Source organism: Burkholderia sp. LFS061, from assembly GCF_047978125.1.
In the GTDB taxonomy this organism is placed as follows: Bacteria; Pseudomonadota; Gammaproteobacteria; order Burkholderiales; family Burkholderiaceae; genus Burkholderia; species Burkholderia pyrrocinia_C.
Map to the genome: position 1 here is coordinate 169,990 of NZ_JBFPFS010000004.1, position 111,342 is coordinate 281,331.

General features: G+C 68.0%; 103 protein-coding genes and 1 pseudogene (1 of these 104 only partly in view). 62 read left to right on the plus strand and 42 right to left on the minus strand.

Going from position 1 to position 111,342, the window contains the following annotated elements; genetic code table 11:
• Nucleotides 1-99: 99 nt before the first annotated feature.
• Nucleotides 100-1,107 carry a hopanoid-associated sugar epimerase gene (hpnA, locus tag ACNQQL_RS05260; RefSeq protein ID WP_347063444.1) on the minus strand — a complete coding sequence of 336 codons (1,008 nt, stop codon included), beginning with the start codon at nt 1,105-1,107 and terminating at the stop codon, nt 100-102.
• Between the two features lie 202 nt (nt 1,108-1,309).
• Between hpnA and ACNQQL_RS05265 the strand changes: the two genes are divergently transcribed.
• From ACNQQL_RS05265 to ACNQQL_RS05275, 3 genes are all read left to right on the plus strand, one after another.
• Complete coding sequence (locus ACNQQL_RS05265; RefSeq protein ID WP_034187849.1) at nt 1,310-1,606, plus strand: acylphosphatase; 297 nt, start codon at nt 1,310-1,312, stop codon at nt 1,604-1,606.
• A 16-nt stretch (nt 1,607-1,622) separates the two neighbouring features.
• Entirely contained in the window at nt 1,623-2,522 is a 900-nt protein-coding gene (gene rarD, locus ACNQQL_RS05270) for an EamA family transporter RarD (RefSeq protein WP_347063445.1), read from the plus strand.
• A 413-nt stretch (nt 2,523-2,935) separates the two neighbouring features.
• Nucleotides 2,936-4,060, plus strand: coding sequence for an OpgC domain-containing protein (locus ACNQQL_RS05275; RefSeq protein ID WP_347063446.1), 1,125 nt, complete (start codon nt 2,936-2,938; stop codon nt 4,058-4,060).
• 46 nt (nt 4,061-4,106) lie between these two features.
• Here the strand turns inward: ACNQQL_RS05275 and ACNQQL_RS05280 are convergent, their stop codons facing one another.
• Both ACNQQL_RS05280 and ACNQQL_RS05285 read right to left on the minus strand, forming a co-directional pair.
• The gene (locus tag ACNQQL_RS05280; protein ID WP_105390636.1) at nt 4,107-4,313 is read right to left on the minus strand and encodes a hypothetical protein; all 207 of its coding nucleotides are present in this window, start codon (nt 4,311-4,313) and stop codon (nt 4,107-4,109) included.
• Nucleotides 4,314-4,430: 117 nt separating this feature from the next.
• A complete protein-coding gene (locus ACNQQL_RS05285; protein ID WP_072440034.1) occupies nt 4,431-5,951 on the minus strand; it encodes a peptide MFS transporter in 1,521 nt (506 codons plus the stop codon).
• 498 nt (nt 5,952-6,449) lie between these two features.
• Here ACNQQL_RS05285 and ACNQQL_RS05290 point away from each other — a divergent pair, with 498 nt between their 5' ends.
• The 7 genes from ACNQQL_RS05290 (at nt 6,450) to ACNQQL_RS05320 (ending at nt 14,337) form a co-directional block, all read left to right on the plus strand.
• A complete protein-coding gene (locus ACNQQL_RS05290; protein ID WP_034181602.1) occupies nt 6,450-7,031 on the plus strand; it encodes a cupin domain-containing protein in 582 nt (193 codons plus the stop codon).
• 179 nt (nt 7,032-7,210) lie between these two features.
• The gene (locus ACNQQL_RS05295; protein ID WP_347063447.1) at nt 7,211-8,824 is read left to right on the plus strand and encodes a peptide ABC transporter substrate-binding protein; all 1,614 of its coding nucleotides are present in this window, start codon (nt 7,211-7,213) and stop codon (nt 8,822-8,824) included.
• 11 nt (nt 8,825-8,835) lie between these two features.
• Entirely contained in the window at nt 8,836-9,774 is a 939-nt protein-coding gene (locus tag ACNQQL_RS05300) for an ABC transporter permease subunit (RefSeq protein ID WP_347063448.1), read from the plus strand.
• 13 nt (nt 9,775-9,787) lie between these two features.
• Nucleotides 9,788-10,690, plus strand: a complete 903-nt coding sequence (locus tag ACNQQL_RS05305; RefSeq protein ID WP_072440038.1) for an ABC transporter permease — start codon at nt 9,788-9,790, stop codon at nt 10,688-10,690.
• A gap of 1 nt (nt 10,691) precedes the next feature.
• Nucleotides 10,692-11,684, plus strand: coding sequence for an ABC transporter ATP-binding protein (locus ACNQQL_RS05310; protein ID WP_347063449.1), 993 nt, complete (start codon nt 10,692-10,694; stop codon nt 11,682-11,684).
• The gene (locus ACNQQL_RS05315) at nt 11,681-12,700 is read left to right on the plus strand and encodes an oligopeptide/dipeptide ABC transporter ATP-binding protein (RefSeq protein ID WP_347063450.1); all 1,020 of its coding nucleotides are present in this window, start codon (nt 11,681-11,683) and stop codon (nt 12,698-12,700) included. Before ACNQQL_RS05310 ends, ACNQQL_RS05315 begins: the two co-directional genes overlap by 4 nt.
• Nucleotides 12,701-12,864: 164 nt before the next feature.
• Nucleotides 12,865-14,337, plus strand: a complete 1,473-nt coding sequence (locus ACNQQL_RS05320; protein WP_347063451.1) for an OprD family porin — start codon at nt 12,865-12,867, stop codon at nt 14,335-14,337.
• Between the two features lie 54 nt (nt 14,338-14,391).
• Here ACNQQL_RS05320 and ACNQQL_RS05325 read toward each other — a convergent pair whose 3' ends face one another.
• The 3 genes from ACNQQL_RS05325 to ACNQQL_RS05335 all read right to left on the minus strand — a co-directional run bounded on the left by ACNQQL_RS05325 (nt 14,392) and on the right by ACNQQL_RS05335 (nt 18,447).
• Entirely contained in the window at nt 14,392-15,387 is a 996-nt protein-coding gene (locus ACNQQL_RS05325) for a DedA family protein/thiosulfate sulfurtransferase GlpE (RefSeq protein ID WP_347063452.1), read from the minus strand.
• 154 nt (nt 15,388-15,541) lie between these two features.
• Nucleotides 15,542-15,811, minus strand: coding sequence for a hypothetical protein (locus ACNQQL_RS05330; RefSeq protein WP_072440048.1), 270 nt, complete (start codon nt 15,809-15,811; stop codon nt 15,542-15,544).
• 278 nt (nt 15,812-16,089) lie between these two features.
• The gene (locus ACNQQL_RS05335; RefSeq protein WP_347063453.1) at nt 16,090-18,447 is read right to left on the minus strand and encodes a phosphocholine-specific phospholipase C; all 2,358 of its coding nucleotides are present in this window, start codon (nt 18,445-18,447) and stop codon (nt 16,090-16,092) included.
• A 430-nt stretch (nt 18,448-18,877) separates the two neighbouring features.
• On the opposite strand from ACNQQL_RS05335, the gene ACNQQL_RS05340 reads away from it, so the two are divergent.
• A complete protein-coding gene (locus ACNQQL_RS05340; protein WP_347063454.1) occupies nt 18,878-19,378 on the plus strand; it encodes a GNAT family N-acetyltransferase in 501 nt (166 codons plus the stop codon).
• Here ACNQQL_RS05340 and ACNQQL_RS05345 read toward each other — a convergent pair.
• A complete protein-coding gene (locus ACNQQL_RS05345; RefSeq protein WP_347063455.1) occupies nt 19,362-19,592 on the minus strand; it encodes a hypothetical protein in 231 nt (76 codons plus the stop codon). The genes ACNQQL_RS05340 and ACNQQL_RS05345 overlap by 17 nt on opposite strands.
• 82 nt (nt 19,593-19,674) lie before the next feature.
• Here ACNQQL_RS05345 and ACNQQL_RS05350 point away from each other — a divergent pair, with 82 nt between their 5' ends.
• Nucleotides 19,675-21,270 (plus strand): thioredoxin family protein, encoded by a 1,596-nt coding sequence (locus tag ACNQQL_RS05350; RefSeq protein ID WP_347063456.1) that lies wholly within the window; start codon nt 19,675-19,677, stop codon nt 21,268-21,270.
• A 39-nt stretch (nt 21,271-21,309) separates the two neighbouring features.
• Here ACNQQL_RS05350 and ACNQQL_RS05355 read toward each other — a convergent pair whose 3' ends face one another.
• Nucleotides 21,310-21,561 (minus strand): DUF4148 domain-containing protein, encoded by a 252-nt coding sequence (locus tag ACNQQL_RS05355; RefSeq protein WP_111020388.1) that lies wholly within the window; start codon nt 21,559-21,561, stop codon nt 21,310-21,312.
• 395 nt (nt 21,562-21,956) lie between these two features.
• Nucleotides 21,957-23,360, minus strand: a complete 1,404-nt coding sequence (locus ACNQQL_RS05360) for a GntP family permease (protein ID WP_034181616.1) — start codon at nt 23,358-23,360, stop codon at nt 21,957-21,959.
• 317 nt (nt 23,361-23,677) lie between these two features.
• Between ACNQQL_RS05360 and ACNQQL_RS05365 the strand changes: the two genes are divergently transcribed.
• The 5 genes from ACNQQL_RS05365 to ACNQQL_RS05385 all read left to right on the plus strand — a co-directional run bounded on the left by ACNQQL_RS05365 (nt 23,678) and on the right by ACNQQL_RS05385 (nt 29,408).
• On the plus strand, nt 23,678-25,156 hold the full coding sequence (locus tag ACNQQL_RS05365) for a sigma-54 interaction domain-containing protein (RefSeq protein ID WP_347063457.1): 1,479 nt from the start codon (nt 23,678-23,680) through the stop codon (nt 25,154-25,156).
• Nucleotides 25,157-25,210: 54 nt separating this feature from the next.
• Nucleotides 25,211-25,738 carry a BON domain-containing protein gene (locus tag ACNQQL_RS05370; protein WP_347063458.1) on the plus strand — a complete coding sequence of 176 codons (528 nt, stop codon included), beginning with the start codon at nt 25,211-25,213 and terminating at the stop codon, nt 25,736-25,738.
• 61 nt (nt 25,739-25,799) lie between these two features.
• The gene (locus tag ACNQQL_RS05375; protein WP_081938468.1) at nt 25,800-26,072 is read left to right on the plus strand and encodes a hypothetical protein; all 273 of its coding nucleotides are present in this window, start codon (nt 25,800-25,802) and stop codon (nt 26,070-26,072) included.
• A gap of 103 nt (nt 26,073-26,175) precedes the next feature.
• Nucleotides 26,176-26,478: an H-NS family nucleoid-associated regulatory protein gene (locus ACNQQL_RS05380; protein WP_072440061.1), complete on the plus strand. Its 303-nt coding sequence runs from the start codon at nt 26,176-26,178 to the stop codon at nt 26,476-26,478.
• A 572-nt stretch (nt 26,479-27,050) separates the two neighbouring features.
• The gene (locus ACNQQL_RS05385) at nt 27,051-29,408 is read left to right on the plus strand and encodes a GNAT family N-acetyltransferase (RefSeq protein WP_347063459.1); all 2,358 of its coding nucleotides are present in this window, start codon (nt 27,051-27,053) and stop codon (nt 29,406-29,408) included.
• A 652-nt stretch (nt 29,409-30,060) separates the two neighbouring features.
• Here ACNQQL_RS05385 and ACNQQL_RS05390 read toward each other — a convergent pair.
• Both ACNQQL_RS05390 and ACNQQL_RS05395 read right to left on the minus strand, forming a co-directional pair.
• The gene (locus ACNQQL_RS05390; RefSeq protein ID WP_347063460.1) at nt 30,061-30,612 is read right to left on the minus strand and encodes a hypothetical protein; all 552 of its coding nucleotides are present in this window, start codon (nt 30,610-30,612) and stop codon (nt 30,061-30,063) included.
• A 170-nt stretch (nt 30,613-30,782) separates the two neighbouring features.
• Nucleotides 30,783-31,604, minus strand: a complete 822-nt coding sequence (locus tag ACNQQL_RS05395; protein ID WP_072440065.1) for an IclR family transcriptional regulator — start codon at nt 31,602-31,604, stop codon at nt 30,783-30,785.
• Between the two features lie 663 nt (nt 31,605-32,267).
• On the opposite strand from ACNQQL_RS05395, the gene ACNQQL_RS05400 reads away from it, so the two are divergent.
• Nucleotides 32,268-33,116: an ureidoglycolate lyase gene (locus ACNQQL_RS05400; RefSeq protein WP_347063461.1), complete on the plus strand. Its 849-nt coding sequence runs from the start codon at nt 32,268-32,270 to the stop codon at nt 33,114-33,116.
• 231 nt (nt 33,117-33,347) lie between these two features.
• Here the strand turns inward: ACNQQL_RS05400 and ACNQQL_RS05405 are convergent, their stop codons facing one another.
• Nucleotides 33,348-33,731: a VOC family protein gene (locus ACNQQL_RS05405; RefSeq protein WP_347063462.1), complete on the minus strand. Its 384-nt coding sequence runs from the start codon at nt 33,729-33,731 to the stop codon at nt 33,348-33,350.
• Nucleotides 33,732-33,832: 101 nt separating this feature from the next.
• Here ACNQQL_RS05405 and ACNQQL_RS05410 point away from each other — a divergent pair, with 101 nt between their 5' ends.
• Entirely contained in the window at nt 33,833-34,477 is a 645-nt protein-coding gene (locus tag ACNQQL_RS05410) for a CGNR zinc finger domain-containing protein (RefSeq protein WP_347063463.1), read from the plus strand.
• A 48-nt stretch (nt 34,478-34,525) separates the two neighbouring features.
• Here the strand turns inward: ACNQQL_RS05410 and prpR are convergent, their stop codons facing one another.
• The gene (prpR, locus tag ACNQQL_RS05415; RefSeq protein WP_347063464.1) at nt 34,526-36,514 is read right to left on the minus strand and encodes a propionate catabolism operon regulatory protein PrpR; all 1,989 of its coding nucleotides are present in this window, start codon (nt 36,512-36,514) and stop codon (nt 34,526-34,528) included.
• A gap of 170 nt (nt 36,515-36,684) precedes the next feature.
• Here prpR and prpB point away from each other — a divergent pair, with 170 nt between their 5' ends.
• The 4 genes from prpB (at nt 36,685) to prpF (ending at nt 42,758) form a co-directional block, all read left to right on the plus strand.
• Nucleotides 36,685-37,578, plus strand: coding sequence for a methylisocitrate lyase (gene prpB / locus ACNQQL_RS05420; RefSeq protein ID WP_175959978.1), 894 nt, complete (start codon nt 36,685-36,687; stop codon nt 37,576-37,578).
• Nucleotides 37,579-37,692: 114 nt separating this feature from the next.
• Nucleotides 37,693-38,865: a bifunctional 2-methylcitrate synthase/citrate synthase gene (gene prpC / locus ACNQQL_RS05425; RefSeq protein WP_034181628.1), complete on the plus strand. Its 1,173-nt coding sequence runs from the start codon at nt 37,693-37,695 to the stop codon at nt 38,863-38,865.
• Between the two features lie 80 nt (nt 38,866-38,945).
• Nucleotides 38,946-41,540 (plus strand): Fe/S-dependent 2-methylisocitrate dehydratase AcnD, encoded by a 2,595-nt coding sequence (gene acnD / locus ACNQQL_RS05430; RefSeq protein WP_347063465.1) that lies wholly within the window; start codon nt 38,946-38,948, stop codon nt 41,538-41,540.
• 24 nt (nt 41,541-41,564) lie between these two features.
• Nucleotides 41,565-42,758, plus strand: a complete 1,194-nt coding sequence (gene prpF, locus ACNQQL_RS05435; RefSeq protein WP_347063466.1) for a 2-methylaconitate cis-trans isomerase PrpF — start codon at nt 41,565-41,567, stop codon at nt 42,756-42,758.
• 57 nt (nt 42,759-42,815) lie between these two features.
• On the opposite strand, the gene ACNQQL_RS05440 is transcribed toward prpF, so the two are convergent.
• The 7 genes from ACNQQL_RS05440 to ACNQQL_RS05470 form a co-directional block, all read right to left on the minus strand.
• A complete protein-coding gene (locus ACNQQL_RS05440) occupies nt 42,816-43,754 on the minus strand; it encodes an alpha/beta hydrolase (RefSeq protein WP_347063467.1) in 939 nt (312 codons plus the stop codon).
• A 255-nt stretch (nt 43,755-44,009) separates the two neighbouring features.
• Nucleotides 44,010-45,164: an acyl-CoA dehydrogenase family protein gene (locus ACNQQL_RS05445; RefSeq protein WP_204422083.1), complete on the minus strand. Its 1,155-nt coding sequence runs from the start codon at nt 45,162-45,164 to the stop codon at nt 44,010-44,012.
• Between the two features lie 37 nt (nt 45,165-45,201).
• Entirely contained in the window at nt 45,202-46,524 is a 1,323-nt protein-coding gene (locus ACNQQL_RS05450) for an MFS transporter (RefSeq protein ID WP_347063468.1), read from the minus strand.
• Nucleotides 46,525-46,534: 10 nt separating this feature from the next.
• Nucleotides 46,535-47,587, minus strand: a complete 1,053-nt coding sequence (locus ACNQQL_RS05455) for a porin (protein ID WP_347063469.1) — start codon at nt 47,585-47,587, stop codon at nt 46,535-46,537.
• Between the two features lie 89 nt (nt 47,588-47,676).
• A complete protein-coding gene (locus ACNQQL_RS05460) occupies nt 47,677-48,477 on the minus strand; it encodes an enoyl-CoA hydratase/isomerase family protein (protein ID WP_347063470.1) in 801 nt (266 codons plus the stop codon).
• Nucleotides 48,474-49,694 carry a CoA transferase gene (locus ACNQQL_RS05465; RefSeq protein WP_347063471.1) on the minus strand — a complete coding sequence of 407 codons (1,221 nt, stop codon included), beginning with the start codon at nt 49,692-49,694 and terminating at the stop codon, nt 48,474-48,476. The genes ACNQQL_RS05460 and ACNQQL_RS05465 overlap by 4 nt, the downstream gene beginning before the upstream one ends.
• A gap of 82 nt (nt 49,695-49,776) precedes the next feature.
• A complete protein-coding gene (locus tag ACNQQL_RS05470) occupies nt 49,777-50,559 on the minus strand; it encodes a crotonase/enoyl-CoA hydratase family protein (RefSeq protein ID WP_347063472.1) in 783 nt (260 codons plus the stop codon).
• Nucleotides 50,560-50,694: 135 nt separating this feature from the next.
• Here ACNQQL_RS05470 and ACNQQL_RS05475 point away from each other — a divergent pair, with 135 nt between their 5' ends.
• The 4 genes from ACNQQL_RS05475 (at nt 50,695) to ACNQQL_RS05490 (ending at nt 53,350) form a co-directional block, all read left to right on the plus strand.
• Nucleotides 50,695-51,459 carry an IclR family transcriptional regulator gene (locus ACNQQL_RS05475; protein ID WP_072440093.1) on the plus strand — a complete coding sequence of 255 codons (765 nt, stop codon included), beginning with the start codon at nt 50,695-50,697 and terminating at the stop codon, nt 51,457-51,459.
• Nucleotides 51,460-51,659: 200 nt separating this feature from the next.
• The gene (locus ACNQQL_RS05480; protein WP_347063473.1) at nt 51,660-52,712 is read left to right on the plus strand and encodes a CaiB/BaiF CoA-transferase family protein; all 1,053 of its coding nucleotides are present in this window, start codon (nt 51,660-51,662) and stop codon (nt 52,710-52,712) included.
• A 118-nt stretch (nt 52,713-52,830) separates the two neighbouring features.
• Nucleotides 52,831-53,079: a type II toxin-antitoxin system Phd/YefM family antitoxin gene (locus tag ACNQQL_RS05485; RefSeq protein WP_006752775.1), complete on the plus strand. Its 249-nt coding sequence runs from the start codon at nt 52,831-52,833 to the stop codon at nt 53,077-53,079.
• Nucleotides 53,069-53,350, plus strand: coding sequence for a type II toxin-antitoxin system RelE/ParE family toxin (locus tag ACNQQL_RS05490; protein ID WP_347063474.1), 282 nt, complete (start codon nt 53,069-53,071; stop codon nt 53,348-53,350). Before ACNQQL_RS05485 ends, ACNQQL_RS05490 begins: the two co-directional genes overlap by 11 nt.
• 63 nt (nt 53,351-53,413) lie before the next feature.
• On the opposite strand, the gene ACNQQL_RS05495 is transcribed toward ACNQQL_RS05490, so the two are convergent.
• The gene (locus ACNQQL_RS05495; protein WP_347063475.1) at nt 53,414-53,857 is read right to left on the minus strand and encodes a PaaI family thioesterase; all 444 of its coding nucleotides are present in this window, start codon (nt 53,855-53,857) and stop codon (nt 53,414-53,416) included.
• Between the two features lie 305 nt (nt 53,858-54,162).
• Between ACNQQL_RS05495 and ACNQQL_RS05500 the strand changes: the two genes are divergently transcribed.
• A complete protein-coding gene (locus ACNQQL_RS05500; RefSeq protein WP_347063476.1) occupies nt 54,163-55,782 on the plus strand; it encodes a methyl-accepting chemotaxis protein in 1,620 nt (539 codons plus the stop codon).
• Here the strand turns inward: ACNQQL_RS05500 and ACNQQL_RS05505 are convergent.
• Complete coding sequence (locus tag ACNQQL_RS05505) at nt 55,755-56,864, minus strand: AGE family epimerase/isomerase (RefSeq protein ID WP_347063477.1); 1,110 nt, start codon at nt 56,862-56,864, stop codon at nt 55,755-55,757. The genes ACNQQL_RS05500 and ACNQQL_RS05505 overlap by 28 nt on opposite strands.
• A 111-nt stretch (nt 56,865-56,975) precedes the next feature.
• Between ACNQQL_RS05505 and ACNQQL_RS05510 the strand changes: the two genes are divergently transcribed.
• From ACNQQL_RS05510 to ACNQQL_RS05525, 4 genes are all read left to right on the plus strand, one after another.
• The gene (locus tag ACNQQL_RS05510) at nt 56,976-57,674 is read left to right on the plus strand and encodes an MgtC/SapB family protein (protein WP_347063478.1); all 699 of its coding nucleotides are present in this window, start codon (nt 56,976-56,978) and stop codon (nt 57,672-57,674) included.
• A 92-nt stretch (nt 57,675-57,766) separates the two neighbouring features.
• On the plus strand, nt 57,767-59,182 hold the full coding sequence (locus ACNQQL_RS05515; RefSeq protein ID WP_347063479.1) for a flagellar hook-length control protein FliK: 1,416 nt from the start codon (nt 57,767-57,769) through the stop codon (nt 59,180-59,182).
• A gap of 175 nt (nt 59,183-59,357) precedes the next feature.
• Nucleotides 59,358-59,513: a hypothetical protein gene (locus ACNQQL_RS05520; RefSeq protein ID WP_347063480.1), complete on the plus strand. Its 156-nt coding sequence runs from the start codon at nt 59,358-59,360 to the stop codon at nt 59,511-59,513.
• A 167-nt stretch (nt 59,514-59,680) separates the two neighbouring features.
• Nucleotides 59,681-60,160 carry a GNAT family N-acetyltransferase gene (locus tag ACNQQL_RS05525; protein WP_347063481.1) on the plus strand — a complete coding sequence of 160 codons (480 nt, stop codon included), beginning with the start codon at nt 59,681-59,683 and terminating at the stop codon, nt 60,158-60,160.
• Between the two features lie 126 nt (nt 60,161-60,286).
• Here the strand turns inward: ACNQQL_RS05525 and ACNQQL_RS05530 are convergent, their stop codons facing one another.
• The 3 genes from ACNQQL_RS05530 to ACNQQL_RS05540 all read right to left on the minus strand — a co-directional run bounded on the left by ACNQQL_RS05530 (nt 60,287) and on the right by ACNQQL_RS05540 (nt 63,906).
• The gene (locus tag ACNQQL_RS05530) at nt 60,287-63,124 is read right to left on the minus strand and encodes a heavy metal translocating P-type ATPase (RefSeq protein ID WP_347063482.1); all 2,838 of its coding nucleotides are present in this window, start codon (nt 63,122-63,124) and stop codon (nt 60,287-60,289) included.
• Between the two features lie 183 nt (nt 63,125-63,307).
• Nucleotides 63,308-63,631: a type II toxin-antitoxin system HicB family antitoxin gene (locus tag ACNQQL_RS05535; protein WP_072440106.1), complete on the minus strand. Its 324-nt coding sequence runs from the start codon at nt 63,629-63,631 to the stop codon at nt 63,308-63,310.
• Nucleotides 63,628-63,906, minus strand: a complete 279-nt coding sequence (locus ACNQQL_RS05540) for a toxin HicA (protein WP_347063483.1) — start codon at nt 63,904-63,906, stop codon at nt 63,628-63,630. Before ACNQQL_RS05540 ends, ACNQQL_RS05535 begins: the two co-directional genes overlap by 4 nt.
• Before the next feature lie 300 nt (nt 63,907-64,206).
• Here ACNQQL_RS05540 and ACNQQL_RS05545 point away from each other — a divergent pair, with 300 nt between their 5' ends.
• Nucleotides 64,207-65,643, plus strand: coding sequence for a DUF1254 domain-containing protein (locus ACNQQL_RS05545; RefSeq protein WP_347063484.1), 1,437 nt, complete (start codon nt 64,207-64,209; stop codon nt 65,641-65,643).
• Nucleotides 65,644-65,794: 151 nt separating this feature from the next.
• Nucleotides 65,795-69,607: a DUF748 domain-containing protein gene (locus ACNQQL_RS05550; RefSeq protein WP_347063485.1), complete on the plus strand. Its 3,813-nt coding sequence runs from the start codon at nt 65,795-65,797 to the stop codon at nt 69,605-69,607.
• 57 nt (nt 69,608-69,664) lie between these two features.
• Here ACNQQL_RS05550 and ACNQQL_RS05555 read toward each other — a convergent pair whose 3' ends face one another.
• Nucleotides 69,665-69,886: a hypothetical protein gene (locus ACNQQL_RS05555; RefSeq protein ID WP_034181647.1), complete on the minus strand. Its 222-nt coding sequence runs from the start codon at nt 69,884-69,886 to the stop codon at nt 69,665-69,667.
• 250 nt (nt 69,887-70,136) lie between these two features.
• On the opposite strand from ACNQQL_RS05555, the gene ACNQQL_RS05560 reads away from it, so the two are divergent.
• Nucleotides 70,137-71,813, plus strand: coding sequence for an alkaline phosphatase family protein (locus tag ACNQQL_RS05560; RefSeq protein ID WP_347063486.1), 1,677 nt, complete (start codon nt 70,137-70,139; stop codon nt 71,811-71,813).
• A gap of 100 nt (nt 71,814-71,913) precedes the next feature.
• Here ACNQQL_RS05560 and ACNQQL_RS05565 read toward each other — a convergent pair whose 3' ends face one another.
• Nucleotides 71,914-72,810: a LysR family transcriptional regulator gene (locus ACNQQL_RS05565; protein WP_204422068.1), complete on the minus strand. Its 897-nt coding sequence runs from the start codon at nt 72,808-72,810 to the stop codon at nt 71,914-71,916.
• A 162-nt stretch (nt 72,811-72,972) separates the two neighbouring features.
• On the opposite strand from ACNQQL_RS05565, the gene ACNQQL_RS05570 reads away from it, so the two are divergent.
• The 9 genes from ACNQQL_RS05570 to ACNQQL_RS05610 all read left to right on the plus strand — a co-directional run bounded on the left by ACNQQL_RS05570 (nt 72,973) and on the right by ACNQQL_RS05610 (nt 80,792).
• Nucleotides 72,973-73,824 (plus strand): ABC transporter permease, encoded by an 852-nt coding sequence (locus tag ACNQQL_RS05570; RefSeq protein ID WP_175960002.1) that lies wholly within the window; start codon nt 72,973-72,975, stop codon nt 73,822-73,824.
• 7 nt (nt 73,825-73,831) lie between these two features.
• Complete coding sequence (locus ACNQQL_RS05575) at nt 73,832-74,863, plus strand: ABC transporter ATP-binding protein (RefSeq protein WP_347063487.1); 1,032 nt, start codon at nt 73,832-73,834, stop codon at nt 74,861-74,863.
• Nucleotides 74,864-74,899: 36 nt separating this feature from the next.
• Nucleotides 74,900-75,988, plus strand: a complete 1,089-nt coding sequence (locus ACNQQL_RS05580) for an extracellular solute-binding protein (RefSeq protein WP_204422065.1) — start codon at nt 74,900-74,902, stop codon at nt 75,986-75,988.
• Nucleotides 75,989-75,998: 10 nt separating this feature from the next.
• Nucleotides 75,999-76,829: an ABC transporter permease gene (locus ACNQQL_RS05585; protein ID WP_034181653.1), complete on the plus strand. Its 831-nt coding sequence runs from the start codon at nt 75,999-76,001 to the stop codon at nt 76,827-76,829.
• On the plus strand, nt 76,807-77,355 hold the full coding sequence (locus tag ACNQQL_RS05590) for a TIGR00725 family protein (protein ID WP_347063488.1): 549 nt from the start codon (nt 76,807-76,809) through the stop codon (nt 77,353-77,355). Before ACNQQL_RS05585 ends, ACNQQL_RS05590 begins: the two co-directional genes overlap by 23 nt.
• A 68-nt stretch (nt 77,356-77,423) precedes the next feature.
• Entirely contained in the window at nt 77,424-78,623 is a 1,200-nt protein-coding gene (locus ACNQQL_RS05595; RefSeq protein ID WP_347063489.1) for a porin, read from the plus strand.
• 236 nt (nt 78,624-78,859) lie between these two features.
• Nucleotides 78,860-79,054 (plus strand): YqaE/Pmp3 family membrane protein, encoded by a 195-nt coding sequence (locus ACNQQL_RS05600; RefSeq protein ID WP_347063490.1) that lies wholly within the window; start codon nt 78,860-78,862, stop codon nt 79,052-79,054.
• A gap of 119 nt (nt 79,055-79,173) precedes the next feature.
• Nucleotides 79,174-80,490: a type II toxin-antitoxin system HipA family toxin gene (locus ACNQQL_RS05605; protein ID WP_347063491.1), complete on the plus strand. Its 1,317-nt coding sequence runs from the start codon at nt 79,174-79,176 to the stop codon at nt 80,488-80,490.
• A 14-nt stretch (nt 80,491-80,504) separates the two neighbouring features.
• Entirely contained in the window at nt 80,505-80,792 is a 288-nt protein-coding gene (locus tag ACNQQL_RS05610) for a helix-turn-helix domain-containing protein (protein WP_213265882.1), read from the plus strand.
• 110 nt (nt 80,793-80,902) lie between these two features.
• On the opposite strand, the gene ACNQQL_RS05615 is transcribed toward ACNQQL_RS05610, so the two are convergent.
• The 3 genes from ACNQQL_RS05615 to ACNQQL_RS05625 are packed head-to-tail and all read right to left on the minus strand — an operon-like array spanning nt 80,903 to nt 83,503.
• Nucleotides 80,903-81,082, minus strand: a complete 180-nt coding sequence (locus ACNQQL_RS05615; protein ID WP_047902253.1) for a hypothetical protein — start codon at nt 81,080-81,082, stop codon at nt 80,903-80,905.
• A complete protein-coding gene (gene cydB / locus ACNQQL_RS05620; protein WP_347063492.1) occupies nt 81,054-82,061 on the minus strand; it encodes a cytochrome d ubiquinol oxidase subunit II in 1,008 nt (335 codons plus the stop codon). Before cydB ends, ACNQQL_RS05615 begins: the two co-directional genes overlap by 29 nt.
• 29 nt (nt 82,062-82,090) lie before the next feature.
• Nucleotides 82,091-83,503, minus strand: a complete 1,413-nt coding sequence (locus ACNQQL_RS05625) for a cytochrome ubiquinol oxidase subunit I (protein WP_347063493.1) — start codon at nt 83,501-83,503, stop codon at nt 82,091-82,093.
• Between the two features lie 485 nt (nt 83,504-83,988).
• Between ACNQQL_RS05625 and ltaE the strand changes: the two genes are divergently transcribed.
• Nucleotides 83,989-85,002 (plus strand): low-specificity L-threonine aldolase, encoded by a 1,014-nt coding sequence (ltaE, locus tag ACNQQL_RS05630; RefSeq protein WP_204422063.1) that lies wholly within the window; start codon nt 83,989-83,991, stop codon nt 85,000-85,002.
• Nucleotides 85,003-85,033: 31 nt separating this feature from the next.
• Here ltaE and ACNQQL_RS05635 read toward each other — a convergent pair whose 3' ends face one another.
• Complete coding sequence (locus tag ACNQQL_RS05635) at nt 85,034-85,942, minus strand: HTH-type transcriptional regulator ArgP (protein WP_347063494.1); 909 nt, start codon at nt 85,940-85,942, stop codon at nt 85,034-85,036.
• Nucleotides 85,943-86,306: 364 nt separating this feature from the next.
• Here ACNQQL_RS05635 and ACNQQL_RS05640 point away from each other — a divergent pair, with 364 nt between their 5' ends.
• A complete protein-coding gene (locus ACNQQL_RS05640) occupies nt 86,307-87,377 on the plus strand; it encodes a rhodanese-like domain-containing protein (protein ID WP_347063495.1) in 1,071 nt (356 codons plus the stop codon).
• A gap of 125 nt (nt 87,378-87,502) precedes the next feature.
• A complete protein-coding gene (locus ACNQQL_RS05645) occupies nt 87,503-88,162 on the plus strand; it encodes a glutathione S-transferase family protein (RefSeq protein WP_347063496.1) in 660 nt (219 codons plus the stop codon).
• Nucleotides 88,163-88,262: 100 nt separating this feature from the next.
• Here the strand turns inward: ACNQQL_RS05645 and ACNQQL_RS05650 are convergent, their stop codons facing one another.
• The 3 genes from ACNQQL_RS05650 to ACNQQL_RS05660 form a co-directional block, all read right to left on the minus strand.
• Entirely contained in the window at nt 88,263-88,955 is a 693-nt protein-coding gene (locus ACNQQL_RS05650; protein ID WP_204422061.1) for a phosphatase PAP2 family protein, read from the minus strand.
• 513 nt (nt 88,956-89,468) lie between these two features.
• Complete coding sequence (locus ACNQQL_RS05655) at nt 89,469-90,107, minus strand: 2-hydroxychromene-2-carboxylate isomerase (RefSeq protein ID WP_347063497.1); 639 nt, start codon at nt 90,105-90,107, stop codon at nt 89,469-89,471.
• 159 nt (nt 90,108-90,266) lie between these two features.
• Nucleotides 90,267-91,082: an IclR family transcriptional regulator gene (locus tag ACNQQL_RS05660; RefSeq protein WP_347063498.1), complete on the minus strand. Its 816-nt coding sequence runs from the start codon at nt 91,080-91,082 to the stop codon at nt 90,267-90,269.
• Between the two features lie 172 nt (nt 91,083-91,254).
• Here ACNQQL_RS05660 and ACNQQL_RS05665 point away from each other — a divergent pair, with 172 nt between their 5' ends.
• From ACNQQL_RS05665 to ACNQQL_RS05680, 4 genes are all read left to right on the plus strand, one after another.
• Nucleotides 91,255-92,241: a hydroxymethylglutaryl-CoA lyase gene (locus tag ACNQQL_RS05665; RefSeq protein WP_347063499.1), complete on the plus strand. Its 987-nt coding sequence runs from the start codon at nt 91,255-91,257 to the stop codon at nt 92,239-92,241.
• Nucleotides 92,238-93,530, plus strand: coding sequence for a CaiB/BaiF CoA-transferase family protein (locus tag ACNQQL_RS05670; protein WP_347063500.1), 1,293 nt, complete (start codon nt 92,238-92,240; stop codon nt 93,528-93,530). Before ACNQQL_RS05665 ends, ACNQQL_RS05670 begins: the two co-directional genes overlap by 4 nt.
• Before the next feature lie 82 nt (nt 93,531-93,612).
• Entirely contained in the window at nt 93,613-94,920 is a 1,308-nt protein-coding gene (locus ACNQQL_RS05675; protein WP_347063501.1) for an MFS transporter, read from the plus strand.
• Between the two features lies 1 nt (nt 94,921).
• Nucleotides 94,922-96,052, plus strand: coding sequence for an amidohydrolase family protein (locus tag ACNQQL_RS05680; protein ID WP_347063502.1), 1,131 nt, complete (start codon nt 94,922-94,924; stop codon nt 96,050-96,052).
• A 27-nt stretch (nt 96,053-96,079) separates the two neighbouring features.
• Here the strand turns inward: ACNQQL_RS05680 and ACNQQL_RS05685 are convergent, their stop codons facing one another.
• The 3 genes from ACNQQL_RS05685 to ACNQQL_RS05695 all read right to left on the minus strand — a co-directional run bounded on the left by ACNQQL_RS05685 (nt 96,080) and on the right by ACNQQL_RS05695 (nt 97,514).
• A complete protein-coding gene (locus ACNQQL_RS05685) occupies nt 96,080-96,556 on the minus strand; it encodes an SRPBCC family protein (protein ID WP_347063503.1) in 477 nt (158 codons plus the stop codon).
• Nucleotides 96,557-96,691: 135 nt separating this feature from the next.
• The gene (locus ACNQQL_RS05690) at nt 96,692-97,177 is read right to left on the minus strand and encodes an SRPBCC family protein (protein WP_347063504.1); all 486 of its coding nucleotides are present in this window, start codon (nt 97,175-97,177) and stop codon (nt 96,692-96,694) included.
• On the minus strand, nt 97,149-97,514 hold the full coding sequence (locus ACNQQL_RS05695; RefSeq protein WP_347063527.1) for a metalloregulator ArsR/SmtB family transcription factor: 366 nt from the start codon (nt 97,512-97,514) through the stop codon (nt 97,149-97,151). Before ACNQQL_RS05695 ends, ACNQQL_RS05690 begins: the two co-directional genes overlap by 29 nt.
• 191 nt (nt 97,515-97,705) lie before the next feature.
• Between ACNQQL_RS05695 and ACNQQL_RS05700 the strand changes: the two genes are divergently transcribed.
• Entirely contained in the window at nt 97,706-98,236 is a 531-nt protein-coding gene (locus tag ACNQQL_RS05700; RefSeq protein WP_347063505.1) for a GNAT family N-acetyltransferase, read from the plus strand.
• 34 nt (nt 98,237-98,270) lie between these two features.
• Entirely contained in the window at nt 98,271-99,050 is a 780-nt protein-coding gene (locus tag ACNQQL_RS05705) for a YhfC family intramembrane metalloprotease (protein ID WP_347063506.1), read from the plus strand.
• A 15-nt stretch (nt 99,051-99,065) separates the two neighbouring features.
• On the opposite strand, the gene ACNQQL_RS05710 is transcribed toward ACNQQL_RS05705, so the two are convergent.
• Nucleotides 99,066-99,287, minus strand: a complete 222-nt coding sequence (locus tag ACNQQL_RS05710; RefSeq protein ID WP_347063507.1) for a hypothetical protein — start codon at nt 99,285-99,287, stop codon at nt 99,066-99,068.
• Between the two features lie 26 nt (nt 99,288-99,313).
• Here ACNQQL_RS05710 and ACNQQL_RS05715 point away from each other — a divergent pair, with 26 nt between their 5' ends.
• Nucleotides 99,314-99,892 carry a hypothetical protein gene (locus ACNQQL_RS05715; RefSeq protein WP_347063508.1) on the plus strand — a complete coding sequence of 193 codons (579 nt, stop codon included), beginning with the start codon at nt 99,314-99,316 and terminating at the stop codon, nt 99,890-99,892.
• 34 nt (nt 99,893-99,926) lie between these two features.
• Here the strand turns inward: ACNQQL_RS05715 and ACNQQL_RS05720 are convergent, their stop codons facing one another.
• Nucleotides 99,927-100,511: a TetR/AcrR family transcriptional regulator gene (locus tag ACNQQL_RS05720; protein WP_347063509.1), complete on the minus strand. Its 585-nt coding sequence runs from the start codon at nt 100,509-100,511 to the stop codon at nt 99,927-99,929.
• A 340-nt stretch (nt 100,512-100,851) separates the two neighbouring features.
• Here ACNQQL_RS05720 and ACNQQL_RS05725 point away from each other — a divergent pair, with 340 nt between their 5' ends.
• Entirely contained in the window at nt 100,852-101,556 is a 705-nt protein-coding gene (locus ACNQQL_RS05725; RefSeq protein WP_072440165.1) for an SDR family oxidoreductase, read from the plus strand.
• Nucleotides 101,557-101,618: 62 nt separating this feature from the next.
• Here the strand turns inward: ACNQQL_RS05725 and fabV are convergent, their stop codons facing one another.
• Nucleotides 101,619-102,821, minus strand: coding sequence for an enoyl-ACP reductase FabV (gene fabV, locus ACNQQL_RS05730; RefSeq protein WP_347063510.1), 1,203 nt, complete (start codon nt 102,819-102,821; stop codon nt 101,619-101,621).
• Nucleotides 102,822-102,981: 160 nt separating this feature from the next.
• Here fabV and ACNQQL_RS05735 point away from each other — a divergent pair, with 160 nt between their 5' ends.
• The 6 genes and pseudogenes from ACNQQL_RS05735 to ACNQQL_RS05760 all read left to right on the plus strand — a co-directional run bounded on the left by ACNQQL_RS05735 (nt 102,982) and on the right by ACNQQL_RS05760 (nt 108,158).
• On the plus strand, nt 102,982-103,515 hold the full coding sequence (locus ACNQQL_RS05735) for a GbsR/MarR family transcriptional regulator (protein ID WP_047902276.1): 534 nt from the start codon (nt 102,982-102,984) through the stop codon (nt 103,513-103,515).
• A gap of 88 nt (nt 103,516-103,603) precedes the next feature.
• Nucleotides 103,604-104,923, plus strand: coding sequence for an SDR family oxidoreductase (locus tag ACNQQL_RS05740; RefSeq protein WP_347063511.1), 1,320 nt, complete (start codon nt 103,604-103,606; stop codon nt 104,921-104,923).
• Nucleotides 104,920-105,390 (plus strand): DUF2269 domain-containing protein, encoded by a 471-nt coding sequence (locus ACNQQL_RS05745; RefSeq protein ID WP_347063512.1) that lies wholly within the window; start codon nt 104,920-104,922, stop codon nt 105,388-105,390. Before ACNQQL_RS05740 ends, ACNQQL_RS05745 begins: the two co-directional genes overlap by 4 nt.
• A gap of 129 nt (nt 105,391-105,519) precedes the next feature.
• A pseudogene (locus ACNQQL_RS05750) lies at nt 105,520-105,957 on the plus strand (DUF393 domain-containing protein); the annotation flags it as partial.
• Nucleotides 105,954-107,462, plus strand: a complete 1,509-nt coding sequence (locus ACNQQL_RS05755; RefSeq protein ID WP_347063513.1) for a TIGR01777 family oxidoreductase — start codon at nt 105,954-105,956, stop codon at nt 107,460-107,462. The pseudogene ACNQQL_RS05750 and the gene ACNQQL_RS05755, both read left to right, overlap by 4 nt.
• Before the next feature lie 72 nt (nt 107,463-107,534).
• Entirely contained in the window at nt 107,535-108,158 is a 624-nt protein-coding gene (locus ACNQQL_RS05760; protein WP_347063514.1) for a glutathione S-transferase, read from the plus strand.
• 62 nt (nt 108,159-108,220) lie between these two features.
• On the opposite strand, the gene ACNQQL_RS05765 is transcribed toward ACNQQL_RS05760, so the two are convergent.
• Both ACNQQL_RS05765 and ACNQQL_RS05770 read right to left on the minus strand, forming a co-directional pair.
• On the minus strand, nt 108,221-109,621 hold the full coding sequence (locus tag ACNQQL_RS05765; protein WP_347063515.1) for a serine hydrolase: 1,401 nt from the start codon (nt 109,619-109,621) through the stop codon (nt 108,221-108,223).
• 191 nt (nt 109,622-109,812) lie between these two features.
• Nucleotides 109,813-110,991: a hypothetical protein gene (locus ACNQQL_RS05770; RefSeq protein WP_347063516.1), complete on the minus strand. Its 1,179-nt coding sequence runs from the start codon at nt 110,989-110,991 to the stop codon at nt 109,813-109,815.
• A 285-nt stretch (nt 110,992-111,276) separates the two neighbouring features.
• On the opposite strand from ACNQQL_RS05770, the gene ACNQQL_RS05775 reads away from it, so the two are divergent.
• Nucleotides 111,277-111,342, plus strand: partial view of an HIT family protein gene (locus ACNQQL_RS05775; RefSeq protein ID WP_072440179.1) — the 5' end (the start) only. It continues 354 nt past the right edge of the window; 66 of the gene's 420 nt are visible here — the first part of the coding sequence; it begins with the start codon at nt 111,277-111,279; its stop codon lies beyond the right edge, outside the window.

Genomic DNA, 111,342 nt, shown 5'->3' on the forward strand with positions numbered 1-111,342 from the left:
CTCTGCGTAAGACCCGCGATTTTAACCGCTGCGCCGGTGCCGGTCCGCGCGCGACGTGTAACAAAGTGCGCAAGGCGGCGCGCCGCGCGCCGCTTTGTGTTATTTCAGGTACCCCGCCGAGCCGAACCAGTCGAGCGCATCGCGCAGCCCTTCGCGGTACGGGCGCGCACGGTAGCCGAGCTCGCGCTCGGCCTTCGCGGACGTGAAATACATCTTGTTCTTCGACATCCGCAGCCCGTCCACGGTGACGAACGGCTCTTTCTTCGTGAACTTCGCGACCGCTTCGGCACCGACCGCGAGCGGGTACAGCGGCCAGCGCGGCAGCGCGATCGTCGGCGCCTTGCGGCCCGTCATCTGCGCGATGTCGGCCAGCATCTGCTGCAGCGGCAGGTTCTCGCCGCCGAGGATGTAGCGCTCGCCGATCCGGCCGCGCTCGAGCGCGAGGAAGTGACCGTGCGCGACGTCGTCGACGTGCACGAGGTTCAGCCCCGTGTCGACGAACGCGGGGATCTTGCCGAGCGCGGCTTCGACGATGATGCGGCCGGTCGGCGTCGGCTTCACGTCGCGCGGGCCGATCGGCGTCGACGGGTTGACGATCACGGCCGGCAGCCCTTCGTCGGCGATCATCCGCTCGACCGCGCGTTCCGCGAGCACCTTGCTGCGCTTGTAGACGCCGATCGCCTGCTCGGGCGTGAGCGGCCGGTTTTCGTCGGACGGGTCGCCCGCGCTCGTGACCTTCAGCGTCGCGACGCTGCTCGTGTAGACGATCCGCTCGACGCCTTCGGCGCGTGCCGCGCGCATTGTCGCGACCGCGCCTTCGAGGTTCGCGCGCTCGATCTCGTCGGGATCGGGCGCCCACAGCCGGTAGTCGGCCGCCACGTGCAGCAGGTAGCGCACGCCGCGCAGCGCGGCGCGCATCGACGCCTCGTCGCGCATGTCGCCGGTGACGATCTCGGCGTCGAGATCCGCGACGTTCGTGAGCGGGCTGGTCGGGCGCACGAGCACGCGCACCGCATAGCCTTTCTGCTGCGCGATGCGCGCGACGGCCGAGCCGACGAAACCGGACGCGCCGGTGACGAGAACGAGATCGCGGGAGGTATCAGTCATGCGTTTCCTTCAGGGCCGCGCGCGAGCGGCGCGGCGGTTGAGCGTCGGCGAGATTGTACGTGGTCGGCGCGCGCGGCGACGCAACGCCGGCGCCGGGCGGGCCGTGCTTCCCTGGCGGCGTGCGGCCGGTCCGCCGCACGCGTGTGCGAAGCGGCCGACCCGACTACAATGCCGGGCTTGAATGCAACGGGAGGGCGACGCGATGAGCCGCAATGAACTGGACGAACGGATCGAGACCTACTACGTGCGGGTGCGCGGCGTCGTGCAGGGCGTCGGCTTCCGTCATGCGACGGTGCGCGAGGCGCATGCGCTGAAGCTGCGCGGCTGGGTCGCGAATCTCGAGGACGGCAGCGTCGAGGCGATGATCCAGGGCCCCGGCGCGCAGATCGACCGGATGCTCGCGTGGCTGCGCCACGGGCCGCCGGCCGCGCGCGTGACCGAGGTGACGTTCGAGGAACGCCGGACCGAAAGGCGCTTCGAGCGTTTCCAGCAGCAGTAACAGGCGCACGACAACCATGACGGGGTATCCGGAAGCCGGGCGCGGCCTCATGCTGTCGGTGACGGCATCGACGCTGTTCGCGCTGATGTCGGTTTACGCGAAGCTGCTCGCGCCGCTCACCGGGCTCGACATCTTCGCGTGGCGCGTACTGTGGACCGCGCCGGGCGCGCTCGCGCTGATCGCGTTGCGCGACCGCTGGCCCGCGCTCGTCGACCTCGCGCGGCGCAGCGTGCGCGACTGGCGTCTGCTGATTGCGCTGCCCGCGAGCGCGGCGCTGCTCGGCCTGCAGTTGTGGCTGTTCCTGTGGGCGCCGCTGCACGGCCGCATGCTCGAGGTGTCGCTCGGCTATTTCTTGCTGCCGCTGACGATGGTGCTCGTCGGCCGCTTCTACTATCACGAACGCCTCGACCCGCTGCAATGGGCGGCGGTCGCGTGCGCCGCGCTCGGCGTCGTGCACGAAGTATGGGCGACGCGCGCGTTCGCGTGGCCGACGCTCGTCGTCGCGCTCGGCTATCCGCCGTATTTCGTGCTGCGCCGCCGGATCAACGCGGATTCGCTGGCCGCGTTCGCGATCGAGATCGTGCTGCTGTGCCCGGTCGCGTTCGCGATGGTCGCGGCAAGCACGACGCGCGTCGCGAGCAATCCGGTGCTGTGGGCCGCGCTGTTGCCGGGGCTCGGCGTGCTCAGCACGCTCGCGCTCGCGAGCTACCTGAAGGCGAGCCGGATGCTGCCGATGGCGCTGTTCGGGATACTCGGCTACGTCGAGCCCGTGCTGCTCGTCGCGGTGTCGCTGCTGCTGCTCGGCGAGACGCTGAGCGTCGCGAAGCTCGCGACATACGGGCACATCTGGGTCGCCGTCGCGCTGACCGCGTGGCACAGCGCAATGCTGATGCGGCGCTTGCCCGCACGCGGATAAGTTTCGATCTCGATTGCGGTGCGGCGGCCGCGCGGATCGCGCCACGCATCGTGTGTCGCTGGTCGATCGAACAGCGGTCGAACCGTGATCGAACACATCGATACTGACCGCAAACTGGCGACGCGCTGGCGTGATTCTGGCGGCGCTGCCCGCTTCATGTCGCCGGTCTCACGCTTGTAATCGAACAGAAGATTCGGTTGCATTTTGTTACTTAGGGTCTCCCCGGATCGGCCATTAGACTGGCCTGACCGACTTCCCTTCGTATGCAGCTTTCCAATGAACGGTCATCTCCGTGCCTGGCCGGCCGGGTTGGCGCGATGCGGGCATACGCGCATCGCCGCTGATCGCGCTCGCCTTCTCATTCCCGATCCATTCCCCGGCGCCTGTCGCGCCGCCGTTGCGCAGGTGCGCTCATGTCGTTGAGCATGCCGTCTTCCGCCGCGGTTCAGCCGTCGCGCAGCGGCCGCCTGATCGAAGTCGATTTCTTCCGCGGGCTCGTGCTGTTGATGATCGTCGTCGATCACATCGGCGCGAGCGTGCTGTCGCGCGTGACGCTGCACGCGTTCGCGCTGTGCGACGCGGCCGAGGTGTTCGTCTTTCTCGGCGGCTTCGCGACCGCGAGCGCGTACGGCGCGATCGCCGAACGGCACGGCGCGCGTGCCGCACAGCGCCGGTTCGTGCGCCGCGCGATGCAGATCTACCGCGCGTTTCTCGCGACGTCGACGCTGATGCTCGTCGTGTCGGCCGTGCTCGATCACTACGGGATCGATGCGCCGAACCTCGCGCTCGACGACGTCAGCGTGATGCTTGCTTCGCCGCTCACGGGCCTCGCCGAATTGCTGACGTTCCAGCGCCAGCCGTATCTCGCGTCGGTACTGCCGATGTACGTGCTGTTCGCGCTCGCGTCGCCGGTGCTCGTGCCGTTCGCGCGCCGCCATCCGTGGCTGCTGGTCGCGCTCGGCGTCGCGTCGTGGCTGGCGGCGGGCTGGCTCGGCCCCGAACTGCTGGATACCGACGGCTTCCGCTGGAGCTTCAACCCGTTTGCATGGCAACTGATGTTCGTCGCCGGCGTGCTCGCGCGCTGCCAGCCGTTCTACCGGCGCATCGCGCTCGGGCGGTGGGGTGCCGCGGCGACCGGCGTCGCGTGCGCGGTCGTGCTCGGCTGTGCGAGCTACAAGCTGTTCTCCGGGCTGCCGCTGCCCGAAGGCGTGCTCAAGCGCGATCTCGCGCTGCCGCGCGTCGTGAGCTTCGCGGCCGTCGCGTGGCTGATGGCCGATTGCGTGCGCTACGGCTGGATCGCGCGGATCGCGCAGGGCGTGCAACCCGTCGTCGCGATCGGCCAGCGCGGGCTGATCTGCTTCGTCGCGGGCGCGGCGATTTCGCTCGTCATCGATTCGCTGCTGCACCCGGTCGCGCACGGCGCCGATCTGCGGCACGTCGGCGTGGGCCTCGTGGCCGACGCATGCGCGCTCGGGCTGATGATGGCCGTGGCCGGTTCGGGAACGTGGATCGCGCGGTGGCGTAGTGCGGCCGCATGAGCGGCGCGGGAAGAGGCGCGTGCGGCACGCAACGTGCCGCACGGCGTCAGTGAGGTGAGCCGATACGGGAGCGGGGAACGGCGGTTGCGTCGTCGGATTCGGCGTCGTCGCGGTCGTCCGGCGCCGGGTCGTCGTGCTCCGCGAGTACCGCGTCGGCTTCGGCTGCGGCGCGGGCGGCGCGAATCGCGGTGCAGCGCTGAGCGTGCCGGATGTCCGACAGTATCCTCAGCAGCCGCGTGGTCTTGCTTTTCATGATCTTCTCCCGCCAGTGCGCATCGCGACGGATCGGATGCGTTTCCACCAGTGTAGGACGCGATCGCGCAACCGGCAGGGGAATGTGGCGTGCATGCCGCACGCCAAGGGATAGTACTTACTGGGCCGCGGTGACGGCCTGCGCCTGCAGCGCCTCCTCGCGGCGCTCTTCCGCACAGCGCTGATGCTGGCGCGACAGGCGGTTCATCAGCGGCAGCAGCAGCAGCGCGAGCAGCATGCCGATCGCGGCGAGCCAGCCGAGCTTCTCGAACAGCGACAGGTAGAGCGGCAGCGATTCGGTGGCCGGCAGCTCGTGCGACGGCATCTGCGCGAAGTTCGCGACGACGCTGCCGAGATACTGCGACACGCCCGTCGCGACGAAATACGCACCCATCATGAAGCCGCTCATGCGCGCCGGCACGTAGCGGGCGATCATCGCGAGGCCGAGGCCGCTCACCAGCAGTTCGCCGAGCGAGTAGAGGCCGTAGCCCCACACCATGAACCACGACGACACGCGGCCGTCGACCGCGTAGCGGCCGCTGATCGTGAACACCAGGTAGCCCGCGGCGACCGCGCCGAAGCCGAGCGCGTACTTCGCGGCGACCGGCAGGTCGCGGCCGCCCTTCGCGACGGCGTTGTAGACCCACACGAGCACCGGGCTCAGCAGCATGATCCAGATCGGGTTCAGCGCCTGGAACTGCGCGGCGCTCCACGTGAACAGCGTCGTGCCGAACAGGATGAAGCGCGGATCGACGTTGCGCAGCGCGAACAGCGTCAGCGACGTCGACATCTGCACGTAGAAGATGAAGAACAGGATCACCTGGCCGATCAGCACGAGCGCCGCGATCAGGCCCGCGCGTTCCGAGCGCTCCGACTTCGCGATCATGTACGCGAAGATCGCGAGGATCGCGAACGCTGCCGTCCACACGCTGGCGACCGCGAGCTGCTTGTGCTGCAGCACGTACAGCGTGATCAGCGCGAGCGCGACGCCGCCTGCCGCGACCGCGCCGAGGCGCTTCCAGCGGATCGGCTGTTCGTCCGGCTGCGAGCCGACATGCGCGAGCGTGCGGTGCATCAGCATGAAGTTGAGGATCGCGAGCAGCATGCCGCCGCAGCAGACCGCGAACGCGGCGTGCCAGCCCCAGTGATCCTTGATCCACGGCGTCGCGAGCATCGACACCGTCGAGCCGATGTTGACCGCCATGTAGTAGATCGTGAACGCGCTGTCGATGCGCGCATCGTCGCCTTCATAGATGCGGCGCACGAGGTTCGCCGCGTTGGCCTTGAACAGGCCGTTGCCGACGACGATCACGCCGAGCGACGCGTACATGTACGTCAGGTGATCGTTCGGTACCGCGAGCATCAGGTAGCCGGCGCACAGCACGGCCGCGCCGATGATCATCGTGCGGCGGGCGCCGAGCACCTTGTCGCCGATCCAGCCGCCGATCGACGGTGCCGCATAGACGAGCGCGGTGAACGCACCCCAGGTCAGGTTCGCATGGCTGTCGGTGAAACCGAGCCGGTCGACCATGAAGAGGACCAGGAGCGCGGCCATGCCGTAGTAGCCGAAGCGCTCCCACATTTCGATGAGGAAGACCGTCGTGAACGATCGGGTTTGTGAAACAGGTGAATGCATCATCAATCTCGGTTGAAACGGACGGCACGGATCACGCGTCGTCTTGGGTCTAACTGGCGCCTGTGCACAATGGGCCGGGTAGGCTTGGCATCGGCGATGGAACAGTCGGGCGGTTAGCCCGGGCCGGGAGCGAACACCGCCCGATGAGGCGGGGAACGGCCCCGACCGGCGCGCGGATGGTAACGTTCGCCGGTCCGGTGCGTCCGGTATGCGCCACTAAGGGAAACTCCCGATATGGCAGCAACTTTCAGGAAGATTCGTCTCATCATCTATTTGTAAACTTCTGGGCGGGCCCTCCGAAGATTCCCGGAGAGCCGCTTGCAGCTTGCCTGTGAAGCCGGCGAGTCTGGCAAGATAGCGCGTCGTTTCGCTCGCTTCGTGCCCTGTTTAGTGCGCCGGGCTCAACACCGAAGGCGTGTGCGAACCTGAAGACTAAGCTATATCGATCTAACTTAGTTATTTTCCATCAAACATTTTTTGACGATCACTTTTCGGCCTGCTATGGTTCCCCCCACTGAAAACTCGCGGTCAGCAGACGCTGCCGCCGTACTGGGCAGCAAGATTCGCGCGTTGCGCCAACGACTCAAGCGCACGCTCGACGACACCGCTACCGCCGCGGGGATTTCGAAGCCGTTTCTGTCTCAAGTCGAGCGCGGGCTCGCGTCGCCGTCACTGACGTCGCTGGCCGGTATCGCGCACGCGCTCGGTGTGACGGTGCAGTACTTCGTGGATACGCCGAGCGAGGAACGCTCGGTCTGCCGAGGCGAGCAGTTGCGCTTCTTCGGGTTTGCCGATTCGGCGAACCTGTTCGCGCGGCTGACGAACGTATCCGAAGGGCGACAGCTCGAGGCGATCCTCGTGAGGTTGCCGCCGGGGCAGAAGCGGTCGGAAGTGACGACACATGCAGGAGAAGAGTTCCTGTATGTGATTGAAGGGGAAGTGTCTCTGACGCTGGAAGGCAAGACGTTCGTCCTGCAGGCCGGCGACAGTTCGCACTATCAGTCGACGGTCCCGCACAGCTGGGTCAACACCGCGAAGATCGAGTCGGTGGTGGTCTGGGTCGGTACGCCGAGGCTGTTCTAACGCACAGGTATTCCTTCGTTTCCAAGACGGGATGCCTGTCGAAAGAAACGTAAGGAATACTAAGATGAAATACGGGAATCACGGGCCTCCTCGATCGCTGCACCCGTCAGCGTCTCACGCGTAATCCGCGGCATTCGCCGCGCGACGCTCACCGAACCCACTTTCTCAAGACTGCCACGATGAAATCCTTGCATGCCATGTCGGCCGTGCTGGCCGCGCTCGCCCTGACGACGCCCGTCGCCCACGCCGTTACCGTTCCGTCGAACGTCGCGCTCGCTCCTCAGCAGGACCTGACGCGACAGGTGCCTGCCGAGGTCGAGTCGCTCGACCCCGCGCACATCGAATCGTGGACCGGCAACACGATCGGCCTCGACCTGTTCGAAGGGCTCGCCCGCATCGATGCGGCCGGCCAGGTCGTGCCGGGCGTCGCGCTGTCGTGGGAGCGCAAGACGCCGCAGACGTGGATCTTCAAGCTTCGCCACGACGCGAAGTGGAGCAACGGCCAACCGGTGACGGCCGCCGATTTCGTCTATGCGTGGCAGCGCCTCGTCGATCCGAAGACGGGCTCGAAATACACGATCCTCGTCGAGTTCGTGAAGAACTCGAAGGACATCATCGCCGGCAAGGCTGCGCCGTCGACGCTCGGCGTGCGCGCCGTCGACCCGTACACGCTCGAGGTGACGACCGACGTGCCCGTCGCGTTCTTCCCGGAGCTGACCGCGATGGTGCCGCTCGCGCCGGTGAACAAGGACACGGTGACGAAGCTCGGCGACGCGTGGACGCGCCCGGGCAACATCGTCAGCAACGGCCCGTTCCAGCTGGTCGACTGGCAGCCGAACAACCGCATCGTGATCTCGAAGGACGCGAAATACTGGAACGCGCCGAAGGTCGTGATCAACAAGGTCACGTACCTGCCGATCGAAAGCGACGAGACCGCGATGCGCATGTACCAGGCCGGCCAGATCGACTACAGCTACTCGATTCCGTCGGGGATCTTCCAGCAGGTCAGCAAGCAGTTCGGCGGCGAACTGCGCCAGGGCCTGCAACTCGCGACGTACTACTACTACCTGAACAACAGCGATCCGGCGCTGAAGGACAAGCGCGTGCGCCAGGCGCTGTCGATGGTGCTCGATCGCGAGGTGCTGACCTCGAAGCTCACGCAGGCCGGCGAGAAGCCGATGTACGGGCTGATGCCGAACGGCACGAAGGGCGTGCAGCCGTTCATGCCGGACTGGGCGTCGTGGCCGATGGCCAAGCGCGTCGAGACGGCGAAGAACCTGCTGAAGCAGGCCGGCTACTCGGATGCGAAGCCGCTGTCGTTCACGCTGACCTACAACACCAACGACCTGCACAAGAAGGTCGCGCTGTTCGCCGCGTCGGAATGGCGCACGAAGCTCGGCATCAACACCAAGCTCGAGAACGTCGAGTTCAAGGTGCTGATGAAGGAGCGGCATGACGGCAAGGTGCAGATCGCGCGCGACGGCTGGTTCGCCGACTACAACGACGCGATGACGTTCTTCGACCTGCTGCGTTGCGGCAGCGCGCAGAACACCGTCGGCTACTGCAACAAGCAGGCCGACGCACTCGTCGACGAAGGCAACCAGAAGCTCGACGACAAGGCGCGTGCCGCGCTGCTCACGCAGGCACACGACCTCGCGCTGAACGACACGCCGATGGTGCCGCTGTTCCAGTACTCGGCCGACCGTCTCGTGAAGCCCTATGTGGGCGGCTACTCGCTGAAGAACGTGATCGACATGCGTGCTTCGCAGGACATGTACCTGATCAAGCACTGAGCGGAGCGATCATGCTGGCCTACGCACTGAGACGCACGTTGTGGGCGGTGCCGACGATTCTCGCGGTCGTCACCGTCTGCTACCTGCTGCTGCACTTCACGCCCGGCGGCCCGTTCGATACGGAGAAGCAGCTTTCCGCGGCAACGCTCGCGAACCTGAACGCGAAGTACCACCTCGACCAGCCGCTGTGGAAGCAGTACCTGCTGTATCTCGACGCGCTGCTGCACGGCGATCTCGGTCCGTCGTTTCGCTATGTCGACTGGTCCGTGAACGATCTCGTGCGCAAGGCGCTGCCGGTGAGTCTCGGCGTAGGCGGCGTGTCGATCCCGATCTCGATCGGGCTCGGCGTGCTGCTCGGCACAGTCGCGGCCGTGCGCCGCGACAGCTTCGTCGACCGCATCGTGATGCTGATCGGCAACATCGGCAACGTCGTGCCGCCGTTCGTGCTCGGCCCGGTGCTCGTGTGGATCTTCGCGATCCTGCTGAAAACCTCGGCCGGCAACGGCTGGCTGCCGGCGGGCGGCTGGGGTGACGGCGGCTGGCAGTACCGGCTGCTGCCGATCGTGCTGCTGACCTTCATCAACATGTCGCTGCTCGCGCGGGTGATGCGCGGCTCGATGATCGAGACGCTGTCGAGCAACTACATCCGCACCGCGCGCGCGAAAGGCCTGCCGGGCTCGACGATCGTGCTGCGCCACGCGCTGAAGCCTGCGCTGATGCCGGTCGTTTCGCTGTTCGGCACGGTCTGCATCTCGTCGATCACCGCAGCCGTCGTCACCGAATCGGTGTTCGCGCTGCCTGGGCTCGGGCAGCTCGTCGTGAACGGCGCGATCAACCGCGACTACACGCTGGTGCTCGGCCTCGTCGTGCTGACGACCGTCTGCGCGGTGCTGTTCAACCTGCTGGTCGACCTCGCGTACGCGTGGCTCGATCCGCGCATCCGTTATTGAGCGAGGCACTGCGATGACTCCGACTACTCCCGTCGTCGGCCTGCCCGTGCAGACCGACTCGCCGCCGCGTTCGCGCTCGCCGCTCGCGCTTGCGATGGCGCGTTTCCTTCACAACCGCGCGGCCGTGTTCAGCCTCGTGCTGCTCGCACTGATCACGATCACGTGCTTCGTCGGCCCGTGGGTGCTCGCGGCCGATCCCGCCGCAAGCGACTGGGGCTCGATCAGTCTCCCGCCGACGTGGACGAACCAGCACTGGTTCGGCACCGACGAGCTCGGCCGCGACCTGCTCGTGCGCACGCTGATCGGCGGCCGCGTGTCGATCGAGGTCGGCCTGCTCGGCACGCTCGTGTCGGGCCTGTTCGGCGTCGCGTGGGGCGCGACCGCGGGCTTCGCGGGCGGCCGCGTCGACTCCGTGATGATGCGCATCGTCGACATGATGTACGCGATCCCGTACCTGCTGATCGCGATCCTGATGATGACCCTGTTCGGCCGCTCGTTCATGCTGGTCGTGCTGACCATCAGCGCGTTCTCGTGGATCGACATGGCGCGTGTCGTACGCGGCCAGACGCTGTCGCTGCGAAGCCGCGAGTTCGTCGATGCGGCGCGCGCGATTGGCGTGACGCCGGCGTCGATCGTGCTGCGCCACGTCGTGCCGAACCTGCTTGGCGTCGTCGTTGTGTATGCAACTGTTTCGGTGCCGAACATCGTGCTGACCGAATCGGTGCTGTCGTTCCTCGGCCTCGGCGTGCAGGAACCGATGACGAGCTGGGGCGTGCTGATTCAGGACGGCGCGCAGAAACTGGAATCGATGCCGTGGCTGCTGCTGGCCCCGGCCGTCATGCTGTGCGTGACGCTCTACTGCGTGAACTTCGTTGGCGACGGCCTGCGTGACGCGCTCGACCCGAAGGATCGCTGAGATGGGTGCACTACTCGAAGTCGACAACCTCGGCGTGCGCTTCACGCGCAAGGACGCGCCGCCGATCGACGCCGTGAGCGGCGTGTCGTTCTCGCTCGAAGCCGGCAAGACGCTCGGCATCGTCGGCGAATCGGGCTCCGGCAAGAGCCAGACCGTGATGGCGCTGCTCGGCCTGCTGGCCGGCAACGGCACGACGACCGGCACCGCGCGCTACCGCGGCGACAACCTGCTCGAGATGGATACGCGCGCGCTGAACGCGGTGCGCGGCGACCGGATCGCGATGATCTTCCAGGATCCGATGACGTCGCTCAATCCGTTCCTGACGATCGAGCGGCAGATGACCGAGACGCTGCAGCTGCATCGCAAGCTGTCGCGCAAGGAAGCGACCAAGCGCGCGATCGAGGCGCTCGAATCGGTGCGCATTCCCGACGCGGCGCGCCGCATCCGCATGTATCCGCACGAGTTCTCGGGCGGCATGCGCCAGCGCGTGATGATCGCGATGGCGCTGCTGTCCGAGCCGGAAATCCTGATCGCCGACGAGCCGACCACCGCGCTCGACGTGACCGTGCAGGCGCAGATCATCGACCTGCTGCGCGAGTTGAACCGCGAGCGCGGCACCGCGATCGTGCTGATCACGCACGACATGGGCGTGGTCGCCGGCCTCGCGGACGACGTGATGGTCATGTATGCGGGCCGCACCGTCGAATACGCGCCGGCCGATTCGATCTTCGCGGCGCCGTCGCATCCTTACACGATCGGCCTGCTCAACGCGCTGCCGCGCCTGACCGACGCGGACGACGCGCCGCTCGTCGCGATTCCCGGCAACCCGCCGATGCCCGGCACCGCGCCGGCCGGCTGCGCGTTCGCAAAGCGCTGCACGTATGCGGAAGAACGCTGCGGCGTCGCGCGCCCCGCGCTCGAAACTTATGGCGCCGTGGGCGCGGTGCGCGCATGCCACCGCCCGGTGGCCGATCTGGCGGGAGGTCTGCGATGAGCGTCAATGAAAGCCGCAATGCCGGCGCGACGGACGACACGCTGCTGTCCGTCGACGATCTGAAGGTGCATTTCCGCGTGCCGCTCGGCGGCTATCCGTGGTCGCCGAAGGGCACGCTGCGCGCGGTCGACGGTGTGTCGTTCGACGTGAAGCGCGGCGAGACGGTCGGGCTCGTCGGCGAATCGGGCTGCGGGAAGTCGACGCTCGCGCGCGCGCTGATCGGCCTCGTGCCGATGACGGCCGGCACCGTGAAATGGCGCGGCGAAGCCGTCGCGCCCGATCACCTGCGCGGTAACGCGATGCGGCGCGAAGTGCAGATGATCTTCCAGGATCCGCTCGCATCGCTCGATCCGCGCATGACGATCGAGCAGGTCGTCGCCGAGCCGCTCGTCACGCACCAGGCCGGCCTCGGCCGCACCGAAGTGCGCCGTCGCGTGGTCTCGATGCTCGAACGCGTCGGCCTGAACGCGCATCACCTGCTGCGTTATCCGCACGAATTCTCCGGCGGGCAGTGCCAGCGGGTCGGCATCGCACGCGCGCTGATCGGCGAGCCGAAGCTCGTGATCTGCGACGAACCTGTCTCGGCGCTCGACGTGTCGATCCAGGCGCAGATCGTAAACCTCCTGCGTGACCTGCAGCGCGAACTGTCGTTGTCCTATCTGTTCGTTGCACACGATCTCGCCGTGGTGAAGGCGATCAGCCAGCGTGTGCTCGTGATGTATCTCGGCCGCGTGATGGAGTTCGGCACGCGGCATGACGTGTACGGCGTGCCGCAGCACCCGTACACGAAGGCGCTGCTCGATGCGGCGCCGACGCCGGAGCCGGCGCGCGAGCGTGCTCGCCGTCCGATGCTGCTGGCGGGCGAGATGCCCTCGCCGCTCAACCCGCCGTCGGGCTGCGCGTTCCGCACGCGCTGCCCGGTCGCGATCGACGCGTGCGCGCAGGACGTGCCGCTGCCGGAAGTACGGCAGGGGTCGGCGGCGCGTGTCGCGTGCATCCGCGCGGGCGCGGCGTGATTTGAAGTAACGCATCAAATAAAACCAGGCAGGTCAACAGGGGTAGGTACGGCGCGAACGATCTTCGCGCCGCGGGTACAGGCGCGTCCTTAGCCGGGCACGCCGGGGGGCCGGGAGCGGATCGCAACCGGCGTGGACGATATCAACACAAGACGAGAATCACGATGAAAAAGCAGAAGACGATCGGGACGGCATCGAAGATGCTGCTTGCATGGGGACTGCCGGCACTCGCCGGCGTCTCGCTGACGGGCGTCGCGCACGCCGACGACGCAGCCCCCGCGCCGCTGACGGTCGCGCAGGCCGCGCCGGCCGCCGGCACGGGCACGGCCGTTGCGCAGGCAACGACCCCGAACGCCGTCATCAACGCCGAGGCGACCCAGGCCGTCACGCCGCCCGACGAACCGTCGGCCCAGTCGAAGTCGAAGGGCTTCATCGCCGACAGCCATCTCGACTTCCTGTTCCGCAACTATGCGGACGTGCTCGACAGCAAGGGCGGCCCGCATCGCCACGCGTGGGTCCAGGGCGCGATGGCGAACTTCGAGTCGGGTTATACGACGGGCCTGATCGGTATCGGCTTCGACGCGTCGCTGTATGCGGCACTGAAGCTCGACGGCGGCCAGGGCGCCGGCAGCATGGTGCACATCGCGAAGGGCGGCGGCGGCGGCAACCAGCTCGCGTGGGCCTACCCCGGCATCTACGACATCAAGGCGCGCATCTCGAACACGGTGGTCAAGTACGGTCTGCAGGCCGTCGACAACCCGTTCATGGAGCAGCACGACAACCGTGCTCTGCCGCCGACGTTCCTCGGTGCGACGATCGTCAGCAATGAATTCAAGAACGTGATGCTCGAGGCCGGCAGCTTCACGAAGACCGACGCGCGCGGTCATACGACGCTCACCAACCTGACGACGCAATACGGCGGCACGCGCATCAATCGCCTGTCGTATGTCGGCGGCACGTGGGATTACTCGCCGAACGGCGAAGTCGCGCTGTACGCGAACCAGGCCGACGACGTGTGGCACCAGTACTACGCCTCGGTGAAGCACAGCATCGGCAGCCCGCAGACGATCAAGTGGACGGGCTTCGGCAACGTCTATTCGACGCACGACACGGGCGATGCACTGCAGGGCAAGATCGACAACAACGCATACAGCCTGTCGGTGGCCGCGCAGCACGGCCCGCACGAGCTGCTGCTCGGCTTCCAGCAGGTGCTCGGCGACCAGTTCTTCGATTATCTGAACGAAACGAACGGCATCTTCCTGACCAACTCGATGGACGTCGACTACAACGCGCCGCACGAAAAGTCGCTGCAGCTGCGTTACACGTTCTACGGCAAGGAAGCGGGCCTGCCGGGCTTTAAGGCAATGGTCTGGGGCGTGACGGGCTGGGGTGCGGACGGCAGCGCGGGCGCGGCGAACGACCCGAGCAAGTCGAGCATCTACTGGAGCAACGGCGCGCCGGTGCAGGGCCGTCACCACGAGTTCGGCTTCATCCCGTCGTACACGTTCCAGAGCGGCAAGCTGAAGGACACGAAGGTCACGTTCATCGCGATGTGGCACAACGGCTCGGCGCACTACTCGGATGCGACCAACACCGAGTACCGTCTGGTCGTGAACCTGCCGCTGCACGCGTTCTGATCGAAGGGGGGCGCCAGTCCCCCGCATCGCGCGGCCGGCCTGCGAGCAGTGCGATCAGGCCGGCTTGTGCAGCCCCGCGACCGGATCGTTCGCGGCGGGTATCTCTTCCGCGAGCGACGTGAGCTGGCGGCCCGTATCGCGCCATGCGTCGAGGCCGCCGCGCAGCGCGAGCGCATCGGTGAAGCCTGCGTCGAGCAGGCGCTTCGCCATCAGCGCGGCCGTCACTTCGTTCGGACACGAGCAGAACACGACGAACTTCTGCGTGAGCGGATAGCGCGCGGCGATGTCGCCGATCTGCCGCTCGTCGGCGAACTGCGCACCGGGAATCGTGAACGGGTCGAGCTTGCGGTGCTCGGGCGAGCGCACGTCGAGCACCACCGGCGCGGTGGCGTCGCGCAGCAGCAGGTCGAGTTCGTCGACGCCGATCCGTGCGTTCGCGAGCTGGCGGATCAGCGCGCGGCGGCGCATCCAGCGCACGGCCGCATAGATCGCCAGCAGCGCGACGATGACCAGCAGCACCGCGCGGCCGAGGTGGCTCGCGCCGGCGAACAGCCAGTCGATCTGCCGGTAGAACACGATTCCGGCCACCAGCCCGACGATGGTCCACACCGCGGCGCCGAGCGCGTCGTAGCCGGCGAACGTGCGATAGCGTGTGCCGAGCGCGCCGGCCATCGGCACCGACACGAGCGACAGCCCGGGGATGAAGCGCGCGACGGCGAGCACGCGCACGCCGTAGCGGCCGAAGAAGCGCTCGGTCTTGCGCACGCAGGTATCGCGCGACAGCGACAGCCGGCAGATCGTCTTCAGCGTCGTGCCGCCGTAACGCCGCCCGGCGACGTACCAGACGGTGTCGCCGATCAGTGCGCCGAGCACCGACAGCGCGACTACCGTCACGAGCTGCGAGCCGATCATCGCCGGATGCATCGCGGACATCGCCCCGAACAGCACGAGCGTCGGCATCGCGGGCACCGGCAGGCCGATGGCCGCCGCGAGCACGTTGGCGAACACGAGAAGCGGCCCGTACTGGGCGACGAGGTCACGGAGGAGCATGACGGCTGGCCGAGAAGGAAATGCGTGGGCAGGAAACGCAGATGGGCCGATTATCGGCCATTTTCAAGACAGCGGCGGGAATGACGCAAAGCGCCTGACGGCGGCAGGGGAATGCCGGTGAGCCGGCGCGTTGCGCGCGGCTCACCGTGCGAAATCAGGAGGGAGTGCGGGCAAGCGACGCGGCGCCATGGTTTTCGCCGGGCAGCTCGGCGCCGTGCGAGCGGATCGCCGCGATCAGTTCGGCCGGCGTGATCTCGTAGCGGACCTCGCGGTGGATGCCGGGCTTGCGTTCGTCGATCTCGATCAGCAACACGCTCTTGCCGTCGCCGGTTGCTTCGAGCCGGAGCGACCGCAGTTGGCGACCGTCGGCCGCGTCGTGTTCGGTGAGCAGGGTCATTGCCCCGGATGAGCCGGTTGTGCGCATCGAACCTATCCTCGTGTCGTGGGTGCCGTAACGGCGAAGATGTGTTTGTTGAATACAGCTTGCCGCAGTTTAACGCGAACGGGCCGCAACACGGAGCATTTTCGTTGGGGTGAAATGAGGGTTGTACCGCACATCCTTCTGATGTTTGACCCGCGCCGGGCGGGCGTTTCAGCCGGATCGCGCGCGGCCGGGGCCGGCGCCTGACCGGCGTTCCCGGCCGCGCCGGCGCGGGCGGCGACACGCGGTGCAACACGCGTCGCCGCATCGCCGCGGCGGCGTCAGAAGCGGTCGGCCAGCCCCATCGCCGGGTCGCTGACCGAGTGGCGGCCCGTTTCGACGCGGCCGGCCACGCGCCGCGAGAAGCTCGCGTCGCTGTCGGCTGTGACGATGAAGTCGTACCAGTGGCCGGTCGAGTCGAGCTTCCAGTGCAGCTCGGACTGGTCGCCGGCGCGCACCGTGACAGTCCACGTGGTGCCCGTGCCGTTGCCATTGCCGTAATAGTGGCCCTGGTTGTTGCCGTCCTCGTTGCCGTGGCCGTGACCGCGATCGTCGTTCGCGCCGCGGCCGGGCAGCGGCCCGTAGACCTGGTTCGACTTCACCGTGAAGCGCACCGTGCCGCCGCCGTCGTTGCGCAGCCGCAGGTGGAGGTTGCCGCTCGCGCCCGCATAACCGACGCGCACTTCCGGACGAGGCGCGCGGGCGCCGGCCAGGCGGCTCAGGTCGCCGGTGAAGCGGCGGTGATAGCCGTTCGGGCCGAGCACCCACAGGTCATATTTGCCGCTGTTGTCGGCGCGCGCGGCCCAGTCGCCGTGCAGTGTCTTGCCCGGCTCGACGACGTAGCGCCGCGGCAGGCGCTCGAGGTGCAGCTTGTCATAGACGTGAAACACAGCGGCGGCGCGGCCCGTGTTCGCGAACTTCAGCGTGACCGTGCCGGTGGCGGCATCGGTGCGCGCGCTCGCATGCAGCTCGTACGGCAACGCGCGCGACGGGCGCACGCCGGTGGCCTGCGCGGGCAGCGCCGGCGCGGCCGGCGGCACGATCTTCGGCGCGGCCTGCTGCGCGGCGCTCAGCGCGTCGACCTGGCTTTTCGTCGTATGGCCCGCGAGCGTCGGCAGCGGTTCGTTGTTCGGCGAGCGGAAGTTGAACGCGCTCGTCAGGTCGCCGCACACCGCGCGGCGATACGCGCTGATCTGCGGTTCGGCAACGCCGAAGCGCTTCTCGAGGAAGAGCAGTGTCGACGTATGGTCGAACACCTGCGAATTGACCCAGCCGCCGCGGCTCCACGGCGACACGACCCACATCGGCACGCGCGGACCGGGGCCGTACGGGCGGCCGTCCGCCGCCGGCTGGCTCGACGTGGCCGGCGCGAAGTCGTGGTACTCGACGGCGACGTCGGCGTCCCGCAGCGTGTGGCCGCCCGCGAGCGTGCCGTCGGCGTTGCGCGACGGCATGGCCGGCGACGGCATGTGGTCGAAGAAGCCGTCGTTCTCGTCGAAGTTGACCAGCAGCACCGTCTTGCTCCACACCTCCGGGTTCGCCGTCAGCGCATCGAGCACGGCCTGCACGTACCAGCCGCCCTGCGCGGGGCTCGACGGTCCCGGGTGTTCGCTGTACGCGGACGGCGGGATGATCCACGACACTTCCGGCAGCTTGCCGTTGCGGATGTCGTCGCGCAACGTTTCGAGAAAGCCGTACGGCATCGTGTTGCCGAAGCCCTTCGCGAGCGGGCTCAGCGGATCGTCGATCGCCGGATCGTAGAACGCGCCGGCCGCCGTCACGGGCTGCGTGATGTCCGTCGACGCGACGTACGCAGGCCGGCGCGCGGCCGGCATCTGCTCGATCGCCGCGCGCCAGTGGCGGAAGCTCATCATCTCGTTGCAGCCGAAATTGTCGATCAGGCTCTGGTAGACCTTCCAGTTCACGCCGGCCTGCTGCAGCCGGTCGGCATAGGTCGTCCAGGTCCAGCCCTGGCTCGACGGGCCGATGTCGTTGCCGCCGTTGAACTGGTTGTTCAGCGCGGCGATCTTCACGCGGCTGCCGTCGGCCGGGCTGATGCCGTTCGGGCCGTTGGTGCCGCTCCAGTAGAACAGGCGGTTCGCGATCGTGCCGGTGTGCATCCCGCAGTGGTAGTGGTCGCACAGCGTGAACGCATCGGCGAGCGCGCGCTGGAACGGCACTTCCGCGGCGTCGTAATAGCCCATTGACAGCGGCGTTTTCGCGTCGGGCCAGCGGTTCATCCGGCCGTGATCCCATGCGGCCTGCGCATCGGCCCACGCGTGCGGCGTGCCGCCCGCGCGCTGCGCGTTGCCCTGGCTCGCGTCGAGATGATACGGCGTGCAGGTCGTGGCGGGCGTCGCCTTGGTGTACGTCTGGTAGAACACGTCGCGGCCGTTCGGCGACGGCACCGCGAAGCGGTCGCCGTAGCCGCGCACGCCCTTGAACGTGCCGAAGTAGCTGTCGAATGCGCGGTTCTCCATCATCAGCAGCACGACGTGCTTGACGTCCTTGATGGTCCCCGTTTCGTGAAACGCGGGAATGGCGAGCGCGCGGCGGATGCTCGGCGGAAACGCGGCGAGCGCGGCGGCGGCGAGGCCGGAAGTGGCCGTCTGCTGAAGGAATTTGCGGCGTGACGTCATGGCGTTCGGATCCTGTGATGGTGGGAGCGTTCGTGACTTCGTCTGGATGCACCCGTGCGTCGTCCCCCCGGGACGAGCCGCGACGCGTGTGCGTGCGAGTACGTCGGTCCAGTCTAGGGAGCCGACATGACGTCGACGTGATGAAGAAATGACATCGCATGTCGTGCGCGTGACGTTGTGTGCGCAACGATTATTCAGGACACGATGCGTGACGGAAGAGGGTAAGGAATTACCGATCACCGCATGCGGAACCGGTCATATTTTTCCGAATCGCGACCTGCGGCGTGATCGTGTGTCGTTGCAGATACAACGGCATCGCGCGACGACGTGTCGCCCATGTTTCAAATGCATGAAATCGGCTAAGCTCGAAACGTCGCTGCGCGTGTGCGCAGTCCGCGCCGCCGGCGCGACTTTTCGGACCGGCCCACTCATGACCGACATCAAGATTCGGCACAGCGAGACGCACGACGTCGACGCGATCCGGCAGATCGCCGCCCATCCCGCGGTGTACATGAATACGTTGCAGTATCCGTTTCCGTCGCTAGAGAAATGGCGGAAGCGACTCGAAAACGCGCACGAGCGCGGCGTGAGCCTCGTCGCCGAAATCGACGGCGCGGTGGTCGGCCATCTCGGCCTGCAGTTCGAGCCGAATCCGCGTCGGCGCCATGCGGCGGGGCTCGGCATGATGGTCGACGCGGCCCGTCACGGGCGCGGCGTCGGCAGCCGGTTGCTCGCGGCCGCGATCGATCTCGCGGAAAACTGGCTGAACATCACGCGCCTCGAGTTGACCGTGTTCACTGACAATCGCGCGGCGATCGCGCTCTACGAGAAGCACGGTTTCCGGATCGAAGGCGAATCGCCGGGCTATGCATTGCGCGACGGCGTGCATGCGGCCGTGTATCACATGGCGCGGATCAAGGGCCGGCAGTGAACGGCCGGCCGGCGCGGGCGTGACGGAACGCGCGGCCACGGTGCCGCGCGTCATATTCATTCGAGAATTCGTTCGTTTTCCGCGGGCTGCGCCGGTCGTATCGTTGATCGATTTGCCGGTCGCTCCGGCCGGCGTGCGCTTTTTTCGCTTCGATGCGCGTGCCATGCGCCGCTGCATTCCGGCGTGCGTCGTGCCGCACGCCGGTGCGTTTCATCGTTTCAAGAACATCGCTTCATGGTCATCGTTTCGCACGACACATCTTCCCGCAACCGTCTCTTTCAACGGAACCTGCCTCGATGAAAACCGCTCTCCGGAATCTGACTGCCGCCTGCCTGTTCGCCGCCGCGGGTGCGGCGTTTGCCGCTGCCGCGCCTTCGGGCGCCGCGGTGGCGAGCGCGTCGCCCGAAGGCGCGCATCTGCCGCCCGGCATCGCGTGGCAGCACGGCGATGTCGATGCTGCCTTCGCGCTGGCGAAGCGCACCGGCAAGCCGCTGCTGCTCTACTGGGGCGCGGTGTGGTGCCCGTCGTGCAACCAGGTGAAGTCGACCATTTTCAGCCAGCAGGCATTCAAGACCCGCTCGTCGTTTTTCGTGCCCGTGTATCTCGACGGCGATACCGAAAGCGCTCAGAAGCTCGGCGAGCGTTTCAAGGTGCACGGCTATCCGACGATGATCCTGTTCCGCCCCGACGGCACCGAAGTGACGCGGCTGCCGGGCGAGGCCGATCTCGACCGCTACATGCAGGCGCTGTCGCTCGGGATGACGGCCGCGCATCCGGTGCGGCAGACGCTCGCGACTGCGCTGAAGAACGGCGCGTCGCTGACGCCGGACGAATGGCGTCTGCTGGCCGACTATTCGTGGGACACCGACGGCGCACTGCCGGTGCCGGCCGATCGTGTCGCCGAGACGCTGCAGTCGCTCGCGCAACGCGCGCGGGCGGCCGGCGCGAAGGCCGAATCGGCGCGGTTTGCGTTGAAGTCGGCGGTGGTCGCCGCGTCGGACGATCCGGCGCAGGCCGGCGCGCTCGACAAGGCGGCGCTCGCCGATTCGCTGCGCGCGGTGCTGCACGATCCCGCGCTGGCGCGGGCCGATTCGGACGTGCTGGTCGCGGCGCCCGCGCGCGTGGTCGCGTATCTCGGCGGCGACGAAGCGCAGCGCGCGAAATTGCGCGGCGCGTACGACACGGCGCTCGCGCGCCTGTCGGCCGACACCACGTTGTCGTCGATCGACCGGCTGATGGCGCTGCACGGCCGCGTGCTGCTTGCGCGCGGCGACGCGCGCAAGGGCGCGCCGCTCGCTGCGCCGGCGCTGGCCGATACCGCGCGCAAGCAGATTGCCGCGTCGGTGCAGGGCGCCGCGAATGCATATGAACGGCAGGCGCTCGTCAGCGAAGGCGCGGACACGCTGACCGACGCGGGGCTGTACGACGAGTCGGATGCATTGCTGAAGGCCGAGCTGCCGCGTTCGTCGACGCCGTATTACTTCATGTCAGGGCTGGCCGCGAATGCGAAGGCGCGCGGCGACAAGGCCGCGGCGCTCGACTGGTATCGCAAGGCATACGACTCGGCGAGCGGGCCGGCGACGAAGCTGCGCTGGGGCGCGACCTATTTTGCGAATGCGGTCGAACTGGCGCCGGACGATTCGGCGCGTATCGAAGGGATCGCCGCGAGCGTGCTCGCACAGGCCGACAAGACCCGGGACGCGTTCTACGGCGCGAACCTGCGCGCATTGACGAAGGTCGTCACGCAATTGAACCGCTGGCGCAGCGGCGGCGCGCACGATGCGTCGGTCCGGTCGGTCGTGAAGCAGTTCGACGGCGTATGCGGGAAACTGCCCGCGGGCGATCCGCAGGCAGCGGCGTGCGCGAAGCTGATCCAGCCCGTGAAGGCGTAACGACGCACGCGCACATCGTCGAGCGGGCCGGACGGTAGATTACCGGCCCGACTCCGACGACGCGCCGCGATCGCTGCCGTATCCGGCGTCGTGCTGACGGGCAATCTTCGCTTCGGCGGAAACGATGCTGGCCGGATAGAACCAGTCGCTCGACTGGAAGCCGGCCTGCTTGAGCGCCTTCACCTCGGCATGGACCTGCGCGCGCGTCAGCGGCTGGTTCGACTGCGCTTGCGCGGCGAGCGGGGCCGATACGGCCAGGGCAATGGCAACGGCTTGGATCAGGCGCTTCATGATCGGGACCTCCAGGATTCCGGTGATTCGCCGCGCTTCGTTCGTCGAAGCGCCGGGCGACGTTGAAACCAGTGTAGGCCGGGGCGGGCGCGCGAAAAATGCGATCGCGCCCAACGCAGTGTTTTGCTGCGGGTAACAATGGGCAGGCGGTGGCGGGCGATGCTGGATGTCGGCTTGACAAGAGTGACGGGCGACGCGACACGCGAGCCGCGCGGCGGTGCGGAGCCGACCGGCTCCGGTGAGCGGGAATTGAAATCGGACCGGATGCGAACTCCGGAATCCGTTCCGGTTCGCATGCGGTCCGATCGAGTAACGCGGGTCGGGCTCGAAGAGGCCGGCCGCGATGATGCGGCAGGCCAGGAGGCGGCGTACGGAACGCCGCCTCATGCAGGCGCTTATACGAGCCCCGTCGTGTAGTACACCGCGATCACGAAGAACACCGCGAGCGTCTTGATGACGGTGACCGCGAAGATGTCGCGATACGACTCGCGGTGCGTGAGGCCCGTGACTGCGAGCAGCGTGATGACCGCGCCGTTGTGCGGCAGCGTGTCCATGCCGCCGCTCGCCATCGCGACGACCCGGTGCAGCACGTCCATCGGAATGTTGGCTGCCTGCGCGCCCTTGATGAACAGGTCCGACATCGCGGCCAGCGCGATGCTCATGCCGCCCGACGCCGAGCCCGTGATGCCGGCGAGCGAGCTGACCGACACGGCCGCGTTGACGAGCGGGTTCGGGATGCTCTTCAGCGCATCGCCGACGACCAGGAAGCCCGGCAGCGCGGCGATCACGCCGCCGAAGCCGTATTCCGATGCAGTGTTCATCGCGGCGAGCAGTGCGCCGCCGACGGCGGCTTTCGAGCCGGCCGCGAAGCGATCGCTGACGCGATTGAACGCGGTCAGCACGACCAGCACGATGCCGAGCAGCAGCGCCGCCTCGACCGACCAGATCGCGACGACGGTCTTGATCGACGTCGTCACCGGCGTGTGCACGCCCGGCAGCACGTCCGGCGCGACCGTGTACGACGCGGCGCCGTACCACTGCGGGATCAGCTTCGTGAACAGGAAGTTCGACACGCCGACGAGGATCAGCGGCAGGATCGCGAGCGCCGGGTGCGGCAGCGACGTCGCCTCGACGCGCTCCGGCTCGTTGACGAGCGACGTGCCGTAGCCTTCGCCCTTCGCCATCGCCGAGCGGCGGCGCCATTCCAGATAAGAGAGGCCGACGACGACGATGAACAGCGAGCCGATCGTGCCGAGTGCCGGTGCGGCCCACGCGGTCGTCTTGAAGAACGTGGTCGGGATGATGTTCTGGATCTGCGGCGTGCCGGGCAGCGAATCCATCGTGAACGAGAACGCGCCGAGCGCGATCGCGCCGGGCATCAGCCGCTTCGGAATGTTGCTCTGGCGATAGAGTTCGGCCGCGAACGGATAGACCGCGAACACCACGACGAACAGCGACACGCCGCCATAGGTGAGCAGCGCGCACACTGCGACGATCACCGCATTCGCGCGCGAGCGGCCGATGTAGCGGATCGCCGCATGGACGATCGACTCGGAGAACCCGGACAGTTCGATCACCTTGCCGAACACCGCGCCGAGCATGAATACCGGGAAATACAGTTTGACGAAGCCGACCATCTTCTCCATGAAGATGCCGGAGAAGACCGGTGCGACGGCGGCGGGTTCGGTCAGGAGCACCGCGCCGAGCGCGGCGATTGGCGCGAACAGGATCACGCTGTAGCCGCGATACGCGGCGTACATCAGGAACGCCAGCGCGGCGAGGACGATCACGAAAGACAAGGGGAGTCTCCTAATGGCTTTGGTTGTTGTTCGATCGCGCGACGCGCCGCGGACCGGCTCAGGTTCGTGCAGGTTTCGTGCCATCGGCCGGATTGCGCCGCCGGACATGGGTCCGGCGGAGACCGGCGGGCCCGCGCCGGTCCATGTCTGACGATTCTACAGAAAACGTCTCCTTCTAGAGACGTTATGGCCATCCAGCCAGCTCGTGAAATCGGGCAGGGCTTTCCCGGACAAGCCGTTGTGGCGTGTCTCCAGAGTGAGATAATCCGTCTCGTTCCGGAGACGCCCGGTCGAAAATACATGGAGACGAAGACACGATGATGAACGACTGGGCCCGCCTGCCCGTCAACTACGGCGACGTGCTGCGGCGCGCCGCCGAGTCGCTGTTCCGGACCTTCGAGGATTCGAGCGCGGGCACGGTGGTCGTCGATCGCGACGCGCGCGTCGTGTGGATGAACGAGCGTTACGCGGCGCGCTTCGGTTTCGCCGATCCGCAGCAGGCCGTCGGCCTCGACTGCGAGGCCGTGATCCCGAACAGCCTGATGCGCGAGGTCGTATCGACCGGGCAGCCGATCCTGCTCGACATCATGGAGACGGGCCGCGAGCCGCTCGTCGTCACGCGCCTGCCGCTGAAGAACGAGGCCGGCGAGACGGTCGGCGCGATCGGCTTCGCGCTGTTCGACCAGTTGAAGACGCTTACGCCGATCTTTTCCCGCTACGTGCAGCTTCAGCAGCAGCTGATCGCGACGCAGCGCTCGCTCGCACAGGCGCGCCGCGCGAAATACACGTTCGCGAGCTTCGTCGGCACGAGTGCCGCGAGCCTCGAAACCAAGCGCCAGGCGCGGCGGGCCGCGCAGGTCGATTCGCCGGTGCTGCTGCTCGGCGAGACGGGCACCGGCAAGGAACTGCTCGCGCACGCGATCCACGCGGCTTCGGCGCGTGCGCTCCAGCCGCTCGTGACCGTCAACGTCGCCGCGATTCCCGACACGCTGCTCGAAACCGAATTCTTCGGCGCGGCGCCCGGTGCGTACACGGGCGCCGACCGCAAGGGGCGCGTCGGCAAGTTCGAGCTGGCCGATCGCGGCACGCTGTTTCTCGACGAGATCGGCGACATGCCGTTGCCGTTGCAGGGCAAGCTGCTGCGCGTGCTGCAGGACAAGGAGTTCGAGCCGGTCGGCTCGAACCGGATCGTGCGCGCGGACGTCCGGATCATTGCCGCGACGTCGGCCGACCTGCCGGCGCTCGTGGAGGCCGGGCGTTTTCGCGCGGATCTCTATTACCGGCTCAATGTGCTGACGATCCACGCACCGCCGCTGCGCGAGCGGGCGTCGGACATCGCGGCGCTCGTATACGCGACGCTCGAGGAACTGGCCGCGCAGCACGGACGCGCCGCGCACTGCGAGCTGACCGACGACGCGCTGCGGATGCTGTGTGCGTATCCGTGGCCGGGCAACGTGCGCGAGTTGCGCAATACGCTCGAACGCGCGCTGATGCTGTCGGACCGTTCGGTGATCGATGCGCGTGCGCTCGCGCCGTTCCTCGGGCCGGTACGCATATCGGCGGACGGCGCATCGCCGGCGCAGCGTGTTGCCGCAGCGCCGGTCGAGCGGGGCGCGTCCGGTGCATCCGGTGCGCCGGTCGCTTCGTATGCCGATGCATTGGCTGCGTGGGAGCGCCAGTTCCTGATCGACGCGCTGGCGGCCTGTGACGGCAAGGTCGTGGAAGCCGCCGCGCGCATCGGGATCGGCCGTGCGACGCTGTACAAGAAGCTGGCGGCGCTGGGCATCGACCGGTAGGCCGATCGGCGGCGCCGATGCGGCCGGAGTTGAAGCATCGAACAGGAGAGCACGATGAAGCGGATCGGTATCGCAGGTTGGCTGACCCTGTTGCTGGCAACCTCCGCGCTCGCGCAGTCCGGCGACGCGGACGTGCCCGAGGCGCGACGCAACTGGTACAACGATCCGTTCGTCGCGCTGTCGCAGGACCTGGCCGAATGCCCGCTGCCGCTCGGCCCGTGGATGACCCGCGCCGAGATGACGGACGACGCGCATTATCGCGCCGAACGCGGTACCACCTGCTGGCTCGCGCATCGCTGCACGAAACCGAATTCGTATATGTATGACGCGCCGATCGCCGATGCCGCGAAGGCGCACTTCGCAGGCTCCGATCGCCTGCACGGTACGAGCCTGTGGATCACCGTGCAGCGGCGTTTCATCTATGTCGAAGGATGCGCGGATACGGCGTTCGATCGGCTGGCGCTGCAACGCGAACTCGAGGCGCTTCCGGACGTCGAGCAGGTGTTCGTTCGTATCACCGACGATCCGCGCCGGAGCTTGCCGTACAAGGCGCGCGGGCAACCGGGCCGCACGCCGAACTGACGACGGAAGGGCCGCGCATGGCATACTCGCGACATTCAAAAAATGGTTGACGGGAAGAATAATGAAACACATGCTTGCGTCGGTCTGTCGGTGGCCTCGGGTGGCCGGGTTGTTGGCTCTGGTTGCAGGGCTCGGCGGGTGCGGTGGCAGCGCGCCGCTGTTCACTTCGGACGGGCGCCCGACCACACAGGTGCAATGCACCGGCAGCGGCTGGAGCAATTGCACGGACAATGCCCGGGCCATGTGCAACGGGGATTTCGAAGTGATCCAGCAATCGACTGATGACACCGTGCGAAATCTTCTCTTCGCATGCAAGAAGAAAAGCGGTTACTGATCCCGAAATGACCGGCCGAGGAGACCGCGATCGGGCGAAGCGCTTTTCTGTTTGCTTGGAGTCGTCTATTTTTCACGAATAACACTCACGGAGTCCCATCCATATGGCGACCTACAGGCAACTGACCGCGCAGCTCGAACGACTTCAGCAAAAGATCGACAAGGAACGCGAAAAGGCGATTGCCGACGCGATTGCCGATATCCGTGCGAAAATCGACGAATACGACATCACGCCGGAAGAGCTCGGTTTTCGTCCGGTAGGTACCGGCGGCGCCGCTACCTCGAAGCCGAAGCGCACGTTGCCGCCGAAATACCTGAATCCGAAGACGGGCGAAACCTGGAGTGGCCGCGGGCGCGCGCCGGCGTGGCTCGGCAAGAATCGCGCACGTTTCCTGATCAAGGACTGACTCCCGAAAATCCTCACCTTTCGTGCGTTGACTGACGGTGCGAACGGCCTTGCGGCCGTTGCACCGTTTTGTTTTTGCGCCGTCGCCGTACGATTCCCGCTGACGAATTGCAGTGCAATGCCGCACGATTAACGGGTCACGTTTTGCGAATTCGCCGCGATTCGGCTGCTTATCGCGGTGAATTCCGGTAAACAACCGCGCAATTGCGCAGTGCATGCGCAGTGGCATTCGCCATTTCCGCGGTGCCCGCCTGCCGCGGATTTCCATCACCTTTCGCGTGTTTGCGCGTTGTGCCGTGCAATTCCCGAAGATACTCACCATGGCTCCTGTAAATCCTCACCTTTGAGGAAGCGGCAGCGTCGCGCCATGTTGCTTGCGGCTTGCGGCGATGTCGCGTCGCGCTTGTGTTGCAGATCCATGGTGCGAGCGTTGACGTTCGTCGGGTAGTCGGCCGTTCGGCATATAGGCAGCCGCATGCGCTTCGCCTATGCTTGGGGTTCGCGTCGAGCGGCGCGCGGCCTGTCCGTGCCGTATGCCGCTCGGGCCGTCTTTCGTTACCGCAGGGAGCCGATGTGACCGTTCGCCATCTCGATGCGTTGTTCCAGCCCAAGTCCGTTGCGGTCGTCGGCGCGTCGTCGCGCGCGGGCAGTATCGGCGCGATGGTGTGGTCGCGCGTGCTCGACGGTGCGTTCGACGGGCCCGTGTGGCCCGTCAATCCGAAATATCGCGATCTGAACGGGCATACGGTCGTCTCCGACGTCGACCGGCTGCCCGCGCCGCCGTCGGTAGCCGTGATCTGCACGCCGCCCGCGACCTGGGCCGGCATCGTGCGCAAGCTCGGCGAACTCGGCACGCGCGTCGCGGTGATCGTCGGTGAGGCGCGCACGGATGCCGATCGCACCGCACTCGATCGCACGCTGAAGGCGGCGAAGCCGTTCGTGCTCCGTATCGTCGGGCCCGGCAGCCTCGGCGTGCTGTCGCCCGCACGGCATGCGCATTTCGGCGCGCCGGCCTATACGGCGCGTTCGGGCGGCGTCGCATGGGTGTCGCAATCGAATGCATTGACGAACGCGGCGCTCGGCTGGGCCGATGCGCGGGGCCTCGGCTTTTCGCATGTCGTCGCGCTCGGCAGCGAGTCCGACGTCGATGCGGGCGACGTGCTCGACTATCTGGCGAGCGATCCCGGCACGCGCGCGATCCTGCTCGAACTCGATACCGTGCGCGCCGCGCGCAAGTTCATGTCGGCCGCACGTGCGGCCGCACGCAACAAGCCGGTGCTCGCGTTGCGCACCGGGCGCGCCGATCCCGGCGACGCGCTCTATACGGCGGCGTTCCAGCGCGCGGGGATGGTGCGCGTCGATGCGCTCGACGATCTGCTCGACGAGATCGAGACGCTCGGCGTCGGCCGTGTCACGGCGCGCGGCGCGGCGACGCTCGTGACGAGCGATGCGGGTGTCGCGAAACTGGCGGTCGATGCGGTCGCCGAGGTGCGCGATGTGCTGTCCGGCTGGTCGCCGGCTGCAACCTCGGCCGTGTCGGCCGCGCTGCCGCATCTGGCTGCACCGGGCAATCCGCTGACGCTCGGCGACGACGCGCGCCCCGAGCACTTCGCCGCGGCGATCAAGGCGCTCGCGCCGTTCCCGCAAACGGGCACGCTGTTCGTCGTCCATTCGACGTCCCACAGCGCGCCGGCCGATTCGGTTGCGCGCACGCTGATCGAATCGCGGCAGTATGCGCATCGCGGCATCCTCGCATGTTTCTTCGGCGCGGTCGACGCGGCGACGCGCGATGCGCTGCACGCGAACGGCATTCCCGTACACACGACACCGCAGCGGCTCGCGCGCGCGTATGCGCGTCTCGTCGACTACAACCTCGGGCGGCAACTGCTGATGCAGACGCCCGAGGGCACGCCGCTGCAGCCGGCCGAGTGCGTTGCGTCCGCACAGGCCGACGCGCGCCGGATGGTCGAAGCCGGCCAGCATGAACTGGCCGGCGAAGCCGCGCTGCGCTGGCTGTCCCATTTCGGCCTGCAAGGCGAGCAGGCGGGCGAGCCGGCCGGTGCCAAAGTCGTCGATGTCACGGTCGACATGTACGACGATTCGAACTTCGGTCCGGTGTTTCGCTATGCCGTGCCGCCTGCGGACGGCGTGTCGGCGCCATTCGTCGTCTACGGCCTGCCGCCGCTGAACACCGTGCTCGCCCGCGCGGTGATGGAGCGCTCGCCGTATGCGCGCCGTACGCCCGTCGAGCCGACGCTCGACGCGTTGACGGCGCTGTCGCAGGTCGTCTGCGACGTGCGCGAAGTCGTCGCGATGTCCGTCACGCTGCGTGTGTTGTCCGATCGCGCGCAGGTGATCGCGCCGCGCATCACGCTGGCCACGGGGCGCAGCCGGCTTGCGATCATGCCGTATCCGCGCCACCTCGAGCAGACGCTCGAGTGGCGCGGCGAGACGGTGACGATCCGTCCGATCCGTCCGGAAGACGAGGCCGCGCATAACGAACTGCTCGGCGCGATGACGCCGGACGATCTGCGGATGCGTTTCTTCGGCGCGGTGCGCGGCTTCGATCATTCGCAGGTGGCGCGCATGACGCAGATCGACTACGACCGTGAGATGGCCCTCATCGTGTCGTACACCGATGTGTCGGGGCGCGACCATACGCTGGCGGTCGTGCGCGCGGTCGCCGATCCCGACAACGAGACGGCGGAGTTCGCGATCGCGGTGCGGCCCGATCAGAAGGGCAAGGGGCTCGGCCGGCTACTGATGAACCGCATCATCGACTACGCACGCTCGCGCGGAACCGCATGGATGATCGGCGAGGCGCTGCGCGAGAACTCGGCGATGATCTCGCTCGCGAAGTCGTGCGGTTTTGAGGTGTCGACGACGGAGGAGCCGGGCGTCGTGGGTTTCAGGATGAAGTTGCAGCCGTAGCATCCTTCGGCTGCGTGAAGCGCGGCGCGATCGCTTGCAGTCGATGGCGCCAATCCTTCACCGTGTTGCGCCTGTTTTCATTCAGAGGTGCAAAACATTCGAGCCGGCATCTGGTACGAAACGCCCAAACGTATCGGGCTCGTTCGCTACGTCGATATCGACGCACGCATAGCGTCCGGAGGCGTTTTCTGTGTGCCGCATTATCGGCTCCGCACAGCCGTTTCACCCCATGCGTTCACGCGCATTCGCAACCGCGTTCCGGCCTCGCCAATTCGGAATCACCGCAAAGGTGAGACTTTTCGGGAGCCGCGAGTGAGCTTTTCCGGGGAAGCGTGGTGAGCCGATACGGGAGCGTTCGGTGAGCCTTCCCGGGAACGGCCGGTGAGCACCTGCGGGAGGCGCTGGTGAGCCTTTCCGGGACACGTTGGTGAGGGTCTGCGGGAGATGTCGGTGAGCACATTCGGGAGACTTTGGTGAGGGTCTCCAAGAGCCTGGGGTGAGTTTTTTCGGGAGCTGTTGGTGAGCGTTTGCAGGACACCAAGGTGAGACTTTTCGGGAGCATGCGGATGCACGGCTCCCGCGAGCGCGGCGCCGGCCAATGCCGGCGTCACACACGGGTGCGGGCACGCATGAATCGTGCCCGGGATCAGATTCAGGCAGCGAGTTTCGACGCCGCGTCGTTCACCTGGTCGCGCGAAATCGCGAGTTCCTCGAGGTGCGGATCCGCATAGACGGCACCGGTTTCGCGCTCGAGGCGGGCGATCGTCAGCGCGCAACGCGCGGTGTCCTTCGGCATCGCGATGAAGCGCTTGACCGACTCGCCGGACGTGAATGCTTCGAACAGTGCGCCGCGCACGTCGTCCGGAAGCGTCTTGGTCCACTGGTACGGCTTGCCATTGAACGTGATCGACGGCGGCAGCGTGCGTTCCTTCTTGGTCGCCGTGATGAGTCCGTAGGTGCGGGCCGCGTCGCCGATCTGCTCGGGCGAAAAGAGCTCGTCGGGCGTGATGTCGAACTGCTCGATGTAGGTCTCGATCGCCTGCATCGCGGCGGCACGATCGTCGCGCTTCTTCTGCGCGCGCGCGACGATATCGCGCAGCTCGTCCGCCTCCTCGGGCGTGATCGTGAAGCTTGCCTGCTTCTGCTGAAGTTCGGAGAAACGCTGGAATTCTTGATCGTTCAGAAGTTTGGCCATGACATCCATCGGACACGACGGCCGCGACAGCCGGCCGCCGTAGTTTTTGAGAGGGCCGCTATTCTAGCGTAGCGCCGTGAGCGCACGATATGGCACCGTCGATCGTGCACTGCACAGGTGTCATGCGCGGCCGGGCCGGCGCAACTGCCCGGCCCGGTGCGCTTCGTTGAACCCGCGCGTCAGCAGGCCTCGATGCGGCCCATCGACAGGTGGGCCGCCGTGTCGCGCAGCCCTTCGACGGCGACGTCGACGGACGGCGCCGTGTGCGTATCGATCCGGCGCATGTACGGGCAGGTCAGTACCGCGATCGCATGGCCGGACGGCCCGAGGATCGGTGCGGTCAGGTCGGTCACGCCGTATGCCTGGCGGCTGTCCTGGCGTAGATAGCCGGACTGCCGGATGGACTGGCACGCATGCGCGAGTTCCTGCTCGTTCAGCGGCGCGTCGCCCCTGACCTTGCGATGCTCGGCCAGCATGTGCGCGCGCTGCTCGGCACCCTGGAACGACAGCATCACGCGCCCCGACGCCGTATCGGCGAGCCCGACGCGCGAGCCGAGCCGGACCGACACGCCCCACGGGCCGGGCCCGTCGACCTGCGCGATCACGAGCAGGTTGCCGCGATCGTAGACGGACAGGTGGCACGACTGTTCGGCGGCATCGGCGAAGCGCTGCATCGGCGGCAATGCCTCGGCGATCAGCCGGTTCATCGGCGGATGCCGGTGCGCGAGCGCGAACAGCTTGAGGCTGAGCGTGTAGCGGTCGCCGCCGGTCGAGCGCATCACGTAGCGGCGTGCGACGAGGCGTTCGAGCATCCGGTAGATTTCGCTTGCGTTGCGGCCGAGCTCCTTCGTGATTTCGGTGCGGGTGAGTCCTTCCTTCTGCTCGGACAGGAGTTCGAGAATGTCGAGGCCCTTGTCGAGCGCGGGTGCGCGATAGCGATCGATTGCGGCCATCGATTCCCGTGCGTCGCAGCCGGGAAGCGGGTCGTTGGTTGTTTGCATTTTTAGTGTGAGGTTGGGGGATTACCGTCGATCGGTTGGCGACGCACGCTGGCCGGTTCTGCACGCGCACAAGTCGGCCCCGCGTATGGCGATGAAAGCCATTCGTCCGAGCTTAACAATAAACATATAGTGTGCAATTCAGCGTCTTTTTACCGATCGTTACTGAACAAGAACGGATTGGCAAACGTTTTCGATGACAGGGGCACCCCGAATAGCCAGTATTCATGCGCCGATGGCAGGCAACGGCGACATGCGCGGCGGATCGATTTGCGTTGGCGCGTCCAATGTTGCGCCGCAGTGTCTGCAGGCGCACCAATAGTCGGTATCCGTCGCGCGTCATTTCACGGTGCGCGGCCGATGGTACAAAGGCGTGCGGGCCCGCGACGGTGCGGCCGCGCGTGAAGTCGGCCGGCATCGGCCGGCACGCGTCGCGGGTGCCGGGCCGTCGTCGCCGATGCGCAGACCGGCGGCCGCCCGTTCGATGCGCGCCGTGCTTCCGTGCGGCGCCGCGATCGCTGCGCCCGCGCGACCCTCGCGCGTCGACGGCAGGTCGGATGTGGCGCCGACGCGTGCAATCGACGATCGACAATCAGTCCGGCGCGCGGCCGCGAATGGCCGCGTCGGCGGGTATCCTGTCCCATTCGACAACAGAGGTTGACCACGATGAAACTGCTTCGCTATGGCCCATCCGGCCAGGAAAAGCCCGGTATTCTCGACGCGGACGGCCGGATTCGCGACCTGTCCGCGCACGTGCCGGATCTTGCCGGCGATGTGCTGTCCGACGCGAGTCTCGCGCGGCTGCGCGCGATCGATCCAGCCACGCTGCCGCTCGTGTCCGGCGAGCCGCGCATCGGCGCGTGCGTCGGGCACGTCGGCAAGTTCATCGGCATCGGCCTGAACTATGCCGATCACGCGGCCGAAGCCGGCATGCCGGTGCCGAAGGAACCGGTCGTGTTCGGCAAGTGGACGAGTTCGATCTGCGGCCCGAACGACGGCATCGACATCCCGAAGGGTTCGGTCAAGACCGACTGGGAAGTCGAACTGGGCGTCGTGATCGGCGCGCGGTGCAAGGACGTCGACGAAGCGAGCGCGCTCGATTACGTCGCGGGCTATTGCGTCGTCAACGACGTGTCCGAGCGCGAGTGGCAGATCGAGCGCGGCGGCCAGTGGGACAAGGGCAAGGGCTTCGACACGTTCGGCCCGATCGGTCCGTGGCTCGTGACGCGCGACGAGGTGCCCGATCCGCAGCGTCTCGACCTGTGGCTCGAAATCGACGGCCACCGTTATCAGAACGGCAACACGCGCACGATGGTGTTCACCGTCGCGCAGTTGATTGCCTATCTGTCGAGTTGCATGACGCTGCAGCCGGGCGACGTGATCACGACCGGCACGCCGCCGGGCGTCGGCATGGGCATCAAGCCGTTACCGATTTTCCTGAAGGCCGGCCAGAGGGTGCGCCTGGGGATCGAAGGGCTCGGCGAGCAGTTGCAGCACACGCGCGGCGCGCAGTAACCGCACGAGCCGAGATCCCGTCGAGCGACCGCGGCAGGCGGGCGCCGCCAACCCGACCCGGACCCGGCCAAACCAGGGGCCCCCGGACCCCCCCCCCGCGCCCTCCCGGCCCGCGCGCCGGCGGGGGGGGGCCCCCCACCCCCCCCGCCCCCCCCAAAACCCCCGGGCCCCCGCCCCCCCCCCCCCCCCCCCCGCCCCCCTGCCGCTTGTACGCGGTGTACGCGGGCTCGATCACACGACGTTGTCGAGTTCGCAATGCGCTTCCAGCCGATACCCGTCGGGATCGACGACGAACGCCGCGTAGTAGCCGGGGCCGTAGTGTTCGCGCTTGCCGGGCCCGCCGTTGTCATGGCCGCCGTGCTCGAGCGCGGCGCGGTAGAACGCGTCGACCTCGACGGGCGAAGCGGCCTTGAACGACAGATGCAGCCCCGATTCGGGATCGGCGACGACGGGGCGGGCAGCGTGCTGCAACCACAGCTCTGGTTCGGTCGTGCCGTACCCGATGGATCCGTCGTCGCTATACAGCCGCTTGTAGCCGAGCGCGCCGAGCGTGCTGTCGTAGAACGCGCGGCTGCGGCCGATGTGGGCGACGCCGAAGGAAAGGTGATCGATCATCTGTTGGCTCCTTGAACTGAAGGGGGACGTCAGTGCAGCAAACTTCGTTTTAACCACCATGCTGGTTATGTTAGAAAGCGTCCGTACGCTTGTCAACCGGCATGGTGGTTAGATACGATGGCGTCATGAGCGATACGCAACCTTCCGTCACGATGGACTGCCTGATTCCGGCGCCGCCCGAAACATTGAGTATCGATTTCGCCAACACGCTGTACTGGCGTGGCAGCGAGGCGCCGACGGAAACCTTCGGAACGATGGACGACCTGCTGTCGTGGTGCCGCGAGCAGGCCGGCGTGCCGGCCTGCCTGGCCGACCGGTGCCGCGTGCGCGATGGGGAGGAAGGCGAGCCGGCGATGCTCGCGCGTGCGCTCGCGTTGCGGGAGGCGTTGTATCGGCTCTTTCATGCGCAGGCCGAGCGGTGCGAGCCGCAGGCCGACGATCTCGCGCTGCTCGGCGGCTTCCTGGCGGAAGCGTCGCCGCGCGTCGCGCTGGCGCGTGTCGACGGCGCTTATGCGTGGCGGATCGGGGACGCTGGAGCAACGCTCGCGGGGCTGCTGAGCCCGGTGCTGTGGTCGGCGATCGACCTGCTCGGCGGCGCGCGGCTCGCGAAGGTCAAGCGATGCGCGAACGACGCATGCCAGTGGCTGTTCATCGACGACAGCAAGAACGGCAGCCGCCGCTGGTGCTCGATGTCGTCGTGCGGCAATCGCGCGAAGGCGTATCGCCACTATCACAAGGCCGACTGACGAGCCCGTTCAGGCATGCGCCTATGAGCACGTCGAACCCGAACCTTCCTACTTCGCTGACAACTTCCGCCACAGCGTCGTCTTGCTGATGCCGAGCATCGCGCATGCGCGGTCGCGGTCGCCGCCGCACGCGTCGAGCACCGCGCGGATCTCGTCGGCCTCCGCCCGGCGGCGGCGCGCGTGCAGCGTCTGCGCGTCATCGGCGTCGGCGCCGGCCGCGTCGGGCGGCGCCGCGAACAGCTCGGGCGCGATCGCCTGCAGCGCGTCGGGATCGAGCGCGGCGCACGCGGCGGCCGGATCGATTTCGTCGGCTTCCTCGGCGAGTTCCACCGCGACCCGCTCGATCACGTTCTGCAGTTCCCGCACGTTGCCGGGCCACCGGTAGCGCGCAAACGTTGCCTGCGTCGCGCCGAGCACGCGCGCGGCGTCGCCGGCGTCACGCAGGCGTTCGGCGAGGCGCGGCTCGCGCCGCGCGGCCTGCACGAGCAGCGTCGCCGCGAGCGCGGGAATGTCGGCCGCGCGCTCGCGCAGCGGCGGCAGGCCGACGTTCAGGATGTTGAGCCGGTAATAGAGATCCGCACGGAACGTGCCGGCCTCGACGGCCGCGAGCAGCGGACGATGCGTCGCGGCGATCACACGCACGTCGATGCGGATCGGCTCGGTCGAGCCGAGGCGGATCACCTCGCGCTCCTGCAGCACGCGCAGCAGCCGGCTCTGCAGCGACGACGGCATTTCGCCGATCTCGTCGAGGAACAGCGTGCCGCGGTGCGCGGCTTCGAACAGGCCGGTCTTGCCGCCGCGTCGCGCGCCGGTGAACGCGCCTTCCTCATAGCCGAACAGCTCGCTCTCGAGCAGCGCTTCCGGAAACGCGCCGCAATTGACCGCGACGAACGGGTAGCTGCGCCGCGCGGACAGCGCGTGCAGGCTTTGCGCGATCATTTCCTTGCCGGTGCCGCTTTCGCCGAGCACGAGCACGGTCGCGTCGGATTTCGCGTAGCGGCGCACGAGGTCGCGCACGCGCGCCATCGGCGCCGATGCGCCGATCACGTCGTCGAGCGCGTAGCGCGCCGCGAACTGCTGGGTGGTCGGCTGCGAACGCAGCGCGCGATCGAGCCGTTCGACCGCGCGCGATTCCTGGAACGTCAGCACGCTGCCCGACGTGACGCCGCGATCGACGAGCGGCCCGCGATGCACGACGTAGCGCACGCCGCGCACGGTCGCGAGCGCGTCGCCGTCCTCGCCGCGCAGCGTGCGCAGCTCGGGCCGCAGGTCGACGAGCGCGCGGCCGACGGCCGCCGCGGGTTCGACCCCGAGCGCCGACGCGAGCCGCTCGTTGATCGCCTCGACGCGGCCGCGCGCGTCGAGCGCGACCACGCCGTCGCGCAGGTGCTGAAGCAGGTTGTCGAGCCGCTGGCGGCGGAATGCTTCGGCGTGCGTCGCATACGCGACTTCGAGCGCCGTATCGACGGCCTTGCGCACCGACGCATGCGAATACAGGAACACCGCGCCCATGCCGGCACTGGCCGCGAGGTCGGTGACGAGGCCGGGGCCGACGATCGTCTCGATGCCGCGGTCGCGCAGGTCGTGCACGCAGGCTTCCGCTTCCTGCGCGGACTGATATGACGCAAACTGCACGTCAAGGCCGTACGCGGCGACGAAGCGGCGCACTTCGGGCGCCGTTTCCCCGGCGCTGACGAGCGCGATCCGCGACGCGTCGCGCCGGGCGCGCGCGAGCGCCTGCATCACGTCGAAGCCGGTCGGCGACACGACCACGACCGGCACCTGCGCACGCGTCTTCAGGAAGGCGCCGTTCGAGCCGGCCGCGACGATCACGTCGGGCCGCGCGGCGCCGGCCTCGGCGATCGCGCTGAGCGCATCCTCATACGCGCGCGTCACGATGCGCACGTCGGCGCGTTCGTCGAATTCGCCGGCGATCTCGCGAAAGAAGTCGCGCAGGCGGCTGATGCCCATCGCCCAGATGCGCGGGCGCGCCGCGCGATCGGCCGGGTCGACGGGCTTGGTCGAGGAGAGGTCCATGGCGATCGATTATGCGCGCGGGATTTCATTTTTGAAATAGGAAATTGCCGAATTGAAATCTCCGGGCGTTGCATCGCCCGCGCCGGTTGCTTAAGAATCAGTGGGTTAGCGACGTTTCGCGAGCTGGCCCGGTCCTTGCTGTTATCGGGCATTCCTTCAGGAGGCCGTTCATGAGCAACACGCATCTTCAGAGCGCCGGCGCGAAATTCCGCGCGGCAGTCGCGGCCGAGCAGCCGCTGCAGGTGGTCGGCGCGATCACCGCGTACGCGGCCAAGATGGCGCAGGCCGTCGGCTTCAAGGCCGTGTACCTGTCGGGCGGCGGCGTCGCCGCGAACTCGCTCGGGATCCCCGACCTCGGCATCAGCACGATGGAAGACGTGCTGATCGACGCGAACCGGATCACCAACGCAACCGATCTGCCGCTGCTCGTCGACATCGATACGGGCTGGGGCGGCGCATTCAACATCGCGCGCACGGTCCGCTCGTTCATCAAGGCCGGCGTCGCGGCCGTGCATCTCGAGGATCAGGTCGGCCAGAAGCGCTGCGGCCATCGTCCGGGCAAGGAAGTCGTGCCGGCCGACGAAATGGTCGATCGCATCAAGGCCGCGGTCGACGCGCGCACCGACGACCAGTTCGTGATCATGGCGCGCACCGATGCGGCCGCCGCCGAAGGGATCGACGCGGCGATCGAGCGCGCGGTCGCGTACGTCGAAGCCGGCGCCGACATGATCTTCCCGGAAGCGATGAAGACGCTCGATGACTACCGCCGTTTCAAGGCGGCCGTGAAGGTGCCGATCCTCGCGAACCTGACCGAGTTCGGCTCGACGCCGCTGTTCACGCTCGACGAACTGCGCGAGGCGAACGTCGACATCGCGCTGTACTGCTGCGGCGCGTATCGCGCGATGAACAAGGCCGCGCTGAACTTCTACGAGACGCTGCGCCGCGATGGCACGCAGAAGGCGGCCGTGCCGACGATGCAGACGCGCGCCGAGCTGTACGACTTCCTCGGCTATCACGAATACGAGCGCAAGCTCGACGAACTGTTCGCGCAGGGCAAGAAGTAACGCGGCCCGCGCGCCGGGACACGATTCCCGGGAAGCTTTGCATGGGACCGCACCAGGCGCTGAAGCGCCAAGTGCGGTCGACAGCTACCCAGATACCTATTGGAGAACGGAAACATGAGCGAGACGAAAGACGCAGCAGCACCGGCCGCCGCAGGCGCATTCAAGCCGAAGAAGTCGGTGGCGCTGTCGGGCGTGACGGCCGGCAACACGGCGCTGTGCACGGTCGGCAAGACCGGCAACGACCTGCACTACCGCGGCTACGACATTCTCGACGTCGCCGAGTCGTGCGAGTTCGAGGAAATCGCGCACCTGCTCGTGCACGGCACGCTGCCGAACCTGACCGAACTGGCCGCGTACAAGACCAAGCTGCGCGCGCTGCGCGGCCTGCCGAGCGCGCTGAAGGCGGCGCTCGAGCAGATCCCGGCGTCCGCGCACCCGATGGACGTGATGCGCACGGGCGTGTCGGTGCTCGGCACTGTGCTGCCGGAGAAGGACGATCACAACCTGCCGGGCGCGCGCGACATCGCCGACCGCCTGATGGCGTCGCTCGGCTCGATGCTGTTGTACTGGTATCACTTCTCGCACAACGGCAAGCGCATCGAGACGGAAACCGACGACGATTCGATCGGCGGCCACTTCCTGCACCTGCTGCACGGCAAGACGCCGTCGAAGTCGTGGGTCGAGGCGATGCACACGTCGCTGATCCTGTACGCGGAGCACGAATTCAACGCGTCGACGTTCACCGGCCGCGTGATCGCGGGCACGGGCTCGGACATCTACTCGGCGATCACCGGCGCGATCGGCGCGCTGCGCGGGCCGAAGCACGGCGGCGCGAACGAAGTCGCGTATGAAATCCAGAGCCGCTACAGCTCGCCGGACGACGCCGAAGCGGACATCCGCCGCCGCGTCGAGAACAAGGAAGTCGTGATCGGCTTCGGCCACCCGGTCTACACGATCTCCGATCCGCGCAACAAGGTGATCAAGGGCGTCGCGCACAAGCTGTCGAAGGAAGCGGGCGACACGAAGCTGTACAACATCGCCGAGCGCCTCGAATCGGTGATGTGGGAGGCGAAGAAGATGTTCCCGAACCTCGACTGGTTCAGCGCGGTGTCGTATCACATGATGGGCGTGCCGACCGCGATGTTCACGCCGCTGTTCGTGATCTCGCGCACGTCCGGCTGGAGCGCGCACATCATCGAGCAGCGCATCGACAACAAGATCATCCGCCCGAGCGCGAACTACACGGGCCCGGAAGACCTGCAGTTCGTGCCGATCGAGAAGCGTTGACACCCCGGCTGCGCGCGCGGGCCCCCGCAGCGGGGGCGGCCGGCGCGCGCTGAACGCCCTACCCAGGTATCCCCCACATCATGAATACCGCCAACCGCAAACCCCTGCCCGGCACGTCGCTGGATTATTTCGACGCGCGTGCCGCGGTCGACGCGATCGCGCCCGGCGCCTACGACACGCTGCCGTACACGTCGCGCGTGCTCGCCGAAAACCTCGTGCGCCGCTGCGATCCGGCGATCCTCGCCGAGTCGCTGAAGCAGATCATCGAGCGCAAGCGCGAACGCGACTTCCCGTGGTTCCCGGCGCGCGTCGTGTGCCACGACATCCTCGGGCAGACGGCGCTCGTCGATCTCGCCGGCCTGCGCGACGCGATCGCCGACGGCGGCGGCGACCCGGCGAAGGTGAACCCGGTTGTACCCGTGCAACTGATCGTCGATCACTCGCTCGCCGTCGAATGCGGCGGCTTCGATCCGGATGCGTTCGCGAAGAACCGCGCGATCGAGGATCGCCGCAACGAGGATCGTTTCCACTTCATCGAGTGGACGAAGAAGGCGTTCGAGAACGTCGACGTGATCCCGCCGGGCAACGGCATCATGCACCAGATCAACCTCGAGAAGATGTCGCCGGTGATCCAGGCGCAGGATGGCGTCGCGTATCCGGACACCTGCGTCGGCACCGACAGCCACACGCCGCACGTCGACGCGCTCGGCGTGATCGCGATCGGCGTGGGCGGCCTGGAAGCCGAGAACGTGATGCTCGGCCGCGCGTCGTGGATGCGCCTGCCCGACATCGTCGGCGTCGAACTGACCGGCAAGCGCCAGCCCGGCATTACCGCGACCGACATCGTGCTCGCGCTGACCGAGTTCCTGCGCAAGGAAAAGGTGGTCGGCGCGTATCTGGAATTCCGCGGTGCGGGAGCTGCGAGCCTCACGCTCGGCGATCGCGCGACGATCTCGAACATGGCGCCCGAATACGGCGCGACGGCCGCGATGTTCTTCATCGACGGCCAGACGACCGACTACCTGCGCCTCACCGGCCGCAGCGACGAGCAGGTGAAGCTCGTCGAGACCTACGCGAAGGCGGCGGGCCTGTGGGCCGATACGCTCGCCAACGCGCAATACGAGCGCACGCTGACGTTCGACCTGTCGAGCGTGGTGCGCAACATGGCCGGCCCGTCGAACCCGCACAAGCGGCTGCCGACGTCCGACCTCGCCGCGCGCGGGATCGCCGGCCAGTGGGAAGAGAAGGCGGGCGAGATGCCCGACGGCGCGGTGATCATCGCCGCGATCACGAGCTGCACGAACACCAGCAACCCGCGCAACGTGATCGCGGCGGCCTTGCTCGCACGCAACGCGAACGCGAAGGGCTTGACCCGCAAGCCGTGGGTGAAGAGCTCGCTCGCGCCGGGCTCGAAGGCGGTCGAGCTGTATCTGGAAGAAGCGAAGCTGCTGCCGGAACTCGAGAAGCTCGGCTTCGGCATCGTCGCGTTCGCGTGCACGACCTGCAACGGGATGTCGGGCGCGCTCGACCCGAAGATCCAGCAGGAGATCGTCGATCGCGACCTGTACGCGACGGCCGTGCTGTCCGGCAACCGCAACTTCGACGGCCGCATCCATCCGTATGCGAAGCAGGCGTTCCTCGCGTCGCCGCCGCTCGTCGTCGCGTATGCGATCGCCGGCACGATCCGCTTCGACATCGAGAAGGACGCGCTCGGCCACGACCAGGACGGCAAGCCGGTCACGCTGAAGGACATCTGGCCGACCGACGAGGAGATCGATGCGATCGTCGCGTCGAGCGTGAAGCCCGAGCAGTTCCGCAAGGTCTACGAGCCGATGTTCGCGCGCAGCGCCGATGCGGGCGAGCGCGCGGCGCCGCTGTACGACTGGCGGCCGCAGAGCACGTACATTCGCCGTCCGCCGTACTGGGAAGGCGCGCTGGCCGGCGAACGCACGCTGCAGGGCATGCGCCCGCTCGCGGTGCTCGGCGACAACATCACGACCGACCACCTGTCGCCGTCGAACGCGATCCTCGCGAACAGCGCGGCCGGCGAATACCTCGCGAAGATGGGCCTGCCGGAAGAAGACTTCAACTCGTACGCGACGCACCGGGGAGACCACCTGACCGCGCAGCGCGCGACCTTCGCGAACCCGACGCTGATCAACGAGATGGCGGTGGTCGACGGCGCGGTGAAGAAGGGCTCGCTCGCGCGCGTCGAGCCGGAAGGCAAGGTCATGCGGATGTGGGAAGCGATCGAGACGTACATGAATCGCAAGCAGCCGCTGATCGTCGTCGCCGGTGCCGACTACGGCCAGGGCTCGTCGCGCGACTGGGCCGCGAAGGGCGTGCGGCTCGCGGGCGTCGAGGCGATCGCCGCCGAAGGCTTCGAGCGGATCCACCGCACGAACCTGATCGGGATGGGCGTGCTGCCGCTCGAGTTCAAGCCCGGCACGAACCGGACGACGCTCGGCATCGACGGCACCGAGACCTTCGACGTGATCGGCGAGCGCAAGCCGCGCGCCGACCTGACGCTCGTGATTCACCGCAGGAACGGCGAGCGCGTCGAGGTGCCGATGACGTGCCGGCTCGATACGGCCGAGGAAGTGTCGATCTACGAAGCCGGCGGCGTGCTGCAGCGCTTCGCGCAGGACTTCCTCGAATCGTCGCAGGCGGCGTGACGGGGTTACATCGAGAACACAGACATGGCTCATATTCCTCAAATCAGGATTCCCGCGACCTATATCCGCGGCGGCACCAGCAAGGGCGTGTTCTTCCGGCTGCAGGACCTGCCCGACGCGGCGCAGGCGCCGGGCGCCGCGCGCGACGCGCTGCTGCTGCGCGTGATCGGCAGCCCCGATCCGTACGGCAAGCAGATCGACGGGATGGGCGGCGCGACGTCGTCCACCAGCAAGACGGTGATCGTGTCGAAGAGCACGCGGCCCGGCCACGACGTCGACTACCTGTTCGGGCAGGTCGCGATCGACAAGGCGTTCGTCGACTGGACCGGCAACTGCGGCAACCTGTCGGCGGCGGTCGGCCCGTTCGCGATCGGCGGCGGGCTCGTCGATCCGGCGCGCGTGCCGCGCGACGGCATCGCGACCGTGCGGATCTGGCAGGCGAACATCGGCAAGACGATCGTCGCGCACGTGCCGGTCACGAACGGCGCGGTGCAGGAGACGGGCGACTTCGAGCTGGACGGCGTCACGTTTCCGGCCGCCGAAGTGCAGCTCGAATTCATGGATCCGGCCGCCGAGGAAGAGGGCGCGGGCGGGTCGATGTTCCCGACCGGCAACCTCGTCGACGATCTCGCGGTGCCGGGCGTCGGCACGCTGAAGGCGACGATGATCAACGCGGGAATCCCGACGATCTTCGTCGAGGCCGACGCGATCGGCTATACGGGCACCGAGCTGCAGGACGCGATCAACGGCGACGCGAAGGCGCTCGAGAAGTTCGAGACGATCCGTGCGCACGGCGCGCTGCGCATGGGGCTGATCGATACGCTCGATGAAATCGCGACGCGGCAGCACACGCCGAAGATCGCGTTCGTCGCGAAGCCCGCCGATTACGTCGCATCGAGCGGCAAGCGTGTGAACGCGGGCGACGTCGACCTGCTGGTGCGCGCGATGTCGATGGGCAAGCTGCACCACGCGATGATGGGCACGGCGGCGGTCGCGATCGGCACGGCCGCGGCGATCCCCGGCACGCTCGTGAATCTGGCGGCGGGCGGCGGCGAGCGCAACGCGGTGCGCTTCGGGCATCCGTCGGGCACGCTGCGCGTCGGCGCGGAAGCGCAGCAGCAGGAGAACGGCGAGTGGGCTGTCACGAAGGCGATCATGAGCCGCAGTGCGCGCGTGCTGATGGAGGGCTGGGTGAGGGTGCCGGGCGACGCGTTCTGACGTTTCAGTCGTTCGACCGGAATGCGCGGGCGGCTTCGGCCGCCCGCGTCGTTTCGGCTAGCCGTGCAGGAACCGGCGCAGCGCGTCGTGGCTGAGGCGGCGTGCCGCTTCGGAGAGTCGCGCGTCGGGCACGATGTCGAAACCGTGCACGCCGCCGGGGAGCACGTGCAGTTCGGTCGGCACGCCGGCGCGGAGCAGCCGCCGCGCATAGTCGAGGTTTTCTTCGAGGAACAGATCGAGCGAGCCGATCGACAGGAACGTCGGCGGCAGGCCGTCGAGCTTGTCCGCGCGTGCGGCGGCGGCATACGGCGACACGCCGTCGAGGCCCGGCGCGTGGCCGAGCAGCGACGTCCAGCCGAACCGGTTGTTGGCCGCGTGCCAGACGAACTCGCCGGCATGCGGATGCGGCGCGCGCGTGCAGGTGCGGTCGTCGAGCATCGGGTAGATCAGATGCTGGAACGCGAGCCGGCATTCGCCGCGATCGCGCGCCAGCAGCGCCAGCGCGGCGGCCAGCCCGCCGCCCGCGCTTTCGCCCGTCACGCCGATGCGCGCCGGGTCGATGCCGAGCGTGTCGGCATGGCGGAAGGTCCACGCGAGGCCCGCGTAGCAATCCTCGATCGCGCCGGGGAACACCGTTTCCGGTGCGAGGCGGTAGTCGATCGAGATCAGCACGCAGCCGAGCTGTTTGACTGCCTGGCGATGAATGGCCTCCAGGTCCTTCGCCGCGCCGCGCACGTAGCCGCCGCCGTGCATGTGGACGATCGCCGGGAGCGGTCGCGCGGCGTCGTCGGGCGTGTAGATGTGAAGCGGGACGTCCGGCGCGCCGGCGGGGCCGGGGACGGCGCGGCGCGCGAGCGTGCTGCCGGCCGGGTCCGGCGGCGGCAGCGGCAGCACGCGCTCGCGCGCCTGCGCGAGGTTGTCGGCGCTGAGCGTGACGGTCGGCCACACGTCGAGCAGCGGGCGGATTTCGGGATCGACGAGATGCAGGGTATCCAAGCGGTTGCTCCGTGATTGAGTGGCGGCGATAACGGACGAACCGGTGTCGCCGCAGCGGGGCTCGGAGGCCGGCAGGCCGCCGCGATCATGTCCTTTCGGCATGCCGCAGCAGGCGGGCGGTGCCGCCGGGCGCGTTTCATGTGCGGCACGACAGTGGGCTGACATTGCCGTCGACGCGCAAGTTCCCGCGGCGGCGCCGACCGGTGCGACATCGTCGTCGTGATGCGTCGTGCGCGGCCCGCGCAGCGCGGATACCTACAGCACGCTGCGTGCGACGACCCAGCGGTGCACCTCGCTCGGGCCCTCGAAGATTCGCATCAGCCGCGCTTCGCTCGCCATCTGCTGCAACGGCAGTTCCTTCGTCATGCCCATCGCGCCGAGCGTCTGCATCGCGTGATCGATGACGGTCCACGCCATTTCGGTCGCGAACACCTTGACCATCGAGATCTGCGTGCGCGCGTCCTGCCCGGCATCCACCCGCGCGGCTGCTTCGTAGGTCATCAGGCGGCACGCGTGGATGCGGGTCAGCGCATCGGCCACCCACCACTGAACGGCCTGGCGCTCCGCGAGCGGCACCCCGAAGGTCGTGCGCTGCTTCGCGTATTCGCACAGCAGCGCGACTGCGCGCTCGGCGCGGCCGATGCACCAGGCCGCCATCTCCAGCCGCCGGTTCGACAGCCGCCCCTGCATCGGCACGAAGCCTTCGCCTTCCCGGCCGAGCAGTTGCGTGGCGGGCAGGCGGCAGTTTTCCAGCACGATCTCGTAGGTGGACAGCCCGCCGATCATCGGAATCCGGCGTTCGATGATGAAGCCCGGCGTATCGCGCTCGACGATGAAGGCCGAGATGCCGCCGCGCTTGCCCTTGCTGCGGTCCGTCAGCGCCATCACGATCGTCCAGTCGGCTTCGCTCGCGTGGCTGATCCAGATCTTGCGCCCGTTCAGCACCCAGCCGTCGCCGTCGCGCTCGGCCGTCGTCGACAGCGCGCCCGGGTCCGAGCCGGCGCCCGGTTCGGAGATGGCCATCGCGGAGCGCGTGACGCCGCGCGCATAAGGGTCGAGATAGCGGGCGCGCTGCGCGTCGTCGGCCGAGTCGCACAGCATCCTCAGGTTCGGCGAATCGGGCGGCAGCACGTACGGCGTCACGGTCGTACCGATCGCTTCGTTCACGCCGACCATCGCGACGGCCGACAGGTCCGAGCCGCCGGCGTCGAGGGGCGCGTCGAGCCCCCACAGGCCGAGCTGTCGCGAGCGTTCGTCGAGCCGTGCGCGCTCGTCGGCGAGCAGCGCGAAGCGCTGACCATCGGCTTCCCGCGCCATCGCGGCGGCTTCGAGCGGAATGAGCTCGTCGTTCACGAAGCGCGCGACGAGGTCCTTGATCATCCGGTGTTCGAGTTCGAGTTCGAAGTTCATATGCGGATCGATGAGTGAGTGAAGGAAACCGGTGCGGTCAGCGCGCGGCTGGAAGCGGCGCCGCCCGCGCGCGCAGCGTGCCGAGCAGCGCCACGCAGCCGGCCGCGAGCAGTGCCGCGTTGAAATAGAGTCCGCCGCGCATCGATCCGGTGACCGTGTTGAGCACGCCCATCAGGAACGGGCTCGCGAACCCGCCGATCGCGCCGGACATCGTGATCGCCGCGATCGCGACCGCCATCGAGCGCTTGGGCAGTGCGAGCCCCGGCACCACCCAGAACGCGGGCAGCGCCGCGGCGTGCGTGGCGACCGCGATGCAGAGCGCGATCATCAGGTGCGGCGTGCCGTCGACGCTCGCCAGCCCGGCGAGCGCCGCCGCACACGCGAGCATGGCGAATGCACCGTGCCCGCGCCATTCGCGCCGGCGCTCGGTGTGCCAGCCCATCCCGAGCATGCCGACGATGCCGCACAGGTAGGGCAGCGCGGACAGCAGGCCGATCTGCATCGCGCCGTGCAGGCCGCCGCGATGCAGGATCACGGGCATCCAGAACACGAGCGCGTAGCCGGCGGCCGCGATCGCAAAATTGGCCGCGCACAGCAGCCAGAAATCGCGGTGCGCGAGCAGCGGCCGCGCCGCGTCCGCATCCGGCGTGCCGGCTTCGACATGCGCGTGTGCGGCGCGCAGTGCGGCCTTGTCGGCGTCCGACAGCCAGCGTGCGTCGTCCGGCCGGTCGTCGAGAAACCGGAGCGCGACGATGCCGATCGCACAGCTCGGCAGCCCTTCCACGAGGAACAGCCATTGCCAGCCGCTCAGGCCGGCTGCACCGTCGAAGAGCGTGAGGATTGCGCCCGACACGGGCCCGGCGATCAACCCCGCGAGATACAGCGCCGTCATGAAGAGCGCGAACGCCTTCGCGCGCTGCCGCGGCGGATACCACGCGCCGAGATAGAACAGGATGCCGGGGAAGAAGCCGGCCTCGAACACGCCCAGCAGGAACCGGCACGCGTAGAACTGCGCGGGCGTCGTGACGAACATCGTCGCGGCCGAGCCGAGCCCCCACAGCACCATGATTCGTGCGATCGTCTTGCGCGCGCCGATCCGCGCGAGCCAGGCGTTGCTCGGAATCTCTAACGCCATGTAGCCGATGAAGAAGATGCCCGCACCGAGCCCGTAGACGGCGTCGGAAAAGTGCAATTCGGCGGCCATCTGCGCGTGCGCGAAGCCGATGTTGATCCGGTCGATGAACGACAGCGTGTAGCAGAGGATCAGGAACGGCAGCAGCCGGCGCGAGATCCGGCGGTAGAGCGCCCGCGTCGCGCCATCGTCGACGGCGGCCGGGTGGGTGGAAAGGGTCGGGGTCATGGGCACTCCGTCAGAAGCGGTGAACGATGCCGAGCGCGAGCACCTGCTCGGTGCCGCCCGGTTGCGGCTGCAGGCCGGCGACGACCGTGTTGCGCGCGTCGCCGCCGTTCTTCATGTAGAGATAGCGTGCGTAGAGCGAAGTCCGCTTCGACAGCGGATGGTCGTACCCGACGCCGAGCGCGGTCGCATCGTTCGCCGAGCCTTTCACGTCGCGGCGCACGACCGATACGAGCACGCGATCGAGCGCGCCGACGTTGATCGATACGCCGACGCTCGCGGTCGAGAACGCGGGCAGGTTCGGCGCCGTGCTGACGCCGTAGAGAAACGCGGCGTACAGCTTGACGCGCGCGAACGCGTAGTTGGCCGCGAACACGTAATGGCGGGTCGTCGACGGGTAGACGACGGGCGACAGGTTGCCGGCCGACACGTCGCCCTGGAAGCCCGCGCCGAGATAGAGCCCGCCGATCCGGTACTGAAGCCCGGCGCCATAGTTGCGCCCGGCCTGCATGGACAGCGCGTTCGCTGTCGGAAAGCCGTACGTGGCCATCACGCGCAGGCCGTTCCAGTCGGGGCTGAGATACGACGCCGCCTGGTTGAAGCGCGGAATCGGCGGCGTCGTGTTGCTCGTGATCGTATCCGTCGACGTCGCGAGCAGCGCGAGCGGCGACAGCCGTTCGTTGAGTCCGAACGGATCGCCGTCGTACACAACGTAGAACGCAGGCGTGTATTGCCGGCCGAGCCGGAGGTCGCCGTAGCGGGTGTTCTGCAGCGACACGTATGCCTGCCTGTAGAACAGCGTGCCGCCCTGGAACGATCCGTCGGCCGGCGTGAAGCCGCTTTCCAGCACGAACTTCGTCGACGTGCCGCCGCCGAGATCCTCGACGCCCGTCAACCCGATGCGGCTGGTCGACGATCCGCCGCCGCTCTGCCGCACGCTCGATAGGCTGCCGATGCGATCGAATTCGACGTAGCTGTCGACGATCCCGTACAGCGTGACCGACGACGCTTGCGCCGGCGACGCGCACAGCACGCACGCGCCGACCAGGAATGCTTTCCGTTGCATGAAGATGTCTCCGTTCCATGTCTTTTTTTGCGCGCCCGCGTTCTGGGAGCGGTTGCGCGCGTCGTATCGCCCACCGTGCCGCGTCGGGCTCAGCGCCCCTTGAACACCGGCTTGCGCTTCTCGAGAAACGCACGGGCGCCTTCGATCCGGTCCTCGCTCGCATAGACGTCGGGGCCGACGTCCAGCCGCAGCGCCGCGGCAACCGGCAAGCCCTGGCTGCGTGTCGCGGTTTCCTTGATGCGGCGGATCGTGAGCGGCGCGTTCGTGGCGATCGCCTCCGCCAGTTCGCGCACGGTGTCGTCGAGCGCGGCGCCGGGTACGACGCGGTTCAGCAACCCGACGCGCTGCGCTTCGTCAGCGTCGAAGCGGCGGCCCGTGAACAGCAGTTCCATCGCGACGGCGCGCGGCAGCATGCGCGGCAGCAGCACGCTCGCGAAGTTCGCGCCCATGCCGACCCGCGCTTCAGGCAGTGCGAAGTACGCGTGCTCGGCGGCGATCCGCAAGTCGCACGCGAGCGCGATTTCAAAGCCGCCGCCGACGGCGAAGCCGTTGATGGCCGCGATGGTCGGCTTGCACAGCTCCAGGATCGGCTCGTGTACGTTGCGTGCGAGCCCGCGCATCGGCCGCATCCCGCGCATCTCGGGATCGCCGAGATCGATGCCCGCGCTGAAGGCCCGTTCGCCGGCGCCTCGGATCACGATCGCGCGAATCGCGGGGTTGTCGTCGAGCGTGACCAGTTCGTCGCACAGGCGCCGGATCGCGTCGGCGGACAGTGCATTGGCAACGTGCGGGCGATGGATCGTCAGCCACGCAATGCCGTCGTCGTCGTTGCGCAGGATCGACGGGGCGTCGTCGCCGGTCAGGGAAGAGAACGTGTGCGGCGCGCTCATGACGCGCTCCCGGCAGAGCCTGCGCGTTCGTCGTGGATGACGCCTGCCTGCCGCAGCGCGTCGCGCCGGGCCGCATCGATGCCGAACGCGCCGAGCACCGCGTCGGTGTCGGCGGCGAACGGCCGGGGCGGCCGGCGTATCGATCCGGGTGTGCGGGAGAGTTTGGCCGGGATGCCCGCGCCGGTGTACGCCTCGGTATTGACGAACATCGCGTTGCGCGCCGCCTGCGGATGGCCGAATGCATCGGCGACGGTGTTCACCGGCCCCGTTGCGACGCCGGCGTGCAGCAGCCGCTCGACGACGTCGTCGGCGCGAAGTTCGGCGGTGAGTTGCCCGAGCAGCGTGTCGAGCGCGTCGCGATGCGCGACGCGCTGCGCGTTGGTCGCGAACCGCGGATCGCGCGCAAGCTCGGGCACGCCGAGCGCTTCGACGAGCCGCGCGAACGTGCGGTTGTTGCCGGCGCCCGTCGCCACCGGCTTGTCCTTGCACGGATAGACGCCGTAGGGAGCGATCGCGCCATACACATTGCCGGTCGCGACGGGAACGTCGCCGGTCGCCATCCAGCTCGTGCTGACCGGGTGCAGCATCGACAGTGCGGTGCTGAACAGGTCGATGTCGACGTGTTGCCCGAGACCGGAGCGCGTCCGTTCGACCAGCGCGAGCAGGATGCTCGACACGGCGCTCAGGCCGGCCGCGAAATCGACGACCGGAAACGGCACCTTGAGCGGCATGCCGCCCGGTTCGCCGTTGATCGACATAAAGCCGGCCAGCCCCTGCGCGACGGCGTCGTAGCCAGGGAACCGCGCGAGCGGGCCGTCGGTGCCGTATCCGGAAATCGAACAATGCACGAGGCGCGGGAAGCGTTCGCGCAGGCAGTGTTCGTATCCGATGCCCCAGCGTTCGAGCGTGCCCTGCTTGAAGTTGTCGACCAGCACGTCGGCCGTCTCGAGCAGGCGGAACAGCACGTCGCGTCCGTCGGGGTGCGACAGGTCGAGCGCGAGATTGCGCTTGTTGCGGTTGAGCCCCCAGTAGTAGCTGGAGATGCCGCCCGGCATCGCGGGCCCCCAGTCGCGCGTCTCGTCGCCCTGCGGCGGCTCGATCTTGATGACGTCCGCGCCGTGGTCGGCGAGCGTCTGTGCGCAGAACGGCCCCGCATAGACGCGGCTCAGGTCCACCACGCGCACGCCCGCGAGTGCGCCTTCGTTGTTGCTGGTCATGACGATGTTTCCTTCGATGTGGAATTCGATGGTCCGGCATGCCGGCATGCGCCGGCCGCACGGCAGACGACGCGTCGCCGGCTCAGCCGCGCGCGGCGAACAGCGCGTTCACCGCCGCACGATGTTCGGGGGTGGCGTGCGCGAACGCCTGGTACGAGGCCGACAGGTCGAGCAGCGTGTCGAGGCTCGCGTGCCGGCCTTCGCGCAGCAGCCGCTTGGTCAGGCGCAACGCGGTGCCCGAGTGGCGGGCGATGCGGCCGGCCAGTTCGTGCGCGTGCGCGAGGAGGTCGCCGTCGGGAACGACGCGCGACACGAGCCCGCAGCGCAGCGCCGCCTGTGCGTCCAGCGCGTCGCCCGTGAACGACATTTCCGCGGCGACGGCGGCGCCGACGATCTGCGGCAGGAACCACGCGCCGCCGTCGCCCGGCACGAGGCCGAGCGTGATGAAGCTCTCGGCGAAGCGTGCGCTGCCGGCGGCGATGCGGATGTCGCACATGCACGCGAGATCGGTGCCGGCGCCGATGGCCGGGCCGTTGATCGCCGCAATGGCCGGCACTTCGAGCTGCTGGAACGCCTGCGCCACGCGCTGTATGCCGCGGCGATAGCTCGTCCGGATCGCGGCGAGGTCGTGCGGGTCCGATTCGACGAACGCGCGCATCGCCTTCACGTTGCCGCCCGACGAAAACGCCGCGCCGGCGCCGGTCAGGATCAGCACGCGGATCGATTCGTCGCGGTTCGCGTCGTCGCAGCATTCGGTCAGCGCGTCGATCGCATCGGTATCCGAAATGGCGTTGCGGGTTTCGGGGCGGTTCATCGTGACGGTCAGGATCGGGCCCTGCCGTTCACGGATCAGAAAGGCTGCCATGATGTCTCCGTATGTTCTGTGCCGCGGGACTTCACGCCGCGGGCCGAAGCCTAGTATCGTCACGACGGTTGGCGGCGGGAAATTCCGTTCCACGTATGTGGAAGGCCCGTCCCGGTTGCGTGCGGAGAGGGCGGGATGAGCGGAAACGTGGTCAAGAGCGCGGCGCGCGTGTTCGAGGTGCTGGAACTCTTCAGCACATTGCAGCGGCCGCTGAGCGTGCGGGAGATCGCCACGCGCTGCGGCTATCCGGGGTCGAGCGCTGCGGCGTTGCTGACCAGCATGAAAGCGCTCGGCTATCTCGCGTACGACGACGAGACGCATGCCTATGCGCCCACCGCGCGGCTCGTCAATCTCGGCGAAGCGCTCGTCGATTCGGCGGCAGGCAGCCGGCGGCACTGGCACGCCGTCGCGAAGCGGCTGGCCGCCCGCACGCACGAGGCGGTCGTGATCGCGGTGCAGAGCGATCTGTATGTGCAGTACATCGACGCGATCGCGGGCTCCCATAGGATTCCGATCCAGTTCTATGCGCCGATCGGCACGCGCCGCGAGATCTGCATGTCGAGCCTAGGCTGGGCGCTGCTGAGCATCCAGCCGGACAACACGATCCGCCGGCTCGTGGCGCGCAGCATCCGCCGGCTCGGGCAGTCGGGCAGGACGATCGACGAGGATGTCGTGCTCGACAAGGTCGAACAGGCGCGCCGGCACGGCTACTCGTATTCAGCGCATACGGTGACGCAGGGCGCCGCGATGATCTCGATGGTGATCGCGGACGGCTTGAACGGCCTGCCGCTGGCGATGGGCGTGGCCGGGCCTGTCGAGCGGATCGACGCGCACCGCGACGCGATCGTGCGGGCGATGCGGGAGGTGCTGGCCGAGCGCGCGGACGAGGCGGCCGGCTAGCCGCGCGAGGCTGGCCCGCGCGCCGGGCGTTGTGGCATCGGGCAAGTGCCGGTGCCTGACGGCGAGCGATGGCGATGCGGCCGGGACGTCGATCCCGGGTATCGGCCCGGTCATCGTTCGTGCCGCGCCCGTCGCACGCATTCGCATAGAATCGATGCGTTTCCTTGCCCCTGTCCCGGTTGCATTTCAGCGAGGTCGCAATGCCATTGAACGCGCCGCTTGCCGGCATCCACATCGTCGAATTCGAAGGTCTCGGCCCCGGCCCGCTCGCGGGCTGGATGCTCGCCGGGATGGGCGCGCGGATCACGCTGATCGCGCGCCCGTCCGGCCGCACGAGCGCGCCGGACGCGCTGCGGGCCCGCGACGGCGACCTGCTGCGCGAAGGCAAGACGATCGTCGAGCTCGACCTGAAGGCGCCGACCGGCCGCGCTGCCGCGCTCGAACTGATCGCGCAGGCGGACGCGCTGATCGAGGGGCTGCGGCCCGGCGTGATGGAGCGGCTCGGCCTCGGGCCCGAAGATTGCGCACGCCGCAACCTGAAGCTCGTGTACGGGCGGATGACCGGCTGGGGCCAGCACGGCCCGCTCGCGGCCGCGGCCGGGCACGACCTGAACTATGTCGCGCTGACGGGGCTGCTGTCGCTGTCGGCACCGAATGACGGCCGGCCGGGGTTGCCGCCGACCGTCGTCGGCGATGCGGGCGGCGCGCTCGGGCTCGCGTTCGGGATCGTCTGCGCGCTGTTCGACGTGCGCGGCGGGGGGCTGGGGCGCGTGGTCGACGGCGCGATCGTCGACATCGTGTCGATGCTCGGTTCGCTCGCGCTGTGGGCACGCGCGAACGGGCAGCTCGACGGCGCGCAGCCGAGCCTCTTCCACGACGCGCCGTTCTACGACGTGTATCGCTGCGCGGACGGCGAATGCGTGACGATCGGCGCGCTCGAGCCGCCGTTCTATGCGCTGCTGATCGAACGGCTCGGGCTGACCGACGTCGATCCGGCGTCGCAGTACGACCGCGCGCACTGGCCCGCGTTGAAGGCGCGGTTCGCCGACGTGTTCGCGCAGCAGCCGTCAGCGCACTGGCGCGCGCTACTTGAAGGCACCGACGCGTGTTTCGCGCCGGTATTGAGCGTGGCCGACGCGGCGCTGCATCCGCACAACGCGGCGCGCGGGATCTATCGGACCGACGAGAACGGCAACGTGCGGGCGCGCGTGGCGCCGCGGTTCCTGCCGTTGAAGGGTGGTGGGGCCGAGTAGGCGTGCTGAACTTTACGGCTCGGGAGCGAATTCGGAATGGCCTGTATGGCACCTGGAATCGTGCTAAATATGGTGCCAAATAAAGTGCAATGGAAATTCAATCGAAAAAGGAGCGGACATGCCCCACACCATCCTGGCCAGCGTGACGGCGAGCGTCTCGGAGCTGAAGCGGAACCCGATGGGAACCGTTGCGGCGGGCGAGGGCTTCCCGGTCGCGATCCTGAATCACAACGAGCCCGCGTTCTATTGCATCCCGGCGAAGACATGGGAGGCGATGGTCGAACGTCTCGAAGATATCGAAGACAACGCGCTGGCTGACTCGCGCGCCAAGGAGAAAACCGTCAAGGTCAAGCTGAATGACCTTTGAGCTCGCTTTTCTCGAACCTGCGTTGAAGGAGTGGAAGAAGCTCGATCGTACCGTTCGCGATCAGTTCAAGGCCAGACTCGCCGAACGGTTAGAGAATCCTCGCATTCCCTCGGCGAAGCTGCACGGTCATCCGGATCGCGACAAGATCAAGCTGCGCAGTGTCGGCTATCGTCTCGTGTACGAAGTGCGCGATGCGGAGGTCGTCGTACTGGTCGTCGCGGTGGGGCGTCGCGAGCGCGATGCGGTCTATCTCGCCGCAATGAAACGCTAGCGCGATACGCGATACGCGTTGCGTGTTCGGCGTTCTCTAATTGACCTTGGGCCGGGCAACCGCTCAGGCCGTTTCCTCCGGCATATCCGGCATCTTGCCGTCGCCGACACGATTGATCGTACCTTGCGCGATCGCGACGAGCCGCTCGTGATCGCCGTCGATGACGAACACATGACACTGGCAGGTCGCCTGGTGCCGGCCTGCGTAGACGAGCTTCGCGCGCGCGACGAGCGTGCCGTTCACGGCCGGCCGCAGGTAGTTGATCTTGTATTCGGCCGTGATCACGCGCGGGCCGAGCACGAGCGCGCCGGCGAACGTCAGCGCGTTGTCGGCGAGATAGCTGATGACGCCGCCGTGCACGAAACCGTGCTGCTGCCGCAGTTCATCGCGCACGTGCAGGCACAGCGACACCTCGTTGTCGCCGATATGCATCAGCTCCGTACCCAGCAGCATGCTGAACGGTTGCGCACGCAATGCGCCGCGCGCGTGGTCCGTGATGTCGGTCATCGGCTTTCCTCGAAATGAGTGCCCGCTTGCGCTGAACTCTAGGAAGGGGGCAGCGGATAAGCAAGGAAATTCGTCCGCGTTTCCTGCAATTTCCGGCGCGATGCGATGCGATTATTGCGTCGAACGCGGGAGTTGTCCTTGTTTGCGGGCGATTCGGCGGGAATGCGCGAGCGACGCACGTCACGGGCCCGTGTTGCTGCCCGCACCTCGCCGGCTGCACCTGAACGGCTGCTCCTAAAGTCCGACGAAGAAATGCCGCTAATGCCGGGGCATTGCCTCATCGTCCGCTCTCCAGGAATCTCCCCATGTTCGGAAAAATCAAGCTCGCGTCGGGTCTGCTCGGCGTGTTGACCGTGTTTTGCCTCTTCCTGTTCGCGATCGAAGCGCTCGGCTTCCGGGCGCTCGCGTCGACGCGCAGCGGCGTCGACGATCTGTCGAACGTCGCGATCGCGCAGGTCAACGCGGCCAACCAGGCGACCGAGCACCTGCTCGACGCGCGCATCAACCTGTCGCGCGCCGGCACGCGGATGGTGCGCGGCGGCCCGAAGCCGGAGGACATCATCCGCCATGCCGGCGCTTCGCTTGCCGACGCGGACAAGGCGTTCGCCGCGCTGACGGCCGCGCAGCCGGTCGACGACACGAACCGCACGCGCGTCGCGGCGCTCGCCGAGCGCTATCGCGCGCTGCGCGGCGCGCTTGGCGAACTCGTGCAGTTCCTCGACGCCGACAACATCCAGGCCTTCCTCGACCAGCCGACGCAAGGCATCCAGGATGCCTACATCGCCGAACTGCATCGCTTCGCCGAATACGGCAGCGCATCGAGCCGCACGGCGCTCGACACGATCGACGGCGGCATGCTCTGGTTCAAGTCGGTCGGCATCGCGCTGCTGGTGGCGATGCTCGCGGCGAGCGCGGCGATCTACGCAGCCGCGCGGCGCGCGGTCGTCGCGCCGCTGGACGAGGCCAGCCGCCATTTCGAGCGGATCGCGCAGGGCCGGCTCGACGAAGCCGTGCGGGCGGGCGGCGTGTTCGAGATCGACCGGATGCTGCGCGGCCTCGCCGCGATGCAGACGAGCATCGCGGGCACCGTGCGTACGGTGCGCCACGCGTCCGATGCGATCCACCTCGGCGCGGGCGAGATCGCGGGCGGCAACGCCGACCTGTCGGCGCGCACGGGCACGCAGGCCGCATCGCTCGAGGAAACGGCCGCGAGCATGGAGGAATTGACCGCGACCGTCCGGCAGAACACCGACAGCGCACGCGCGGCCAGCGCGCTGGCCGACGCGGCGCTCGAAGCGACGAGCCACGGCGGCGGCGTGGTCGACAGCGTGATCGACCGGATGCGCGGCATCGCGCAGAGCTCGGGGCGGATCGCGGAAATCATCTCGGTAATCGACGGCATCGCGTTCCAGACCAACATCCTCGCGCTGAACGCGGCGGTCGAGGCCGCGCGGGCCGGCGAACAGGGGCGCGGCTTCGCGGTCGTCGCGGGCGAAGTGCGCTCGCTCGCGCAGCGCAGCGCGCAATCGGCGAAGGAGATCAAGGCGCTGATCGAGGATTCGGTCGCACAGATCAACGGCGGCGCGGAACTCGTCGAGCGCGCCGGCGATGCGATGCGGACGGTGTCGGCATCGATCACGCGCGTCGTGCAGACGATGTCCGAGATCACGGCCGCGTCGGTCGAGCAGAGCGTCGGGATCGAGCAGGTGAACCAGGCCGTCACGCAGATGGATCAGCTGACGCAGCAGAACGCGGCGCTGGTGGAGCAAGTCGCGGCGGCGGCCGCGTCGCTGAACGACCAGACCGCGCACCTGATGCAGGCGGTGTCGGTGTTCGAACTCGGCGATGCGCGCGCCGCACGCGGCGAACGCGTGGCGCCGTCGTTTGCCGACGCGGGTTACGAACCGGCCGGCAGCGCCGCGTAGGCGGTCGCGAGATGGTAGGGCGTCGTCGACGGCATGTCGGCGCGCGACACCTGCCCGTCCGCCGTCTTGCACTCGAACCAGCCGCGCGGATGCAGGAAGCGCGAGGCGAAGCGCCCGATCTGCTGCGCGAGCGGCGCGGACGCCGGCGTGCCGCCGTGCGTCGCGAGCGCGCGCAGGTACTCGGTCTGCGCCCAGATCCGCTGCGTGCCGTCGATGCACGCGCCTTGTGCGTCGAGCGCCGCGCAGACGCCGCCCGTCTGCGCATCGACGCCGTATTGCTCCGCGAACGTGAAAGCGCGCGACAGTGCCGCGGGGAGCCCGGTCTGCGCGAGCCGTGCGCCGGCCGCGTCGACCAGATAGAACCACTCGAACTGATGGCCGGGCTCGAAACGGTTGTCGGCCGCCCCGAGCGGCAGCTCGTCGACGCAGCCGGTCGCCGCGTCGACGAACGTGCGCTCGACGGCCCGCGCGGTGCGTACGAGCGCATCGTCGAACGCCGCGTCGCCGAACGCGTCGGCGGCCGCGAGCCACGCTTCGGTCAGATGCATCAGCGGATTCTGCAGCGCGCCGCTGCCGGATGACGAGAAATCGGCGTGGCGCGCCGCATCGAGCAGCGCGTCGCCATGGCGCGGTGCGAAGCGGTCCTGGATCAGCGCGGCGGTTTCTTCTGCCACCGCGCGCGCGGCGGCGTCGCCCGACGCCGCATGCCATGCGGCGCACGCGAACACGATGAACGCGTGCGTATAGAGATCCTTGGTCGTATCGAGCGGCGCGCCCTGCGCGTCGACGCTGTAGATCCAGCCGCCGTGGCGCGCGTCGCGGAAGCGGCTGCACAGCGCGTCGAACAGCGTGGCCGCGTGTGCTGTGTCGCCGGCCTGCGCGAACACGAACAGTTGCCGCGCGCAGGCCATTGCGCGATAACGGGTGACGGGCAGCGGCGCGTGGGTGGCCGGATCGACGGCCTCGAACGGCAGCCGCAACGTGTGGTCGAACCCGGAACCCCGCCAGATCGGCAAGACGACGTGCGCGAAATGGTGGCGCAGCTGGGCGGCCTGGGCGGAAGCGGAGTCGGAAACGGACATGACGGGGTTGAGCGCTTGGATCTGAACGTGTCGGCGCGGCCCGGATCGGCGCGGCCGGGGCCAAGGATAAAACATTCCGCGCGACCGGCACAAAAAAAGGAGATAAATCGGATGCTCAGCAACCTGGAACTCGTGATGCGGCTCGTTCTCGCGGCGGCGCTCGGCAGCGTCATCGGCTTCGAGCGCGAGCGCCTGTCGTGGGCGGCCGGCCTGCGCACGCACATGCTCGTGTGCGTCGGCTCGACGCTGATCATGATCGTGTCGGCGTTCGGATTCGCCGACGTGCTCGGCAGCAGCGAGCACATCGTGCTCGATCCGTCGCGGATCGCCGCGCAGGTCGTGTCGGGCATCGGCTTCCTCGGCGCGGGCTCGATCCTGCTGCGCGGCGAGATCGTGCGCGGGCTGACGACGGCAGCGAGCCTGTGGTCGGTCGCCGCGATCGGCCTCGCGGTGGGCGGCGGGCTCTATGTCGCGTCGATTTCGGCGACGATCATCATCCTGATCATCCTGGCCGGCATCAAGCCGCTGGAGCGGCGCTATTTCACGGTGCGCCAGCGGCGCCAGCTTGAGCTGACGGTCGTGAGCGGCGCGCTGACGTTCGATTCGCTGCACGCGGCGCTCGGCCCCGACAGCGCGCGCGTGAAGCAGTTCATCTTGCAGCGTGCCGACGACACGGGCGAGCACGACGAAGTGCGCATCGCGCTCGCGCGGGTATCGGAACTCGAATACCAGGCGATCTGCGGCAAGCTGCGCGCGCTGCCGGGTGTCACGCGCTTCGAAGAAGGGAACGGGTTGTCGGGTGACGAATAGGCTGAATCGGTTGCGGGGCGTGCGACAATGGCCGGCCACCGATTCCGTTCGACTTCCGGTTCCGCGCTCGCGGGCCCCGCAATCCGATCTCCATGACCGAATCCGTTTCCACGCCTCGCTCCCGTTCCCGTTCCAATCGTTCGTCGGCCCGTTCCCGCCAGCGCTCGGCGGCTGCCGCGAGCAGCACGTCCGCGAGGGCGACGTCGCGGCCGGGCAGCGCGCCGGTCGGCGATGCGTCGCGGGACGAACTGACGCTCGACCTGTTTGGCGACCCGGTGCTCGAGCCGGGCGAGCGGGTGCCGGTCACGGCACGCGACGAAGCGGTTGCGGAAGCCGAAGCCGCGGCCGGTGCCGCAGACGATGCCGCCGCCGGGCGGCAGGCGTCGCTGGATGGGTTCAGCGCGCCGGAGGCCGCGAGTGCGGCGGGGCATGCGGACGCAGAAGGCGCTGTGAAGCCGGAAGTCGCGCTGGCGGTTGACGGTGTTTCGGCGCCTGAAGGCGGCGATGCTGTGAAAGCGGACGGTGTGACTGCGGCTGATGGCGTTGCGATGAAGGCGGTCGAGGTACTTGCGGCCGATGGCGTTGCAGCGAAGGCAGCCGATGTGCGTGAGGCCGATGGCGGCACGGTGGCGGTAGCCGAGCCGCAAGCGGCAAATGGCGCTGTGGCGAAGATGGCCGATCGACAAGCGGCTGATGACGAAGTTGCGAAAGCTGCTATCGAAGCGGCGGTCGGCGTCGCGACCGTCAAATCCCGCGAAGGGCGCTCTTCCGGTGAGGTAGTGAAGGAGCGCCGCTCGTCGTCGGGCGGCAAACGCCGGGCGACTGCCGGCGCAAGCGACGCGACGTCGGTGCAATCCGCGCCGGTTGCGACGAGCGTCGGCAAGGCGCCGGACGCGACCGGATCGAACCCGGGGGCGGACGCCGTTTCGACGGTCGAGCCGCAGACGCCGGCGCAACCGGTCGAGCCGGCGAACACCGCGAACACCGCGAACACCGCGAACACCGCGAACACCGCGAACACCCGTGACGCTGCCCCGACCAACACCTCGCCGTCGCCGGTCACGCAGCCTGTCGCTTCCGCCGCATCCTTCGTGACGAAGCCGTCGTCGGAACGCACGCAGCCGGTCGCGCCGGCCTTCGATCCGGATACGCACCTGCGCCCGCTGACTGACCGATTTGCCGCGCTGCAGGCCGATATGGACGGGTTGACGCGCGCGGCCGATCGCGAGATGCGCCGCGTCAACCGCCTGTTGCTGGCGCTTGCCGTCGTCGTGCTGGCGGGGCTCGTCGCGCTGATGCTGCAAACGCGGCAGATCGCGCACCTGAAGCAGGACGCGGCCGCCAGGCAGCAGCGGATCGATCGCCTGGCGGCCGACCTGTCGACGCAGCAGGCGACGCTGATGACGCTCGAGGAGCACCACGAAGCACTCCTGTCGCAGGTCGACCGGCTTCAGCGCAATGCGAACCGCGACGCGGCCGTCGCGAAGCGTGCCCGTCGCACGCGCTGATCGTTCCGACCCTATCATGGAAGCCCGACGGGGCAAGGATCGCGGTTCCGCGCCTGGGATCGGCGGCGGCGCGCGTGCGGCAAACTGATGCGGTGTACTGGCAGAATTCAGGGAAAACCCTTAGAATGGAGCCCGTCTAAGGGAAAACCCTAGACGCAACTGTCAGGAGTCTCACATGAGCTTCATCCTTGCCCTGCTGGAAAAAATCGACGACCTGTTCGTGTCGCCGCACCTGCCGCTCGACGCCGATTACTCGTACGCTGCGCGTCGTGCCGAAGCCGAGCGCGTGCGTCGTGCGCATCTCGTGCCGATCGTCCTGTATCGTCGCTGATTCGCTGATTCGCTGATTCGCTGATTCGCTGATTCGCTGATTCGCTGATTCGCTGATTCGGCACGGCGCCCGCTACACCTGCCCGCTTGTTTTCCGCCGCTGCCCCGCGCGCCGGCGCGACCGTCCCGCTACACTGGAAGTCCGATTCCCTTCACGGCGACCGGGCCATGCTGCAGATGCGGCCGATGACGGCCGGCGAATTCCACGCGTACCGCACGCGAGCCATCGACGGCTACGCGCGCGATCTCGTTTCATCCGGACAGAATGCTGTCGAAGACGCGGCCGATCGTGCGCGCGCCTGTTTCGACATGCTGCTGCCGGACGGCCTGCGGACATCCGGCCAGACACTCGTCGTGCTCATCGACGGCGCCAGCGGCGACGCGGTGGGCGACCTCTGGTACGCGATCGTGCCCGAAGGGCCGAACCGCACGCTGTTCATCTACGACCTCGACATCGTCGCGTCCCGGCGCCGCCAGGGCTGGGCCACGCGCGCGCTCGATGCGCTCGACGCCGAGGCGCGCCGGTACGGCATCACCGAGATCGGGCTGTCGGTGTTCAATCACAACACGGCGGCCCGCGCGCTGTATCGTGCGCGCGGCTTCGTGCCGATCACGACGACGTTGATCAAGCCGGTCATCCCGGGCTGAATCCGCTGGCGGGCGCTGCGTCGTCACGTGCGACCGATTTCACACACCGCTGACGGCCGACGCAAACCACCCTCCCGATCCTTCCTGTTCGCCGAACGCCCGTCCGGCCAGCGTCACCGGCACGCCTCAGCGCGCCCGCCCTTTCCATCTCCGCAGCAGCAGCGCGTTGGTCACGACGCTGACGCTGGAAAACGCCATCGCCGCGCCCGCGATCACCGGATTCAGCAAGCCGAGCGCCGCGAGCGGCACGCCGACCAGGTTGTAGACGAACGCCCAGAACAGGTTCTGCTGGATCTTCCGGTACGTGCGTTTGGAGATGTCGATCGCGTCGGCGACGAGCGCCGGATCGCCGCGCATCAGCGTGATGCCGGCCGTGTGCATCGCGACGTCCGTGCCGGTCGCCATCGCGATGCCGACATCGGCCGCGGCGAGCGCGGGTGCATCGTTGATCCCGTCACCGACCATCGCGACGATCCCGCCGTGCGTGCGCTTCAGTTCGGCGACGACGCGCGCCTTGTCGTTGGGCAGCACCTGCGCATGCACTTCGCCGATGCCGAGCGCCGCCGCGACGGCCGCCGCGCTGCCGCGGTTGTCGCCCGTCACGAGCACGCTCGCGACGCCGCGCGCCGACAGCGCCGCGATCGCGTCGCGGGCGCCCGGTTTCACGGTGTCGCCGAACGCGATCAGCGCGAGCAGCGCGCGCGGCGCATCGGCGCGCATCAGCCACGAGATCGTGTTGCCCGCGCGTTCGAGTTCGGCCGCGCGAGCGTCGAGCGCCGGCGGCACTGCCAGGCCGAGCTCGTCTCGCCAGCGCGTGCTGCCGAGCGCGAGCAACTGTCCGCCGACGCGTGCTTCCACGCCGCGTCCGGCCACCGCGCGCGCATCGGTTGCGACGGCCGACGGCGCTGCAGCATCGCGCGCGGACACGTCCGCATCGTGCGCGGCGACCACGGCGCGAGCGAGCGGATGGTCGCTCTGGCGCTGCACCGCCGCCGCGAGCGCGAGCGCTTCGTTGCGCGGCATGCCGACAGCTTCGAATGCCGTCACGGACGGCTTGCCTTCAGTCAGCGTGCCGGTCTTGTCGAACGCGATCACGGTGGCGCGCTGCGCGAGTTCGAGCGCCTGCGCGTCCTTGATCAGCACGCCGTGCCGGGCCGCGACGCCCGTGCCGGCCATGATCGCGGCGGGCGTCGCGAGGCCGAGCGCGCACGGGCACGCGATGACGAGCACCGCGACCGCGTTGAGGACCGCGGTTTCCGTCCCGGCGCCGGCGATCAGCCAGCCGACCAGCGTCAGCAGCGCAATGCCGAGGATCGCCGGTACGAACACTTCGCTGACACGATCGACGAGCCGCTGGATCGGCGCCTTCTCGGCCTGCGCGGATTCGACGAGGCGGATGATGCGCGCGAGCGTCGTTTCCGCGCCGATCGCGGTGGTTTCGACGACGAGCGCGCCTTCGCCGTTGATCGAGCCGGCCGTGACGGCGTCGCCGTCGTCCTTCGGCACCGGCAGGCTTTCGCCGGTGATCAGCGATTCGTCGATATGCGAGCGGCCCGTCACGATCCGGCCGTCGACCGGCACGCGTTCGCCGGGGCGGATGCTGACGTTCGTGCCGACGCGCACTTGCGACAGCGGCACGTCGCGCTCGACGCCGTGCTCGACGACGCGCGCCCGATCGGGACGCAGCGCGTTCAGTGCGCGGATCGCCTCCGTGGTCTGGCGCTTCGCGCGCGATTCGAGCCATTTGCCGAAGCGCACGAGCGTGACGATGACGGCCGACGCCTCGAAATACAGGTGGCCGGGATGTGCGGGATCGCGCAGCAGCATCCACAGGCTCAGCCCGTACGCGGCCGACGTGCCGAGCGCGACGAGCAGGTCCATGTTGCCGGCGCGTGCCTTCACCGCATGCCAGGCCGCGCGGTAGAAGCGCGCGCCGAAGCCGAACTGCACGATCGACGCGAGCGCGAGCTGGAGCCAGCCGGGCAGCATCAGGTCGATGCCGAACGGCGCGACGAGCATCGGCGCGACGAGCGGCGCGCTCAGCACCGCCGACCAGATCACCAGGTTGCGTTCGCGAACCGCCTCGCGGCGCTTGCGGGCGTCGGGATCCTGCGCGGGGCTGGCCGATTGCGCGTCTGCGCCGGACGTTGCACCGGCTGACGGCGCGGCGGCGAGCGATGCGCGGTAGCCGGCCGTCGTGACCGCCGCGATCAGCGTGGCGGTGTCGAGTGCGCCGGTGCCGTGTACCGACGCGCGCTCGGTTGCAAGGTTGACCGATGCGCGTGCGACGCCCGGCACGGCGGCCAGCGCCTTTTCGACGCGGCCGGCGCAGGATGCGCAGGTCATGCCGCCGATGTCGAGTTCGAGATCGGCGGCGGCGGCGGATTCTGCCGGCCGGACGGCGATGGCGGCGGCGCCGTCGACCGGCGTCGCACCATAGCCGGCCTGTTTGACGGCTTCGACGAGCCGCGCGGCGGAAACGTCGGCCGCGGCGTCGACCGTGGCGCGCTCGGTCGCCAGGTTGACCGACGCGCGTGTAACGCCGGACACCTTCGCCAGTGCCTTCTCGACGCGCGACACGCATGACGCGCAGGTCATCCCGTCGATATCGAGTTCGATCGTGGCCGCGGCTTCAGGAAGCGCCGCCGTTACCGGCGGCGTTTCGTCGCGCAGCGCATGCGCCGCAGGCGCGGTCGCGACGGCTTCGACCGCCGCTTCACGCACCGCTTCACGCACGGCCGCGCGATAGCCGGCCTCACCGACCGCGTCGACGAGCCGGCCGGGTTCGACCGATTCCTGCGCGATCACCGTCGCCGTATGCGCGTCGAGATCGACCGCCGCATCGACAACGCCCGGCACGGCGGCCAGCGCGCGCTGCACGCGGCCCGTGCAGCCGCCGCAGTGCATGCCGTCGACGCTCAGTTCGATCGTTTGCAGCGCGGCGGAGGCAAGTGGTTCAGTCATGTCGGATTCCCCAAAAGCGCGGTTCGTGCCGCGAATGATTCCAGTATCAACATTCCCATGATGGGAAGGTCAAGGGATGGCGACGCTGTCGATGCACACCGGTTGTTCCGGCCCGGAAAAAGCCGACGCCCGACTTCCAGGCGGGCAGCCGGACGGGTCATGCCTTTGCGCTCGATTGCGCGGTCACGCGCAGAGCTTGGCGCTCGCGAGACGATTCAGGCTGACGCCTTGTTCGGCGGCCTGGATCACCAGCGCGCGATGCGCCTGCGGAGGGATGCGAACTTTGAATTCACCGCTGTAGGTTCGGTCGGCGATCGGCTCGGGCACCTTCTCCCCGTTCGCGGTCATGTCGCGCACGACCTCGGCGACGAGCCGGCGAATGCCGGCCAGCGCGCCTTCCGGCGTTTCATCGAGCCATGAAAGAGACGGGAACTCCGCGCAGAGGCCGACGTGCTCCCCGTCCTCCGGGGACCACGTTACGCGGTACGTAAAGTGGTCTTGGGTCATGATTTCTGTTCCTTCAGTCGATCGATCGCGTCGAGAACCTGCCGCACCTGATACGCCTTCGCTTTCCCGCGATCATTCTGGATATTCACTCGTGGATCGCCTTGCCGCGGTGTCTTGAAAATGGCATGGCTTGTACCGGATTGGCGGGCCGCTCCGAAGTGTGCCTCGCAGACCTTGAACAGATCGTTGAATCGCACATTCGCGGGCTCACGCCTCATTTGTTCGAGGATCTTCCATTCGCTTGCCATAGCAAATGGTGTCAATAGTGACACCATTTGTCAATCCGGACCGCGGGCCGCTCTGCCTCGGGATCGTTCCAGCACGTGTCGGCGTCGCTTCGATACCTCCGTTTTTGGGCGAATCCCGCGAAATGTTTCGAATTCGTCGACAGTCCGACTACCGTTTTGTCCTCTATTCGGCATATTGGGGGATGCCCTTAGGCGCTATGATACCGGCCTGATACCAGCGCCCACCGTAGCGAGACGGTCATGCGGGCAAGCTGACGTGCCTTGCGTTCGCCGTTCGCGAGTCGAACAAGGCGTTGACTGAAAAGAACGATATTCGGCCAGTAATCGATGATTGAAAACCTACGAGAATCCGTTTCTCCGCGGCGCGTGTGCGCGTCGCTGGTCATGGCGGCGTTGCTTGCGGGATGCGCGTCGCAACCCGATGCGATCCAGCGGAAAACCGGCTGGATGCGTGCGGAAGTCGCCGACTCCTATGTCTATGCGTATCCGCTCGTGCTGATGGACGTCGCGAAGGAAGCGGCGACGGGCGGCGACGGCGCGCAGCCGGGGCAGGCGCCGCTCAACACGCTGCGCCACGCGCAGGCGTTGCCGCCGGTCGGCGCGGTCAATCCGCCGCTGCCGGGCGTCGACACGCTCGACTCGACCGGCTGGCTCGACGTCGCCGCCGAACCCGTGATCGTCACGCTGCCCGACACGCGCGGCCGCTACTGGGACGCGCGCGCGCTCGACATGTGGACGAACGTGCTGTGGTCGTCGTCGAGCGTGCCGGTACGCGGGGCCCGCGGCGGCGCACGATCGCAAACGATTGCCTTTGCCGCGAAGGACTGGCAGGGCACGCTGCCGAAGGGCGTGCGGCGCGTCGACGTGCCGTCGGGCAATGCGTGGCTCGAAGTGCGGCTGCAGACGAGCGGCGGGCGCGATCTCACGAACGTGAAGAAGCTGCAGCGCGCGATCCGCGTGGTGCCGCTGTCCGTTTACACAGGCGCCGCGCGCGGCGCGTCGGTCGCGGTCCATGCGGGCAGCGCGCCGTCCGAAGCGGTGGGCGGCGGCACGCCGGCCGAGCAGGTGGCCGCGCTCGACCCGAAGGCGTTCTTCGCGCGCTTCGCGCAGGCGCTGCAGGACAACCCGCCGCCGGCCGACGACGCGCACGCGCAGGAATTGCTCGGCGACATCGGCGTGTCGGCCGGCTACCCGGTGCTGTGGACGGGCGACCGCCTCGCGGCCGCGACGGCGGGTGTCGCCGAGGCGCGCGCGCGGCTCGCGACGCCGCCGTCGAACCTGCTGAACGCGAACGGCTGGAGCTGGATCGGCGACACGGCCGGCAAGTACGGCCAGGATTACGCGCTGCGCGCATACGCGGCCTACACGCAGTTCGGCACCGCGACGCGCGACGACGAAACGCTCGCGATCGTCCGCGTGGACAGCGACGGCCATGCGCTGAACGGCGCGAACCGCTACGTGCTGCATTTCGCGCCGGGCGCGCTGCCGCCGGCGCGCGCGTTCTGGACGCTCACGCCCTACACGACGAACGGCGCGCTGCCCGACCTCGGCGCGGCGCGCCGCTCGCTCGGCGATCGCGACCGGCTGCGCCGCAACCATGACGGCTCGATCGACATCGTCGTGTCGGCGTCGCCGGGCGGCGCGTATGCGGGCAACTGGCTGCCGGCGCCGCGCACCGATTTCGCGCTCGCGTTGCGCCTGTACGCGCCGAAGCCGCAGGCAAGCGACGGCTCGTGGATGCCGCCCGTCGTCGTCCGGAAATGAACGGTTGAGCGGCGCCGTTGTCCGCCCCGCGGGCGCGGCGGCGGCGCCCGACCTCCGTACCGTCCCCTTCTGAGCCTATACTTTCGGGATAGCGTGCGCGGCCGCCCAGTTCTCCGGCGCGGCCCCGCATCCATTCCCGAGATATTCAAGCATGGCAAGCGCAGACAAGAAAACCGTATCCTCGACCCTCCATGCCCTCGGCGGCGTTGCACGCTCGCGCCGGACCCGGCGTATCGGCATCGGCGCACTGATCTTCCTCGTTTTATTCGGACTGCTCGGGTTCTTCGCGGCGCCGCCGCTGATCCGCCATGTCGCCGAACAGCAGCTGAGCAAGCAGCTCGACCGGCCTGCCACGATCCAGCGCATCGCGCTGAACCCGTACACGCTGAATCTCGAAGCCGATGGCATCCGCCTGGGCGAGCGCGGCGGCCAGGGCGACTTCATCGACATCGGCAAGCTCGTCGTGAGGCCGTCGTGGGCGTCGCTGTTCCGCGGCGCACCGATCGTCAACGAAATCCGCGTCGATTCACCGCGCTTTCACATCGTCCGCTACGACGCGCAGCGCTTCAACTTCACCGACCTGATCGAGAAATTCTCGACGCCGTCCAAACCCGAAAGCAAGCCGACGCAGTTCTCGGTGTCGAACATCCAGGTGAACGACGGCCGGATCGACTTCGACGATCGCCTGCTGAACGAAAAGCACGTCGTCGACAACTGGACGCTCGGCATTCCGTATATCGCGACGCTGGCGTCGAAGACCGACATCTTCGTCGAGCCGAAGCTGCGCATGCGTTTCGACGGCAGCCCGATCGCGATCGACGGCAGGACCAAGCCGTTCGCGCAGTCGCGCGAGTCGGAGATCGCGCTGAAGTTCGACCGTCTCGACGTGCCGAAGCTGATCTCGTACGTGCCGGCGAAGCTGCCGGTGGCCGTGACGAGCGGCTTGCTGAGCAGCAACCTCACGGTCAATTTCGTGATGAGCGGCGAGAAGCCCGCGCTGCGTGTATCGGGCACCGTCGACCTGAACGACGCGAAGGTGACGGATCACGCGTCGGCGCCGCTGTTCGCCGCGCGCGGCGTGCACGTCGCGGCGGCCAGCCTCGAGCCGCTGCGCAATGCGATGCACTTCGACGAGATCCGGATCGACCAGCCGGTGGTCGACCTGTCGCGCGACAGGCAGGGCGTGCTGAACGTCGAGAAGCTCGCAGCGCAACCGGGCGCCGCACCGAAGGCCGAAGCCGGCAAGCCGGCGGCGTCGGGGGCTGCAGCCGCTTCCGGAATCGCAGCCGCGGCAGCCAGCAGTGCGAAGGCCGAAACCGCTGCCGCAGCAGCCAGCGGCGCGAAGGCCGAAACCGCCGCCGCCGCGAAGGAGGCGCCGCCGCTCGACCTGACGATCCGTCATTTCGCGATCGACGGCGGCACGGTCAACGTCGACGACCGCGTGCCGGCGACGCCGACCGCGCTGTCGCTGACGAAGCTCGCCGCGACGCTCGACGGCTTCTCGCTGCTGGGCAAGACGCCCGCGAGGTACACGCTGTCGACGTCGCTGTCGCGCGGCGGCGACGTGACGGCCGAAGGCGCATTCAATCTCGCGGCGAAGCAGGCCGGCACGAAGCTGACGGTCGCCGCGCTCGCGCTGCCGGCGCTGCAGCCGTACCTCGGCGAGGCGACGCGCGCGCGCGTGCTCGACGGCACGCTCGGCGCGACCGTCAACGCACAGGCCGACTGGGGCAAGACGCCGCTCGCCGCGCAGGTCGCCGACAGCACGGTCAGCCTGAAATCGCTGAAGATCGCGACGCCCGACACGAAGGCGCCCGCGATCGTGCTGCCCGATGCGAGCGCGAAGATCACGAAGGTCGACGTCGCCGCGCGCACCGCGGAGATCGCGAGCGTCGACGCGAGCGGGCTCGCGCTCGACGTGAAGCGCCTGAAGGACGGCAAGATCGACCTCGCGGCGCTGGCCGAACCCGCGCAGGCGTCGGTGCCGCAGCGCACGGTCGCGCGCAAGGCCGAGGCCGCCGCGCCGTCGTGGCATTACCGGATCGACGCGCTGAACGTGAAGGATTCGTCCGCGAACTTCACCGACCTGTCGACGCCGCGTCCGGTGAAGCTGGCGATCAAGCCGCTGGAACTGTCGGTGCAAAAACTCAGCGACGACATGACCAAGCCGCTGCCGGTGCAACTGAAGGCGACGCTGAACCGCAAGGGCTCGCTGAACGTCGCGGGCGACGTGACCGCGCAGCCGCTGAAGCTCGGCCTGAAGATCGACGGCAACCGCCTCGACGCGGCTGCGTTCGAGCCGTATTTCGGCAGCGTGCTGAACGCGACGATTGCGAGCGCGCTGCTCAACGCGCAGGGCAACCTGACGTTCGCGCAGGTGAAGGACACGCCGCGCGCCACCTATCGCGGCGACGTCGCGCTCGTCGACGTGCGGATGCTCGACAAGGCGACGTCCGACCCGTTCGCGGGCTGGCGCTCGCTCGCGCTGTCGAACCTGAAGGCGAACTACGACGAGAAGGGCACCGACGTCGACGCCGCGCGCGTGACGTTCTCGAACTTCTACGGCCGCGTGCTGCTCGACGCGCAGGGGCGCCTGAACCTGAAGGACGTCGTCGCGAAGGAGTCGGGCCCCGCGCAGTCGCTCACGCGCGACGCAAGCAAGGGCGAGCCGGTGCCGCTGTCGCCGCAGGCCGCGTCGGCGCCGGCCGTGGCCCAGGCTGCATCGGCCGCGTCCGCGCCGGCTGTCGTGAAGGCCGCGCAGCCGCCGCAGCACCCGGTGCGGATGCACTTCGGTCAGCTCGTGCTGCAGGACGGCCGCGTCACGTACACCGACAACTTCATCAAGCCGAACTACACGGCGAACCTGATCGCGATCAAGGGCACGGTCGGCGCGTTCGGCACGGATTCGACGACGTCCGCGCCGGTCGATGTCGCCGCGAACCTCGCGGGCAACGGACCGATCGCGATCAAGGGCTCGGTCAACCCGCTGATCGAGAAACCCGCGCTCGACCTCACGGCGACCGCGCACGACATCGAGCTGACCAACCTGACGCCGTATTCGGCGAAGTACGCCGGCTATCCGATCACGAAGGGCAAGCTCAACGTCGACCTGCACTACCAGCTCGCGAACGACCAGTTGACGGCGAACAACCACATCTTCATCGACCAGCTCACGTTCGGCGACCACGTCGAAAACGACACGGCGACGAAGCTGCCGGTGAAGCTCGCGATCTCGCTGCTGAAGAACACGCGCGGCCAGATCGACGTGAACCTGCCGGTGTCGGGTTCGCTGTCGAATCCGGAGTTCAGCATCGGCGGGCTGATCTGGCACGCGGTGCTGAACCTGATCGCGAAGGCCGTCACGTCGCCGTTCACGCTGCTCGCGAATGCGTTCGGCGGCGGCGGCGAGGATCTCGGCTACGTCGAGTTCGCGCCGGGTACGTACGCGCTGACCGATGCGCAGCAGCAGAAGCTCGACACCGTCGTGAAGATGCTGACCGAGAAGCCGTCGATCCGCCTCGACCTGATCGGCCGCGTCGATCCGGCGAAGGACACGCCGGGGCTGCGCGACGCGTACGTCGACCGGCTGGTGCGCCAGCAGAAGCTGAGGGACGTGGTCGGCCAGGGCGAGAGCATCGATCCGATGTCGGTGAAGGTCGAGCAGGCCGAATATTCCAAGTACCTGACGCGCGCGTACAAGGCCGCCGACTTCAAGAAGCCGCGCAACCTGGTCGGCTTGCAGAAGACGCTGCCCGATGCGGACATGAAGCAGGCGCTGGCCGATCACGCACCGGCCGACGACAACGCGCTGCGTGCGCTCGCGCAGCAGCGCGCGCAGGCCGTGCGCCAGTACCTCGAAGGAAAGATCGATTCGAGCCGCGTGTTCGTCGTCGCGCCGAAGCTCGACGCGAAGGGCATCGAGGACAAGGGCGCGACGACCCGCGTCGACTTCGGGCTCCAGTAAGCCGTTGCTTCATCCGCTGCCGCCGCGTCCGCACAAGCCGGGCGCGGCGGCTTTTTTTCAGCGCGCGACGATTGCCGGTTCGCGCTTGTCCAGTTCCTTCCTCGCGGCCAGCGGCAGACGCGCGTCGTCCCACTGCGTCAGCCATTCGACTTCCTTCGCGGTGAATACCTGTCCGTAGTTGCGCAGCGCGTACTGCAGCGCGTCGACGACGTGATGGCGAATGATTTCGGGGGTGCGTGCATCGTCCAGCACGAACCGGAGAGCTTCCAGGGTCGACATAGTCGTGCTCCGGGTCAGGGAAAACCCTTTATCACACGCCAATAGTCGCGGGCCAAGCCGAAAAAAAATCCGGCAGCGCACGCCGACGCACGGAGCGGACCGCATTGCGACCGCGTCATGTCGCTTGCGTTTGGTTACGTTTGACAGAGAACAGAAAGCCCCGCTTCATCCGACCGCCGCACGATCCGGCGATATTTTGCGCGCCTGATGGCAAGTCACGCAGTTCAACATCAATCGATGAGGTGGGGTGATGATTTCGTTCTTCGGTAAGCAGCGGAAGATGGCCGCGATGGTGGCGGGCGCGCTGGCGCTCGCAAGCATGGGCGCGTACGCGGCGCAGCAGGACGGCAACAGTCAGGGCGAGAACGGCGGCCATGCGCGCCGCGTTGTGAAGCACGTGCTGCTGATCAGCGTCGACGGCCTGCACGAGCAGGATCTCGCGCGCTGCATCGGTGCGAACACGTGTCCGAACATCGCGGTGCTTGCCAAGAGCGGCGTGACGTACACGAATGCGTACACGCCCGGCCTGTCTGATTCGTTCCCGGGCCTCGCGGCGCTCGTGACGGGCGGTTCGCCGAAGACGGCCGGCCTGTTCTACGACGTGTCGTACGACCGCAACCTGTATGCGCCGAGCGACACGACGTGCTCGGGCAAGCAGGGCTGGAACGTCGTGTTCGACGAAACGACCGGCATCGACGCGATCAACGGCGGCAAGCTCGTGCACCTCGACGGCGGCGGCGCGTTCAACCCGCAAGCGATCCCGCATGCGCGCGTGGGTGGCCAGTGCGTGCCGGTCTATCCGCACAACTACCTGAAGACCAACACGGTGTTCGAGGCCGTGAAGGCCGGCGTGCCGAATGCGCATACCGCGTGGGCCGACAAGCATGCGTGGGGCTACGACTGGCTGAATGGTCCGTCGGGCGCGGGCGTCGACGATCTGATGCGCACCGAGATCAACTCGATCGACCCGGTGACGAACACCGAGTACACCGACGTCTACTCGCACACCGCGCGCTTCGACAACCTGCACGTGCAGGCGCTGATCAACCAGATCGAAGGCCGCGATTCGACGGGCACGAAGAGCGCGCCGGTGCCGACGCTGTTCGGCGCCGACTTCCAGACGCTCAGCGTCGCGCAGAAGTCGCCGGTCGCGAAGGGCGGCGGGTATCTCGACGCGGACTTCACGCCGAACGGTCAGGTCGCGAATGCGATCACGTATGTCGACAACTCGATCGGCCATGTCGTCGCGGCGCTGAAGCAGGCCAACCTGTACACGTCGACGGCCGTGATCGTGACGGCGAAGCATGGCCAGTCGCCGGCCGACCACACGAAGCTCGTGAAGAACGGCGATACGCTGACGAAGCTGCTCGAAGCGAACAGCTACCTCGACCCGAACGGCAACTTCGGCCAGAACAACACGTCGACGGGCAACCTGAACGACGGGTCGGGCCTGGTCGGCACGGGCTTCGTGCAGACCGACGACGTCGGCCTGATCTGGCTGCGCGACCGCAGCCAGCGCACGGCCGTCGTGCAGACGCTGAAGGCGAATCTGGGCTGCAACGCGCCGGGGATCTGCGCGGACGGTTCGCAGGCGTACATCCTGTACGGCGCGGCGCTCGCCGACCGCTTCGGCGATCCGGCCAACGGCCGTACGCCGGACATCATCGTCCAGCCGAATCCGGGCGTGATCTACACGTCGAGCACGAAGAAGGACGAGGAGCACGGCGGCAACGCACCGGACGACAGCCATCTCGGCCTGCTCGTGTCGTATCCGGGCATCCATCGCGCGCGCACCGTGAACGATCTCGTCGGCACGAAGCAGGTCGCGCCGACGATCCTCGAGCTGCTCGGCGCCGATCCGCGCCTGCTGCATGCGGTCGTGGCCGAGAACACGCGCGTGCTGCCGGGGCTCGGTATCGGACGTTGAGCGGGGCGGGCGGCGCGGCGCCGCGCTACCGGCGCCGCCATGCCGCCCGGGCTTGCCCGGCTCCGTATCATTCGAGCCTGTCCGGCATAGCCGGACAGGCTCATCCGTTCGCGCATTCGTCGAGCATCCATTCCCTGAAGCGCCGCAACGCAGCGCTCGTCTCCAGGCGCTCCGGCGCGTAGCACAGGTAGTGCCCTTGCGCGTCGACGTCGACGGGAGCGTCGAACGGTTCGACGAGCGCGCCGGTCGCGAGATTGTCGACGATCAGGAAGCGCGGCACGAGCGCGAGCCCGAGCCCGGCCTGCGCGGCCTGGATCAGCACCGAATACTGTTCGAAGCGCGGCCCCGACAGCGCGTTCATGTGTGCCGCGCGATGGCGCTCCGCCCACATGGACCATGCGATCTCCGCCTGCTCGTGTACGAGCCGCGGCGCGGATACCGCGTCGGCCGGCGTGCGCAGCGCATGCCGCGCCGCGAATTCACGGGAACAGACCGGCACGAACGTACGGCCGTCGAGGTAATCGCAGCGGACGCCTTCCCATGCGCCGTCGCCATAGCGGATCGCCGCGTCGAGTCCGAACGGAAACACGTCGCCGTGAGCCAGATGGCGGCGAAAACTCAGCGTGACGCCCGGCGCGCAGGCCAGAAAGCGCGCGAGCCGCGGCACCAGCCACTTCGTCGTGAAGGTCGGCACGCTCGCGATCGTCAGCAGATCGCTGTTCTCGCGCGCGCTCAGCAATTCGATCGACGCGTTGCCGATCTCGCGCAGCGGGCCGATCACGCGCGCGTGATAGACCTGTCCGGCCCGCGTGAGCGCGAGATTGCGCCCCTCGCGCACGAACAATTTGACGCCGAACAGCGTTTCGAGATTCGCGATCTGCCGGCTGACCGCGCTCGGCGTCAGGCCGAGCTCGCGGGCCGCATACGAGAAGTTCAGGTACTTCACGGAACTCGCGAACGCGTGCAGCTCCGCGATATTGGGAAACAGGTGCTTCACGGCGAACTATTCCTTGCGCGCACAGATCGATGCGGGCGTTGTACGTTTTTTTCATGACGATGCCATGTCGGATCCGCACACTGCGTCCGTCACGACAATGCATGTCGGTCCTGTCCGGCGGGCGTTGCATGACCCATTCCGTGTCCGTCAGCGAGTTTCGCCATGCATCCGCCATCCGCTCCGGCCCTTGCCGAAGCTATTCCGATTCGTCGTAACAAACGGCCGCGCGCGTTGGCGGGACGCCTGCTGCTGCAGGCATTCGTCGCGGCCTTCGCGCTGTACCTCGCGTTGCCGATCGCGCTGCTGCTGATCGGCTCGGTCGGCCAGTCGTGGACGAACACGCTGCTGCCGTCCGGCATCACGTCGCACTGGTTCGCCGATCTGGCCTCGAATCGCAGCTTTACGCGCGCATTCGGCGTGAGCCTCGTCGTTGCGCTCGCCTGCTGTGCGATCAATGCCGTGCTGGCGCTGCCGCTCGCGTATGCGCTGCATCACCGCGCACTGGCCGGCCGCGGCTTCGCGGCGCGCGTCGTGATGCTGATGCCGATCGCGGTGCCGGCGCTGACGCTCGGGTTCGGCTACATCGCGATCTTCAGCGGCGATGCGCTGCCGTGGCTCGGCACGCTGCCGCTGATGATCGCCGCGCACGCGGTGCTGACGCTGCCGTATCTGCTGCAGACACTGCTGAGCGACCTGCGCCACTTGGGCCTTGCTCATCTCGAGGCGTGTGCGGCAACGCTCGGCGCGACGCCGCTGCGGCAGTTCTTCACGATCGTGGTGCCGAACCTGCGGCATAGCCTGTTTTCCGGCCTCGTGATGGTCGCCGCGCTGTCGATCGGCGAATTCCAGATCTCGAACCTGATCGCGGGCTTCCGCTATCGCAACTATCCGATCGTGCTGCTGCAGGCGTTCTACGGCGCGTCGGGGATGGCCTGTGCGGCGACCGTCGTGCTGCTCGTCCTCGCCGTGCTCGCGACGCTCGCATCCGTCTTCACCGTGCAACGCCTGAAGTGAAACCGTCATGAGTCTCGATTTCGAAAACGTCAGCTTTCAGTATCCGGGCGCCCGTCACGGCGTCGACGCGGTCACGCTGTCCGCGGCCCAGGGCGAACTGCTCGCCGTGATGGGCCGCAGCGGCTCCGGCAAATCGACGCTGCTGCGCCTCGCCGCCGGGTTGCTGGACGGTTACCGCGGCCGTATCGCGATCGTCGGCCGCGACATGGCCGGCGTGCCGGTGTGGCAGCGCGAGATCGGGATGGTGTTCCAGCACTACGCGCTGTTTCCGAACCTGTCGGTCGTCGACAACGTCGGCTATGGCCTGAAGATGCGCGGCATGACGGCGGCACCGCGCCGCCGCCGCGCGCTCGAGATGCTCGAACGCGTCGGCCTCGCGGCGCAGGCCGACCGCAGTACGGCGCTGTTGTCCGGTGGCCAGCAGCAGCGCGTCGCGCTGGCCCGCGCGCTCGTGATCGAACCGAAGCTGCTGCTGCTCGACGAGCCGCTCGCGGCGCTCGATGCCGGCATTCGCCACCAGCTGCGCGACGAGATCCGCGCGCTGCAGCGCGCGTGCGGCGCGACGACGCTGCTCGTCACGCACGACCAGGACGAGGCGCTCAGCATGGCCGATCGCGTGGCGATCGTCGACGGCGGACGCGTGCTGCAGGCCGGCACCCCGCGCGACCTGTACGAGCGTCCGGCGACCGCGCAGGTCGCCCGCTTCGTCGGCCATTCGACGCTGCTGCGCGGCCGCGTGCTCGCGCACGGCGCGGTCGACGTGCGGTTCACCACGCTGTGCGCGGATACGGGCGCGCACCGGCCGGGCGACACGGTCGACGTGCTGGTCCGGCCGGAACACCTGCAGCCCGATCCGCCCGAACACGTCGCGAACCGCATCGACGGCCGGGTCGGCGAGGTGCGCTATTTCGGCGCGACGCAGCGCTTCGACTTCGTGCCGGCCGGTGCGACCGACGCGCTGCTCGGCGAAGGGCGCGCGCTGCCCGCGCGCTGCGTGTCGATCGAGCCGCGCCATCTGCTCGTGCTGCCCGCCGCGTAAGCGCGGGCGACCCTATTCATTCAACGGAGAATCACGATGTCTGCACGCCGCCACTTCCTTCTTGCGACGCGCCGCCGCCTGCTGGCGCTCTGCGCGTTCGCGACCCTCGCGCCGGCGCTGGCCCATGCCGCGCCGTTGTATCCCGGCGAGGACGCGCTGTACGAGAAAGCCGCCGACGAAGGGCTCGTCGTGTCGTTCGACACGGGCCCGGAATGGGCGAACTGGAAATCGCTGTTCGCCGAATTCCGCAAGCGCTACCCGAAGGTCGAGATCACGTACAACGACATCGGCTCGGCGGCAACGGTCGTCGCGCTCGACAAGTCGCGACGTCGCCCGCAGGCCGACACCGCGTACTACTTCGCGGCGTCGGCGCTCGATGCGACGGCCAAGGACGTCGTCGCGCCGTTCAAGCCAGTCAATTTCGACAAGCTGCCGCCGGTGTTCCGCGCGGCCGACGGCCGCTGGTTCGCCGTGCACTCGCTGAACATCGCGTTGCTCGTCAACCGGAAGCTCGTGAAGAACGTGCCGCAGCGCTGGTCCGACCTGCTGAAGCCCGAATATCGCAATGCGGTCGTCTATCTCGACCCGCGCTCGACCGGGCAGGGGCAGGTCGCCGTGTTCGCCGCCGCCTATGCGAACGGCGGCAGCGTCGACAACCCGAAGCCGGGCGCGGAGTTCTTCGGCAAGCTGAAGCAGGCGGGCAACGTGCTGCGCGTCGAGGGGACGACGCCGTACGCGAAGTTCGTCAAGGGCGAGATTCCGATCCTGATCGGCTACGAGAACGATGGGCTCAAGGCCAAGTACACGGACGGCATGGGCGACGCGGCCGACGTCGTGATTCCGCAGGACGGCAGCGTATCGGCGCCGTACGCGATGAGTCTCGTGAAGAACGGCCCGAACCCGGCCGCCGCGCAGTTGTGGCTCAACCTCGTGATGAGCGATGTCGGCCAGGCGCTGTTCGCGCAGGGCTACGTGCGCCCGGCCGTACCCGGCACGCCGGTCGCGCAGGAGGTTGCCGCGAAGCTGCCGAATGCGCCGCAGGTGCGTCCGCTCGACGTCGCGAAGGCCGCGACGCGCAAGGCCGAGGTCGACCAGCTCTGGTCGCAGGCCACGCTCGGCAAGTAAGGGGAACGGGATGCGGGTCTCGTCCATGCAGCGCGGCGTCCTGCGCCGCTACGGCGCGGTGCCGGCGGCCGGGCTGTTCGCGGTGTGCTTCGCGCTGCCGCTCGCCGCGCTCGTCGGTGCCGCGTTCGACGGCGGCGGTCGTGCGTTCGCCGCGGTATTCGGCGATCCGCTCGTCGCCGACGCAATCGTGCGTTCGCTGGCGCTCGCGATCGGCGCCGGCACGCTGTCCGTCGCGGTCGGCGTGCCGGTCGCGTTCGTGCTGGCCGGGCAGTCGCCGGCGCGCCGTCGCTGGTCGCTCGCGCTGCTCGGCGTGCCGCTTGCGTTCTCCGGCCTCGTGATCGCCTACGGCTTCATCCTCGTGTTCGGCCGCGCCGGTTTCGTGACGACGCTGCTGGCGTCGCTCGGCGCGGATCCGACCGTGGTCGGCGGCGCGATCTACACGATGCCGGGGCTCGCTTTCGCCTACGCGTACTACCTGATCCCGCGCGTCGCGCTGATCCTCTACCCGGCGCTCGCGAATCTCGATCGGCGGCCGCTCGAGGCGGCGCTGACGCTCGGCGCACGGCCGTGGCGCGCGTGGTTCGACGTCGCGTGGCGCGAGCTGTGGCCGTCGATCGCGTCGGCGTGGTGCCTCGTCAGCGCGATCGCGCTCGGCACGTACGGCACGGCGCTCGCGCTGGCCGGCACGCAGATCAACATCCTGCCGCTGCTGATGTACCTGAAGCTGTCCGACGGACAGACCGATTTCTCGCAGGCCGCCGTACTGTCGATCGTGCTGACGGCGCTCTGCACCTGCGTTCTTGCATTGGGGGAAGGACTTGCACGGCAACGACATCATTGAATGGTCGAACCAGGCGCGCGATGCGCTGCAGCAACTCGCGCAACGGCAGCGCGGCGCCGACCGGCACCGGATGCCGGTCGGCGTGATCGGCCCGCGCGATGCGACGGACGCCCAGCTCGCCATCGCGGAGCGAATCGCGCACGGGCTCGCGGCGGCGGGCGTCGCGATCGTCGGCGGCGGCAAGCAGGGCGTGATGGAGGCCGCCGCGCGCGGCGCGCATGCGGCGGGCGGCTGTGCGATCGGGCTGCTGCCCGAGGACGATGCGCAGCACGCGAATCCGTATCTGACCGTCGCGCTGCCCACCGGGCTCGGCATCACGCGCAACGCGCTGATCGCTCGCGCGTCGCTGTGCCTGATCGCGGTCGGCGGCGGGCTCGGCACGTTGTCCGAGATCGCGCTCGGGCTGCAATGGGGCAAGCCGGTGTTCACGATTTGCGACGCGCCGCAGGTGGCGGGCGTCGAGAACTTCGACGAAGCGGACCTGCTCGTCGCGCGGGTCGCGCAGTGGCTGTCCGGTTCGGCGTAGGTCGGCATTCCGGGTAACCGGATGCATCGTTTCGGGTGGTATCGATTTAATAAATAGGAATCCTCTACATGAAGAAGATCACTTTTGCGCTTTGCGTTGCCGGCGGCCTCTGCACGGCGGCGCATGCGCAAGGCACCGTCACGCTCTACGGGATCGTCGACGCGGGTTTGGGGTACACGAGCAACCAGCGCGTCGCGACGAGCAAGGGGGCGCTCGGTTCGCCGGTCGCGTATCGCGGCGCGTCGAGCTACAGCTTCGCGAGCGGTACGTGGTCCGGCAGCCGCTGGGGGCTGAAGGGCAAGGAAGATCTCGGCGACGGGCTCGCGGCCGTCTTCCAGCTCGAGAGCGGCTTCAACATCGGCACCGGGCAGCTCGGCCAGGGCGGCCGGATGTTCGGCCGCCAGGCGTGGATGGGGCTGTCGAGCACGCGCTACGGTGCGTTGACGATGGGCCGCCAGTACGATCCGATCGTCGATTTCGTCGGCTCGATCGGGCCCGGCTCGTTCCTGACCGGCATGGGTGCGCATCCGGGCGATCTCGACAACATCGACAACCAGTCGCGCGAGAACAATTCGATCAAGTACGTGAGCCCGTCGTTCGGCGGCTTCACGTTCGGTGCGCTGTACGGCTTCGGCAACCAGGCAGGCAGCGCGAAGAACCAGAACACGTGGAGCGTCGGCGGCCAGTACGTGAACGGGCCGTTCGCGCTCGGCGCGGCCTACCTGTATGCGACCAACGCATTCGGTGCGAACGGCGGCGCATGGACCGGCTCGTACGACGGCACGTTCGCGTCGTCGATCAACGAGGGTTTTGCGTCGTCGAAGAGCATGCAGATCGTCGCGGCTGCGTCGACCTACCAGATCGGCGCGGCGACGCTGGGCCTGTCGTACAGCAACACGCAGTATCGGGCTGGTGCGTTCTCGACGTTCCGGGGCAACGCGACCTACAACTCGGTCGGCGGCACGGCGTCGTGGCAGGTGTCGCCGGCGCTGCGCGTCGCGGCCGGCTACGACTTCACGCGCGGCAGTTCGGTCGGCGGTGAAGCCGCGCCGAAGTATCACCAGTTGAACCTGGCGTCGTACTACTACCTGTCGAAGCGGACCGCGCTCTACGGTCTCGTCGGCTACCAGAAGGCGAGCGGCAAGACGCTCGACCCGTACGGCAATGTCGTCGCCGCGACGGCGTCGGTCGGCGACGTCGGCAACGGCATCTCGTCAGCGGGCAACACGCAGACGCTCGTGCGGATCGGCATGCGGCATACGTTCTGACGCGGCTCCGTTCGTCTCCGGCGAGCCCTTGCGGCCCTTGCGCAATGCGAGGGCCGTTTTTTTTGCGGCTGGCGTGCCGGTCGGGCGAAAGGGGGGGCGATGCGGACGTTCCGACGTGGAGCCTCGGCTCACTTGCGGGCTGCGCGCGGTCAGCGTATGCCGGCTTGAAACGGGGCGCGCAACCGCCATATTGACCGCGTACGCTGTTCTTCAATGATGCGGAAAAGGAAAATTCGATGCGCCTTCTGCTTGCCCTGCTGCTGCCGTGGTTCCAGTTTTTCACGATCGGCCGCCCGGTCGCCGGCGTGATCTGCCTGATCCTGCAGCTCACGATCATCGGCTGGCTGCCGGCCGCGATCTGGTCGGTGTATGCGCTGAGCCAGTACAAGACCGATCAAAAGATCGAGGCGGCGCTGCGCGAGCGGCGGTAAGCGGCGGGAGATTCCCCCGACCGCTGCTTCTGACGTTCAAGAGCAAGATTCCTATTTCAGTAGAAATCTATATAATTCATCTACGGTTAACGACATGATTTATATAGATTTCTGCTGAAATGAGCGTCTCCTGCACGATCCAGCTCCACGCCGACGGCATTTGGCACGACGTCGGCGTTGTCACCCTGTTCGGCGAGCCCGACGAGGGCTGGCGTGGTCGTGCCTATACGGGTTACGACGTCGAATGGGTCGTCCGGCATCAATTCGCCCGCGATGCGCACGCGATGGCGTGCGGTTTCCCGGTCGATCTCGAGCCGCTGGTGACACCTCACTGGCCGATTTTCCTGATCGATTTGCTGCCGCAAGGCTTCGGCCGTCAGGAGCTGTTGCGCCGCCTCGATCTGCCGGAAACAGCCGAGGAGCGTGCCGACTGGCCGTTGCTGCTCGCGGGAGCCGGTAACTCGATCGGCAATCTGCGGATCAAGGAAGCCGCGCAGTGGCTCGCCGAGCGCCAGGGGCCGCGGCAAGGATTTACCGACGATGACGTTGCCGCGCGCGGAGACGCATTCAGCGAATATCTCGCCGAACACGGATTCTTCGTCGCGGGATCCTCGGGCGTGCAGGGCGAGTGGCCGAAGCTTCTGCTGACCCGCGCCGACGACGGGCTGCTCTATCTCGATCACACGCTGCCGGACGCGCACGCGGTCGAGCACTATATCGTCAAGTTCGGGCGCGGTGCGAACCAGCGTCTTGCGCAGATCCTCCGTCACGAAGCGGCCTACATGGCATTGGCCCAGCGTCTCGGCTTGCGTGTGCACGCGCCGCTGATGCTGCGCGATCGGTCGCTATTCATCCCGCGGTTCGATCGCGCGCGCGTCGGCGGTGGCGTCGTCCGGTTCGCTCAGGAAAGCATCGCTTCGTTGACGGGTAAAGCCGGCTTCGGTGTCGTGCCGAGTCACGACGAGGTGTGCGGGCATCTCGTACGCCAATGCACGGAACCTCAAGCCGAGGTGGCCGAGTATTTGTGCCGCGACGTCGCGAATCTTGCGTTGGGCAACAAGGACAATCATGCGCGGAACACGGCGTTGCAACGCGACTTCGATGGACGCGTTGCCTTGACGCCCCTTTACGACTTCGCACCGATGTATCTGCATCCCGACGGCATTGCGCGGCGCATCCGCTGGGAACGCAATGATGGCGGTCGGCCAGACTGGGCGGGGGTACTCGATGCGGTTGTCCGGTCGAGCGAGCCGCAGGCGGGGGAGACGCATGCCGCGCTGGATCGCGACGCATTGCGGGCACGGCTGCACGCAATGGCGCCGCGTTTGCTGGAGATCGCCGATCGGGGTGTCGATCTCGGACTGGAGCCCGATGTGCATGCGTTCCTGAAACCGGGCATCGAGCGGCTCGCCCGCGAACTGGATGCACTGCGTTAGGCGGGGGCGACACGATGGACAAACGCTATAACGCGATGTCGCTTCCCGAACAGCTGGCGCTGCGGCGGCAAGCGATCGACGACGTTCTCGCGCATCCCGAGTGGTCGCTGCGCGAATCGGTGCGTCATCTGAAGCAGACGATGCGGCTGACGAGTGCCGAGATGGCGAAGCTCGCCGGTGTGTCGACGAAGACGATCCAGGATATCGAGCAGGGCCGCAGCGACGGGACGGTACAGACGATGAACCGCATATTCGGCATGCTGGGATTGAAGCTCGGCGTCGTGCGGCGGGCGCCGCAATAACGCGCGCGGAGGAAGAGGCAGCGCGTCGCGTATCCGTCGGGCGATCGCTGCGCGTGCGCGCCGCGCCCGGCCCGCGCGCATGGCGCGCTCGCCCGGCCGGCGCTCCGGCTTCACTTCACCGCAAACAGCGTCAGGTTCATGAAGATCTTGAACGCATAACCGAGCGTGACGGCGCCGGCCACGCCGCCCGCCCACAGCACGACGAACCACATCCAGCCGCGCATTCGCGGCCGGGGCGCCACGGGCGGGCGATCGGCGGAATCAGTGGTGGTAGTAATGCTGGTCTTCATGGCGCACCTTCCCTCGGAATACCCAGTAACCCATCGTCGTGTAGGCGATGATGATCGGCAGGATAACCGCTGCGCCGACCAGCGTGAAGGTCTGGCTGGAACGCGGCGCCGCCGCTTCCCAGATCGTCATCGTCTGCGGAATCGCATACGGGAACAGCGTGACGAGCAGGCCGACATAGCCGAGCAGCACGAGCGCGAGCGCGAGCACGAACGGCGTCATGTCGTGCCGGTCGCGCACCGCGCGACGCATCCACACCGCGCACCCGGCGACCAGGAACGGCACCGGCAGCAGGCGCCAGAACAGCCCCGTATCGAACCAGCGCTGCGCGATGGCCGGATCCTGCAGCGGCGTCCACAGGCTGACGACGGCGATGAAGCCGAGCAGCACGACGGTCAGCGGCCACACGACGCGATGCAGCCGGCGCTGCAGGTCGCCTTCCGTCTTCGCGACAAGCCAGCAGCAGCCGAGCAGCGCATAGGTCACGATCAGGCCGAGGCCCGTCAGCAGGCTGAACGGGGTGAGCCAGTCGAACGCGTCGCCCGCGAACACGCCATCCTTCACGTTGATGCCCTGCAGGAACGCGCCGAGCGCGATCCCCTGGAACAACGTCGCGCCGGCCGAGCCGCCGATGAACGCGAGATCCCACAGCTGCTTCGTGCGTCGCGCCTTCGCGCGGATCTCGAACGACACGCCGCGGAAGATCAGGCAGACCAGCATGAAGATCAGCGGCAGGTACAGCGCCGACAGCACGGTCGAATAGACGATCGGGAACACCGCGAACAGCCCGGCGCCGCCGAGCACGAGCCACGTCTCGTTGCCGTCCCACACGGGCGCGACCGTGTTCATCATCAGGTCGCGTTCCTTCTCGTCCGGGAAGAACGGGAAGACGATGCCGATGCCGAGGTCGAAGCCGTCGAGCACGACGTACATGAAGAGCCCCAATGCGATGATCGCGGCCCAGATTACGGTGACGTCCATAGGTTTTCTCGTTTGCGGATGGGGTGGGCTCAGACGGTCTCGATCAGCTCGTCGACGGCCGACATCGGGCGGCGCGCGGTGTGATCGGGGCGCGTGTCGGGCGTGTCGTCGTGCTTCGCGTCGGGCAGCGCGGGGCCGGCCTTCATCAGCTTCAGCATGTAGTACACGCCGGTGCCGAACACGAGGAAGTACACGATCACGAAGGTCATCATCGACAGGCTGACCTGCTGCACCGACAGCGGCGACACGGCCTGCGCGGTGCGCATCACGCCATACACGACCCACGGCTGGCGGCCCGCTTCGGTCGTCACCCAGCCCGCGAGCAGCGACACGAAGCCGGTCGGGCCCATCGCGAGCGCGAAGCGCTGGAACCACTTCGATTCATACAGGCGGCCGCGGCGGCGCAGGAACCACGCGAGCGCGGCGAGGCCGATCATCGCGAAGCCGAGGCCGACCATGATCCGGAAGCTCCAGAACACGACGGTCGAGTTCGGGCGGTCCTCGGGCGGGAATTCCTTCAGCCCGCGGATCTCGCCGTCCCAGCTGTGCGTGAGGATCAGGCTGCCGAGATGCGGCACTTTCACCGCGTAGCGGGTCGTTTCCGCCTGCATGTCCGGAATGCCGAACAGGTTGAGCGGCGTGCCGCCCTTCTCGGTTTCCCACAGCCCTTCGATCGCGGCGATCTTCGCGGGCTGGTGCTTCAGCGTGTTGATGCCGTGCTGGTCGCCGATCAAGGCCTGCAGCGGCGCGAGTACGAGCAGCAGCCATAGCGCCATCGAGAACATCTTCTTCACGCCCTTGTCGCGGCGGCCCTTCAGCAGGTGCCATGCACCCGTCGCGGCCACGACCAGCGCGGCGACGATGAACGCGGCGATCGCCATGTGGAACAGGCGGTACGGGAACGACGGGTTGAAGATGATCGCGAACCAGTCGGTCGGCACGACGCGGCCGTCGACGATCTCGAAGCCCTGCGGCGTCTGCATCCAGCTGTTCGACGCGAGGATCCAGAACGTCGAGATCAGCGTGCCGATCGCGACCATCAGCGTCGCGCCGAAGTGCGCGCGCGGGCTCACGCGGTTCCAGCCGAACAGCATGATGCCGAGGAAGCCGGCTTCGAGGAAGAACGCGGTCATCACCTCGTACATCAGCAGCGGGCCGGTGACCGAGCCGGCGAAGCTCGAGAAGCCTGACCAGTTGGTGCCGAACTGATAGCTCATCACCACGCCGGAGACGACGCCCATCCCGAACGCGACCGCGAAGATCTTCGACCAGAACAGACAGAGGGTCTTGTAGTACTGCTTGCCGGTCTTGAGCCAACGATATTCGAGCACGGCGATGAAGCTGGCGAGGCCGATGCTCAGCGCCGGAAAGACGATGTGAAAGGAGACGGTGAACGCGAATTGCAGGCGGGCCAGATCGAGGGCCGAAAGTGCGGTGTCCATACCAGATGACCGAAGCTGACGATACCCGCCGGCGGGTGCCGGCGGACCCCGGCCGACAGGCGGCGGGGTTGGCTGGAGTATGTGCCGCGATGTTGCACCGCGAAATGCGCCAACTCGTCGCAGATGTCCAGCCTGCCGCGCGCGAATTCGGGATAAATCGTTGATTCGTATCAAGAAGGCCGTTCGCGGCGCGTGCGGACGCGGCGTGGCGGTCTGACGCACGTGCGGCAATATGGCGCGTCGCGTCATCGGAACGGTTCGATCCGCACGCCCGTACCGTGCGGAACTTCGGGCGTGCCGCCGTGCGCGGCCGATCCGTTTCGACGCGTTAGCGTGTAACGCGGGCGACCGCGCGGGAGGGGCGTGGCGGGTGGGGGCCGCGGCTCGACCGTCGGCACGCGCTGCGTGAATTGCGTACACTCTCAGTCTCGTTTCGGCAGGGCCGGGCGCATCGGTTCCGGTCCGCGTTCACTCAGGGCACGAAGATGATCGATTTACGCAGCGACACCGTGACACGTCCGAGCCAGGCGATGCTGGCCGCGATGACTGCCGCCGAAGTCGGCGACGACGTATGGGGCGACGACCCGACCGTGCTGCGCCTGCAGGCGGCCGTGGCCGAGCGGACGGGCAAGGAAGCCGGCCTGTTCTTCCCGAGCGGCACGCAGAGCAACCTGGCCGCGCTGATGTCCCATTGCGAGCGCGGCGACGAATACATCGTCGGCCAGCTCGCGCACACCTACAAGTACGAAGGCGGCGGCGCGGCCGTGCTGGGCAGCATCCAGCCGCAGCCGATCGAGAACGCGCCGGACGGCACGCTGCCGCTCGCGAAGATCGCCGCGGCGATCAAGCCGATCGACAATCACTTCGCCCGCACGCGCCTGCTCGCGCTCGAGAACACGATCGGCGGCCAGGTCTTGCCGGAAGGCTATGTGCAGGAAGCCGTCGCGTTCGCGCGCAGCCGCGGGCTGTCCGCGCACCTCGACGGCGCACGCGTATGCAACGCGGCCGTCGCGTCGGGGCGCCCGATCGCCGAGCTGTGTGCGCCGTTCGATACCGTATCGATCTGCTTCTCGAAAGGGCTCGGCGCACCGGTCGGCTCGGTGCTGGTCGGCAGCCGTGCGCTGATCGAGCGCGCGCAGCGCTGGCGCAAGGTGCTCGGCGGCGGGATGCGGCAGTCGGGCATTCTCGCGGCGGCGTGCCTGTATGCGCTCGACCACAACGTCGAGCGGCTTGCGGACGATCATGCAAATGCCGCGCATCTCGCGGCAGGCCTCGCGCGCATCGAATCCGTTAAGGTGCTGTCGCATGCGACGAACATGGTGTTCGCGCAATTCCCCGAAGCCGATTGCGCGCCGCTCGAGGCGTGGCTCAAGGAGCGCGGGATCCTCACGCAGATGCTGTACGCGTCGCGTTTCGTCACCCACTGCGACGTGTCGCGCGCGGACATTGATACGTTCGTCGACGCGGTCGGCGCGTATTTCTCGCAGCGGCGCGCGTAACCGCCGCGAGCCGGGCCGTCACCGGCTCATGTCATTTCGGCAGCGGCGCGAGCAACCGGCGCGCCGCTTCGACCACCCGCGCGGACAGCGACGCCATCGTCGGCGACTGCACGGTCCACGCGTGCCAGTACAGCGTGACGTCGGTCGGATGCGCGGGCGCGAGATCGACGAGCCCCTGCGCGTCGAGCGGCGCGGTGCCGATCAGCGGCTCCGGCACCATCGCGTAGCCGAGCCCGTGCCGCACCGCCGCGAAGTGCGAATGGGTGCCCGGCACGTAATGGCACGGGTATGCACCTTCCGGCAACCCGAACTTCTCCTTCAGGAACGACGACTGCAGCGTGTCGCGCCGCGAATACGCGACGACGGGCGCGTTGCGTGCGCTCGTGCGGTTCAGCCCGCGCGGAAACCAGCGCGCCGCGAACGCGGCGGCCGCGAGCAGGCGGTAGCGCATCGTACCGAGCGGCGTCGCGACGCAGCCGCGCATCGGCTTCGGCTCGGTCGTCACGCAGCCGACCGCCATCCCGCTTTCGAGCAGCGCGAACGTATGGTCCTGATCCTCGACGATCAGCTCGAACAGGATCCGCTCGCCCGCGAGCACGGACGTCAGCGCGGGCAGGAACCACGTGCCGAGGCTGTCGGAATTCAGCGCGATCGTCACGGAGATCGGCGATTCGCGCTCGGTCGCGAGCGTGCTTTGCAGGTCGGCCTGCAGCAGCGCGACGCGCCGCAGGTGTTGCAGCACGCGCTGCCCGGCCACCGTCGGGCGGCACGGCCGCGTGCGCAGCACGAGCGGCGTGCCGAGGCTCGCCTCCAGCGCGCGGACCCGCTGCGTGACCGCGGACGCGGTCACGTGCAGGCGCACGGCCGCCTGCTCGAAGCTGCCCGTGTCGGCGACGGCCAGCAGCGCGGCGGCCTGCTTCGGATCGATCGTCAGCGACATGTCGATGGAATTCCTGTGAACGGGGACGAGAACAGGCCGTAGTGTAAGGCAGCCCGCGCCGCCGTCCGGGCGCGGCGAATCGTCCCGCCGCGCGCCATTCGTCATCGGAATCGGTCGCCGTGTATGGGACGCCGGGGCGGCGCGTGCATTTTGATCTACGCTATATGGATGTGTGAAACGTGGCAGGTGCGATGCCATCATGCCGACGACGATGCGCAGCAGACGCAGCCGTAAATTTGCGGATCATGCGGCGCGGCGGGCATACGGACGGGGCGGCACTCGTGCTCGCGCACACGCGCGTCGGCGACGCACGGCACGTGGTCCGCACAACACCAACCTGAACAGGCGACGGAGCGACTTCGCGATGATCTTCCGGCAACTTTTCGACCCGCAATCGTCGACATACACGTATCTGCTCGCCGACCTCGCGTCGCGCGAAGCGCTGCTGATCGATCCGGTGTTCGAGCAGGTGCGCCGCGACGCGGCACTCGTCGATGAACTCGGATTGCGGCTCGTCGCGACCGTCGACACGCACGTGCACGCCGATCACGTGACGGGCGCGTGGCTGCTGAAGCAGCGCATGGGCAGCGCGATCGCGATCTCGGCCGCGAGCGGCGCGCAGGGCGCCGACCGCTACCTGAACGACGGCGACCGCTGCGCATTCGGCTCGCGCTACCTGACCGTGCGCGCGACGCCCGGCCACACGAACGGCTGCATCAGCCTCGTGCTCGACGACGAATCGATGGCGTTCACCGGCGATTGCTTGCTGATCCGCGGCACGGGCCGCACCGACTTCCAGCAGGGCGACCCGCGCGCGCTGTATCGCGCGGTGCACGGCCGGCTCTTCACGCTGCCGGCCGCGTGCCTGCTGTATCCGGCGCACGACTATCGCGGGCTCACGGTGACGAGCGTCGGCGAGGAGCGGCGCTTCAATCCGCGTCTCGGCGGCGATCTCAGCGAAGACGATTTCGCCGGCTACATGCGCAATCTCGGGCTCGCGCACCCGCGCCAGATCGACGTCGCGGTGCCGGCGAACCTGCAGTGCGGCGTCGCCGCGAACGCGCCCGATGCGCAGGCGGCGCCCGACTGGGCGCCGCTCGTCTATACGTTTGCCGGCTTCTGGGAAATCGATCCGCAGTGGCTCGAGGATCATCTGCCGGCGGTGCAGGTCGTCGACGTGCGCGAACCGGACGAATTCACCGGCCCGCTCGGCCACCTGCCCGGGGCGATGCCGATTCCGCTCGGCGAACTGGCTGCGCGCACCGGCGAGATCGCGCGCGACCGGCCGGTCGTGACCGTGTGCCGGGCCGGCGGGCGGTCCGCGCAGGCGAACGTGCTCCTGCTGAAGGCCGGTTTCGACGCGGTCGCGAATCTCGGCGGCGGGATGCTGCGCTGGCGTGCCGAAGGGCGCGTCGTGATGGACGGCCGGTCGTAGCGCCCGAGGCCGCGCAAAAAAAATTCCGGACTGGTGTCGAAACGGCCGGTCGCCGTTCGTCGTCAAGGTATCCGAGATCATGTGGCGCCGCATGACGCAGCGCCGAAACCCTGAGAGACCGCACGATGATGCCGACGCTTTATGCCCATCCCTTTTCGTCCTACTGCCAGAAAGTGCTGACCGCGCTGTACGAGAACGGCACGCCGTTCGAGTATCGCGTGCTCGCGCACGATGATCCGAAGCCGATGCAGGAACTGACCGCGCTGTGGCCGCTGAAGCGTTTTCCGGTGCTCGTCGATGCGGGCCGCACCGTGGTCGAGGCGTCGATCATCATCGAGTATCTCGGCCTGAACCATCCGGGCCCGGTGCGCCTGCTGCCCGACGATCCGCGCGCGGCGCTCGAGGTGCGGATGATGGATCGCTTCTTCGACAACTACGTGTCGACGCCGCAGCAGAAGGTCGTGTACGACGCGCTGCGGCCGGAAGCCGAGCGCGATGCGCGCGGGGTCGCCGATGCGCGCGCGATGCTCGAAACGTCGTATGCGTGGCTGGAAAAGAAGATGGCCGATCGCGAATGGGCGGCGGGCGACCGCTTCAGCCTCGCCGATTGCGGCGCGGCACCGTTCCTGTTCTACGCGGACTGGACGCACCGGGTCGATCCGTCGTTCGCGAACGTGATCGCGTATCGGAAGCGTCTGCTTGCGCGGCCGTCGTTCGCGAGAGCGGTCGACGAGGCGCGGCCGTTTCGCTCGTTCTTTCCGCTCGGCGCGCCCGATCGAGATTGATTGGCGCGGCCGTCGCTCGGCGCGCGGCCGCCGCGCACGGCCGGCAGCGCGTGCCGGGGCGTCGGAAAGAAAGCAGCGGCAGCATCGCGGCGCGTGCCCGTTACATCGTTTGCGTGGCCGACTGCGCGAGCGTCAGCAGTTCGTCGAACTGCGTGATCAGCTCGAAGCACAGCAGGAACGCGAGCGTATAGGCCGGCGCGGGGAAGCGCCGGATCATTCCCAGCACCTGCGGTGCGAAGCGCGACCGGACCGCGTCGCGCGTCAGCAGCCATGCGATCGCGATGCCGATAGCGGCGCCGGCGATCAGGTCGGTCGGGTAGTGAAAGCCGAGATACGCGCGCGGCACGCAGATGAACACGACGGAATACAGCAGCGCGAACACGCCGGCGCGGCGCGCGATGATGAAGATGCCGGTCGCGATCGCCATCCACAGCATCGCGTGATCGCTTGGGAACGAACTCCACGCCTGCAGCGTCGCCGCGCGCAGCCCGGCCGACGGGAAGTGCAGGTGCAGGTCGGGGTTGTAGATCGGCCGCACGCGGAACGGCAGCACTTGCGCGAGCAGCCGGCCGATCGCGAGTGCGATGAGCCCGCTCGCGACCGTCGCGATAACCAGCTCGCGTTGCCGCTCGCGGTTCGGGCCCGGCTGGAACCACAGCCAGCACAGCACGGGAATGAGCACGAAGCCCTTGAACGTGTACAGGCCGGCGATCACGCGAATCGCGTGATTCATCAGCGGGCCGAACGTCACGTGGGTGAGGAAGATCTGGATCGTGGTGTCGAAATTGTTCATGTTCTGTGACCCCGGCGGATGCGCAGCACGCGGCGTGCGGCCGGCAGGATCTGGAAGCGCGCTCGTACCGGAGCGCAACGGGGGGCAAGTATGTCACCCGTTATTTCGAAGAAAATGCAAAAAAATACCGGGAATCCCCTGATAAAACGGGGCTGCGCGGTGGGGCCGGATGGGAGCGTGCCGAGCGGCGGGGCAGGGGCGAATCATCCGATGTTTGTGCGTCGATGCGCGCAATCGCCGGAAAAATAATTGGTTGAACTGGACAATTCCGCCGGCTGGTGCGGACCTTGCGCCGGATGAACGAATGCGGGTTGCGCTCTGTGCGAATCTGTCGGGCCGCGCAGCATGATGCATGCGCCGATCGAAAATAAAAGAAAAGGCGGGCAAGCCCGGTGGGCCTGCCCGTTTTGCCGGCGCAATGCGGTCGTGCGGTTCGTCGCGATGACGCGCGAGGCGGTGCCGGGGCTCGTCGAAGCCGCGCGAAGTCTGACCTGGGCGGCGTGGGCCGCGCCGTCAGCCGCGCCGGATTCCTTCGGGCAGCGCGCTGATGCGGCGCACCTCGGGCGAGTCGAGCCATGTGCGCGACGTGGCGCAGTCGGCGAACATGTCGGTCGCATCCTCGCCCCAGAACAGGTCACCGTCGAGCTCGAAGGTCGGCACGCCGAATACGCCGTGTGCTATCGCGTGATCGGTGTTCGCGCGCAACGCGTCCTTCACCGGCTGCGCTTCGACGGCCGTTACGCCTTCCGGAAAGCCGACGGCTTCGCACAGCGCGGCGAAGCCCTCCGGCGTCGACACGTCATGGCCGTCGCGCCAGATATGCCGGAAAATCTGCCGGATCGCATCGAGCGAATTGCCCATCGCGATCGCGAGGCGCAGCGGCTTGATCGGGTTGAACGGGTGTGCCGGCGGCATCCGGAACGGGATGCCGAGCTTGTCCGCGCGGTATTGCGCGTGGCGATAGGTGAAGACGCGTTTCGCCGCGATCTCCGCCGGCGCTTTCTGGCCCCAGTGCGCGAGCAGCGCGCCGAGCACGATCGGCCGCGGCTCGAACGCCGCGGCGGGCGGCAACCGGTCGAACTGTTCCTGCTGCAGGTAGGCGAACGGCGAAACGAAATCGAAATACCAGGTGGCGGTGCGCGCGGCGTTCATGGCGGATACCCTCTTGTGCATGGCCGGTTGACGGTTGCACGCATGGCGCGCATACGGGTGGCGTGCGATGCGTGCATCGGCGGCCAGTGTCGCATGCGGTCGCCTTTTGCGCTGCCCTGCGCTGCCCTGCGCTGCGCTGCCGGACGCGCGCGCGGCCGGCTACGACCCCGCGGCGTCGTCTGCTGCCGACGCGAGCCGAGCGAGGCTGTCGCGCACGGCGGCTGCGTCGTAGCGTGCGCCCGCGCCGCCGAGGGCAACGGTCGCCTTCTGCGCGAGCGGCAGCAGCATCGCGAGCGCCGCCGCCATCGTCGGCGCGGCGGCGAGCCGCGATTTTGGGCCCGACACCGTCAGCGCGCCGACGCATGTGCCGGCAGCATCGAACACCGGCACGGACGCCGACGCCGTCTCGGGGTCGCGCTCGCCGTACGATGCGGCCCACAGTCGTTCGCGCACGTCGTTCCAGCGTGCGTCCTGCGTGTCGGTGAACGCCATCAGCACCTTCCCGGACGCGCCCTGACGAACCGGAAACTCCTCGCCGACACGAATCGACACGCGCACCGCGCGTGCGGGCTCGACGCGGTAGAGCACCGAGCGCATGTCGCCCTGGCGCACGTAGAACGACGCGGTTTCCCCGAGTTCGCGGCTCAGCGTCTCGAGCAGCGGCTCGACCACCGGGCCGACCCGGAACGAGCGCTGGTACAGCGCGGCGAGCCGCAGCGGCTCGTGCCCGACCGCATACTGGCCGTCGTCGAGCTTGCGCATGAAGCCGCCATGTTCGAGCGCGGCGAGCAGACGCAGGATCGTGCTCTTGTACAGCCCGGTGCGGCGCGACAGCTCGGCGAGCGACAGCCGGTCGTCGGTCGGTCCGAATGCACGGAGGATCGCGAACGCGCGATCGAGCACGGCGACGCCGCTGGAGGCATCGGACGCTGAATCGGGCCCGTCGCCGGCGTGATCTGCTTGAGTGGTAGGCACTGCCTGCTTCCTTCGGATGATGGTCGATCGACTATATCGTTCTGTCTGGCAGAACTCAAGTTCCAGAAAATCGCAATTTCACGGGTATACCCCGCTTACAGCTCATTCGACGCGCGTCTAGAGTTCCGTCTAATAGAACTATGTTCTTTCAGATAGAACAATGAGGTGTCGAATGAGCGTTTCCGAATATCCGAAGGTGCTGGTCAGCGAGGTCGGGCCGCGCGATGGCCTGCAGAGCATCAGGACCGTGATGCCGACCGCCGGCAAGCTGCGCTGGATCACCGCGCTGGCCGCGGCCGGCCTGCGCGAGATCGAGGTGGGGTCGTTCGTGCCGGCCACGCTGTTGCCGCAGATGGCCGACGTGCGCGAAGTCGTCGCGCACGCGCTGGCGATTCCCGGGCTGCATGTCGCCGCGCTCGCGCCGAACCTGCGCGGCGCCGAGGGCGCATTCGGCGCGGGCGTGCACAAGCTGACGCTGCCGGTATCGGTGACGGAAGCGCATTCGCTGGCGAACATCCGCAAGACGCCCGCGCAGATGGTCGACGAGGTGCGCGCGATCGTCGCGCTGCGCGATGCGCGGTTTCCGTCGGTTCAGATCGAGGCGGGCGTGTCGGTCGCGTTCGGCTGCACGATCGCGGGCGCCGTCAGCGACGACGAGACGATCGCGATGGCCGTCGAGATGGCCGAATGCGGCGTCGACGAAATCGGTCTGTCCGATACGAGCGGCTATGCGAACCCGGCGCAGGTGCGCCGGTTGTTCGCCCGCCTGCACCGCGAAGTCGGCGACAAGGCCGGCGGCGCGCATTTCCACAACACGCGCGGGCAGGGGCTCGCGAACGTCGTCGCGGCGCTCGACGCGGGCGTGACGACGATCGACGCGAGCCAGGGCGGCCTCGGCGGTTGCCCGTATGCACCGGGCGCGACCGGCAACATCGTCACCGAGGATCTCGTGTTCCTGCTCGAATCGATGGGAGTCGACACGGGCGTCGACGTCGACGCGCTGCTCGCCGCGCGCGCGATCCTGCACGACGCGCTGCCGTCCGAGGCGCTGTACGGCCACGTGCCGGACGCCGGGTTGCCGAAGGGCTTCCGCTATGCGGACGGCCGCTCTCCGACAGCCGCTCAACCGGAAGGATGCCTGACGGGAGTCGCGCAATGAACGGCCGGCTACCTGCTGCGGCACTGCCGTACCAAGGCGTGCGCGTGATCGAGATGACGCACATGGTGATGGGCCCGACCTGCGGCATGCTGCTCGCGGATCTCGGCGCGGAAGTCGTCAAGATCGAACCGATCGCGGGCGACAGCACGCGTGCGCTGCGCGGCTCAGGCGCAGGCTTCTTCGGGATGTTCAACCGTAACAAGAAGAGCCTCGCGGTCGACGTGAAGGATCCGCGCGGGCTGGAAATCGTGCTGCGGCTCGTCGGAACGGCGGACGTCTTCAGCGAGAACTTCAAGAGCGGCACGATGGACCGGCTCGGCCTCGGTTATCCGGCACTGTCCTCGCTGAATCCGCGCATCGTGTACGTGTCGCACAAGGGCTTTCTGCCGGGGCCGTACGAGCATCGCACGGCGCTCGACGAAGTCGTGCAGATGATGGGCGGCCTGGCCTACATGACGGGCCCCGAGGGCCGGCCGCTGCGCGCGGGCTCGAGCGTGAACGACATCATGGGCGGCATGTTCGGCGCGATCGGCGCGATGGCCGCGCTCGCGCAGCGCGAGCGCACCGGCCGCGGCCAGCAGGTGCAGAGCTCGCTGTTCGAGAACAACGTGTTCCTCGTCGCGCAGCACATGATGCAGTTCGCGGTGACGGGGCAGGCCGCGTCGCCGATGCCGAGCCGGATTTCCGCGTGGGCCGTCTACGACGTGTTCTCCGTGAAGGACGGCGAGCAGATCTTTCTCGCGGTCGTGTCGGATACGCAGTGGGCGCTGTTCTGCGATGCGTTCGGCTTTGCGGCGCTGAAGGACGATCCGCGCCTCGCGACCAACAACCTGCGCGTGCAGGCGCGCGAGTGGCTGCTGCCCGCGTTGCGCTCGCGGCTCGCGCCGCATTCGGCCGCGGAGATCGGCGCGATCTTCGAATCGATCGGCCTGCCCTATGCGCCGATCACGAAGCCGCAGGACCTGTTCGACGATCCGCATCTGCTGGCGACCGGCGGCCTCGAAGCGGTGACGCTGCCGGCCGACGCGAGCTGCGCGGGCCGGCCGGTCGACACACGCACCGCGCTGCTGCCGCTGACGCTCGCGGGCGAGCGGCTGCGGCTGCGCTCGGCGCCGCCGGCGCTCGGCCAGGACACGTGCGCGCTGCTCGGCGAGCTTGGCTATGCGCCGGACGACGCGCGTGCGCTGATCGAAGCGGGCGTCGTCGCAGGGCAGTACGGCGCGGACGGTGCAGCGCACGGCGACGGGCCGGGCGGCGCGCCTTCGCCGAACGAAGTGGCGAGCGCGTAGCGCGGCCGCGATCCATCGAACGAACAAAGGCACCCGGCCGCGCGACGCGCGGGCGCGGATCGCTGCATCCACGGAGACAACCATGACATCCGCTTCCCCGGCGCTGGCCGCCGATCGCGAGACCGACGCGTCGGTCGAGCAACGGGCCGTGCGCAAGGCCGCATGGCGCTTCATTCCGCTGCTGGCGCTCGCGTATTTCTTCAACTATCTGGACCGCACGAGCGTCGGGTTCGCAGCGCTGACGATGAACCGCGATCTCGGGCTGACCGCGACGCAGTTCGGCTGGGGCGCGGGGATCATGTTCGCGGGCTACTGCGTGTTCGAGGTGCCGAGCAACCTTGCCCTGTACCGCTTCGGCGCGCGCCGCTGGCTCGCCCGCATCATGATCACGTGGGGGCTGATGGCGGCCGCGACCGCGCTCGCGACCGGGCCGACGAGCTTCTACGCGATCCGGCTGCTGCTGGGCATCGGCGAGGCCGGGTTCTTTCCGGGCGTGATCTTCTTCCTCGCCGTGTGGTTTCCGGCGAGCTACCGCACGCGCGTGCTCGCATGGTTCACCGTGTCGACGCCGCTGTCGTCGCTGATCGGCGGCCCGCTGTCGACGTGGCTGCTGCAGCTCGACGGCGCGCTCGGGCTCGCGGGCTGGAAGTGGATGTTCATCGTCGAAGGGCTGCCCGCGTGCGCACTCGGTTTTGTCGTGCTGAAGCTGCTGTCCGATTCGCCGGCGGATGCCGCGTGGCTGTCGGACGACGAGCGTACCGCGCTGCAGCGCGCGTTCGAGCGCGAAGGCGCGGCCGCCGGACGGAAGAAGCAATTCGGCGTCGCGCTGCGCGACGTGCGCGTGTACGTGCTCGCGCTGATCTCGTTCGGCTTCACGATGGGTTCGTACGGGATCGGCATCTGGCTGCCGCAGATGCTGAAGGCGCACGGCATGTCGACGATGCAGACGGGCTGGCTCTCCGCGGTGCCGTACTTCTTCGCGACGGTCGCGCTGCTGTGGTGGGCGAAGCGGGTGGATCGTCGCGGCGGCCCTGTCGCGAACCTCGCGATCGGGCTGTTCATCGGCGCGGTGGCGCTCGGCGTATCGACGCATTTCCTGACGCTCGGCCCCGCGCTCGTCGGCATCACGCTCGCGCTGATCGGCACGATTGCCGGCCGCACGATCTTCTACACGCTGCCTTCGCGCTTCCTGTCCGGCCAGGCCGCGGCCGGCGGGCTGGCTCTGATCAACTCGATCGGTGCGCTCGGCGGCTTCGCGGGCCCTTATCTCGTCGGCTACCTGAAGGACAGCTTCGGCACCTTCACGGCCGGCATGCTGGGCCTTGCCATTGTCCTCGCGATCACGACGCTGCTTACGTTGTCGCTGTATGCGTTCGACCGGGGCGAATGACATGAGCACGACGATTTCGATCAAGCGACGCCGGCTGCTCGGCGCGGCCGCCGCGTCGCTCGCGGTGCCCGCGTTCGCCGATACGCGCGCACCGGCTCAAGATGGAGCTTCCCGCATGACGACGCAAGGCAACTATCTCGCCGTCCGACCCGACTGGCTCGCGTCGGCGCTCGAACCAGCGCTCGAGCCCGACCTGCCGATCATCGACGCGCATCATCATTTCTATGAACGGCCGGGCTGGATCTACATGCTCGACGATTATCTGCAGGACGCACGCTCGGGCCACAACATCCAGGCGTCCGTCTACATGCAGGCGCAGACGCGCTACCGCGATTCCGGCCCGGCCGAGCTGAAGCCGGCCGGCGAGACGGCCTATGTCGCCGGCGTGACCGAGCCGCTCCGGCACGGCCGTCCGGCCGTCGCGAAAGGCATCGTCGGCCACGCTGACCTGCGGCTCGGGGAACGCGTGCGCGACGTGCTGGAAGCGCATCTCGAAGCGGGGCGCGGGCGGTTTCGCGGGGTTCGGCACCTGACCACGTGGGATGTCGATCCGACGCTCGCCAATCCGCTGTCGGCGGTGCCGCGCGGGCTGCTGCTCGATTCCGCGTACCGGGCCGGCGTCGCGCAGCTCGCGCCGCTCGGGCTGTCGTATGACGCGTGGCTGTTCTTTCCGCAACTGCCCGAGCTGTTCGATCTTGCGAAGGCGAACCCCGATACGCGGATCGTCGTCAATCACTGCGGCGGCGTCGTGCGGATCGCCAGCTATGCGGACCGGCGGCCGGAAGTGTTCGAGCGCTGGTCGGCGTCGATGCGCACGCTCGCGCAACTGCCGAACGTGTACGTGAAGGTCGGCGGGCTCGGGATGCGAATCAACGGTTTCGAGTTCGAGAAGGGCGCGCGGCCGCCGTCGTCCGCGCAGCTCGCGGACGCGTGGAAGCCGTGGATGCTGACCTGTATCGAAGCGTTCGGCGCCGAGCGCTGCATGTTCGAGAGCAATTTCCCGGTCGACAAGGGCTCGTATTCGTACGTGAACGGCTGGAACGCGTTCAAGCGGCTGACCGCGCATGCGAGCCCGGACGAGCGTGACGCGCTGTTTCGCGGCACGGTCACGCGCGCTTACCGGCTCGGCTGACGCGTGTCGCGGCGCGCCCGCGCGTGCTCACCCTGCCTCGACCAGCGCCGCGAGCTTCTCCAGCGCCATGCGCCAGCCGGTCTCGTTGTCGGCGACCGGCACGCCGGGCGGGATCCCGTCGTGCACGGCGTCCACGCGCGTGCCGTCCGCTTCGTCGGACAGCGTGATCGTGATCGTCATTGCGCCGCGCAGCATCGGATCGTCGGTCTCGAACACATCGATCTCGACGATCTGCTGGTCCGGCACGAGCGTGACGAAGCGGCCGTGGTAGGTATCGGTGCGCGCGGTGGTCTTGCCGGTGTCGGCCGACGGCGCGTCGTAGCTCAGCGACACGCGCAGCGCGCCGCCTTCGCGCGCGTCGTACGCATGCACGCGGCACGTCATGCCGTCGGGCACCTTCCATTGCTCGACCGCGTGCGGATCGAGCAGCGCGCGGTAGACGCGTCCGCGCGGTGCGTTCAGGTGCCGGCTGACCCGGGTCGAATGCGTGTGCGTATGCAACATGTCGCCTCCCGCGGAGCGCGCGCGACGGTGCACGCCGGATACCGGCGTGTCGTCGTGCTTCCTTCAGGAATCGTAGGCGCGGGCGGGGCGGCATGCAATGACCGCGCGCTCGCCCGCGTTCAGCCGTTCAGCCGTTCAGCGCAGCGTGGCCGCGAATGCGTCGAGCTGCGTAATGCAGGTGTTCCAGCCCTCGAAGAAGCCGAGCGCTTCGTGGCGCTCGCGCGTCGCGGCATCCGGATGCATCACGCGCGCCTCGTAGCGGCTGCCCGCGGCGTCGTCGGCCATCGTAATGATTGCCGTGAAGCCCAGCCACGGCACCTGCGGCCGCCAGCCGCCCGCGAGCATCGACGTGAACGCGATGCGCGCTTCGGGCACGATTTCGAGGAAGCAGCCGGGATTGTCGCTCGTGCCGCCATCGGGGCCGCGCATGAACGTGTGGAAGGCGCCGCCCGGCCGCAGGTCGAACGCGCGCACCTCGGTGGTCCACGGCTTCGGGCACCACCATTCCTTCAACAGCTCGGGGTCGGTCCACGCACGCCACAGCGCCTGGCGCGGCGCGCGCAGCGTGCGCGTGATGACGAGATCGTGGGCTTCAGCGGGTTCGACGTGGCTTGCTGACATCTTGCTCCTCCTGGTGACGGCGTTCGACGAATTCGACGAGACGATCTGATCGCGCCTCCCACAGCGCACGCTGCGCGGCGAGCCATTCCTCGGCCTCGGTCAGCCGGCTGCCGACCAGCGCGCAAGTGCGCGAGCGGCCGGTTTTGCGGGTCTGCACGAGGCCGCTGCGCTCGAGCACGGCGATATGCTTCATGAACGACGGCAGCGCCATGTCGAACGGCGCGGCCAGCGCGGAGACGGTTCGCTCGCCCTGGCCGAGCGCGCTGACGATCGCGCAGCGCGTCGGGTCGGCAAGGGCGTGGAAGACGTCGCTGATGCCCGGTTGAAAGTTAGCCATGCGGCTAAGTATAGGCGATGCAGCGGACATTTTCGTCGCGTAGGATGATGGGGCGGCAACACGCGCCGACCTGTGCCGCGTTGCCGGACGCCTGCCGCCGCTGCGCAAGCCTCGACGCCCGGCAGGCGTTCTTTCCAATCCGGGCGCATGACGAACGAACGCGTGCGGCCCGGCTGACCACCGGAGATGGCATGACCGAACCTGTTACTGTCCGCCGCGTCGGCGCGCGCGACGCGAGGGCCTGCGTCGACGCACTGGCCGACGTGCTGATCGATTGCGTCGAGGGTGGCGCGTCCGTCAGCTTCATGTTGCCGATCGAGCGGCCGACCGCCGTCGCGTTCTGGACGCGCGTGGCCGACGGCGTGGAGAGCGGCGAGCGCATCCTGCTCGTCGCCGAGGATGCGGCCGGCCGGATCGTGGGCACCGTGCAGGTCGTGACCGCGCAGCCCGAGAACCAGCCGCATCGCGCGGACATCGCGAAGATGCTCGTGTCGCGGCATGCGCGCCGGCAGGGCGTCGCCGCGCAGCTGATGGCAGCGGCCGACGCGGCCGCGCGCGACGCCGGCAAGACCGTGCTCGTGCTCGACACCGTGACGGGCGGCGACGCCGAGCGGCTGTACGAGCGGGCAGGCTGGCAGCGCGTCGGCGTCGTGCCGAACTATGCGCTGATGCCCGATGGCGCGCTTTGCGCGACGACGTTTTTCCACAAGCAGCTCGCGTAGCGGTGCGCGTTGGCGCCGCTCATCGGTATCCGCCATGCATCCCGTCTCACCGGCTCTCCTGTTCGTCGCGCTCGCGGCCGGTGTCGTCGCGTTGCTTGCGCCTGTGTTGCTCGCGGTCGCGTGGCGACGCCGCACGCAGGTACCGTTGCGCGTGTTTTGCTACGGCATGCTGACCTTCTTCGTGTTCCAGCCGGTGCTGCGCATGTCGTGGCAGATTCCGCTGTACCGCTGGCTCGCTCACGACCCGCGCTGGCATGTGCCGATGCTGGTGTTCGCGGCGTTGACGGCCGGGCTTTTCGAGGAATTCGGGCGCTGGGTCGCGTTCCGGTATCTGCTGCCGAAGCGGCGCGACGCACAGACGGCCGTGATGCTCGGGCTCGGGCACGGCGGGCTGGAGGCGATGCTGCTGGTCGGCGTCGGGTTTCTCGCGCTCGGCACGGGTTACCTGCTCGCGCACGCGGGCGTCGTCGTGCCTGAGGGCGTGCAGTCGTTGATCGGGTCGCAGTTCGCGGGCATGACGCTCGCGTCGCCGTTTCTCGCGCTGCTCGAACGCACGAGTGCGCTGGCCGCGCATGTCGGGCTGTCGCTGATCGTGCTGCAGGCATTCGTGCGCGGCACGAAGCGCTGGCTGGCGTATGCGATCGCGATCCATTTCATGTTCGACCTCGTCGCCGTGCTGCTGACGCGGTACTGGCATGTCGATACCGTGTTGGTCGAGGCGATCCTGTTCGCGTGCGGTGTCGCGCTCCTGTGGCTGGGCATTCGCTGGAGCCGATGGGGGGCGGGCGCCGGGGACATCGGGCACACCGCCTGACGCGCGTCGCCCGTTTCAGCTGTGCGCGGCGAGGTTCGGTCGCCGGATCGCCGGCCGTTTTCCGGTTCGCCACCGGCTGGCGAGGCGCAAGGCCATGCCGGCCGTGACGATTGCGATGCCGATGCCGATGCCGATGCCGATGCCGGCGAGCGCCGGGCGGCGCCTGAAGCCGTTCAGAAAGAAAAACAGGGCCGGCAACCGTGCCGGTCCGATATATTCGCGCAGGAAGAACTCCAACAAAACGCCACGGAACCGCCGCCTCGATGAAACGCTCCCATGTCGCTTTCGCCCTCACGGGCCTGCTCGTCGCACTGCCGATTGCCGCGTACGCGCTCGTCAAGCCGCTACGCATCGTCGCGCCCGCGCTGATCCCCGGCGTGTCCTGCCCGAGCGCAGGCATCTGCACGGACGATGCCGCGAAGCTCGGCGACGCGCAGCAGCTCTATCGCGACGGCTATGCGCGCGCGGCGGCGGCCGTCGGCACGTTCCGCGCCGCGCCGCGCGTCGTGTTCTGTTCGACGCGCGCATGCGCTGACGCATTCGGCCTCGGCACGCGCGCGGCGCTGACGCTCGGCAATTTCGGCGTGGCCGTGGCGCCGCGCGGCTGGCAGGCCTACTTTCTCGCGCATGAGCTGATTCATCACCGCCAGGCCGAAGTGCTCGGCAACCTGGCCGTCGCGACCAAGCCGCGCTGGCTGATCGAAGGGATGGCGTATTCGCTCAGCGAAGATCCGCGCCATCCGCTGACGGCGCCGTTCGAATCGTGGCGCACGCGTTTCGATGCGTGGCATGCGGCGCTGGGCGGGCAGCCGCTGTGGGATGCCGCGCGGGTGGTCGAATAGCGCAGGAACGCAGGAAGCACACCGCCGCGCTTCGTTACGCCGGCGCAAACGAACCGCCGCGTCCGTCGACGAGCGTATCCCGTCCCGCTTCGAGGATCTCGTCGGCCAGCGCGGGATCGGTGCCGGCGATCGCGCGCGACAGCACGAGCGCGCCGACCATCTGGCTGAAGACCGCGAGCGCGTCGCGGCGCGTCTGTTCCGGCGTCGCGCCTTCGGTCGCCACCATTCGTTCCAGCCGGTCGAGATACGCGGCGAGGCCGTGCGCGTAGCACGCGCGCGCCGCGTCGGTCAGTCGCGGCGCGTCGCCCGCGAAGCCGGACAGCGGGCACCCGGCCTCGACATTGTCGCGATGCGCCGCCGACAGATACGACGCCACCTGTGCGGCGAGACTGCCGGCGTTCGGCGAATCCGCGCGGTCCTGCATCGCCTTTTCCATCACCTCGGCAACCAGCGCATCTTTCGACTTGAAGTGGTTGTAGAAGCCGCCCTGCGTGAAGCCGGCTTCCTTCATCAGCTCCGTCAGCCCCACGGCGTCGACGCCGCGCACGCGAAACAGCCGCTCGGCGGCCGCGACGATCGCGCTCCGGTTCTCGGCAGCCTGCTGTCTTGACACGCCCATCGATCCCTCCCTGATTCTGCCGATCGCGTCGATTTAAAAACACAATGGCGATCACAATTGACATGCCCGGGCGGCGAGAACACAATGCACCGCAAAGACAATGGTGATCGACATTGATATCGAGTGTAGCCGACTTGGCGGGCTGTGCGAAGCCACGGCCGGAACTCGGATGGCAATCGGTCAAGGTCTTTGGCGCCGCAGGGTGACGGGCAGCGGACGGCTCGCCGTCTGCCTCCGGCGGCGCAGCGATTCGGTACGCAATGGCAGCCTCGTTTTCCACCGGATCTCACGCGCGCGACGAGCCGGCGCGCAGGCGATTCATCATGCGAAAGGAACGATCATGAAGATCGAAGGTGCAGTCGTTTTCGTGACGGGCGCAAACCGCGGGCTCGGGCTCGAGTTTGCGAAGCAGGCGCTCGCGAGAGGCGCTCGGAAGGTGTATGCAGCCGCGCGCGATCCGGCCACCGTGACGCTGCCGGGCGTCGTGCCCGTGAAGCTCGACGTGACCGATCCGGCGGCCGTCGCCGCGGCTGCCGACGCGGCGCGCGACGTCACGCTGCTGATCAACAACGCAGGCATTGCGCGGCTCGGCAGCCTGACGGACGACGGCGCGCCCGACGCACTGCGCGATCACTTCGAAACCAACGTGTTCGGGATGCTGGCGATGTCGCGGGCGTTTGCGGGAACCCTCGCCGGGCATGGCGGCGGCGCGATCCTGAACATCCTGTCGGTCGCGAGCTGGGTGAACCGGCCGATCTTGTCGGGCTACGGCGTGTCGAAATCGGCCGCGTGGGCGCTGACCAACGGCCTGCGCCATTCGCTGCGCGAGCAGCGCACGCAGGTCGTCGGGCTGCATGCCGGCTTCATAGACACCGACCTGACGCGCGGCCTCGACGTGCCGAAGGCCACGCCGGACGACGTCGTGCGCCAGGCCTACGATGCGATCGAAGCGGGGGCGGAGGAAGTGTCGACCGACGAGTTCACGCGGCAGGTGAAAGCCACGCTGTCGTCGGGCGTCTATCTGGAGGAACCGGCGCCGCGTTGACGCCGCCGGGAGGCACCGCCCGCCGCCCGCGTTCGCGCGCGGCGGGCTCGGCCCTTAGGCCGTCACGCCGTGGTGTCGATGATGCCCGGGATCTTCACGTCCGGGTTCACGTCCGCGTCGTAGTCGACGCCGGCGATCTCGAAGCCGAACAGCCGCAGGAAGTCGGTCTTGTAGCCGGCGAAGTCGGTCAGCTCGTACAGGTTCTCGTTCGTCACCTGGTCCCACAGCGCGACGACCTTCGCCTGCACCTGCGGATCGAGTTCCTTGTAGTCCGCGCGCAGCCGGCCTTCCTCGTCGATGCGCGGCGTCGTGCCGTACAGGCTGTCCTTGAGGAGCCCGTACACCTGCTCGATGCAGCCTTCGTGCGTGCCGGTTTCCTTCATCACCTTGAACAGCAGCGACAGGTACAGCGGCATCATCGGGATCGCCGAGCTGGCCTGCGTGACGACGGCTTTCAGCACCGACACGCGTGCATCGCCGCCGTGCGCGGCCAGCTTTTCGCGGATCGACAGCACCTTCTTGTCGAGATCCTTCTTCGCTTCGCCGATCGAGCCGTTCCAGTAGATGTCGTGCGTGATCTGCTCGCCGAGATAGGTGAACGCGGTCGTCTTCGCGCCGTCGGCCAGCACGCCGGCTTCATCCAGCGCGTCGATCCACATCTGCCAGTCCTCGCCGCCCATCACGGCGACGGTGCCGTCGATCTCTTCCTGCGTCGCCGGTTCGAGCGCGACGTCGCGGATCACTTCCTTGTCGGTGTCGAGGCCGCGGAACGTGACCGGCTTGCCGATCGGCTTGAGCGTCGAGCTGATCGTTTCGCCCGTCTTCGGGTGCGTGCGGCGCGGTGCCGCGAGGCTGTAGACGACGAGATCGACCTTGCCGAGATCCTGCTTGATGGTGTCGATCGTGACTTGCTTGACCTTGTCGGAGAATGCGTCGCCGTTGATGCTGCGCGCATAGAGCCCCTTTTCGGCGGCGAATTTCTCGAACGCGGCGCTGTTGTACCAGCCGGCCGTGCCGGGCTTCGATTCGCTGCCGGCGCGCTCGAAGAACACGCCGAGCGTGTCCGCGCCCGAGCCGAATGCGGCCGAGATCCGGGCGGCGAGGCCGTAGCCGGTCGACGCGCCGATCACGAGCACCTTCTTCGGGCCGTTGGCGATCGGGCCGTGCGAAGTCACGTAGTCGATCTGTTCCTTGACGTTGGCTTCGCAGCCGACGGGATGAGTCGTCACGCAGATGAAGCCACGCACGCGCGGTTTGATGATCATGGAAACCTCTTGTGAGAAAGGCGGAAACGGCCTGAAATCGGAAAAATCCCGCGCATTGTAAAGGAAGCGGCCGATCGCGGGCGGGCGCGGCCGGAAGGTGCCGGATCGTCCGGTTATTTCTCTCTTGACAGAAATAACTGAAATGAATAAATTTCCCGACATGGAACTCACACCGATTGCCGAACGATTCATTCTCCACTGGGGCGAAATGGGCTCGCGGTGGGGCGTCAACCGAACCGTCTCGCAGATCCACGCGCTGCTCTACCTGGCCGGCCGGCCGGTCGCGGCCGACGAGATCGCCGAGACGCTCAACGTCGCGCGCTCCAACGTCAGCACGAGCCTGAAGGAGCTGCAGGCGTGGCGGCTCGCGAAGGTCGTGCATGTGCTGGGCGACCGCCGCGACCATTTCGAGACGTCGACCGACATCTGGGAACTGTTCAAGCTGATCGTCGAAGGGCGGCGGCAGCGCGAGATCGAGCCGACGCTCACGGTGCTGCGCGATTGCCTGACGAGCCCGGAGATCGCCAACGAGAGCCGCGAGACCGAACAGCGCATCCGCGACACGCTGCAGTTCGTCGAGACGCTCACGACCTGGTCGGACGAGATGCTGCGGCTCAAGCCCGATACGCTGATGAAGGCGCTCGGCATCGGCGCGAAGATCAGCCAGACGGTCAGGCGCAAGTCGTCGAAGTAAGCGGTAGCGGAAGTGCGGGCAGGCAGCCCGCTTTTTTCGGGGTTGTTATTTCTGTCTGTACAGAAATAACTGTAAAGAGAGGGTGGAAATGAACGCAGTCTTGCCGTCGACCGGCCAGAGCGGCCGCACCGGGGAACGCAGCATGACTGTCCTCGTTTGCGGCGCGAACGGCTTCATCGGGCGGGCACTGTGCGCGCAGCTCGAAGCCGGCGGCCATCGCGTGCTGCGCGGCGTGCGTGATGCGGCCGGCCCGCGCGACGTCGGGATCGACTTCGCGAAGGACGTCGATCCCGACGCGTGGCTGGCGCGGCTGGAGGGCGTCGACGTGGTGATCAATGCGGTCGGCATCCTCGCCGACCGGCGCGGCGCGACGCTCGACGCCGTGCATCGCGCCGCGCCATGCGCGCTTTTCACCGCGTGCTGCCGTGCGCGCGTGCGGCGCGTGATCCAGATCTCGGCGCTCGGTGTCGAGCGCGGCGATACGCGGTACTTCGCGAGCAAGCACGCAGCCGATCGCTTCCTGCAGACGCTGCCGATCGACTCCCGGATCGTGCGTCCCGCGCTGGTCTATGGCGCGGCCGGCACGTCGGCTCGGTTTTTCCGGATGCTCGCGAGCCTGCCCGTGCATGTATTGCCGGCGGGCGGCCATCAGCGGCTGCGCCCCGTGCATGTAGACGATCTCGCCGAACTCGTCGCGCGGCTGGTCGCGCAGTCGTTCGATTCGCCGGCGGCCGGCAACCAAGTGATCGACGTGGTCGGCAACGACGAAGTCGAATACCGCGAGATGCTTGCCCGCTACCGCGCCGCGCTGGGGTTTCCGCCGGCCGCCGGCGTGACGCTGCCGGGCCCGCTGGTCGGCGCAGCGGCTGCGCTGCTCGGCTTGCTGCCGGGCGCGATGTTGACGCGCGACACGTGGACGATGCTGCGCGGCGGAAACACCGGCGATCCGGCGGCCGCCGCGGCCGTGCTCGGCCGGCCGCCGCGCGGCATCGGCGGTTTCGTCGGCGCGGACGCGGCCGCGCTGCGTCGCGACGCGCTCGCGATGTGGCGGCGCCCGTTGCTGCTGGGCGCGCTCGCGATCGTGTGGATCTGGACGGCGATCGTAAGTGCGTTCGTCCATCCGCTGCACGCGAGCCTCGCGCTGCTCGCGCATGCGCACCTGACGGGGCTGCCAGCGCTGGTCGCGCTCTATGCGGCAAGTGCGCTGGACTTCGCGTTCGGCATCGCGACCGTCGCCGCGCCGTCGCGCCGCCTGTGGGCCGCGCAAGCCGCGCTGATCGTCGCGTATTCGGCCGTCATCGCGGTCACGATGCCCGGCCTGCTGGCCGAACCGTTCGGCCCCGTGCTCAAGAACGTGCCGATCCTCGCGATCCTGTTGATCCTGTTTTCAGAAGAAGAACACGCATGAATACCTATCTCGTCGTCAAGGCGCTGCATATCCTGTCCTCGGTGCTGCTGGTCGGCACGGGGTTCGGCACCGCGTTTTATCTGTTCTTCGCGAACCGCACGCGCTCGGTGCCCGCGATCGCGGCCGTGTCGCGGCTCGTGGTGCGCGCGGACTGGTGGTTCACGACGCCAGCCGTGATCTTCCAGCCGGCGTCCGGGCTGTGGCTCGCGCATACGGCCGGCTGGCCGTGGCATACGCCGTGGCTCGTCGCGTCGATCGTGCTGTACGCGATCGCCGGCGCGTGCTGGCTGCCGGTCGTGTGGCTGCAGGTCGAACTTGCCGCGATGGCGAAGCTCGCTCACGTGAACGGCGACGCCGCATTGCCGGAACGCTACTGGCGCTATGCGAAGCGCTGGGAGTTGCTCGGCTATCCGGCGTTCTGCGCGATGCTGTCCGTCTACTTCCTGATGGTGCTCAAGCCGGCGTAAGCGCGTCGTGTCCGAAAACAGTCGACCGAACGATTCACGATGCTTTCGGTAAAGGAAGGAGTGCAGAGCATGAATATCAATGAAGTGGCGCCGACCATCGACAACGCTGCGGAACGCGTGACACCCTGGCCTTCGCCCGACAACGCGCGCCGCATCGTCGTGCGCTGGATGTATGCCGCGGCGATCGTCCACCTGCTCGTCGGCGTGGCCGTTCCGTGGCTCGCCGGTGCACCGTTCGCCGATGCGTATCACCGCGGCATCGAGCTGCATTTCTGGGCGGCAACGGCACCCGAACCGGCGCGTGCCCAGCAGATATGGTGGATGTCGATGATCGCCGCGACGGTGCAGTGTGCGTCGGTCTGGATGCTCGCGCTCGTTCACCTCGGCAACCGGTTGCGCAGGCGGGAAGTGTGGGGATGGCTGCTGGCCGGCCTGTTGGTCTGGGCGCCGCAGGACGTGCTGTTTTCATTGCAGGCCCGTGTATGGGGCCACGTGGCGATCGACGCGACCGCACTCGTCGCGATGGTTCCGCCGCTTGTCTGGCTGTTGACGAGGGATACCGTATGAACACCGTGCCTGCCTTCGACTGGGCGCTCAACCTGCTGATCGTGCAGGGCGCGATGGGCGCATTCGATACGCTTTATCACCACGAACTCACGCAGGACCTGCCGCACAGCCCGCGCGCGCGGCTCGAGCTGGCGATTCATGCGGTGCGTTCCGTGCTCTACGGCCTCGTGTTCGCATCGATCGCGAACGTTGCGTTTCACGGCGCCTGGGTCGCGGCGATCGCGGCGGTGGTGCTCGTCGAAGTGGTGCTGACGTTGTGGGATTTTGTCGTCGAGGACCAAAGCCGCAAGCTGCCGGCGACCGAGCGCGTGCTGCACACGCTGCTGGCCGTCAACGGTGGCGCGCTGTTCGGGATGCTCGCGATGCAACTGGCCGTCTGGGCGCACGAACCGACCGCGCTGCACGCGATCGACGTCGGCTGGCGCGGCTGGCGCGGCTGGCTGCTCAGCCTGTTCGCCGTCGGCGTGACGGTATCGGGTATCCGCGACGGGATTGCCGCGTGCCGGATCGCGCGACACGCCCCGGTCGCCAATCCGTTCGCGGGGCAGCCGGCCGGCAACATGCTCGTCACCGGCGGCACGGGTTTTATCGGCGAAACCCTCGTGAACCAACTGCTCGATGCCGGGCATACGGTCACGTTGCTGGCGCGCGATCCGCTGCGCGCGGCCTATCAGTTCCGGGGCCGCGTGCGCAGCGTGACGTCCGTCGAACAGTTGCAGCCGCACGAGCGCTTCGACACGGTGATCAATCTCGCGGGGGCGCCGGTGCTGGGCGCGCGCTGGAGCAAGCGCCGGCAGGCGCTGCTGCTCGCCAGCCGCGTCGGCGTCACGCAGTCGCTGATGCGTTGGGTCGAGACCGCCGAGGTCAGGCCGCGCACGTGGATCCAGGCATCCGCGATCGGCTACTACGGCGTGCGGCCGGCCCACGAACGGCTCGACGAGGGCAGCAGCGCCGGCACCGGCTTCATGTCCGAGCTGTGCCGGCAGTGGGAGCTGTCCGCGCAGCCGCTCGAGCGCCATGGGGTGCGCGCGGTAGTGCTGCGGCTGGGCGTCGTGTTCGGCCCCGGCGGCGCGTTGCGCCCGATGCTGTTGCCGCATTACTTCGGGATGGGCGGACGATTCGGCGACGGCGCGCAGGTCATGAGCTGGATTCACCGGGACGACGTGCTGCGGATCATCGCGCGCGCGATGTCGAACGCGGGCATGCACGGCGTCTACAACGCGGTGGCGCCCGGTGCAATGACCCAGCGCGAGTTCGTGCAGGTCGTGACGAAGGTGCTGCGCCGCCCTGCATGGCTGCACGTGCCGGCCGCGCCGCTGCGCCGCGCGATGGGCGAGATGGCCGAGCTGCTGCTGGACGGGCAGCGGGTGATACCGGCGCGGCTGCATCAGGACGGGTTCATGTTCCGGTTCCCGACGGCGGAGCACGCGCTGCGCGACCTGACGAACCGGCCGCACGCCGATTTCGCGCGCCCGGCCTGTTGTTTCCCGCAACGTCGTGTATAAATTCGACGTGACCGCGCCCGGGACGCGTCGTGCGTCCCGAACGCTCCGCATCCGACCTCACAAGGAGACTGCATGCTGCACATCCTCGGCAAGATCCCGTCCATCAACGTCCGCAAGGTGCTGTGGCTGTGCACCGAGTTGAACCTGCCGTTCGAACAGGAAGACTGGGGCGCTGGTTTTCGCACGACCAACGATCCGGCCTATCTCGCGCTGAATCCGAACGCGCTCGTGCCCGTCATCAAGGACGACGATTTCGTGCTCTGGGAATCGAACACGATCATCCGCTACCTCGCGAACCGCTATGGCGGCGACGCGCTCTATCCGGCCGAGCCGCAGGCGCGCGCGCGGGTCGATCAATGGATCGACTGGCAGGGCGCGGACCTGAACCGCTCGTGGGTGGGCGCGTTCCTCGGCCTCGTGCGGAAATCGCCTGATCATCAGGATCCGGACGCCATCGCGCAGTCGATCGCGGGCTGGACGAAGCACATGCGCGTGCTGAACGCGCAGCTCGAATCGACCGGCGCGTTCGTGGCAGGCGGCACCTTCACGCTCGCGGACATTCCGATCGGCCTGTCGGTGAACCGCTGGTTCGGCACGCCGTTCGAGCATCCGGATTTCCCGGCGGTGTCGCGCTATATCGAGCGTCTTGCGACGCGCGAAGGCTTCAAGGCCTACGCCGGCAGCGCGAATCCGTGACGCATCGCCGGTAGCGCGCGGCGCGGTGGCATGCATGGACCAGCGGGCTCGCCGGCCTGTCGTCACGCGCCGGGCGCCGGCACCGCGTCGAGCACGCGCGCGAGAAACGCGTCGTGATTCCATGCGGATTCCGGCCGCGACAGCCCGAGCCGCACGACCACCAGCTGACGGCTCGGCACCACGCTCACGAACTGGCCTTCATGGCCGACCGCATGAAACGCGTCGGCCGGCATCGCGCTCGCATGTGGATCGCGCTCGTTGAACGGCTCCGGCACCTTGACCCACAGATGCGCGCCGAATTCCTGGCGCGGCGACTGCGGCGTCGCGCGCGTCAGGTAGCGCACCCAGCCCGCCGGCAGCAGCCGCTGCCCGTTCCACTCGCCGTCCTGCAGCAGAAGCTGTCCGAAGCGCGCCCAGTCGCGCGCGCTCGCATACATGTACGACGAACTGCCGAGCGTGCCGGACGCATCGGGCTCGAACACCGCGCTGCGCATCCCGAGCGGCGCGAACAGCGCGCGGCGCGGAAACGCGAGGTAGTCGTCGTCGCTGCCGCCCATCGCTTCGCGCATCACGCGCGCGATGATCGCGCTCGTGCCGCTCGAGTAGTACCACTGCGTGCCGGGTGTCGCGGCGAGCGGCTTCGCCGATGCGAACCGCGCGGTATCGGGCTGCGTGAACAGCATCACGGCGACGTCGGACAGCGGGTCGTCGTAGTCCTCGTTGAATTGCAGGCCGCTCGTCATCCGTAGCAGCTCGTCGAGCGTGACGGCCGCGCGCGGGTCGCCGCTGCCGCGCCATTCGGGCAGCAGCGCCGACGCGTCGAGCGACAGCTTGTGCTGCGCGACGAGCATGCCGACCAGTGCGGCCGTCACTGTCTTCGTCATCGACCAGCCGGGCAGCGGCGTGTCGGCCGTGAAGCCGGGCGCGTAACGTTCGGCGATTACCTGGCCGCGCCACATCACGACGACCGCGCGCGTGCGCCGCGGCCGAGCCGGATCGGGTTCGTCGAATGCGCGGTCGAGCGCTGTCTGCAGCCTGTGTGCGTCGATGCCGGCGGGCGGCGCGGCGGGTGCGGGCGGCGCGGGCGGCGGGTCGGAGGGAAGGGGCAACGCGGCCGGCAATGTGGCAGACGACGGCCCGAGCGCGAGCGTGCAGCCGAGCCCGGGCCGGAAGTCGGCTTCGCGCCCGGCGAAGCCGGCGAAGGTCGCCATCGCCCGATGATGGTCGGGATCGAGCGACGGACGCACCAGTTTCAGCAGCGGATGCACGCCGGCCATGATGTCGACGTCGATCACGGACGCGGCCGGGCGGCCCGACACGAACACGCCTGAGCACAGCGCCTTGGCGGCATAGCCGGTCGCGATCGGCGCAAGCCGCGACAGCATGTATCCGGCATAGCCGAGCGCGGCCAGCAGCACGAGGGCGGCGCCCCGTCGGATCAACGTCTTGATGGGTGTCGTCATGCGCGAGCGTCCTCGGTTGTCTGCAGGCGGGCGATGAACCGGCAGTGTCGCAGGTTCGGGCAAGCGCTGGCAATCGCGGGTGCTTGCGACGCCGGGTGGCGTCGGTCGGGCGGAGGTTGCCCGCCGTGTGTGAATCGTATGTGTCGATCGCGCATGTGGACGGGCCGCATGGGGCCCGTCCACGTGGTGCGTCATTGCGCGTTGTTGTCGTTGTCCTGACGCAGTGTCCAGACCGTCGCGGTATTCGTGTTGTCGTCGACGGCCGCGAATTGCAACTGGCCTTTGCTGCCATGCCCGAACGCAAGGCCGAATGCCGAGCCCGGCGCGGTATCGACCTGCATCTGCGCGACAAAGCGCCCGTCCACCGTGAATTCGACGATCTCGCTCGGTTGCAGCGGGTCCGGATTGACCGCGTCGCCGTTCGCGGTCACGAGATGGCCGTTCGGCGCGAGCGCCAGCGCGAGCGGGCCGTGCAGGTGCTTCGTGTCGAAGTAGATCATCCGGCCGACGCCGCCGTTGCGGTTCGTCGACGCGGCGTTCTGGATCGCGAACACCGCGTTGTCGCCGGTGGAAGCGACATACAGGACGTCGACGTTCGGGTCGTATGCTAGGCCGGTCGGGCCGACGACGAGTGCGTTGGGATCGGTCCGGTTCACGTAGCCCGACGCGATGATGCGCGAACTCGGCAGCATCGTGACGCCGTCGTTGCCGATCGCCAGTTCGATCCGCGCGACCGTCCCGTTCAGCACGTTCGACACGAACGCGGTCACGCGCTGGCCGCGATCGATCACGGTCATGTCCCACGGCCCGTCGAGCAGTGTGGCGCTGACCAGTTGCGTGACGAGATTGCCTTGAGGGTTGATGACGAGCAGCGAGCCCGGCGCGACCACGGTCTTGCCGTCCGGCGCCGGCACGTTGCCGGCCAGCACGAAGCCGCTGCGCAGCACCGCGAGCGCGGTCGTCAGGCCGAGATTTCGGCCCTGGAAGAACGTCGCGGGCGTATTGCCGGGCGACAGCTTCACGATCGTCGTGCCGGTGCCTTGCAGGTTCGACGCCGCGTTGAAGTTGGACACGACGACGTCGCCCGGTTTCAGCGTGCTCCAGGTCGGCACGCCGCGCGGCACGAACGCGATGCCGTACGGATTGAGATCGCCGTTGGCCGGCACGGTCGATGCGGTGACCGACGAAGGCGGCAGGATGATGTCGTTGCTGCCGGCCCACGCGAAAGTCGACGACAAGGCGGCCAGCCCGGCGGCGCAAGCCGCGCGGCATAACGTGCGCGCCAGCGCGTGCGAGGCGCGCGCGTATGCCGGCGGGTGCGCGGCGAAGACGGGCGGGGCGGGGGAACGACAGGTGGGGAGAGGGTCCATGGCATGACTCCGGTTGATGAACGCGAGCAGTCATCCCGGCTGCCGGCCAGCGCAGCCGACGGGTGTCCGGCGCGGGGGCGCGATCTTGCCGCGCGAACCCCCGCTCGAAATAAACGGATGGCGACGGCTGCTTATTCCATCCGGCTGCGCACGTTGCATGCGCGCCGGCATCGATTGTTCGCTGCGATGTCGACACGACCTGACAAGTTGAAATATCGCGCGCCGAAGGCCGATAATCGTTCGGCATCGAATGCTCACCCTGTTCAACCGTTATCGGAAACCGCCATGTCCTACGACAACAACAACCCGTTCGCAAAAATCCTGCGTGGCGAACTGCCGTGCGTGAAGGTC

Excerpts from the sequence above, each read along its gene's own strand:
- hpnA (WP_347063444.1), bottom strand. The coding sequence starts at position 1,107 with ATGACTGATACCTCCCGCGATCTCGTTCTCGTCACCGGCGCGTCCGGT.
- ACNQQL_RS05265 (WP_034187849.1), top strand. The coding sequence starts at position 1,310 with ATGAGCCGCAATGAACTGGACGAACGGATCGAGACCTACTACGTGCGG.
- rarD (WP_347063445.1), top strand. The coding sequence starts at position 1,623 with ATGACGGGGTATCCGGAAGCCGGGCGCGGCCTCATGCTGTCGGTGACG.
- ACNQQL_RS05275 (WP_347063446.1), top strand. The coding sequence starts at position 2,936 with ATGTCGTTGAGCATGCCGTCTTCCGCCGCGGTTCAGCCGTCGCGCAGC.
- ACNQQL_RS05280 (WP_105390636.1), bottom strand. The coding sequence starts at position 4,313 with ATGAAAAGCAAGACCACGCGGCTGCTGAGGATACTGTCGGACATCCGG.
- ACNQQL_RS05285 (WP_072440034.1), bottom strand. The coding sequence starts at position 5,951 with ATGATGCATTCACCTGTTTCACAAACCCGATCGTTCACGACGGTCTTC.
- ACNQQL_RS05290 (WP_034181602.1), top strand. The coding sequence starts at position 6,450 with ATGGTTCCCCCCACTGAAAACTCGCGGTCAGCAGACGCTGCCGCCGTA.
- ACNQQL_RS05295 (WP_347063447.1), top strand. The coding sequence starts at position 7,211 with ATGAAATCCTTGCATGCCATGTCGGCCGTGCTGGCCGCGCTCGCCCTG.
- ACNQQL_RS05300 (WP_347063448.1), top strand. The coding sequence starts at position 8,836 with ATGCTGGCCTACGCACTGAGACGCACGTTGTGGGCGGTGCCGACGATT.
- ACNQQL_RS05305 (WP_072440038.1), top strand. The coding sequence starts at position 9,788 with ATGACTCCGACTACTCCCGTCGTCGGCCTGCCCGTGCAGACCGACTCG.
- ACNQQL_RS05310 (WP_347063449.1), top strand. The coding sequence starts at position 10,692 with ATGGGTGCACTACTCGAAGTCGACAACCTCGGCGTGCGCTTCACGCGC.
- ACNQQL_RS05315 (WP_347063450.1), top strand. The coding sequence starts at position 11,681 with ATGAGCGTCAATGAAAGCCGCAATGCCGGCGCGACGGACGACACGCTG.
- ACNQQL_RS05320 (WP_347063451.1), top strand. The coding sequence starts at position 12,865 with ATGAAAAAGCAGAAGACGATCGGGACGGCATCGAAGATGCTGCTTGCA.
- ACNQQL_RS05325 (WP_347063452.1), bottom strand. The coding sequence starts at position 15,387 with ATGCTCCTCCGTGACCTCGTCGCCCAGTACGGGCCGCTTCTCGTGTTC.
- ACNQQL_RS05330 (WP_072440048.1), bottom strand. The coding sequence starts at position 15,811 with ATGCGCACAACCGGCTCATCCGGGGCAATGACCCTGCTCACCGAACAC.
- ACNQQL_RS05335 (WP_347063453.1), bottom strand. The coding sequence starts at position 18,447 with ATGACGTCACGCCGCAAATTCCTTCAGCAGACGGCCACTTCCGGCCTC.
- ACNQQL_RS05340 (WP_347063454.1), top strand. The coding sequence starts at position 18,878 with ATGACCGACATCAAGATTCGGCACAGCGAGACGCACGACGTCGACGCG.
- ACNQQL_RS05345 (WP_347063455.1), bottom strand. The coding sequence starts at position 19,592 with ATGAAACGCACCGGCGTGCGGCACGACGCACGCCGGAATGCAGCGGCG.
- ACNQQL_RS05350 (WP_347063456.1), top strand. The coding sequence starts at position 19,675 with ATGAAAACCGCTCTCCGGAATCTGACTGCCGCCTGCCTGTTCGCCGCC.
- ACNQQL_RS05355 (WP_111020388.1), bottom strand. The coding sequence starts at position 21,561 with ATGAAGCGCCTGATCCAAGCCGTTGCCATTGCCCTGGCCGTATCGGCC.
- ACNQQL_RS05365 (WP_347063457.1), top strand. The coding sequence starts at position 23,678 with ATGATGAACGACTGGGCCCGCCTGCCCGTCAACTACGGCGACGTGCTG.
- ACNQQL_RS05370 (WP_347063458.1), top strand. The coding sequence starts at position 25,211 with ATGAAGCGGATCGGTATCGCAGGTTGGCTGACCCTGTTGCTGGCAACC.
- ACNQQL_RS05375 (WP_081938468.1), top strand. The coding sequence starts at position 25,800 with ATGAAACACATGCTTGCGTCGGTCTGTCGGTGGCCTCGGGTGGCCGGG.
- ACNQQL_RS05380 (WP_072440061.1), top strand. The coding sequence starts at position 26,176 with ATGGCGACCTACAGGCAACTGACCGCGCAGCTCGAACGACTTCAGCAA.
- ACNQQL_RS05390 (WP_347063460.1), bottom strand. The coding sequence starts at position 30,612 with ATGGATGTCATGGCCAAACTTCTGAACGATCAAGAATTCCAGCGTTTC.
- ACNQQL_RS05395 (WP_072440065.1), bottom strand. The coding sequence starts at position 31,604 with ATGCAAACAACCAACGACCCGCTTCCCGGCTGCGACGCACGGGAATCG.
- ACNQQL_RS05400 (WP_347063461.1), top strand. The coding sequence starts at position 32,268 with ATGAAACTGCTTCGCTATGGCCCATCCGGCCAGGAAAAGCCCGGTATT.
- ACNQQL_RS05405 (WP_347063462.1), bottom strand. The coding sequence starts at position 33,731 with ATGATCGATCACCTTTCCTTCGGCGTCGCCCACATCGGCCGCAGCCGC.
- ACNQQL_RS05410 (WP_347063463.1), top strand. The coding sequence starts at position 33,833 with ATGGTGGTTAGATACGATGGCGTCATGAGCGATACGCAACCTTCCGTC.
- prpR (WP_347063464.1), bottom strand. The coding sequence starts at position 36,514 with ATGGACCTCTCCTCGACCAAGCCCGTCGACCCGGCCGATCGCGCGGCG.
- prpB (WP_175959978.1), top strand. The coding sequence starts at position 36,685 with ATGAGCAACACGCATCTTCAGAGCGCCGGCGCGAAATTCCGCGCGGCA.
- prpC (WP_034181628.1), top strand. The coding sequence starts at position 37,693 with ATGAGCGAGACGAAAGACGCAGCAGCACCGGCCGCCGCAGGCGCATTC.
- acnD (WP_347063465.1), top strand. The coding sequence starts at position 38,946 with ATGAATACCGCCAACCGCAAACCCCTGCCCGGCACGTCGCTGGATTAT.
- prpF (WP_347063466.1), top strand. The coding sequence starts at position 41,565 with ATGGCTCATATTCCTCAAATCAGGATTCCCGCGACCTATATCCGCGGC.
- ACNQQL_RS05445 (WP_204422083.1), bottom strand. The coding sequence starts at position 45,164 with ATGAACTTCGAACTCGAACTCGAACACCGGATGATCAAGGACCTCGTC.
- ACNQQL_RS05450 (WP_347063468.1), bottom strand. The coding sequence starts at position 46,524 with ATGACCCCGACCCTTTCCACCCACCCGGCCGCCGTCGACGATGGCGCG.
- ACNQQL_RS05455 (WP_347063469.1), bottom strand. The coding sequence starts at position 47,587 with ATGCAACGGAAAGCATTCCTGGTCGGCGCGTGCGTGCTGTGCGCGTCG.
- ACNQQL_RS05460 (WP_347063470.1), bottom strand. The coding sequence starts at position 48,477 with ATGAGCGCGCCGCACACGTTCTCTTCCCTGACCGGCGACGACGCCCCG.
- ACNQQL_RS05465 (WP_347063471.1), bottom strand. The coding sequence starts at position 49,694 with ATGACCAGCAACAACGAAGGCGCACTCGCGGGCGTGCGCGTGGTGGAC.
- ACNQQL_RS05470 (WP_347063472.1), bottom strand. The coding sequence starts at position 50,559 with ATGGCAGCCTTTCTGATCCGTGAACGGCAGGGCCCGATCCTGACCGTC.
- ACNQQL_RS05475 (WP_072440093.1), top strand. The coding sequence starts at position 50,695 with ATGAGCGGAAACGTGGTCAAGAGCGCGGCGCGCGTGTTCGAGGTGCTG.
- ACNQQL_RS05480 (WP_347063473.1), top strand. The coding sequence starts at position 51,660 with ATGCCATTGAACGCGCCGCTTGCCGGCATCCACATCGTCGAATTCGAA.
- ACNQQL_RS05485 (WP_006752775.1), top strand. The coding sequence starts at position 52,831 with ATGCCCCACACCATCCTGGCCAGCGTGACGGCGAGCGTCTCGGAGCTG.
- ACNQQL_RS05490 (WP_347063474.1), top strand. The coding sequence starts at position 53,069 with ATGACCTTTGAGCTCGCTTTTCTCGAACCTGCGTTGAAGGAGTGGAAG.
- ACNQQL_RS05495 (WP_347063475.1), bottom strand. The coding sequence starts at position 53,857 with ATGACCGACATCACGGACCACGCGCGCGGCGCATTGCGTGCGCAACCG.
- ACNQQL_RS05500 (WP_347063476.1), top strand. The coding sequence starts at position 54,163 with ATGTTCGGAAAAATCAAGCTCGCGTCGGGTCTGCTCGGCGTGTTGACC.
- ACNQQL_RS05505 (WP_347063477.1), bottom strand. The coding sequence starts at position 56,864 with ATGTCCGTTTCCGACTCCGCTTCCGCCCAGGCCGCCCAGCTGCGCCAC.
- ACNQQL_RS05510 (WP_347063478.1), top strand. The coding sequence starts at position 56,976 with ATGCTCAGCAACCTGGAACTCGTGATGCGGCTCGTTCTCGCGGCGGCG.
- ACNQQL_RS05515 (WP_347063479.1), top strand. The coding sequence starts at position 57,767 with ATGACCGAATCCGTTTCCACGCCTCGCTCCCGTTCCCGTTCCAATCGT.
- ACNQQL_RS05520 (WP_347063480.1), top strand. The coding sequence starts at position 59,358 with ATGAGCTTCATCCTTGCCCTGCTGGAAAAAATCGACGACCTGTTCGTG.
- ACNQQL_RS05525 (WP_347063481.1), top strand. The coding sequence starts at position 59,681 with ATGCTGCAGATGCGGCCGATGACGGCCGGCGAATTCCACGCGTACCGC.
- ACNQQL_RS05530 (WP_347063482.1), bottom strand. The coding sequence starts at position 63,124 with ATGACTGAACCACTTGCCTCCGCCGCGCTGCAAACGATCGAACTGAGC.
- ACNQQL_RS05535 (WP_072440106.1), bottom strand. The coding sequence starts at position 63,631 with ATGACCCAAGACCACTTTACGTACCGCGTAACGTGGTCCCCGGAGGAC.
- ACNQQL_RS05540 (WP_347063483.1), bottom strand. The coding sequence starts at position 63,906 with ATGGTGTCACTATTGACACCATTTGCTATGGCAAGCGAATGGAAGATC.
- ACNQQL_RS05545 (WP_347063484.1), top strand. The coding sequence starts at position 64,207 with ATGATTGAAAACCTACGAGAATCCGTTTCTCCGCGGCGCGTGTGCGCG.
- ACNQQL_RS05550 (WP_347063485.1), top strand. The coding sequence starts at position 65,795 with ATGGCAAGCGCAGACAAGAAAACCGTATCCTCGACCCTCCATGCCCTC.
- ACNQQL_RS05555 (WP_034181647.1), bottom strand. The coding sequence starts at position 69,886 with ATGTCGACCCTGGAAGCTCTCCGGTTCGTGCTGGACGATGCACGCACC.
- ACNQQL_RS05560 (WP_347063486.1), top strand. The coding sequence starts at position 70,137 with ATGATTTCGTTCTTCGGTAAGCAGCGGAAGATGGCCGCGATGGTGGCG.
- ACNQQL_RS05570 (WP_175960002.1), top strand. The coding sequence starts at position 72,973 with ATGCATCCGCCATCCGCTCCGGCCCTTGCCGAAGCTATTCCGATTCGT.
- ACNQQL_RS05575 (WP_347063487.1), top strand. The coding sequence starts at position 73,832 with ATGAGTCTCGATTTCGAAAACGTCAGCTTTCAGTATCCGGGCGCCCGT.
- ACNQQL_RS05580 (WP_204422065.1), top strand. The coding sequence starts at position 74,900 with ATGTCTGCACGCCGCCACTTCCTTCTTGCGACGCGCCGCCGCCTGCTG.
- ACNQQL_RS05585 (WP_034181653.1), top strand. The coding sequence starts at position 75,999 with ATGCGGGTCTCGTCCATGCAGCGCGGCGTCCTGCGCCGCTACGGCGCG.
- ACNQQL_RS05595 (WP_347063489.1), top strand. The coding sequence starts at position 77,424 with ATGAAGAAGATCACTTTTGCGCTTTGCGTTGCCGGCGGCCTCTGCACG.
- ACNQQL_RS05600 (WP_347063490.1), top strand. The coding sequence starts at position 78,860 with ATGCGCCTTCTGCTTGCCCTGCTGCTGCCGTGGTTCCAGTTTTTCACG.
- ACNQQL_RS05605 (WP_347063491.1), top strand. The coding sequence starts at position 79,174 with ATGAGCGTCTCCTGCACGATCCAGCTCCACGCCGACGGCATTTGGCAC.
- ACNQQL_RS05610 (WP_213265882.1), top strand. The coding sequence starts at position 80,505 with ATGGACAAACGCTATAACGCGATGTCGCTTCCCGAACAGCTGGCGCTG.
- ACNQQL_RS05615 (WP_047902253.1), bottom strand. The coding sequence starts at position 81,082 with ATGAAGACCAGCATTACTACCACCACTGATTCCGCCGATCGCCCGCCC.
- cydB (WP_347063492.1), bottom strand. The coding sequence starts at position 82,061 with ATGGACGTCACCGTAATCTGGGCCGCGATCATCGCATTGGGGCTCTTC.
- ACNQQL_RS05625 (WP_347063493.1), bottom strand. The coding sequence starts at position 83,503 with ATGGACACCGCACTTTCGGCCCTCGATCTGGCCCGCCTGCAATTCGCG.
- ltaE (WP_204422063.1), top strand. The coding sequence starts at position 83,989 with ATGATCGATTTACGCAGCGACACCGTGACACGTCCGAGCCAGGCGATG.
- ACNQQL_RS05635 (WP_347063494.1), bottom strand. The coding sequence starts at position 85,942 with ATGTCGCTGACGATCGATCCGAAGCAGGCCGCCGCGCTGCTGGCCGTC.
- ACNQQL_RS05640 (WP_347063495.1), top strand. The coding sequence starts at position 86,307 with ATGATCTTCCGGCAACTTTTCGACCCGCAATCGTCGACATACACGTAT.
- ACNQQL_RS05645 (WP_347063496.1), top strand. The coding sequence starts at position 87,503 with ATGATGCCGACGCTTTATGCCCATCCCTTTTCGTCCTACTGCCAGAAA.
- ACNQQL_RS05650 (WP_204422061.1), bottom strand. The coding sequence starts at position 88,955 with ATGAACAATTTCGACACCACGATCCAGATCTTCCTCACCCACGTGACG.
- ACNQQL_RS05655 (WP_347063497.1), bottom strand. The coding sequence starts at position 90,107 with ATGAACGCCGCGCGCACCGCCACCTGGTATTTCGATTTCGTTTCGCCG.
- ACNQQL_RS05665 (WP_347063499.1), top strand. The coding sequence starts at position 91,255 with ATGAGCGTTTCCGAATATCCGAAGGTGCTGGTCAGCGAGGTCGGGCCG.
- ACNQQL_RS05670 (WP_347063500.1), top strand. The coding sequence starts at position 92,238 with ATGAACGGCCGGCTACCTGCTGCGGCACTGCCGTACCAAGGCGTGCGC.
- ACNQQL_RS05675 (WP_347063501.1), top strand. The coding sequence starts at position 93,613 with ATGACATCCGCTTCCCCGGCGCTGGCCGCCGATCGCGAGACCGACGCG.
- ACNQQL_RS05680 (WP_347063502.1), top strand. The coding sequence starts at position 94,922 with ATGAGCACGACGATTTCGATCAAGCGACGCCGGCTGCTCGGCGCGGCC.
- ACNQQL_RS05685 (WP_347063503.1), bottom strand. The coding sequence starts at position 96,556 with ATGTTGCATACGCACACGCATTCGACCCGGGTCAGCCGGCACCTGAAC.
- ACNQQL_RS05690 (WP_347063504.1), bottom strand. The coding sequence starts at position 97,177 with ATGTCAGCAAGCCACGTCGAACCCGCTGAAGCCCACGATCTCGTCATC.
- ACNQQL_RS05695 (WP_347063527.1), bottom strand. The coding sequence starts at position 97,514 with ATGGCTAACTTTCAACCGGGCATCAGCGACGTCTTCCACGCCCTTGCC.
- ACNQQL_RS05700 (WP_347063505.1), top strand. The coding sequence starts at position 97,706 with ATGACCGAACCTGTTACTGTCCGCCGCGTCGGCGCGCGCGACGCGAGG.
- ACNQQL_RS05705 (WP_347063506.1), top strand. The coding sequence starts at position 98,271 with ATGCATCCCGTCTCACCGGCTCTCCTGTTCGTCGCGCTCGCGGCCGGT.
- ACNQQL_RS05715 (WP_347063508.1), top strand. The coding sequence starts at position 99,314 with ATGAAACGCTCCCATGTCGCTTTCGCCCTCACGGGCCTGCTCGTCGCA.
- ACNQQL_RS05720 (WP_347063509.1), bottom strand. The coding sequence starts at position 100,511 with ATGGGCGTGTCAAGACAGCAGGCTGCCGAGAACCGGAGCGCGATCGTC.
- ACNQQL_RS05725 (WP_072440165.1), top strand. The coding sequence starts at position 100,852 with ATGAAGATCGAAGGTGCAGTCGTTTTCGTGACGGGCGCAAACCGCGGG.
- fabV (WP_347063510.1), bottom strand. The coding sequence starts at position 102,821 with ATGATCATCAAACCGCGCGTGCGTGGCTTCATCTGCGTGACGACTCAT.
- ACNQQL_RS05735 (WP_047902276.1), top strand. The coding sequence starts at position 102,982 with ATGGAACTCACACCGATTGCCGAACGATTCATTCTCCACTGGGGCGAA.
- ACNQQL_RS05740 (WP_347063511.1), top strand. The coding sequence starts at position 103,604 with ATGAACGCAGTCTTGCCGTCGACCGGCCAGAGCGGCCGCACCGGGGAA.
- ACNQQL_RS05745 (WP_347063512.1), top strand. The coding sequence starts at position 104,920 with ATGAATACCTATCTCGTCGTCAAGGCGCTGCATATCCTGTCCTCGGTG.
- ACNQQL_RS05755 (WP_347063513.1), top strand. The coding sequence starts at position 105,954 with ATGAACACCGTGCCTGCCTTCGACTGGGCGCTCAACCTGCTGATCGTG.
- ACNQQL_RS05760 (WP_347063514.1), top strand. The coding sequence starts at position 107,535 with ATGCTGCACATCCTCGGCAAGATCCCGTCCATCAACGTCCGCAAGGTG.
- ACNQQL_RS05765 (WP_347063515.1), bottom strand. The coding sequence starts at position 109,621 with ATGACGACACCCATCAAGACGTTGATCCGACGGGGCGCCGCCCTCGTG.
- ACNQQL_RS05770 (WP_347063516.1), bottom strand. The coding sequence starts at position 110,991 with ATGGACCCTCTCCCCACCTGTCGTTCCCCCGCCCCGCCCGTCTTCGCC.